116 protein-coding genes (2 of these 116 running past the window's edge) are annotated in these 108,812 nt (G+C 69.7%); 57 read left to right on the top strand and 59 right to left on the bottom strand.

The genetic code is table 11. From position 1 onward, the window contains the following. Positions 1-702, top strand: partial view of an aldo/keto reductase gene (locus tag ACY0MJ_RS10735; protein ID WP_462638420.1) — the 3' portion only. 255 nt of this gene lie to the left of the window's left edge; the window shows 702 of its 957 coding nt (coding positions 256-957); its start codon lies beyond the left edge, outside the window; it ends in the stop codon at positions 700-702. A 51-nt stretch (positions 703-753) separates the two neighbouring features. Here ACY0MJ_RS10735 and iaaH read toward each other — a convergent pair whose 3' ends face one another. Both iaaH and ACY0MJ_RS10725 read right to left on the bottom strand, forming a co-directional pair. Next, positions 754-2,259: an indoleacetamide hydrolase gene (gene iaaH / locus ACY0MJ_RS10730; RefSeq protein ID WP_462638418.1), complete on the bottom strand. Its 1,506-nt coding sequence runs from the start codon at positions 2,257-2,259 to the stop codon at positions 754-756. 64 nt (positions 2,260-2,323) lie between these two features. Continuing rightward, on the bottom strand, positions 2,324-2,593 hold the full coding sequence (locus ACY0MJ_RS10725) for a YkvA family protein (RefSeq protein WP_462638417.1): 270 nt from the start codon (positions 2,591-2,593) through the stop codon (positions 2,324-2,326). A 137-nt stretch (positions 2,594-2,730) separates the two neighbouring features. Between ACY0MJ_RS10725 and ACY0MJ_RS10720 the strand changes: the two genes are divergently transcribed. Continuing rightward, positions 2,731-3,426 carry a uracil-DNA glycosylase family protein gene (locus ACY0MJ_RS10720; RefSeq protein ID WP_462638416.1) on the top strand — a complete coding sequence of 232 codons (696 nt, stop codon included), beginning with the start codon at positions 2,731-2,733 and terminating at the stop codon, positions 3,424-3,426. Here the strand turns inward: ACY0MJ_RS10720 and ACY0MJ_RS10715 are convergent. After that, positions 3,416-3,934, bottom strand: coding sequence for a DUF421 domain-containing protein (locus ACY0MJ_RS10715; RefSeq protein ID WP_462638414.1), 519 nt, complete (start codon positions 3,932-3,934; stop codon positions 3,416-3,418). The two genes, ACY0MJ_RS10720 and ACY0MJ_RS10715, sit on opposite strands and share 11 nt — an antisense overlap. Before the next feature lie 42 nt (positions 3,935-3,976). On the opposite strand from ACY0MJ_RS10715, the gene ACY0MJ_RS10710 reads away from it, so the two are divergent. Next, positions 3,977-4,891, top strand: coding sequence for a diacylglycerol/lipid kinase family protein (locus ACY0MJ_RS10710; RefSeq protein WP_462638412.1), 915 nt, complete (start codon positions 3,977-3,979; stop codon positions 4,889-4,891). Here ACY0MJ_RS10710 and ACY0MJ_RS10705 read toward each other — a convergent pair. Next, positions 4,878-5,855 (bottom strand): Bug family tripartite tricarboxylate transporter substrate binding protein, encoded by a 978-nt coding sequence (locus ACY0MJ_RS10705; RefSeq protein ID WP_462638411.1) that lies wholly within the window; start codon positions 5,853-5,855, stop codon positions 4,878-4,880. The genes ACY0MJ_RS10710 and ACY0MJ_RS10705 overlap by 14 nt on opposite strands. A gap of 113 nt (positions 5,856-5,968) precedes the next feature. Between ACY0MJ_RS10705 and ACY0MJ_RS10700 the strand changes: the two genes are divergently transcribed. Next, the gene (locus tag ACY0MJ_RS10700; RefSeq protein WP_462638410.1) at positions 5,969-6,172 is read left to right on the top strand and encodes a hypothetical protein; all 204 of its coding nucleotides are present in this window, start codon (positions 5,969-5,971) and stop codon (positions 6,170-6,172) included. On the opposite strand, the gene ACY0MJ_RS10695 is transcribed toward ACY0MJ_RS10700, so the two are convergent. From ACY0MJ_RS10695 to ACY0MJ_RS10670, 6 genes are all read right to left on the bottom strand, one after another. Then, a complete protein-coding gene (locus ACY0MJ_RS10695) occupies positions 6,162-6,644 on the bottom strand; it encodes a Mut7-C RNAse domain-containing protein (protein ID WP_462638408.1) in 483 nt (160 codons plus the stop codon). The two genes, ACY0MJ_RS10700 and ACY0MJ_RS10695, sit on opposite strands and share 11 nt — an antisense overlap. Next, positions 6,641-8,092 (bottom strand): amidase, encoded by a 1,452-nt coding sequence (locus ACY0MJ_RS10690; RefSeq protein WP_462638407.1) that lies wholly within the window; start codon positions 8,090-8,092, stop codon positions 6,641-6,643. Before ACY0MJ_RS10690 ends, ACY0MJ_RS10695 begins: the two co-directional genes overlap by 4 nt. 31 nt (positions 8,093-8,123) lie before the next feature. Further along, entirely contained in the window at positions 8,124-8,555 is a 432-nt protein-coding gene (locus ACY0MJ_RS10685; protein WP_462638405.1) for a universal stress protein, read from the bottom strand. Positions 8,556-8,563: 8 nt separating this feature from the next. Continuing rightward, complete coding sequence (locus ACY0MJ_RS10680; RefSeq protein ID WP_462638404.1) at positions 8,564-9,271, bottom strand: TerC family protein; 708 nt, start codon at positions 9,269-9,271, stop codon at positions 8,564-8,566. 129 nt (positions 9,272-9,400) lie between these two features. Further along, entirely contained in the window at positions 9,401-10,840 is a 1,440-nt protein-coding gene (locus tag ACY0MJ_RS10675; RefSeq protein ID WP_462638403.1) for a sensor histidine kinase, read from the bottom strand. Further along, the gene (locus tag ACY0MJ_RS10670) at positions 10,827-11,501 is read right to left on the bottom strand and encodes a response regulator transcription factor (protein ID WP_462638401.1); all 675 of its coding nucleotides are present in this window, start codon (positions 11,499-11,501) and stop codon (positions 10,827-10,829) included. Before ACY0MJ_RS10670 ends, ACY0MJ_RS10675 begins: the two co-directional genes overlap by 14 nt. A gap of 219 nt (positions 11,502-11,720) precedes the next feature. On the opposite strand from ACY0MJ_RS10670, the gene hppD reads away from it, so the two are divergent. The 4 genes from hppD to ACY0MJ_RS10650 all read left to right on the top strand — a co-directional run bounded on the left by hppD (position 11,721) and on the right by ACY0MJ_RS10650 (position 14,255). Next, positions 11,721-12,812 carry a 4-hydroxyphenylpyruvate dioxygenase gene (gene hppD / locus ACY0MJ_RS10665; RefSeq protein WP_462638400.1) on the top strand — a complete coding sequence of 364 codons (1,092 nt, stop codon included), beginning with the start codon at positions 11,721-11,723 and terminating at the stop codon, positions 12,810-12,812. 222 nt (positions 12,813-13,034) lie between these two features. Next, positions 13,035-13,346, top strand: coding sequence for a hypothetical protein (locus ACY0MJ_RS10660; protein WP_462638399.1), 312 nt, complete (start codon positions 13,035-13,037; stop codon positions 13,344-13,346). A 93-nt stretch (positions 13,347-13,439) separates the two neighbouring features. Then, a complete protein-coding gene (crcB, locus tag ACY0MJ_RS10655) occupies positions 13,440-13,838 on the top strand; it encodes a fluoride efflux transporter CrcB (protein WP_462638398.1) in 399 nt (132 codons plus the stop codon). Between the two features lie 195 nt (positions 13,839-14,033). Next, a complete protein-coding gene (locus tag ACY0MJ_RS10650) occupies positions 14,034-14,255 on the top strand; it encodes a hypothetical protein (protein WP_462638397.1) in 222 nt (73 codons plus the stop codon). A gap of 3 nt (positions 14,256-14,258) precedes the next feature. Here the strand turns inward: ACY0MJ_RS10650 and ACY0MJ_RS10645 are convergent, their stop codons facing one another. Beyond that, entirely contained in the window at positions 14,259-15,011 is a 753-nt protein-coding gene (locus tag ACY0MJ_RS10645; RefSeq protein ID WP_462638396.1) for a SapC family protein, read from the bottom strand. 11 nt (positions 15,012-15,022) lie between these two features. Beyond that, positions 15,023-16,327 carry a hemolysin family protein gene (locus tag ACY0MJ_RS10640; protein WP_462638395.1) on the bottom strand — a complete coding sequence of 435 codons (1,305 nt, stop codon included), beginning with the start codon at positions 16,325-16,327 and terminating at the stop codon, positions 15,023-15,025. Positions 16,328-16,372: 45 nt separating this feature from the next. Between ACY0MJ_RS10640 and ACY0MJ_RS10635 the strand changes: the two genes are divergently transcribed. Beyond that, the gene (locus ACY0MJ_RS10635; RefSeq protein ID WP_462638394.1) at positions 16,373-17,335 is read left to right on the top strand and encodes a DUF2971 domain-containing protein; all 963 of its coding nucleotides are present in this window, start codon (positions 16,373-16,375) and stop codon (positions 17,333-17,335) included. After that, positions 17,320-18,150 (top strand): symmetrical bis(5'-nucleosyl)-tetraphosphatase, encoded by an 831-nt coding sequence (locus ACY0MJ_RS10630; RefSeq protein ID WP_462638393.1) that lies wholly within the window; start codon positions 17,320-17,322, stop codon positions 18,148-18,150. Before ACY0MJ_RS10635 ends, ACY0MJ_RS10630 begins: the two co-directional genes overlap by 16 nt. A 32-nt stretch (positions 18,151-18,182) precedes the next feature. Here the strand turns inward: ACY0MJ_RS10630 and ACY0MJ_RS10625 are convergent, their stop codons facing one another. Next, positions 18,183-19,592, bottom strand: coding sequence for a DEAD/DEAH box helicase (locus ACY0MJ_RS10625; RefSeq protein WP_462638392.1), 1,410 nt, complete (start codon positions 19,590-19,592; stop codon positions 18,183-18,185). 196 nt (positions 19,593-19,788) lie between these two features. Beyond that, positions 19,789-20,658, bottom strand: a complete 870-nt coding sequence (gene ypfJ / locus ACY0MJ_RS10620) for a KPN_02809 family neutral zinc metallopeptidase (RefSeq protein ID WP_462638391.1) — start codon at positions 20,656-20,658, stop codon at positions 19,789-19,791. Positions 20,659-20,684: 26 nt separating this feature from the next. On the opposite strand from ypfJ, the gene pcp reads away from it, so the two are divergent. The 7 genes from pcp to ACY0MJ_RS10585 all read left to right on the top strand — a co-directional run bounded on the left by pcp (position 20,685) and on the right by ACY0MJ_RS10585 (position 26,424). Beyond that, on the top strand, positions 20,685-21,353 hold the full coding sequence (gene pcp / locus ACY0MJ_RS10615; protein ID WP_462638389.1) for a pyroglutamyl-peptidase I: 669 nt from the start codon (positions 20,685-20,687) through the stop codon (positions 21,351-21,353). 44 nt (positions 21,354-21,397) lie between these two features. After that, positions 21,398-22,252, top strand: coding sequence for a 3',5'-nucleoside bisphosphate phosphatase (locus ACY0MJ_RS10610; RefSeq protein WP_462638508.1), 855 nt, complete (start codon positions 21,398-21,400; stop codon positions 22,250-22,252). Then, positions 22,249-23,151, top strand: coding sequence for a DMT family transporter (locus ACY0MJ_RS10605; protein WP_462638388.1), 903 nt, complete (start codon positions 22,249-22,251; stop codon positions 23,149-23,151). Before ACY0MJ_RS10610 ends, ACY0MJ_RS10605 begins: the two co-directional genes overlap by 4 nt. A gap of 4 nt (positions 23,152-23,155) precedes the next feature. Continuing rightward, positions 23,156-23,791 (top strand): L-threonylcarbamoyladenylate synthase, encoded by a 636-nt coding sequence (locus ACY0MJ_RS10600; protein WP_462638387.1) that lies wholly within the window; start codon positions 23,156-23,158, stop codon positions 23,789-23,791. A 12-nt stretch (positions 23,792-23,803) separates the two neighbouring features. Next, positions 23,804-24,472, top strand: a complete 669-nt coding sequence (locus tag ACY0MJ_RS10595; RefSeq protein ID WP_462638386.1) for a site-2 protease family protein — start codon at positions 23,804-23,806, stop codon at positions 24,470-24,472. A 5-nt stretch (positions 24,473-24,477) separates the two neighbouring features. Further along, a complete protein-coding gene (locus ACY0MJ_RS10590) occupies positions 24,478-25,767 on the top strand; it encodes a tryptophan--tRNA ligase (protein WP_462638385.1) in 1,290 nt (429 codons plus the stop codon). A 63-nt stretch (positions 25,768-25,830) separates the two neighbouring features. Continuing rightward, on the top strand, positions 25,831-26,424 hold the full coding sequence (locus ACY0MJ_RS10585) for a response regulator transcription factor (protein ID WP_462638383.1): 594 nt from the start codon (positions 25,831-25,833) through the stop codon (positions 26,422-26,424). Here ACY0MJ_RS10585 and ACY0MJ_RS10580 read toward each other — a convergent pair. Continuing rightward, entirely contained in the window at positions 26,414-27,829 is a 1,416-nt protein-coding gene (locus tag ACY0MJ_RS10580; RefSeq protein ID WP_462638382.1) for a sensor histidine kinase, read from the bottom strand. The genes ACY0MJ_RS10585 and ACY0MJ_RS10580 overlap by 11 nt on opposite strands. A 205-nt stretch (positions 27,830-28,034) precedes the next feature. On the opposite strand from ACY0MJ_RS10580, the gene ACY0MJ_RS10575 reads away from it, so the two are divergent. From ACY0MJ_RS10575 to ACY0MJ_RS10545, 7 genes are all read left to right on the top strand, one after another. Then, on the top strand, positions 28,035-28,268 hold the full coding sequence (locus ACY0MJ_RS10575; RefSeq protein ID WP_462638380.1) for a KGG domain-containing protein: 234 nt from the start codon (positions 28,035-28,037) through the stop codon (positions 28,266-28,268). A gap of 89 nt (positions 28,269-28,357) precedes the next feature. Next, positions 28,358-28,609 carry a hypothetical protein gene (locus tag ACY0MJ_RS10570; RefSeq protein WP_462638379.1) on the top strand — a complete coding sequence of 84 codons (252 nt, stop codon included), beginning with the start codon at positions 28,358-28,360 and terminating at the stop codon, positions 28,607-28,609. A gap of 106 nt (positions 28,610-28,715) precedes the next feature. Then, positions 28,716-29,696, top strand: a complete 981-nt coding sequence (gene ku, locus ACY0MJ_RS10565; RefSeq protein WP_462638378.1) for a non-homologous end joining protein Ku — start codon at positions 28,716-28,718, stop codon at positions 29,694-29,696. Positions 29,697-29,708: 12 nt separating this feature from the next. After that, positions 29,709-30,215, top strand: coding sequence for a hypothetical protein (locus ACY0MJ_RS10560; RefSeq protein WP_462638377.1), 507 nt, complete (start codon positions 29,709-29,711; stop codon positions 30,213-30,215). Beyond that, positions 30,208-30,708: a BON domain-containing protein gene (locus ACY0MJ_RS10555; RefSeq protein ID WP_462638376.1), complete on the top strand. Its 501-nt coding sequence runs from the start codon at positions 30,208-30,210 to the stop codon at positions 30,706-30,708. The genes ACY0MJ_RS10560 and ACY0MJ_RS10555 overlap by 8 nt, the downstream gene beginning before the upstream one ends. Positions 30,709-30,728: 20 nt before the next feature. After that, positions 30,729-31,016, top strand: a complete 288-nt coding sequence (locus ACY0MJ_RS10550) for a hypothetical protein (RefSeq protein WP_462638375.1) — start codon at positions 30,729-30,731, stop codon at positions 31,014-31,016. Positions 31,017-31,139: 123 nt separating this feature from the next. Then, on the top strand, positions 31,140-32,498 hold the full coding sequence (locus ACY0MJ_RS10545; RefSeq protein ID WP_462638374.1) for a hypothetical protein: 1,359 nt from the start codon (positions 31,140-31,142) through the stop codon (positions 32,496-32,498). 265 nt (positions 32,499-32,763) lie between these two features. Here ACY0MJ_RS10545 and ACY0MJ_RS10540 read toward each other — a convergent pair whose 3' ends face one another. The 5 genes from ACY0MJ_RS10540 to ACY0MJ_RS10520 are packed head-to-tail and all read right to left on the bottom strand — an operon-like array spanning position 32,764 to position 36,906. Next, a complete protein-coding gene (locus tag ACY0MJ_RS10540) occupies positions 32,764-33,624 on the bottom strand; it encodes a shikimate dehydrogenase (protein WP_462638373.1) in 861 nt (286 codons plus the stop codon). Next, positions 33,621-34,922: a TRAP transporter large permease gene (locus ACY0MJ_RS10535; protein WP_462638372.1), complete on the bottom strand. Its 1,302-nt coding sequence runs from the start codon at positions 34,920-34,922 to the stop codon at positions 33,621-33,623. Before ACY0MJ_RS10535 ends, ACY0MJ_RS10540 begins: the two co-directional genes overlap by 4 nt. Continuing rightward, positions 34,919-35,443 (bottom strand): TRAP transporter small permease, encoded by a 525-nt coding sequence (locus ACY0MJ_RS10530; RefSeq protein ID WP_462638371.1) that lies wholly within the window; start codon positions 35,441-35,443, stop codon positions 34,919-34,921. Before ACY0MJ_RS10530 ends, ACY0MJ_RS10535 begins: the two co-directional genes overlap by 4 nt. Beyond that, a complete protein-coding gene (gene dctP, locus ACY0MJ_RS10525; protein ID WP_462638370.1) occupies positions 35,440-36,429 on the bottom strand; it encodes a TRAP transporter substrate-binding protein DctP in 990 nt (329 codons plus the stop codon). Before dctP ends, ACY0MJ_RS10530 begins: the two co-directional genes overlap by 4 nt. Positions 36,430-36,465: 36 nt before the next feature. Next, positions 36,466-36,906, bottom strand: a complete 441-nt coding sequence (locus ACY0MJ_RS10520; protein ID WP_462638369.1) for a type II 3-dehydroquinate dehydratase — start codon at positions 36,904-36,906, stop codon at positions 36,466-36,468. 70 nt (positions 36,907-36,976) lie between these two features. On the opposite strand from ACY0MJ_RS10520, the gene ACY0MJ_RS10515 reads away from it, so the two are divergent. The 3 genes from ACY0MJ_RS10515 to ACY0MJ_RS10505 all read left to right on the top strand — a co-directional run bounded on the left by ACY0MJ_RS10515 (position 36,977) and on the right by ACY0MJ_RS10505 (position 40,494). Continuing rightward, entirely contained in the window at positions 36,977-37,771 is a 795-nt protein-coding gene (locus tag ACY0MJ_RS10515) for an IclR family transcriptional regulator (RefSeq protein ID WP_462638368.1), read from the top strand. A gap of 93 nt (positions 37,772-37,864) precedes the next feature. Further along, complete coding sequence (locus ACY0MJ_RS10510; RefSeq protein WP_462638367.1) at positions 37,865-38,845, top strand: Bug family tripartite tricarboxylate transporter substrate binding protein; 981 nt, start codon at positions 37,865-37,867, stop codon at positions 38,843-38,845. A 5-nt stretch (positions 38,846-38,850) separates the two neighbouring features. After that, positions 38,851-40,494, top strand: coding sequence for an FAD-dependent oxidoreductase (locus tag ACY0MJ_RS10505; protein ID WP_462638366.1), 1,644 nt, complete (start codon positions 38,851-38,853; stop codon positions 40,492-40,494). Between the two features lie 107 nt (positions 40,495-40,601). Here ACY0MJ_RS10505 and ACY0MJ_RS10500 read toward each other — a convergent pair whose 3' ends face one another. The 7 genes from ACY0MJ_RS10500 to ACY0MJ_RS10470 form a co-directional block, all read right to left on the bottom strand. Beyond that, entirely contained in the window at positions 40,602-41,228 is a 627-nt protein-coding gene (locus ACY0MJ_RS10500) for a 2OG-Fe(II) oxygenase (protein ID WP_462638365.1), read from the bottom strand. Beyond that, positions 41,225-41,842, bottom strand: a complete 618-nt coding sequence (locus ACY0MJ_RS10495; protein WP_462638364.1) for a 2OG-Fe(II) oxygenase family protein — start codon at positions 41,840-41,842, stop codon at positions 41,225-41,227. Before ACY0MJ_RS10495 ends, ACY0MJ_RS10500 begins: the two co-directional genes overlap by 4 nt. Beyond that, positions 41,817-42,428 carry a 2OG-Fe(II) oxygenase gene (locus ACY0MJ_RS10490; RefSeq protein ID WP_462638363.1) on the bottom strand — a complete coding sequence of 204 codons (612 nt, stop codon included), beginning with the start codon at positions 42,426-42,428 and terminating at the stop codon, positions 41,817-41,819. Before ACY0MJ_RS10490 ends, ACY0MJ_RS10495 begins: the two co-directional genes overlap by 26 nt. Positions 42,429-42,438: 10 nt before the next feature. Further along, on the bottom strand, positions 42,439-42,660 hold the full coding sequence (locus ACY0MJ_RS10485; RefSeq protein ID WP_462638362.1) for a hypothetical protein: 222 nt from the start codon (positions 42,658-42,660) through the stop codon (positions 42,439-42,441). A 98-nt stretch (positions 42,661-42,758) separates the two neighbouring features. Continuing rightward, positions 42,759-43,796, bottom strand: a complete 1,038-nt coding sequence (locus tag ACY0MJ_RS10480; RefSeq protein WP_462638361.1) for a hypothetical protein — start codon at positions 43,794-43,796, stop codon at positions 42,759-42,761. Between the two features lie 329 nt (positions 43,797-44,125). Then, on the bottom strand, positions 44,126-44,647 hold the full coding sequence (locus ACY0MJ_RS10475; protein WP_462638360.1) for a hypothetical protein: 522 nt from the start codon (positions 44,645-44,647) through the stop codon (positions 44,126-44,128). Continuing rightward, the gene (locus ACY0MJ_RS10470; protein ID WP_462638359.1) at positions 44,647-48,216 is read right to left on the bottom strand and encodes a LysM peptidoglycan-binding domain-containing protein; all 3,570 of its coding nucleotides are present in this window, start codon (positions 48,214-48,216) and stop codon (positions 44,647-44,649) included. The genes ACY0MJ_RS10475 and ACY0MJ_RS10470 overlap by 1 nt, the downstream gene beginning before the upstream one ends. A gap of 167 nt (positions 48,217-48,383) precedes the next feature. On the opposite strand from ACY0MJ_RS10470, the gene ACY0MJ_RS10465 reads away from it, so the two are divergent. Further along, positions 48,384-48,824 carry a hypothetical protein gene (locus ACY0MJ_RS10465; RefSeq protein ID WP_462638358.1) on the top strand — a complete coding sequence of 147 codons (441 nt, stop codon included), beginning with the start codon at positions 48,384-48,386 and terminating at the stop codon, positions 48,822-48,824. Here ACY0MJ_RS10465 and ACY0MJ_RS10460 read toward each other — a convergent pair. Genes ACY0MJ_RS10460 through ACY0MJ_RS10450 form a run of 3 tightly spaced genes read right to left on the bottom strand, consistent with a single transcriptional unit; the run spans position 48,813 to position 52,366 of the window. Continuing rightward, positions 48,813-50,000 carry a thiolase family protein gene (locus ACY0MJ_RS10460; protein ID WP_462638357.1) on the bottom strand — a complete coding sequence of 396 codons (1,188 nt, stop codon included), beginning with the start codon at positions 49,998-50,000 and terminating at the stop codon, positions 48,813-48,815. The two genes, ACY0MJ_RS10465 and ACY0MJ_RS10460, sit on opposite strands and share 12 nt — an antisense overlap. Before the next feature lie 12 nt (positions 50,001-50,012). Beyond that, positions 50,013-51,818, bottom strand: coding sequence for a feruloyl-CoA synthase (locus tag ACY0MJ_RS10455; protein WP_462638506.1), 1,806 nt, complete (start codon positions 51,816-51,818; stop codon positions 50,013-50,015). A 23-nt stretch (positions 51,819-51,841) separates the two neighbouring features. Then, positions 51,842-52,366, bottom strand: coding sequence for a carboxymuconolactone decarboxylase family protein (locus ACY0MJ_RS10450; RefSeq protein ID WP_462638356.1), 525 nt, complete (start codon positions 52,364-52,366; stop codon positions 51,842-51,844). Between the two features lie 123 nt (positions 52,367-52,489). Here ACY0MJ_RS10450 and ACY0MJ_RS10445 point away from each other — a divergent pair, with 123 nt between their 5' ends. The 6 genes from ACY0MJ_RS10445 to ACY0MJ_RS10420 all read left to right on the top strand — a co-directional run bounded on the left by ACY0MJ_RS10445 (position 52,490) and on the right by ACY0MJ_RS10420 (position 58,635). Next, positions 52,490-53,104, top strand: coding sequence for a DUF2231 domain-containing protein (locus ACY0MJ_RS10445; RefSeq protein WP_462638355.1), 615 nt, complete (start codon positions 52,490-52,492; stop codon positions 53,102-53,104). A 96-nt stretch (positions 53,105-53,200) separates the two neighbouring features. Further along, positions 53,201-54,046: a GNAT family N-acetyltransferase gene (locus ACY0MJ_RS10440; RefSeq protein WP_462638354.1), complete on the top strand. Its 846-nt coding sequence runs from the start codon at positions 53,201-53,203 to the stop codon at positions 54,044-54,046. A gap of 6 nt (positions 54,047-54,052) precedes the next feature. Further along, complete coding sequence (locus ACY0MJ_RS10435) at positions 54,053-55,543, top strand: hypothetical protein (RefSeq protein WP_462638353.1); 1,491 nt, start codon at positions 54,053-54,055, stop codon at positions 55,541-55,543. An 8-nt stretch (positions 55,544-55,551) separates the two neighbouring features. Further along, positions 55,552-56,679, top strand: a complete 1,128-nt coding sequence (locus ACY0MJ_RS10430; protein WP_462638352.1) for a mandelate racemase/muconate lactonizing enzyme family protein — start codon at positions 55,552-55,554, stop codon at positions 56,677-56,679. Between the two features lie 22 nt (positions 56,680-56,701). After that, positions 56,702-57,658 carry a Bug family tripartite tricarboxylate transporter substrate binding protein gene (locus ACY0MJ_RS10425; RefSeq protein ID WP_462638351.1) on the top strand — a complete coding sequence of 319 codons (957 nt, stop codon included), beginning with the start codon at positions 56,702-56,704 and terminating at the stop codon, positions 57,656-57,658. 11 nt (positions 57,659-57,669) lie between these two features. Beyond that, positions 57,670-58,635 carry a Bug family tripartite tricarboxylate transporter substrate binding protein gene (locus ACY0MJ_RS10420; protein ID WP_462638350.1) on the top strand — a complete coding sequence of 322 codons (966 nt, stop codon included), beginning with the start codon at positions 57,670-57,672 and terminating at the stop codon, positions 58,633-58,635. Here ACY0MJ_RS10420 and ACY0MJ_RS10415 read toward each other — a convergent pair. From ACY0MJ_RS10415 to ACY0MJ_RS10380, 8 genes are all read right to left on the bottom strand, one after another. Further along, positions 58,595-59,644, bottom strand: a complete 1,050-nt coding sequence (locus ACY0MJ_RS10415; protein WP_462638349.1) for a carbon-nitrogen hydrolase family protein — start codon at positions 59,642-59,644, stop codon at positions 58,595-58,597. The genes ACY0MJ_RS10420 and ACY0MJ_RS10415 overlap by 41 nt on opposite strands. A gap of 68 nt (positions 59,645-59,712) precedes the next feature. After that, positions 59,713-60,138 (bottom strand): VOC family protein, encoded by a 426-nt coding sequence (locus ACY0MJ_RS10410; RefSeq protein WP_462638348.1) that lies wholly within the window; start codon positions 60,136-60,138, stop codon positions 59,713-59,715. Continuing rightward, on the bottom strand, positions 60,135-61,559 hold the full coding sequence (locus ACY0MJ_RS10405; protein ID WP_462638347.1) for an FAD-binding oxidoreductase: 1,425 nt from the start codon (positions 61,557-61,559) through the stop codon (positions 60,135-60,137). The genes ACY0MJ_RS10410 and ACY0MJ_RS10405 overlap by 4 nt, the downstream gene beginning before the upstream one ends. A gap of 26 nt (positions 61,560-61,585) precedes the next feature. After that, on the bottom strand, positions 61,586-63,217 hold the full coding sequence (locus ACY0MJ_RS10400; RefSeq protein ID WP_462638346.1) for a rhodanese-like domain-containing protein: 1,632 nt from the start codon (positions 63,215-63,217) through the stop codon (positions 61,586-61,588). An 11-nt stretch (positions 63,218-63,228) separates the two neighbouring features. After that, entirely contained in the window at positions 63,229-63,813 is a 585-nt protein-coding gene (locus ACY0MJ_RS10395) for a cysteine dioxygenase family protein (protein ID WP_462638345.1), read from the bottom strand. Positions 63,814-63,915: 102 nt separating this feature from the next. Continuing rightward, positions 63,916-64,842, bottom strand: a complete 927-nt coding sequence (locus tag ACY0MJ_RS10390) for a dimethyl sulfoxide reductase anchor subunit family protein (RefSeq protein WP_462638344.1) — start codon at positions 64,840-64,842, stop codon at positions 63,916-63,918. Position 64,843: 1 nt separating this feature from the next. Beyond that, positions 64,844-65,518 (bottom strand): 4Fe-4S dicluster domain-containing protein, encoded by a 675-nt coding sequence (locus tag ACY0MJ_RS10385; RefSeq protein ID WP_462638343.1) that lies wholly within the window; start codon positions 65,516-65,518, stop codon positions 64,844-64,846. Then, positions 65,515-68,349, bottom strand: coding sequence for a molybdopterin oxidoreductase family protein (locus ACY0MJ_RS10380; RefSeq protein ID WP_462638342.1), 2,835 nt, complete (start codon positions 68,347-68,349; stop codon positions 65,515-65,517). Before ACY0MJ_RS10380 ends, ACY0MJ_RS10385 begins: the two co-directional genes overlap by 4 nt. Before the next feature lie 75 nt (positions 68,350-68,424). On the opposite strand from ACY0MJ_RS10380, the gene ACY0MJ_RS10375 reads away from it, so the two are divergent. The 4 genes from ACY0MJ_RS10375 to ACY0MJ_RS10360 are packed head-to-tail and all read left to right on the top strand — an operon-like array spanning position 68,425 to position 70,747. Next, complete coding sequence (locus ACY0MJ_RS10375) at positions 68,425-69,321, top strand: LysR family transcriptional regulator (protein WP_462638341.1); 897 nt, start codon at positions 68,425-68,427, stop codon at positions 69,319-69,321. Further along, positions 69,318-69,677 carry a YidH family protein gene (locus ACY0MJ_RS10370; protein WP_462638340.1) on the top strand — a complete coding sequence of 120 codons (360 nt, stop codon included), beginning with the start codon at positions 69,318-69,320 and terminating at the stop codon, positions 69,675-69,677. Before ACY0MJ_RS10375 ends, ACY0MJ_RS10370 begins: the two co-directional genes overlap by 4 nt. Further along, complete coding sequence (locus ACY0MJ_RS10365) at positions 69,674-69,979, top strand: DUF202 domain-containing protein (protein WP_462638339.1); 306 nt, start codon at positions 69,674-69,676, stop codon at positions 69,977-69,979. Before ACY0MJ_RS10370 ends, ACY0MJ_RS10365 begins: the two co-directional genes overlap by 4 nt. A gap of 30 nt (positions 69,980-70,009) precedes the next feature. Then, positions 70,010-70,747, top strand: a complete 738-nt coding sequence (locus ACY0MJ_RS10360) for an MBL fold metallo-hydrolase (RefSeq protein WP_462638338.1) — start codon at positions 70,010-70,012, stop codon at positions 70,745-70,747. 45 nt (positions 70,748-70,792) lie between these two features. On the opposite strand, the gene ACY0MJ_RS10355 is transcribed toward ACY0MJ_RS10360, so the two are convergent. After that, positions 70,793-71,779, bottom strand: coding sequence for an IclR family transcriptional regulator (locus ACY0MJ_RS10355; RefSeq protein ID WP_462638337.1), 987 nt, complete (start codon positions 71,777-71,779; stop codon positions 70,793-70,795). A gap of 61 nt (positions 71,780-71,840) precedes the next feature. Here ACY0MJ_RS10355 and ACY0MJ_RS10350 point away from each other — a divergent pair, with 61 nt between their 5' ends. Together ACY0MJ_RS10350 and ACY0MJ_RS10345 are read left to right on the top strand one after the other, a co-directional pair. Further along, positions 71,841-73,076, top strand: coding sequence for a Rieske 2Fe-2S domain-containing protein (locus ACY0MJ_RS10350; protein WP_462638336.1), 1,236 nt, complete (start codon positions 71,841-71,843; stop codon positions 73,074-73,076). 9 nt (positions 73,077-73,085) lie between these two features. After that, positions 73,086-74,261: an ABC transporter substrate-binding protein gene (locus tag ACY0MJ_RS10345; RefSeq protein ID WP_462638335.1), complete on the top strand. Its 1,176-nt coding sequence runs from the start codon at positions 73,086-73,088 to the stop codon at positions 74,259-74,261. 25 nt (positions 74,262-74,286) lie between these two features. Here the strand turns inward: ACY0MJ_RS10345 and ACY0MJ_RS10340 are convergent, their stop codons facing one another. Both ACY0MJ_RS10340 and ACY0MJ_RS10335 read right to left on the bottom strand, forming a co-directional pair. Continuing rightward, a complete protein-coding gene (locus tag ACY0MJ_RS10340) occupies positions 74,287-75,294 on the bottom strand; it encodes a Bug family tripartite tricarboxylate transporter substrate binding protein (protein WP_462638334.1) in 1,008 nt (335 codons plus the stop codon). Between the two features lie 131 nt (positions 75,295-75,425). Further along, on the bottom strand, positions 75,426-76,196 hold the full coding sequence (locus ACY0MJ_RS10335; protein WP_462638333.1) for an IclR family transcriptional regulator: 771 nt from the start codon (positions 76,194-76,196) through the stop codon (positions 75,426-75,428). A 121-nt stretch (positions 76,197-76,317) separates the two neighbouring features. Here ACY0MJ_RS10335 and ACY0MJ_RS10330 point away from each other — a divergent pair, with 121 nt between their 5' ends. From ACY0MJ_RS10330 to ACY0MJ_RS10315, 4 genes are read left to right on the top strand one after another with little or no spacing between them, the layout of a single operon-like run. Continuing rightward, positions 76,318-77,316, top strand: a complete 999-nt coding sequence (locus tag ACY0MJ_RS10330; RefSeq protein WP_462638332.1) for a 2Fe-2S iron-sulfur cluster-binding protein — start codon at positions 76,318-76,320, stop codon at positions 77,314-77,316. A gap of 27 nt (positions 77,317-77,343) precedes the next feature. Then, the gene (locus ACY0MJ_RS10325) at positions 77,344-78,711 is read left to right on the top strand and encodes an aromatic ring-hydroxylating oxygenase subunit alpha (RefSeq protein WP_462638331.1); all 1,368 of its coding nucleotides are present in this window, start codon (positions 77,344-77,346) and stop codon (positions 78,709-78,711) included. 4 nt (positions 78,712-78,715) lie between these two features. Then, complete coding sequence (locus ACY0MJ_RS10320) at positions 78,716-79,504, top strand: SDR family NAD(P)-dependent oxidoreductase (RefSeq protein ID WP_462638330.1); 789 nt, start codon at positions 78,716-78,718, stop codon at positions 79,502-79,504. Positions 79,505-79,524: 20 nt separating this feature from the next. Continuing rightward, positions 79,525-80,109, top strand: coding sequence for a 3-phenylpropionate/cinnamic acid dioxygenase subunit beta (locus tag ACY0MJ_RS10315; RefSeq protein ID WP_462638329.1), 585 nt, complete (start codon positions 79,525-79,527; stop codon positions 80,107-80,109). Between the two features lie 16 nt (positions 80,110-80,125). Here ACY0MJ_RS10315 and ACY0MJ_RS10310 read toward each other — a convergent pair whose 3' ends face one another. The 7 genes from ACY0MJ_RS10310 to ACY0MJ_RS10280 form a co-directional block, all read right to left on the bottom strand. Next, the gene (locus ACY0MJ_RS10310) at positions 80,126-81,166 is read right to left on the bottom strand and encodes a Bug family tripartite tricarboxylate transporter substrate binding protein (RefSeq protein ID WP_462638328.1); all 1,041 of its coding nucleotides are present in this window, start codon (positions 81,164-81,166) and stop codon (positions 80,126-80,128) included. After that, positions 81,163-81,711, bottom strand: coding sequence for a flavin reductase family protein (locus ACY0MJ_RS10305; RefSeq protein ID WP_462638327.1), 549 nt, complete (start codon positions 81,709-81,711; stop codon positions 81,163-81,165). Before ACY0MJ_RS10305 ends, ACY0MJ_RS10310 begins: the two co-directional genes overlap by 4 nt. A 136-nt stretch (positions 81,712-81,847) precedes the next feature. Continuing rightward, positions 81,848-82,771, bottom strand: coding sequence for a LysR substrate-binding domain-containing protein (locus ACY0MJ_RS10300; RefSeq protein ID WP_462638326.1), 924 nt, complete (start codon positions 82,769-82,771; stop codon positions 81,848-81,850). A gap of 20 nt (positions 82,772-82,791) precedes the next feature. Further along, complete coding sequence (locus ACY0MJ_RS10295) at positions 82,792-83,007, bottom strand: CDGSH iron-sulfur domain-containing protein (RefSeq protein WP_462638325.1); 216 nt, start codon at positions 83,005-83,007, stop codon at positions 82,792-82,794. Then, a complete protein-coding gene (locus ACY0MJ_RS10290) occupies positions 83,004-83,387 on the bottom strand; it encodes a cupin domain-containing protein (RefSeq protein ID WP_462638324.1) in 384 nt (127 codons plus the stop codon). The genes ACY0MJ_RS10295 and ACY0MJ_RS10290 overlap by 4 nt, the downstream gene beginning before the upstream one ends. Before the next feature lie 135 nt (positions 83,388-83,522). Continuing rightward, on the bottom strand, positions 83,523-84,479 hold the full coding sequence (locus tag ACY0MJ_RS10285; protein WP_462638323.1) for a Bug family tripartite tricarboxylate transporter substrate binding protein: 957 nt from the start codon (positions 84,477-84,479) through the stop codon (positions 83,523-83,525). A gap of 8 nt (positions 84,480-84,487) precedes the next feature. Then, on the bottom strand, positions 84,488-85,450 hold the full coding sequence (locus ACY0MJ_RS10280; RefSeq protein WP_462638322.1) for a TauD/TfdA family dioxygenase: 963 nt from the start codon (positions 85,448-85,450) through the stop codon (positions 84,488-84,490). A 114-nt stretch (positions 85,451-85,564) separates the two neighbouring features. On the opposite strand from ACY0MJ_RS10280, the gene ACY0MJ_RS10275 reads away from it, so the two are divergent. Beyond that, positions 85,565-87,010, top strand: coding sequence for an aminotransferase-like domain-containing protein (locus tag ACY0MJ_RS10275; protein WP_462638321.1), 1,446 nt, complete (start codon positions 85,565-85,567; stop codon positions 87,008-87,010). 37 nt (positions 87,011-87,047) lie between these two features. Here the strand turns inward: ACY0MJ_RS10275 and ACY0MJ_RS10270 are convergent, their stop codons facing one another. The 7 genes from ACY0MJ_RS10270 to ACY0MJ_RS10240 all read right to left on the bottom strand — a co-directional run bounded on the left by ACY0MJ_RS10270 (position 87,048) and on the right by ACY0MJ_RS10240 (position 93,730). Continuing rightward, positions 87,048-87,881 carry an IclR family transcriptional regulator gene (locus ACY0MJ_RS10270; RefSeq protein WP_462638320.1) on the bottom strand — a complete coding sequence of 278 codons (834 nt, stop codon included), beginning with the start codon at positions 87,879-87,881 and terminating at the stop codon, positions 87,048-87,050. Beyond that, the gene (locus ACY0MJ_RS10265; protein WP_462638319.1) at positions 87,878-88,648 is read right to left on the bottom strand and encodes an amino acid ABC transporter ATP-binding protein; all 771 of its coding nucleotides are present in this window, start codon (positions 88,646-88,648) and stop codon (positions 87,878-87,880) included. Before ACY0MJ_RS10265 ends, ACY0MJ_RS10270 begins: the two co-directional genes overlap by 4 nt. Beyond that, a complete protein-coding gene (locus tag ACY0MJ_RS10260) occupies positions 88,645-89,340 on the bottom strand; it encodes an amino acid ABC transporter permease (RefSeq protein ID WP_462638318.1) in 696 nt (231 codons plus the stop codon). Before ACY0MJ_RS10260 ends, ACY0MJ_RS10265 begins: the two co-directional genes overlap by 4 nt. A 28-nt stretch (positions 89,341-89,368) precedes the next feature. Then, complete coding sequence (locus tag ACY0MJ_RS10255; RefSeq protein WP_462638317.1) at positions 89,369-90,163, bottom strand: ABC transporter substrate-binding protein; 795 nt, start codon at positions 90,161-90,163, stop codon at positions 89,369-89,371. 13 nt (positions 90,164-90,176) lie between these two features. After that, a complete protein-coding gene (locus ACY0MJ_RS10250; RefSeq protein WP_462638316.1) occupies positions 90,177-91,094 on the bottom strand; it encodes an arginase family protein in 918 nt (305 codons plus the stop codon). Between the two features lie 144 nt (positions 91,095-91,238). Continuing rightward, positions 91,239-92,225 (bottom strand): Bug family tripartite tricarboxylate transporter substrate binding protein, encoded by a 987-nt coding sequence (locus ACY0MJ_RS10245; RefSeq protein ID WP_462638315.1) that lies wholly within the window; start codon positions 92,223-92,225, stop codon positions 91,239-91,241. Positions 92,226-92,242: 17 nt separating this feature from the next. After that, the gene (locus ACY0MJ_RS10240; RefSeq protein ID WP_462638314.1) at positions 92,243-93,730 is read right to left on the bottom strand and encodes a PHP domain-containing protein; all 1,488 of its coding nucleotides are present in this window, start codon (positions 93,728-93,730) and stop codon (positions 92,243-92,245) included. Between the two features lie 115 nt (positions 93,731-93,845). On the opposite strand from ACY0MJ_RS10240, the gene ACY0MJ_RS10235 reads away from it, so the two are divergent. Beyond that, entirely contained in the window at positions 93,846-94,766 is a 921-nt protein-coding gene (locus ACY0MJ_RS10235; protein ID WP_462638313.1) for a LysR family transcriptional regulator, read from the top strand. A gap of 30 nt (positions 94,767-94,796) precedes the next feature. Here ACY0MJ_RS10235 and ACY0MJ_RS10230 read toward each other — a convergent pair whose 3' ends face one another. From ACY0MJ_RS10230 to ACY0MJ_RS10220, 3 genes are all read right to left on the bottom strand, one after another. After that, positions 94,797-95,327, bottom strand: a complete 531-nt coding sequence (locus tag ACY0MJ_RS10230; RefSeq protein WP_462638312.1) for a type 1 periplasmic-binding domain-containing protein — start codon at positions 95,325-95,327, stop codon at positions 94,797-94,799. Continuing rightward, positions 95,324-97,063, bottom strand: a complete 1,740-nt coding sequence (locus ACY0MJ_RS10225) for an amidohydrolase (RefSeq protein WP_462638311.1) — start codon at positions 97,061-97,063, stop codon at positions 95,324-95,326. The genes ACY0MJ_RS10230 and ACY0MJ_RS10225 overlap by 4 nt, the downstream gene beginning before the upstream one ends. Positions 97,064-97,218: 155 nt before the next feature. Beyond that, entirely contained in the window at positions 97,219-97,950 is a 732-nt protein-coding gene (locus ACY0MJ_RS10220; protein ID WP_462638310.1) for a GntR family transcriptional regulator, read from the bottom strand. 265 nt (positions 97,951-98,215) lie between these two features. On the opposite strand from ACY0MJ_RS10220, the gene ACY0MJ_RS10215 reads away from it, so the two are divergent. Genes ACY0MJ_RS10215 through ACY0MJ_RS10165 form a run of 11 tightly spaced genes read left to right on the top strand, consistent with a single transcriptional unit; the run spans position 98,216 to position 108,419 of the window. After that, positions 98,216-99,550, top strand: a complete 1,335-nt coding sequence (locus ACY0MJ_RS10215; protein ID WP_462638309.1) for an aromatic ring-hydroxylating dioxygenase subunit alpha — start codon at positions 98,216-98,218, stop codon at positions 99,548-99,550. 7 nt (positions 99,551-99,557) lie between these two features. Beyond that, a complete protein-coding gene (locus tag ACY0MJ_RS10210; protein WP_462638308.1) occupies positions 99,558-100,997 on the top strand; it encodes a glutamine synthetase family protein in 1,440 nt (479 codons plus the stop codon). 4 nt (positions 100,998-101,001) lie between these two features. Then, complete coding sequence (locus ACY0MJ_RS10205) at positions 101,002-101,325, top strand: 2Fe-2S iron-sulfur cluster-binding protein (protein WP_462638307.1); 324 nt, start codon at positions 101,002-101,004, stop codon at positions 101,323-101,325. After that, complete coding sequence (locus ACY0MJ_RS10200; protein ID WP_462638306.1) at positions 101,322-102,578, top strand: NAD(P)/FAD-dependent oxidoreductase; 1,257 nt, start codon at positions 101,322-101,324, stop codon at positions 102,576-102,578. Before ACY0MJ_RS10205 ends, ACY0MJ_RS10200 begins: the two co-directional genes overlap by 4 nt. A 38-nt stretch (positions 102,579-102,616) precedes the next feature. Next, complete coding sequence (locus ACY0MJ_RS10195) at positions 102,617-103,807, top strand: ABC transporter substrate-binding protein (RefSeq protein WP_462638305.1); 1,191 nt, start codon at positions 102,617-102,619, stop codon at positions 103,805-103,807. A 46-nt stretch (positions 103,808-103,853) separates the two neighbouring features. Next, positions 103,854-104,714: a branched-chain amino acid ABC transporter permease gene (locus ACY0MJ_RS10190; protein WP_462638304.1), complete on the top strand. Its 861-nt coding sequence runs from the start codon at positions 103,854-103,856 to the stop codon at positions 104,712-104,714. After that, a complete protein-coding gene (locus ACY0MJ_RS10185) occupies positions 104,711-105,673 on the top strand; it encodes a branched-chain amino acid ABC transporter permease (RefSeq protein ID WP_462638303.1) in 963 nt (320 codons plus the stop codon). The genes ACY0MJ_RS10190 and ACY0MJ_RS10185 overlap by 4 nt, the downstream gene beginning before the upstream one ends. Beyond that, positions 105,670-106,431, top strand: a complete 762-nt coding sequence (locus tag ACY0MJ_RS10180; RefSeq protein WP_462638302.1) for an ABC transporter ATP-binding protein — start codon at positions 105,670-105,672, stop codon at positions 106,429-106,431. Before ACY0MJ_RS10185 ends, ACY0MJ_RS10180 begins: the two co-directional genes overlap by 4 nt. Further along, positions 106,424-107,161 carry an ABC transporter ATP-binding protein gene (locus ACY0MJ_RS10175; RefSeq protein ID WP_462638301.1) on the top strand — a complete coding sequence of 246 codons (738 nt, stop codon included), beginning with the start codon at positions 106,424-106,426 and terminating at the stop codon, positions 107,159-107,161. The genes ACY0MJ_RS10180 and ACY0MJ_RS10175 overlap by 8 nt, the downstream gene beginning before the upstream one ends. An 11-nt stretch (positions 107,162-107,172) precedes the next feature. After that, positions 107,173-107,958 carry a type 1 glutamine amidotransferase gene (locus ACY0MJ_RS10170; protein WP_462638300.1) on the top strand — a complete coding sequence of 262 codons (786 nt, stop codon included), beginning with the start codon at positions 107,173-107,175 and terminating at the stop codon, positions 107,956-107,958. Then, positions 107,955-108,419: a bacteriohemerythrin gene (locus ACY0MJ_RS10165; RefSeq protein ID WP_462638299.1), complete on the top strand. Its 465-nt coding sequence runs from the start codon at positions 107,955-107,957 to the stop codon at positions 108,417-108,419. The genes ACY0MJ_RS10170 and ACY0MJ_RS10165 overlap by 4 nt, the downstream gene beginning before the upstream one ends. Before the next feature lie 7 nt (positions 108,420-108,426). Here ACY0MJ_RS10165 and ACY0MJ_RS10160 read toward each other — a convergent pair whose 3' ends face one another. Further along, a protein-coding gene (locus ACY0MJ_RS10160; protein ID WP_462638298.1) for a YoaK family protein crosses the window boundary here: on the bottom strand, positions 108,427-108,812 show its 3' portion. 352 nt of this gene lie beyond the right edge of the window; only the last 386 of its 738 coding nucleotides appear in the window; its start codon lies off the right edge, out of view; it ends in the stop codon at positions 108,427-108,429.

Below are 108,812 nucleotides of genomic sequence, written 5' to 3'. Positions count from 1 at the left end.
ATCGCGACCAAGGTGGGCATGGACATGGGCGAGGGCCGCGTCGGCCTCGCGCCGAAGCGCATCCGCGAAGCGGTGGAGGCCTCGCTGCGGCGCCTGGGCGTCGAGCGCATCGACCTGTACCAGGCGCACAAGGACGACGAGGCCACGCCGCTCGCGGCGACGCTGGAGGCCTTCGCGCGGCTCATCGAGGAAGGCAAGGTGCGGGCGATCGGCGCGTCGAACTACAGCGCCGCGCGGCTCGGGCAGGCGCTGGAGACGAGCCGGACGCAGCGGCTGCCGCGCTTCGAATCGCTGCAGCCGCTGTACAACCTGGTCGACCGCGCCGACTTCGAGCGCGAGCTGCAGCCGCTGTGCCGGCGCGAGCAGGTCGGCGTGATGAACTACTACGCGCTGGCCGCCGGCTTCCTGAGCGGCAAGTACCGCACACCGGAGGACGCGGGCAAGAGCGCGCGCGGCACGGCGACGGTCGCCAGGTACCTGAACGACCGCGGCCGCCGCATCCTGGCCGCCCTCGATCGCGCCGCGCAGCAGCTGGGAAGCACGCAGGCGCAAGTGGCGGTCGCATGGGTGATGGCGCGTCCGGGCATCACCTCGCCGATCGCGAGCGCGACCTCGCTCGCGCAGTTGCAGGAACTGGTGCAGGCCGCGCAGTTGCGGCTGCCGGCGGAGGTCGTGCGCTCGCTGGACGAGGCCAGCGCCTGAAGTCTCCCTCTCCCCTGTGGGGAGAGGGCCGGGGTGAGGGGCGGGGGCGCGCTACGGCGCCGGCGGCAGCCGTCCGAGCAGGCGCTCCATCGCGCGGCCGATCGCCAGCAGGCGGCGGTCGCTCCCCGACGGCCCGTCGAGTTCCAGCCCCACCGGCAGGCCGCTCGTCGCGCCCAGCGCGATCGGCAGCTGGATGCCGGGAATCCCGGCGTTGCTGCCCGGATCCGTGTTCTGGATGAACAGCAGGAAGGTCTCGAGGCTGCTCGCGTCCGGGTTCGCGAGCGGCGCCGTGCGAGGCACGGTGGGAAACACGAGCGCATCGAGACGGTGCTTGCGGAAGGTGTCGGCGTACAGGCGCATCAGCGCGGGCCGCCCGCTCGCCATCGCCGCCTGGTACACGGGGGCGGCGGGCGTCGTGCCGCCATTCGGCGTCGGCAGCAGGCGTGGCAGCACCAGGCCCTGGTAGGTGGCCTTCACGTCGGGGCTCGCGATCTGCGGCGCCAGCTGCTCGATCGTGATGCCGGCGCCGCTGGCGCGCAGCCAGGCCACCATGTCGTCGTAAGCCTCGTACAGCGCGACCGGGAAGCTCACCTTGCCGTTGAGGTCGCCCAGGCCCGGCAGCGTGACGGGGACGATGGTGACGCCGGCAGCCCGCAGGCGCGCGAGCGCGGCGTCGAACGCGGCCTGCGTGTCGGCGTCGAGGTTGCGCAGGAATTCGGGCGCGAGCCCCAGCCGCACGCCGCGCAGGTCGGCCGGCGCGGTGGCGGGCGCGCCCGTGACGACCCGGTCCAGCAGGTCCACGTCGTCCATGCTCACCGCCATGGGGCCCGCCGTGTCGCGCGTGTGCGAGATCGGCGCGATGCCCGCGAGCGGATAGCGCCCCACGGTCGGCCGCAGCGACGCGCAGCCGTTCAGCGCGCAGGGAATGCGCACGGAGCCGCCCGTGTCGGTGCCCAGCGCCGCCGGCGCCATGCGCAAGGCAAGCGCGACCCCGTTGCCGGACGAGGAGCCGCCCGCCATGCGCGCGCTGTCCCAGGCGTTGCGCACGCCCACGCGCTCCGGCGGCGTGTACGCCGGGTTGTAGCCCGAGATGCCGAAGGCGAGCTCGTGCATGTTGGTCTTGCCGAGCACGACGGCCCCGGCGGCGCGCAGGCGCTGCACGACGGGCGCGTCGCGGGTCGGCACGAAGGCGTGCAGGGCCGGCGTGCCCGCGGTGGCAGGCAGTCCCGCGACCTCGATGTTGTCCTTGATGGCCACCGGCACGCCCAGCAGCGGCAGGCAGGGCGCGCCGGCGGCGCGGCGCGCATCCACCTGGCGGGCCGCCTGCAGCGCGCCGGCTTCGTCGAGGGTGATGAAGGCGTTGTGGTCGGCGCGCTCGCGGGCGCGGGCGAGGTAGGCGCGCGTGACGGCTTCGCTGGTCAACGTGCCGCGGCAGACGCCGGCGGCGATGGCGCTTGCGGTCAGGCGGGGAATGTCGGGGGGCTGCGGCGCGGGAGTGGTGGCGCAGCCTGCCAGCACGAGGGCGGCGGACAGGCCGGCAAGGCGGATGCGTTCCATGGCGCTGCTGCCTTTCTCCAGTTCGCGGCCACTCTAAACCCCGGCAGCGGGGATGGCAACGTGCCTAGCGGCGCCCCGCCACCGAGCGCGCGATCTCCGGCGGCAGGCGCTTGAGCAGCCAGCGGATCGCCAGCGGCACCAGCACCACGTCGTCAAGGAAGCCGAAACCCGGGATCCAGTCCGGCAGCAGGTCCACCGGCGAGAGCACGTACAGGACGATCAGCGCCGTGCCGATCTTCAGCCAGCGCGGCGCCGCCGGATGGCGCAAGGCCGCCCAGAGCTGGCGCGCATCGCCGCGCAGCACGGTCCACAAGAGCGTCAGGCGCTTCCACATCGGCTTTCCCCGTCCGGCCCCGGCGGGGCCCGTCCGCCGTACATGGCGCCGCCGTGCCGCCCTGCAAGGCCCGGCGCGGCACGTTGCGCCGCCGTGCCCGAAGATACGCCCCTGCGCGTGAAAATTCGCGCCCTGGCATGACCCTCCCCGAAGAAGACGACGAACACCTCCTGGCGCGCTTCCGCGCGCTCGCCGCCACGCTGGACCTGCCGCGGAACGGTCTGGACGAGGCCGCCTACACGGCGGCGGGCCGCGATCCGCTGGAACCGCTGGTGGGCTTTGGACCGCGCGACGCACCCGCGTGCTTCTTCGGCCGCGATCCCGGCATGGAGGAACTGCGCCTGCGCCAACCCTTCGTCGGCGAGGCGGGCCGGCTGCTGCGCCGCGGCCTGCTGGCGCACGCCGGCGATGCGCCCGCCGATGGCGGGCTGCCCGAGCTGCTGCGCGCGGGCGAGCGCTTCTTCTGGCTCAACATCGTGCCCTACAAGCCGCGCGGCAATGACGTCTGGAACGCGCGCGTGCGCCACGCCTTCCGCCCGCTGGTGCTGCACTGCCTGCTCGCGCGCTGGAACGGCGCGGCGGTGGTCACGCTCGGCGAGCACGCCTTCCGCTGGTTCGCCCACGGCCAGCCGCGCGAGGTCCGCGACGCCTTCGATGCGCGCTGGGCCCGCGTGCTGGAACCCGGGCCGGGCGTGCCCGTGCGCCTCGCCGCGGACGGGCGGGAGCGGCTGCTGCAGGTGCATCCGCTGCCGCATCCCTCGCCGCGCAACGTGAAGGGACGCGCCGCCTTCCCCGCGCTGCTGGAGGCCTGCCTGGAGCGCCTCAGTCGCTGACGTCCTCCAGCGCCGAGCCGCTCGGCCCGCGGTCGACGACGACGCTGAAGCTGCCGTCGGTCTCCAGAACCACCGCCGCCACCTGCTCCAGCGAACCGAGGCCCTGCTTGCGCACGGCCGCCAGCACTTCCTCGCGCGAGACGCGCTCCTGGCGCAGGTTGTCCTCCAGCAGGCGGCCGTCGCGCAGCAGCAGCGAGGGCTTGCCCGTGAGCAGGCGGCCGACGCGCCGCGAGCGGCTGGCGGCCATCGCCAGCAGGTACTGCAGGGCCAGCAGCAGCACGATGGCGAGAGCGCCGTCGGCCAGGCTCACCTCGCGCGTGAGCACCGCCGACGCGAGGGCGGAGCCCATGGACACCGTGACGACGAGCCCGTAGGCATTGGTCTTGGCCAGGCTGTGCTTGCCGCCCCAGCGCAGCACCGCCACCAGGAACAGGTACAGCGGCACGCCGATGGCGACGACGCGCCCGAGCGAGCCCCAGCTGCTGAAGAACACGGGCAGGCTGTCCATGGCCCATTGTCACCGCCGCGGCCTTATCCTCGGGGCGCGTCCATGCCCGCTGCCCGCCGCGCCCTCGTGATCGTCAATGCCCGCTCGGGCGGCGGCACCGACCCGGCCGCGGCCGAAACGCTGCGCGACCGCTTCGCCGCGGCCGGGCTGCCGGCCGAGGTGGTGCTGCTCCAGGAGGGCGTCGCCATCGCCGCGCTGGTGGAACGCGCCCGCGCCGGCGGCGTGGGCCTGGTGGTGGCCGGCGGTGGCGACGGCACGCAGGGCGCGGTGGCCGCGCAGCTCGCCGGGACGGGCCTCGTGCAGGGCGTGCTGCCGCTCGGCACGCTCAACCACTTCGCGCGCGACCTGGGCATCCCGCTGGCGCTGGACGACGCGATCCGCACCATCGCGCACGGCCGCGTGCTGAACGTGGACGTGGGAGAGGTCAACGGCCACGTGTTCATCAACAACTCCAGCCTGGGGCTGTACCCGGAGATCGTGCGCGAGCGCGAGCTGCAGCAGATGCGCCTGGGCAAGGGCAAGTGGCGCTCCTTCGCCAGCGCGACGCTGCACGCGCTCGAGCACCCTGCCGGCCTCGCCGTGCGGGTGGACGCGGAAGGCGAGGCGCAGCTGCACCGCACGCCCTTCGTCTTCGTCGGCAACAACCGCTACGGCATGGAAGGCTTCCGCATCGGCGCGCGCGCCTCGCTGCAAGGCGGCGAGCTCGCGCTGTACATCGGGCGCCGCCACGGGCGGCTGGGCCTGCTGGTGCTCGCCTGCCGCGCGCTGCTGCGGCGGCTGCGGCAGGACGTGGACTTCGCGCTGCTCACCGGGCCGGCGTTCGTGGTGAGCACGCGGCATGCGCGCATCCGCGTGGCCACCGACGGCGAGGTCGCGATGATGGACACGCCGCTGCGCTACCGCATCCGGCCGGGCGCGCTGCAGGTGCTGGTGCCCGCGCCGCCTACTGCGCCGTGATCTTGCGATCGCGCACGATCGCGCCCCACTTGGCGGATTCGCGCTGCATGAACTGCGTGAGCTCGGCGCGGGTGGTCGGGTGCGGCGTGAGGCCCAGCTTGGCCAGCTGCTCGCCCACGGCTGGATCCTTCAGCGCCTTCACGATCTCCTGGTTCCAGCGATCGAGGACGGGCGCGGGCGTGGCGGCGGGGGCGACGAATGCATACCAGTTCAGTGCCTCGAAGCCGGGGAAGCCCTGCTCCGCCACGGTCGGCACGCTGGGCAGGTAGGCCGGCCGGGTGAGGCCGGTGGTGGCCAGCGGCGTGAGCTTGCCGGCCGCGATGTGCGGCAGGGCCGTGGGCGGGGCGGCGAAGTAGCCGGTGAAGCGGCCGGCCAGCAGGTCCTGCATGGCGGGCGCGCCGCCGCGGTAGGGCACGTGCACCATCTCCACCTTGGCTTCCTGCGCGAACAGCTCGCCCGTCAGGTGCGAAGCGGAACCCGAACCGGTGGACGCGAAGGTGACGGAGCCCGGCTGCTTGCGCGCCGCCGCCACGAAATCGGCCAGCGTCCTGATGCCGGAGTTGGCGTTCACCACGAGCACGTTGGGGAAGTGCACGCCGCCCGAGACCGGCGCCAGGTCCTTGAAGGGGTCGTAGGGCAGCTTCATCATGTGCGGCGCGATCGTCAGCGGGCCGATCGAGCCGAGCAGCAGCATGGAGCCGTCCGTCGGGCCGTTGGCGACCAGCTGGTGGGCGATGTTGCCGCCGGCGCCGGCCTTGTTCTCGACCACCACCGTCTGGCCGACGTTGTCGCCGAGCTTCTTGGCGATCAGGCGGGCGGCCGCATCGGCGGCGCCGCCGGGAGCGAAACCGACCACCAGGGTCACGGTCTTCTTCGGCGGGAAGTCCTCCGCGTGCGCGACGGCCAGCAGGGCCAGCGCGGACGTCCCCAGCAGGGCGGCGCGCAGCCACAGGCGCTTGTTCATGCTTGTCTCCTTGGTTCGGGAGCCGCATTCTGGGGCCCGCGCCGGTGTTTGCATACCAACGGTTTCCCGAGCACACAGCTCGAAACACGCGAGCCGCCGGAGAATCCCGCGCCATGCCGACTGCCCAAGAAGAAGAACTGCGCGCGGCGCTGCGCACCCTGGAGCCCGGGATCCGCGACTGCGAGGCGCGAATGCGCGAAGCCGCGGCCACCTGCCCCCCCGGCGACCCGATGCTCGCCGCCCTGCGCCGACAGCTGGACATGCTGCAGCAGGAGGAACGGCGGCTGCGCGAGCAGCTGAAGAAGCTCAGCCCCTAGGGGAACCCCAGCCCGGCAGCACCCGCTCCAGGGCGGCGCGCATGCGCCGCACGTGCGAGCCGTCCCAGTACAGGCGGCCGCAGGCGGGGCACTGCCGCACCGGGCCCGGCACGTCCTGCACGTCGGCGGGCAGCAGCGGACGGGCCTCGGCGTCGTCCAGCACCCGCAGCACCGCATTGCAAAGCAGGCAGCGGGTGAAGAGCGCGGACGGGGGCGCCAGCTCCAGCGTGTCCACCAGGTCCTTCAGCTGCAGCAGCGGCTCGTCCTGCCGGACCTCGTGCGCGCGGGCCGGCCGCAGCTCCTTCAGCAGGTGGCGGTCGCGCGTGAGCAGGATGCGCCCTTCCTCGCCGGCCTGGCGCACCAGCACCGGGTCGGCCAGCGTCATGTCGTAGCTCGTGTCGTAGCCGAGGACGCGCAGCCAGCGCGCGAGCCGGCCCAGCATCGCGTCGGCGGCGAAGCGCGGCGGGTTCAAGCGAGCCGCGCGACCGCGGGCGGCCGCTGCGCGGGCCAGCCGGCGATGGCCTCCCAGGCGCGCGCCAGCGCCAGCACGCGCAGGTCGGCGCGCGGCGGCCCGGCGAGCTGCAGGCCCATGGGCAGGCCGGCCGCGCCGAAGCCCACCGGCACGCTGGCCACCGGCAGCCCGGCCAGGGTGAAGGGCGCGACGATCTCCATCCAGCGGTGGTAGGTGTCCATCGCGACGCCCGCGATCTCCTTCGGCCAGTGCTGCTCCGCAGGGAAGGGGAAGACCTGCGATGCGGGCGCGGCGACGTAGTCGTAGCGCTCGAACAGGCGGCGGAACGCGTGGTACACGGCGGTACGCTGCACCGAGGCCTGCCACACCTGCGCGCCGGTCAGCTCGAAGCTCTGCTCGACTTCCCACACGGCCTCGGGCTTCATCAGCGCGCGCAGCCGCGGCTGCGCGTAGGTGGCTGCCAGCTTGCCGGCCGTGAGCATCTGGCGCAGGCGCAGCCAGGCCGTCCAGGTGGCGTCGCGCGGCACGTCCAGCGTGCAAGGCTCCACCACGTAGCCGGCATCCTGCAGCCGCTGCAGCGCGGACTCGCACACCGCGCCGACGCCGGGCTCCAGCGGCAGGTCCGGCCAGATGGGGCCCAGCCAGCCGATGCGGCGTCCGGGGGCGCAGGCGATCGGGTCAGCATCGTCCGGATCCGGCAAGGTCTCCGCCAGCGACAGCGGCGCCCGCGCGTCCCAGCCCGCCATCGTGGAAAGCAGGCGCGCGACGTCCTCGCTCGTGCGGCCCATCGGTCCCTCGGTGCCCAGCTGCGCGAAGAAGGCGTCGTCGGCCGGCGCGCCCGGCACGCGGCCGAACGAGGGCCGGAAGCCGACGATGTTGTTGAAGGCCGCGGGATTGCGCAGCGAGCCCATGAAGTCGCTGCCGTCGGCCACGGGCAGCATGCCCAGGGCGATGGCGACGGCCGCGCCGCCGCTGCTGCCGCCGGCGGAGCGCGCCGGATCCCAGGCGTTGCGCGTGATGCCGAACACCTGGTTGTAGGTGTGCGAGCCCAGGCCGAACTCGGGCGTGTTGGTCTTGCCGATCACGATCGCGCCGGCCTGCTTCATGCGCTGCACGAACAGCGCGTCGGCCGCGGCGGGCTGCCCGGTGGCGGTGCGCGAGCCGCGCATGGTCGGCAGGCCCGCGGCGTCGCTCAGGTCCTTGATCGCGACCGGGAAGCCGTGCATCCAGCCGCAGCGCTCGCCGCGCGCGAGCTGCGCGTCGCGCGCGTCCGCCTCGGCCAGCAGCGCCTCGGGCGGCCGCAGGGACACGATCGCGTTGTGCAGCGGGTTGAGGGCGGCGATGCGCGCGAGGCTCGCCTCCATCAGCGCGCGGCAGGAAAGCTCGCGCGCGGCGATGCGCCGCGACAGCGTGCCCGCGTCGAGCGCCAGCAGGTCGGCAGGTGTCATGGCCGCAGTATGCCGCCGCGGCGGCCCGCGGTCAGGAGCCGAGCACCTGGTAGGCGTTGCCCGGGCCCAGCAGGTGGCGCACCTGCTCGGCCAGCGAGCCGAACACCTGGCCGGCGAGGCTGGGGCCTTCCTCGCCGAACAGGATGCGGTCGCAGCCGAACTCGCGCGCGGCCTGCGCGATGGCCTCCGCGCTGCGGCCCACCAGCACCGTGCTGGTATAGGGCACGCCCGCGGCGTCCAGCAGCGACTGCGCGTACTTCAGTTCCTCGTTGCCCTGCTCCAGCTGCAGCGCCTGCAGCTCGCGCGTGCCGAAGAACATCGCGACGTGCCCCGAGAGCCGGGGCTGCACCCGCACCAGGCGCACGCCCACGAACTCCTCGCGCCAGATCCGCACCGCCTGTTCGATGGCGGAGCGGGTGCGCGCGGGGCTGTGCGGGTCGACGGCGACCAGCAACTGCCGCATGGCGGGCCTCAGGCGGCGGGCTGGTCGGCCGCGGGACGCTCCTCCCCGGAGGCGGCGCGGCTCGCCAGGTACTTGCCCACGGCGACGACGATCACGGCGCCGGCCGCCGGCAGGATGTTGTGCATGTAGTGGTGCGCCTCGAAGAAGCCGTGCGTCGCCGGGTCGGTCAGCGCCATTTCACCGGCCACCCATCCCAGCAGGGCGGCGCCCGCGGTGATGATGATCGGGAAGCGGTTCATCAGCTTCAGGATGATCGTGCTGCCGAAGATGATCAGCGGGATGCTGATCACGAGGCCGATCACCAGCAGCGGCACGTTGCCCTTCGCGGCGGCGGCCACGCCGATCACGTTGTCCAGGCTCATCACCAGGTCGGCGACGATGATGGTCTTGATGGCGGCCATGAGGCCGGAGTTGCCCTCGATGTCCTCCTCGTCGTCCTCGCCCTTGAGCAGGCCGATGCCGATCCACAGCAGCAGGGCCGCGCCCACGAGCTTCAGGTAGGGCAGCGTCAGCAGGTAGACGGCGAAGAAGGTCAGGATGACCCGCAGCACGATCGCGCCGACGCTGCCGAAGATGATGGCGCGCTTCTGCTGCACGGGCGGCAGCGAGCGGCAGGCCAGCGCGATCACCACCGCGTTGTCGCCGGACAGCACGATGTTGATCAGGATGATCTGGGACAGGGCAACCCAGAATTCCGGGCTGGTCAGGAAGGCCATGGTGTCTCCTCGCGTATTGAAAAAGGCCCGGAACCGCGCACCGGTTCCGATCCTGCGAGGCTAAGCCGCCGGGCTGACAGGCTCTTGGCGGTCGGCTGTCGGCTGCTTGTCGGCGAGCTTTCAGCGCGCTTACAGCCGCGGACGTGCTCCCTCTCCCGCCTGCGGGAGAGGGCCGGGGTGAGGGTCCGCCGCCCGGAAGAACACGCTGAACGTGTTCCCCACCCCGTCCACGTCCTCCTCCAGCGTGATCCGCGCCCCGTGCAGCGTGGCGATCTCGCTGACGATGGCCAGGCCCAGGCCGCTGCCGTCCTCCTGCGTTCCCAGCAGGCGGTGGAAGCGCTCGAAGATGCGGGCGCGCTCCGCCACCGGGATCGCGGGGCCGTCGTCGCTGATCGCCAGCCGGCACTGGCCGTCCGGTGTGCGCGCGGTGCGCACCGTCACGCGTCCGTTGGCCTGGCTGTAGCGGATCGCGTTGTCGATCAGGTTGTTGATCAACTCGCGCAGGCGGTCGCGGTCGGCGGCGATCACCAGCGGCTGCTCGACGCCCTCGAAGCCCAGGTCGATGCTGCGCTTGATGGCGATCGGCACCCAGTCCATGCTCACCTCCAGCGCGAAGGCGTTCAGGTCCAGCGGCTGCAGCTGCACCGTGTCGAGCGCCCCCGGCTCGTTGCGCGCCAGCGAGAGCAGCTGGCGCACCAGCCGCGAGAGGCGATCGGCGCTGATGTACAGCTGCGCGAGCGAGTGGCGCACGCGCTCGGGATCGTTCTCGCGCAGCGCCAGCTCGATCTGCGCCTTCAGCCCGCTCACCGGCGTCTTCAGCTGGTGGGCCGCGTCGGCGACGAAGCGGTTCTGGAAGTCGAAGGTCTTGCCCAGGCGCGCCATCAGCTCGTTGACCTCGTCCACCAGCGGCCGCACCTCGCCCGGCACGTCATGCGTGGCGATCGGGCTCAGGTCCAGGTGCGAGCGGCCGGCGACGGCGCGGCGCAGGCGCTGCAGCGGCTCCAGCCCGCGCGAGACGCCGAACCAGACGACCGCCGTCGCCATCACGATCAGCAGCAGCTGCGGCAGCACCACGTTGGCCAGCATCTCGAAGACGAGCCGCTGGCGCTTGTTCAGCGTCTCCGCCACCTGCACCTGCACGACCGGCGCGCGGGGCCCTTCGTCGACGGCCATGCGCGCCGCCACCATGCGCACCGGCTCGCCCTGCACGCGGTCCTGGTAGAAGCGCGGCTCCTTGCCGCGCAGTCGCGGCGGCGGCAGCGCCGGGTCGCCGCCCAGCAGCGTGCCGTCCAGCGCCTGGACGCGGAAGAACAGGCGGTCCTGCGGGTCGGTGAGCAGGATGCTTTCGGCGCTGGTGCTCAGGTCCAGGCGCGGGCGGCCACCCTCGCCGGGGCGCACGTGCAGCACGATCTCGCGCGCGATCTCGTGCAGCGCGCGGTCGTAGGCCAGGTTGGCGAAGCGCAGCGACACCCAGTAGGCCGCGGCGGTGTCCAGCACCAGCAGCAGCAGCAGCGGCCCGAGCAGCCAGGCGAGCAGCTTGCGCTGCAGGCGCGGCTCAGTCCGCGGCATCGCCGCGTTCCATCAGGTAGCCCATGCCGCGCACGGTGCGGATCTCGCAGCCCAGCGGCTCGAGCTTCTTGCGCAGGCGGTACACGTAGACCTCGATCGCGTTGGCGCCGACCTCGTCGCCCCAGCCATAGAGGTGGTTGACCATCTGCTCCTTGCTGACCACGCGGCCCTCGCGCATCAGCAGCAGCTCCAGCACGGCCAGCTCGCGCGGCGACAGCTCCAGCGGCTTGCGGTCGTAGAACACGCGGCGGCCGACCGTGTCGAAGCGCAGCAGGCCGTGTTCGAGATAGGGCGTGGAATTGCTGCCCCGGCGCAGCAGCGCCCGCACGCGCGCTTCCAGCACCGGCAGGTCGAAGGGCTTGGAGAGGTAGTCGTCGGCGCCCAGGTCGAGGCCGCGCACCTGGTCCTCGGTGGTGTCGAAGGCCGTGAGCATGAGCACCGGGATGGTGGACTTGCGCGCGCGCAGCCGCTTGAGCACCTCCAGGCCCGAGAGCCCCGGCAGGCCGATGTCGAGGATGGCCAGGTCGTAGATCGCGAGCGCCAGCGCGCGGTCCGCCTCCTCGCCGGTGGAGACCATGTCCACGGCGTGGGCGGACTGCACCAGCGCGCGCGACAGCGCGTCGGCCAGCACCTTGTCGTCTTCGACCAGCAGGATGCGCATCGGGCGCCAATGCTACCCCGGCCGGGCACCATGGCCCCGCGGCACCGCCGGCGCGCCGCAGCGGTTAGACTGGCGGCCACCATGCCCGGATTCGCCCTCTTCATCGGAGACCACCTCGCACGCAGCGTGCGCGGCGTGCCGGGCGCGCCTCCTGCCTGACGAGAACCGCCTGCCGGCGCGCGCCGGCCGTGTTTTCCGTTTTCATCGCAGGAGTTCCTCATGGCTGATCTGTTCGACAACCCCATGGGCCTGTGCGGATTCGAGTTCGTCGAATTCGCCTCGCCCGTTCCCGGCCTGCTCGAGCCGCTGTTCGAGAAGATGGGCTTCTCGCTCGTGGCGAAGCACCGTTCCAAGGACGTGCTGCTGTACCGCCAGGGCGACATCAACTTCATCGTCAACCGCGAACCGAAGAGCCTCGCCGGCTACTTCGCCGCGGAGCACGGGCCTTCGGCCTGCGCGCTCGCCTTTCGCGTGAAGGACTCGCACAAGGCCTACAACCGCGCGCTGGAACTGGGCGCGCAGCCGATCGAGATCCCGACCGGCCCGATGGAGCTGCGCCTGCCCGCCATCAAGGGCATCGGCGGCGCGCCGCTGTACCTGATCGACCGCTTCGAGGACGGCAAGTCCATCTACGACATCGACTTCGAATGGCTGCCCGGCGTGGAGCGGCACCCGAAGGGCGTGGGCCTCAAGGTGGTGGACCACCTCACGCACAACGTCTACCGCGGGCGCATGGCGCACTGGGCCGCGTTCTACGAGCGGCTGTTCAACTTCCGCGAGATCCGCTACTTCGACATCCAGGGCGAATACACCGGCCTCACCTCGAAGGCGATGACCGCGCCCGACGGCCTGATCCGCATCCCGCTGAACGAGGAGGCGGGCAAGACCTCCGGGCAGATCGAGGAATTCCTGATGAAGTTCAGCGGCGAGGGCATCCAGCACGTCGCCCTCCTCACGGACAACCTGCTCGAGACGGTGGACCAGCTGCAGATGGCGGGCGTGCCGCTGATGACGGCGCCCAACGACATCTACTACGAGATGCTCGAAGAGCGCCTGCCCGGCCACGGCCAGCCGGTGGCGGAGCTGCAGGCGCGCGGCATCCTGCTCGATGGCGACACGAGCAACGGGCAGAAGCGGCTGCTGCTGCAGATCTTCAGCGAGACGCTGCTGGGCCCCGTGTTCTTCGAGTTCATCCAGCGCGCCGGCGACGAGGGCTTCGGCAACGGCAACTTCAAGGCGCTGTTCGAATCGCTGGAGCGCGACCAGATCCGCCGCGGCGTGCTGCAGGTGGCCGCGAAGGCCGAGGCCTAGGAGCCTGGGCGGCTCCCGGCCGCGCCAGCCGCAGGACACGCCTTGGCGTCCTGCGGCCTTTCCGACTAGGGACTTCCTCGGAGAACGCGCACGCGCCCCGCTTCGCCGGTCCTACACGGCCGGCGCGGGGTCGCCCCCACCATGGGGACCCAGCAGCGCAGATTTCAGGTCCACCTCCGGTCACTGCAGATGCGCTCTTCCTCGTCCATTCTGGAGTCCGTGATGAAAGCCGTCCTGTCCTGCGCCGCCATCCTCGCCGCCTTCGCCGCAGCCCCCGCCTTTTCCCAGGTGCTGATCGCCCGCCAGGGCGACGACTCGGTGCGCCTGTCCGAGGAGGCCTGCAAGAGCGAGCTGGTGCTCAGCCGCCTCGAGCCCGGCATGGCCGGGGAATTCCACGCCGCGTCCGCCGTGTTCCAGGGCCAGCGCTTCCAGGCCTGCTGGCGCATGATGGGCAACGCCGCCTACCTCGTGTACGAGGACGGCGACCAGGGCATCATCCCCGCCGACGAACTGAAGCCCGAACTGACGGCCTGAGCACCCGCTGGCCGGCCGTTCGCGCCATGCACTATCCTTGCGCCCCATGCGCAAGGATGACGTGAGGCGCGCCGCCGCCGGGGGCGCGGCCGCTTGAACACCGGCAGCGTCCTGCTGTCGGTGGCGGCCATCAGCGCCGGCGCCTCCATCGGCGCCGTGCTGCGCTGGCTGCTGGCGGCGCGCCTGAACCCGCTGTGGACGGCGCTGCCGCTGGGCACGCTGGCGGCCAACCTGGTCGGCGGCTACTGCATCGGGCTGGCCCTGGGCTGGCTGGGCCAGCATCCCGAACTGCCGGCCAACCTGCGCCTCTTCATCGTGACCGGCCTGCTGGGTGGCCTCACGACCTTCTCCACCTTTTCCGCCGAGGTCGTCACGGCCCTGCAATCGGGCCGCACGGCCTGGGCGTTGGCCATAGCCGTCACCCACCTCGTCGGCTCGTTGGCGCTCACTGCGCTCGGGCTCGCGACCGCCCGGCACCTTGCCGGCGCATAGGGAAACGTCTTACCGCTGAGCTGAGCATTCACTTAGCTCCGCAGCTCAGCCGCGGGGGACACTGTTTGCATGCTCACATTGACGCTTCGCGGGTTGTTTGGAGCCAGGCGCAAGGAGACTGGCCGTTCCGCATTCCTTCCCACCCGTCCGGCCGCGGGTGACCGGCGCCCCCTGGACGCCGACCTCATCTACCGGATGAAGGCCTGGCCGCAGCTGCCCGAGTCCGGCCGCACGGCCGAGATCTACCGCATGCTCTCGATCATGAGCAGCCAGCCCGTCAACCGGCAATGGCTGCTGGATCGCTTCCGCATGGCCCCGCAGCAGCTCGATGCGCTGCTGAGCCAGCTGGTGGCCGAAGGCGCGGTCGAAGTGATCGACCCGGCGCGCTTCGCCGGGCGCGAGCCGGCCCGCGCCTGAGCTTCAGGCCGGCGGCTGCGGCGCCGGTGCGATCGGGCTCTTGCGCGCGGCCTGGCGGTCCACCAGCCGCTGCAGGTTCGCGAGCGAGGCCAGGTGCAGCGAGACCAGGTGCAGCTCGCCGCTGCGGAACATCGCGAGCGCCGTCGCATCGGGCAGGTCCAGCAGCTTCTTCTCGTCCACCACCAGCAGGCCCTTCACCGTGAAGCTGCGCCCGTCCACCAGGTCGGCGCGCGCCTTCATCTCCGCCAGCAGGCCGGCTTCGTCGAGCCGCCGGCAGAAGGCCTGGGTGCGCGCGGCCTCCTGCTGGCAGCGGGTGAGGAACTCCACCGCGTTGCGCAGGAAGGGCGTGTCCTGTCCCTGCGCGTCGAACAGCGGTTCGCCCTCGTGCTCGGCGAGCCCCGGATAGGCCTCGTCGATGCAGACGCCCAGCGCCTGCCCGGGCAGCTGCGCCAGCACGAAGGGATAGCGGCGCACGAAGGCGGGAACGTAGCGCGCGTCCCAGACGCCCTGGTCGTCCACGAACAGGTTCTCGCGCTGGCGCAGGCCCAGCACCACCACGGGTGCGACCTCGCCGCCGGCGCCGCGCGTGAAGACGATCGCGTATTCCTTGCAGGCCTCGTTGAACTCCGCGCCCGCGAGGTGCAGCGCGTTCGCCTCCCGCGCGAACGCGAAGCTGCTGCCGGGCCGCACGCGCAGCCCGCGGTGGCGCGCGCGGTCCAGCAGCACGGGCTTGTCGTAGCAGACCAGGTCGGACACGGCGCTTTCCCTCAATCGCCGGCGGCGGCGTCGGCGGGCTCCGGCACGGCCTGGGCCAGCACCTTGTCGATGCGGCGGCCGTCCAGGTCCACCACCTCGAACACCCACTCGCCGCAGTCGATGCGCTCGCCGGCCGCCGGCAGGCGGCCCGACACGGCCATCAGCAGGCCGGCCAGCGTGTTGTAGCGGCCCTTGTCCTCCTCGGGCAGCTCGCGGATGTCCAGCCGCGCCTTGAGTTCCGAGACGGGCATGAGCCCGTCCAGCAGCCAGGAGCCGTCCTCGCGCTGCGTCGCCCAGGCCTCGGTCTGTTCGGCCGGCTGCAGCTCGCCGGTGATCGCCTCCAGCAGGTCGTGCGGCGTGATGAGCCCCTGCACGACCCCGTACTCGTCGACCACGAACACCAGCCGCGCCGCCTCGATGCGGAACTGCTCCAGCAGCTCCATGCCGGTCAGCGTCTCGGGCACGAACAGCGCCGGCACCGCGTGCGGCTCCACCGGCCCCTCGTGCTCCGGGCCCAGCGAGATCAGGCGCGACACGCTCACGAGGCCCACGACGTCGTCGAGCGAGCCGCGGCACACCGGGTACCAGGAATGCGCGTCGCCCTCGCCGGCGCGCCTGAGCGCGTCGCGCACGCTCGTGGACGCGTCCAGCCACTGCACGTCCGAGCGCGGCACCATCATCGAGGTGAGCGGCCGGTCGTCCAGGTGGAACACGTTGCGCACCATCTGGTGCTCGTGCTGCTCGATCACGCCCGCCTCCACGCCCTCCTCCAGGCTGTGGGCGATCTCCTCCTCGGTCATCGCGCGGGCGCGCGTGTCGATGGCCAGGACCTTGAGGATCGCCTGCGTGGAGGCGGACAGCACGCGCACGAAGGGGCCGGCCGCGCGCGACAGCCAGCGCATCGGCCGCGCCACCGAGCGCGCGATCTGCTCCGGGTAGATCTGCCCGATGCGCTTGGGCACCAGCTCGCCGAAGATGATGGTGACGTAGGTGATGATGGCCACCACGATCGCCGTGGCCGTGATGGCGGCGGCCCGCGGCGGGATCCTGAGGGTTTCCAGCCAGGCCGCGAGGTCGGCGCTGAACGCGGCCTCGCCGATGATGCCGTTGATGATGCCGATGGAGGTGATGCCCACCTGCACGGTGGACAGGAACTGCGTCGGCTGGTCCAGCAGCCGCAGCGCCGCCTGGGCGCCGCCGTCGCCGTCTTCCGCCAGGGCCGCGAGCCGCGCCCGCCGCGTGGAGGCCAGGGCCATCTCGGACATGGCGAACAGGCCGTTGAGCAGCGTCAGCAGCGCGATCAGCAGGAAATCCATGAATCAGGACAGAATCGCAAGCATTGCACTTTACTGCAAGCCCCCGTGCCTGAAGAAACCCTCGACACCGTGCTCTGGTCCGACATGCAGCGCGAGCCGCCGCCCGGCCAGCTGCCCCTGCTGGCGCACTACACCTCCATCGGCACGCTGGAGCGGATCGCGCAGACCGGCGAGATCTGGTTCTCCAACCCGCTGTACATGAACGACGTGGACGAGCTGCGCTACGGCATGAACCTGGGCGTGCATGCGGTGCGCGGCCACACCGGGCTGCGCGAAGCCTGCCCGCCGGCGCACTACAACGCCCTGCTCGACGCCTTCGACGCGCTGTACACCGCCTTCGACGGCGACTCGGCCTTCGACGTGTACGTCTTCAGCTGCTCGGAGCACGACGACGAGATCGGCGACGACGGGCTGCTGTCGATGTGGCGCGGCTACGGCGGCGACGGCAACGGCGTGGCGATCGTCTTCGACATGGGCCCGCTGCTGGCGGCGCGCTCGCCCATGCTGGTGCGCCAGGTGCAGTACAAGTCGTACGAGGCGAGCGAGGCCTGGATGGACGCCAAGCTGCAGGACTTCGCGCGGGCGCTGCAGCGCCAGGGCGGGCCGGTGGAGCAGATGAAGGACGCCGCGGCGGCGCTGTTCGAGCGCATCAAGCTGTTCGCCCTGTTCACCAAGCACCGCGGCTTCCACGAGGAGCGCGAGTGGCGCATCGTCTACCTGCGCGAGCAGGACCGCGCCAACGTGTTCACGCAGCAGCTGCACTACGCCATCGGCGGCCGCGGCATCGAGCCGCGCCTGCGCTTCTGCACCGACGTGCTGGGCGACGAAAGCGGCACGCCCCGGCTGCAGGACATGGTGCGGCGGATCATCCTGGGCCCGGTGCTGGCGACGCCGCTGGCGCTGCGCTCGGTGGTGCGCATGCTGGAGATCTACCAGCCGGCCTGGGCCGACCGCGTGACCCGGTCGAGCACCCCCTACCGTTCGCAGCGCTCGTGGCCCACTACCTGATCGGCGACGTCCAGGGCTGCGACGCGCCGCTCGGCCGGCTGCTCGCGAAGATCGCGTTCTCGCCGAGCCGCGACACGCTGTACCTGCTGGGCGACCTGGTGAACCGGGGGCCGGCCTCGGCCGCCGTGCTGCAACGCCTCATCGCTTACGGCGACGCGGCGCAGTGCCTCCTGGGCAACCACGACCTGAGCCTGCTGGCCGTGGCGCAGGGCGAGCGGGCGCCGCACCGCAACGACACGATGGACGACATCCTGGGCTCGCCTCGGCGCGCCGCGATGCTGGAGTGGCTGCGGCACCGCTCCATGGCGATCCACGCGCACGGCATCCTGATGGTGCACGGGGGCGTGCTGCCATCCTGGGACGTGCCGCAGGTGCTGTCGCTGGCCGGCGAAGTGGAGGCGGTGCTGCGCGGACCGGAGCTCGCGAGCTTCCTGGCGCAGATGTGGGGCAACCAGCCGGACCGCTGGGACGACGCGCTCGCCGGCGCCGACCGCCTCCGCGTGATCGTGAACGCGCTCACGCGCCTGCGCTTCTGCACGCCGGAGGGCGTGATGGACCTGCGCGCCTCGGGCGGGCCCACGCAGGCGCCGGCCGGCATGCTGCCCTGGTTCGACGTGCCGGGCCGCCGGACCGCGGGCACGACGATCGCCTTCGGCCACTGGTCGACGCTCGGCTACCTGCGCCGGCCCGACCTCGTCGCGCTGGACACGGGCTGCGTGTGGGGCGGCTGCCTGAGCGCGCTGCGGCTCGCGCCGGACGGCGCGCACGAACTGATCCAGGTGGATTGCGAGCAGGCGCAGGCGCCGGGGGCATAGCACCCTCATCCCCGCGCAGGCGGGGGTGACGGTCAGTCCGCCTTGAACAGCGCCGGTACCTTGCGCCGGGTCTTGATGTTGGCCGAGACGCGGTTGCTCGCGGGCTTCGCGCCGGCTTCCCAGGCCGGGGCCTGCTCGCGCTGCGGCGGTTCGTAGGGGCGGTCGAAGAACGGGTCCTTCGGCGCGGGCGCCGGGCGGGCTTCGCGCCGCGCTTCCTGGCGCGGCGGACGGTCGTCGTCCTCGCCCCGCTCGCGCCAGGCGCGGCGGCCGTCGTTGATGCGGCCGCGGGGGCGTTCGTCGTCGAACTCCAGCGGCTCGATCTCCAGCTTGCGCTTCAGCAGCTTCTCGAGGTCGGCCACGAGTCGCGTGTCGCCGGGCGACACGAGCGTGACCGCGAGGCCCGAAGCGCCGGCGCGGCCGGTGCGGCCGATGCGGTGCACGTAGTCCTCGGGGTTGAAGGGGACGTCGAAGTTGAAGACGGCCGGCACGTCCTTGATGTCGAGGCCGCGCGCCGCGACGTCGGTGGCCACCAGCAGGTCCACTTCGCCCTTCTTGAAGGCGTCGAGCGCCTTCAGGCGCTCGTCCTGGCTCTTGTCGCCGTGCAGCGCCGTGGTCTTGAGGCCGTCGCGCTCCAGCGAGCGGGCCAGGCGCGCGCAACCGAGCTTGCTGTTGACGAACACGAAGGCCTGCGAGATGCCGCGCTGGCGCACGATCTGCTTCACGGCGCGGCGCTTGTCGTCGTCGGGGACGCTGAAGAAATGCTGTTCGACGGTGGAGGCGGTCGTGTTCGGCCGCGACACCTCGATGGTCACCGGGTCCTGCAGGTAGCTGGAGGCCAGCCGCTTGATCTCGGGCGAGAAGGTCGCGGAGAACAGCAGCGTGGTGCGCTGCTTCGGCAGGTAGGAGAGGATGCGCTGCAGGTCCGGCAGGAAGCCGATGTCCAGCATGCGGTCGGCCTCGTCCAGCACCACGTATTCCACCTGGTTCAGGACGGCGTTCTTGGCTTCGATATGATCGAGCAGGCGGCCCGGCGTTGCCACCAGCACTTCCACGCCGCGCTTCAGTTCCGCGGTCTGCGGCTTCATGTCCATGCCGCCGAACACCACCGCGCTGCGCAGGTTCGTGTACTTCGCGTACAGCTTCACCTGCTGGGCCACCTGGTCGGCGAGTTCGCGCGTGGGCAGCAGCACCAGCGCCCGCACCGGGTGCCGCGCGGGCGAGGTGGAGGCGTTCTCGTGCTTCAGCAGCCGCTGCAGCAGCGGCAGGGCGAAGGCGGCCGTCTTGCCGGTGCCGGTCTGCGCCGCGCCCATCACGTCCTGGCCGGACAGCACCACCGGAATGGCCTGGGCCTGGATGGGCGTCATCGTCTCGTAGCCCATTTCGGCCACGGCACGCATCAGCGGTTCAGCGAGGGAAAGTTTGGAAAAGGCGGATTGGGACATCAACCTCGAATTGTCGCATTTCTGCAAATGCGTGTCTCTTGGTGGTCAAAGAGGCGGGTTCGCATGAGATTGGAACGCAGAGGACGCAGAGGTTGCGCAGAGGAACGCAGAGAACAGCCTAAAAAAGGATGTCCCCTCCGCGTTCTCTGCGTAACCTCTGCGCACTCTGCGTTCCAAACAGGTCGCATGGCACGGCTCACAGCTTGGCCGCCGAGAACGTGTCGCAGGACTTCACCGTGCCCGCCTGCAGGCCGGTCATGAACCAGTGCTGGCGCTGCGCGCTGGTGCCGTGCGTGAAGCTCTCGGGCACGACGGCGCGGCCGGCGGCTTGCTGGAGGGCGTCGTCGCCGATCTTCTGGGCGGCGTTCATCGCTTCCTCGATGTCGCCCTGCTCCAGGATGTTGCGCGCGTTCTGCGCGTGGTGCGCCCACACCCCCGCGAAGCAGTCGGCCTGCAGTTCCAGCCGCACGCTCATCGCGTTGGCCTTCGCGGTGGAGGCGCCGGCGCGGGCCCGCTCCACCTGTTCGCTGATGCCCAGCTCCTGCTGCACGTGGTGGCCCACCTCGTGCGCGATCACGTAGGCCTGGGCGAAGTCGCCCGGCGCGCCGAGGCGGTCCTTCAGCGTGTCGTAGAAACTCAGGTCGATGTAGACCTTCTGGTCGGCCGGGCAGTAGAAGGGGCCCATTGCCGCCTGCCCGGCGCCGCAGCCGGTGCGGATGGCGCCGCGGAACAGCACCAGCTTCGGGTCGTGGTACGTCGCGCCGCCCTGCTGGAACAGGTTGGTCCACACGTCCTCGGTGTCGGCCAGCACGGTGGAGACGAACTTCGCGTCGCGATCGTTGGCCGGCGGCGCGGGCGCCGGGCCCTGCTGCTGCACCTGCGGTGAGCCGCCCCCGGTCATGATGCCCAGGAGGGTCAGCGGATTCACCCCCAGCAGCGCCCCGCCGATCAGCGCGATCACGATGGTCCCGATGCCGATCGTGCCGCCGCCCAGGCCAAAGCCGCCACCGCCGCCCGAGCGCATGTCCTCGACGTTCGACGACTCCCGATTGCCTTCCCAACGCATGGCGGTCTCCTGCTGTAGAGTGAGTCATGCTATCGACTGACAGCCCGGCCGCGCGTAGTCCGTTGTCCGTTTTGGTGACCGGCTTCGACCCCTTCGGCGGCAGCCCGGTCAACCCCAGCTGGCAGGCCGTCCAGGCCCTGCACGGCCGCGTCATCGCCGGCCACCGCGTGATCGGCGCCGAGCTGCCCACGGTGTTCGGCGCCTGGCGGCGGGAACTGCCGGCTCTGCTGCAATTGCACCGCCCGCGGCTCGTCCTCTGCACCGGCCAGGCCGGCGGCCGCGCCGCGATCTCGCTGGAGCGCGTCGCCATCAACGTCAACGACGCCCGCATCCCCGACAACGCCGGCGCCCAGCCGGTGGACGCGCCCGTCGTCGCGGACGGCCCGGCGGCCTGGTTCACCGGCCTGCCGATCAAGGCCATGCTGCAGGCCCTGCAGCATGCCGGCGTGCGCGCCGAGGTGTCGCAGACGGCCGGCACCTTCGTCTGCAACGAGACTTTCTACGGCCTGATGCACCTGCTGGCCCAGCCGGAGTGGCAGGGCGTGCGCGGCGGGCTGGTCCACGTGCCCTGGCTGCCGGAGCAGGGCGAGCCCTCCATGCCGCTCGCCGAGATCGTGCGCGGGCTGGAGATCGCGATCGCCTGCGCCCTGCGGACGGATCACGACATCCGCAAGGAAGCCGGCGCCCTGGATTGAGCGAAGCCCGGAAGGGAAAAGGAGAAAAACCTACAATCGCTCCCATAGTGAGCATCCTCAACGCCGATCTCCATTGCCATTCCGTCGTCTCCGACGGGACGCTGGAGCCCGAGGTGCTGGCGGCCCGCGCGGCGGCCAACGGGGTGGAGCTCTGGGCCCTGACCGACCACGACGAGATCGGCGGCCAGCACCGCGCCGCCGCGGCGGCCCGCGCGCACGGGATGCGCTACCTCACCGGCACCGAGATCTCCGTCACCTTCGCGGGCGAGACGGTCCACATCGTCGGCCTCGGCTTCGACGCCGACGACCCGCAGATGCAGCGCGGCCTCGAGGCCACGCGCGGCGGCCGCGGCGCGCGCGCGCAGGAGATCGCCGCCGGCCTGGCGCAGGTGGGCATCCGCGACGCCTACGAAGGCGCGCTCAAGTACGTCGGCAACCCTTCCCTCATCTCGCGCACCCACTTCGCCCGATTCCTGGTGGAGACCGGCGTCTGCAAGGACACGAGCGAGGTGTTCCGCCGCTACCTCACCGAAGGCAAGCCCGGCTACGTGCCGCACCGCTGGGCCTCGCTGAAGGACGCCGTGCGCTGGATCGCCGACGCCGGCGGCATGGCGGTGATCGCCCATCCGGCCCGCTACAAGTTCAGCGCCAACGAGGAATACGCCCTGTTCACCGAATTCAAGGCCCATGGCGGCCGCGCCGTGGAAGTCGTGACCGGCAGCCACACCGCGGCCGAATACGTGAAGTACGCGGACGCCGCCCGCGAGTTCGGCCTGGCCGCCTCGCGCGGCAGCGACTTCCACAGCCCCGACGAAAGCCACACCGACCTGGGCCAGCTGCCCTTCCTGCCGGGCGAACTGACGCCGGTGTGGGAACTGCTGGCCGACCGCATCCAGTGAGCAGCCAGTCCGCGGCCCTGCCGCTGCGTCCGCCGCAGGCGCTGGCGGGCATCGCCCTCGTCGTCGCCGCCAGCGCCTGCTTCGCGGCGCTGGACACCACCACCAAGTACGTGAGCCTGGCGGTGCCGCTGCTCATGGCGCTGTGGTTCCGCTACTTCTTCCAGGCCGTCGCGACGACCGTCGTCGTGCTGCCCCAGCGCGGCATGGCGATCTGGCGCACACGCCATCTCGGCTGGCAGCTGGTGCGCGGCCTGCTGCTGCTCACCAGCAGCCTGCTCGCCTTCGCGAGCCTGCGCTACCTGCCGGTCGGCGAATTCACGGCGATCGTGATGATCACGCCGCTCGTGATCACGCTGCTCGCCGCCACGATGCTCAAGGAGCGCGTGTCGCTGCTGCGGTGGCTGCTGGTGGCCGGCGGCTTCGCCGGCACGCTGGTGATCATCCGGCCGGGCGGCCAGAGCTTCGGCTGGAGCAGCCTGCTGCCCATCGCGCTGGTGGCCAGCAACGCCTGGTTCCAGGTGCTCACCAGCAAGCTGGCGCGCACCGAGGACCCGGTCACCATGCACCTCTACACGGGCTGGACGGGCACGATCGCCGCCTCGCTCACCCTGCCCTTCGTCTGGACGGCGCTGCCCGACCCCTGGCTCTGGGCGGCGCTGTGCTTCATGGGACTGATGGCCACCATCGGCCACTTCGCGCTGATCCTGGCCTACTACCGGGCGCCGGCCGCGACACTGACGCCCTACCTCTACACGCAGATCGCCTTCGCCATGCTCGGCGGCGTGCTGGTGTTCCGGCACGTCCCGGACCACCTGTCGCTCGCCGGAATCGTCATGATCGCGGTTTGCGGCGCGGCCGGCGCCTGGCTCACGGTACGGGAGCGGCGCGCGGCGGCCTGAAGCCATGGCCCAGTACTTCGAGCTCCACCCGGACAACCCCCAGCCGCGCCTGCTGAAGCAGGCGGTGGCCATCCTGGCGGGCGGCGGCGTGATCGCCGTGCCCACGGACTCGAGCTACGCCATCGCCTGCCACCTGGACGACAAGGCCGCCGCCGACCGGCTGCGCCAGATCCGCCACGTCGACGAGAAGCACCTGCTCACGCTGCTGTGCCGCGACCTGAGCGAACTCGCGAACTACGCGCGCGTGGACAACAAGCAGTACCGGCTGCTCAAGTCGGTGACGCCGGGACCCTTCACCTTCATCCTCGACGCCACCCGCGAGGTGCCGCGGCGCGTGAGCCACCCGCAGCGCAAGACCATCGGCCTGCGGGTTCCGGACCACAAGGTGCTGCAGGAGCTGCTGGAACTGCACGGGGCGCCGCTGCTGGCGACCACCCTGAACGACCCGAACGCCCCCGAACCGGTGAACGACCCCGACCAGATCCGCCAGCGGTTCCAGAAGGTGCTGGACGCGGTGATCGGCGCCGGCCCCTGCGTCGCCCAGCCGACTACGGTGGTGGACCTCACGCCCATGCAGACGGGCGGCGAGCCGGTGCTGGTGCGCGAAGGGCGCGGCGACGCCTCCCTCCTGGGGCTCTGAGACAATCCCCGGGTGGAAATCAACAACCTGATCCAGACCGTCCTGATCTACGCCTTGCCGGTGCTCTTCTCGATCACCATCCACGAGGCGGCGCACGGCTACGTGGCGCGCCACTTCGGGGACAACACGGCGTACATGATGGGGCGCGTCACGCTCAACCCCATCAAGCACATCGACCCCATCGGCACCATCCTGATGCCGCTGCTGCTGTACTTCGCCACCTCGGGCGCCTTCCTGTTCGGGTACGCCAAGCCGGTGCCGGTGAACTTCGGGGCCCTGCGCCACCCGAAGCGCGACATGGTCTGGGTGGCGCTCGCCGGCCCGGCCTCCAACTTCGTCCAGGCCATCCTGTGGGCGCTGCTGTTCACCCTGCTGGTGGGCCTGGGCCTGCGCGAGCGCTTCTTCCTCGAGATGTGCAAGGCCGGCGTGCTGGTGAACCTGGTGATGTGGGCCTTCAACCTGTTCCCGGTCCCGCCGCTGGACGGCGGCCGCGTGCTGGTCGGCCTGCTGCCGCCGCGCCAGGCCTACGCGCTGTCGCGCGTCGAGCCCTGGGGCTTCTTCATCGTGATGGCCCTGGTCGTGGTGGGCATCGTCAGCTCGCTGTGGCTGCGCCCCCTGATCTCGTTCGGCTACCAGCTGCTGGACCTGCTGCTGACGCCGCTGACCTTCCTGTTTTCCTGATCCCCATGGCCGCTCCCGTCCGCTACCTCACCGGCATCACCACGACCGGCACGCCCCACCTGGGCAACTACGTCGGCGCCATCCGGCCGGCCGTGCAGGCCAGCCGCCGCCCCGGCACCGAGAACTTCTATTTCCTGGCCGACTACCACGCGCTGATCAAGTGCGACGAGCCGGCGCGCATCCAGCGCTCGACGCTGGAGATCGCCGCCTGCTGGCTGGCCGCCGGGCTGGACCCGCAGCAGGTGTTCTTCTACCGGCAGTCCGACATCCCCGAGATCCCCGAGCTCACCTGGCTGCTCACCTGCGTGACCGGCAAGGGCCTGCTCAATCGCGCCCACGCCTACAAGGCGCAGGTAGACAAGAACGTCGCGGCCGGTGTCGACGTCGACAACGACGTCAGCATGGGCCTGTTCATGTACCCGGTGCTGATGGCCGCCGACATCCTGATGTTCAAGGCGCACTGGATCCCGGTCGGCCGCGACCAGATCCAGCACATCGAGATGGCGCGCGACATGGCGCAGAGCTTCAACCACCTCTACGGCGAACACCTGGTGCTGCCGGAGGCGGCGGTAGACGATTCGGTGGCGATGCTCCCCGGCCTGGACGGCCGCAAGATGAGCAAGAGCTACGACAACGTGATCGCCCTCTTCGGCCCGCGCGAGCAGGTGCGCAAGCAGATCTTCTCCATCGTCACCGACTCGCGCGCGCCCGGCGAGCCCAAGGACACCGAAGGTTCGGCCCTGTTCCAGATCTACCAGGCCTTCGCCTCGGCCGAGGAGACGCAGAAGCTGCGCCAGGCCTATGCCGACGGCATCGCCTGGAGCGACGCGAAGCAGCTGCTGTTCGAGCGCATCGACCGCGAGATCGCGCCCATGCGCGAGCGCTACGAGCACCTGGTCGCCCATCCGCGGGAGCTCGAGGACATCCTGCAGGCGGGCGCCGCCAAGGCGCGCGCGCGCGCGACGCCGCTGCTGCGCGAGCTGCGCCAGGCCGTGGGCCTGCGCAACCTGGCGAGCGCGGCCGGCGGCGCGAAGAAGGACAAGGCGAAGGCGGCGCTGCCCAGCTTCAAGCAGTACCGCGAGGCGGACGGCCGCTTCTATTTCAAGTTCGTGGACGCGCAGGGGCGGCTGCTGCTGCAGGGCGCCGGCTTCGCCTCGCCCAAAGAAGCGGGCCAGGCCATCGCCCGGCTGAAGTCGGCGCAGGCGCTGCCGGACCCGGCGGTGGCGACGGCGGCCGAGGGCGTCACGGCCGCGCAGGTCGAGGCCGCGCTGAAGGAGCTGGCGGCCGCACACTAAGGCATTACGCCGGCGAACGCGTTATCCTTGCCGCTGTCCCCGGAAAAACATTTGTACCAAACCATGAACCTCTACGTCATCGACGACCACCCGCTGATGCGCGAGGCCGTGGTGATGCTGCTGCGCCGCATGCGCCCCGGCGCCAACGTCGTCGAACTGGACCGCCTGGGCGGCATCGAGGCGGCCGTCAAGCAGCACGGCACGCCCGACCTGATCACGCTCGACCTGAAGCTGCCCGACACCACCGGCACCTCCGGCGTGCACGAACTGAAGAAGCGCTTTCCCGAGACGCCGCTGGCGGTGCTGTCCGCGTCGCCGGCGGGAGACGCCGAGGAAGCCTGCATCGAGGCCGGCGCCGACATCTACATCGAGAAGTCCTCGGGCGGCCAGGAGATCGGCAACGCGCTGCGCGCGCTGCTGTCGGCCGACGGGCAGTTCGAGGAACTCGCGCCCACCGACAGCAAGCTGTCCAAGCGCCAGAAGCAGCTGATCGTGATGCTGGACCGCGGCCTGTCCAACCGCGAGATCGCCGACGAACTGGGGATCAGCGAGCACACGGTGAAGGTGCACCTGTGGCGCCTGTTCCGCCGCCTCGGCGTGAAGAGCCGCACGCAGACGATCCACTACGCCCGCATGCACGGGCTGCTCACCTCGTAGGCTCGTCCCGCGTCGTGGCGAGCGACACCGCGCGCTCCGCCGCCGCCGCCGCGTCGGTCGGCAGCAGCTGCAGCCGGAACACCGTCCCGCGTCCCTGGCGCGAGCACAGCGTCAGCGGGTGCCCCAGGATCAGCGTGAGCCGGCCCACGATGTACAGGCCCAGGCCGAAGCCGTCCTCGGTGCCGTGCGCCGGCACCTTGTAGAACTCGCGGAAGATCTCGCGCTGGTGCACCGGCGCGATGCCCACGCCGGTGTCCCAGATCTCCACGCGCGGGCCGCCGCGGCCCTTGCGCGACGCGACGAGGATGCCGCCCTTCTGCGTGTACTTCACCGCGTTGGAGATCAGGTTGCCCAGGATCCGCTGCAGCAGGATGGGGTCCGACACCGCGGTCCCCGGCTGCACCCGCATGCGGAACTGCAGGCCCTTGGCTTCGCACAGCGGCCGGTGCTGCAGCTCCAGTTCGTGCAGCAGCGTCGCGACGTTGACCGTGTCCACGTTCAGGCGGACCTTGCCGGAGTCGAGCCGCGCCAGGTCGAACAGCGAATCGAACAGGCGGTTCACCGCCTTGGTCGACTCCACGATCTTGGGCGCGATCTCGTGCACCAGTTCCGGCTCGGTCCCCAGCCAGTCGGCGTACAGGCCCAGCGCGTGCACCGGCTGGCGGATGTCGTGCGCCGCGCTCGCGAGGAAGCGGTTCTTGATCTCCACCGCGTCCAGCGCCGCCTGCGTCTGGCGGGTGAGCGACTCGATCAGCTGCGTGTTGCGGAACTGCAGCTCGAAGTTCTTGCGGTGCGTCTCGTGCAGCCGCTGGCCCGCGTTGCGCAGCACCAGCCAGAACAGCAGCAGCAGCGTGACCAGCCACCAGTGGTACGTCGGGCCGCGGAAGTTCAGCTCCACGCCCATGCGCCACGCCATCACCGCCAGCGCCGTCACCGCCAGCGTGTCCAGGTAGTTGCGCATGGTCGCGAGCTGGCCGGACAGGCTGTTGATCGACAGCATCGCGATGCCCGCGAGCATCAGCCAGCAGATGAACTGGTCGGCCAGCGAGGCGCGGTCGAAATAGAGCACCGTCGTGAGCCCCCAGGCCATTGCCGATGCCGGCCACACCAGCCGGTGGCGCCGCAGGAAGGCGAGGTGTTCGTCGCTGCCCTGGCGCAGCACCTCGCGCTCGTAGCGGCGCAGGACCCAGGCGCGCCAGCCGGTGAGCGCCAGTGCGAGCAGCGACCACGCGGCGATCAGCGCCGGCGACGCGTCGGCCCACAGCACGCCGACGATCAGGCCCACCAGCACCAACGCGAGCCACTGCGAATTGCGCTGGCTGCGCATCAGGCTGCGAACCAGTTCCCCCTCGACCCACTGCGCCTCGGTGGACGTCGTGGGGACCGGCAGGGGCTCCGATTTCATGCGGCGAGTCTAGACGAAGGTTTCCACGGCGCCGCGCGTGCGGGCAGGACCGCACCGACATAGCTATGGGCATCGTCCTACAAGCGCCGCCCAGCAAAGCGAACAGACTCTGCCGTTGCGTTGACCTGACGCCTACCAGCCGGCAGCGCAACCCCTGGACTAAGGGCGCCTGCCCTGTTCGCAGACCAACCTTGACGAGGACCCCATGGACTCCCAATCCGCCCACGACACCGACAACATCAAGCCCGCGCCCAAGAAGTCCCTGCGCGGTTTCGCTGCCATGGATCCGCAGCGCCAGCGCGAGATCGCCAGCCTGGGCGGCCGCGCGGCCCACCAGAGCGGCCACGCGCACGAGTTCACCAGCGAGGAAGCCCGCGCGGCCGGCAAGAAGCGCCACGCCCGCGCCACCCCCGGCCTGGCCGAAGGCCCGCGCGCCTGAGGCCTGAGCCCCGGCCGTAGGACGCGGCGTTCCGCGGCTGGGCCGGCGGGCTGACAGGCCCGCCGGGCGCCAGCCGCCAGGATGGCGCCATGCCATCCGCCCCCGACGCCGCGCTTTCCGCGCGCCTGGCCGAAGCGAGCCGCGCCCTGTGGCTCGCCACCCTGGCGCTGATGACGGCCTTCCTGCAGACCCCGGCGCCGGCCCACCGCCTGCTGCTGGCCCGGCGCATCTCCCGCAACCTCCACACCCTGTCCGACCAGGACTGCTTCGACGGCGGCTGCCGTGCGCGCTTCGCCCGGCTGGCGCAGCGCTGGCAGACGCGCGCGGAACACCTCGCCTGAGCGCCGCGCGCGGCGCCATGGGCGAAGGCCTACAGGACCGTCGGGGCGCGTCCCACACGCCACGGCCGCGCATGTTCGCAAACTGGCGGAAACATTTGCACGCACGATGGCAGACAGCACGAAAGGCATGGCGAAGACTTCCACACGGTCCCTGTGGAAAGGCGCCATCACGTTCGGGCTGGTGCACATCCCCGTGGGCCTGTACTCGGCCACCCAGGAAAGCGACGTGGACTTCGACTGGCTCGACCGGCGCACGATGGACCCGGTGGGCTACAAGCGCATCAACAAGCGCACCGGCCGCGAGATCGACAAGGAGAACGTGGTCAAGGGCGTGGCGACCTCCAAGGGCCACTACGTGGTGCTGTCCCCGGAGGAGATCGCCGAGGCCTACCCGCGCACGACGCAGACCATCGAGATCGAGGCCTTCGTCGACGTGGACGAAATCCCCTTCGTCTACCTGGAAAAGCCGTACTACACGGCGCCCGTGAACAAGGGCGAGAAGGTCTACGCCCTGCTGCGCGAGGCGCTGAAGGAAACGAGCAAGGCGGGCCTGGCCAAGGTGGTGATCCACAGCAAGCAGCACCTGGCCGTGGTGCTGCCCTGCGGCCCGGCGCTGGTGCTGAACCTGCTGCGCTGGGGCGGAGAGATCCGCTCCTGGGAGGACCTGCAGCTGCCGCCGAACGGCAAGGCCGGCATCAAGGACACGGAACTGAAGATGGCCAAGCACCTGATCGCCGACATGGCCGGCCACTGGAGCGCCAGCGAGTTCCGCGACAACTTCCACGACGCGATCATGAAGCTGGTGGAAGCCAAGGCGAAGGCGGGCGACACCGAGACGGTGGAGCCGCTGGAAGAAGCGCCGGAAGCCCAGGGCGGCGCCGACGTGATCGACCTGACCGAGCTGCTGCGCCGCAGCCTGAAGGGCGGCGGCAAGTCGGCGCCCGCGCCGGCGCCCGCCCGCAAGACCTCCGCCCCCAAGAAACCCGAGCGGGAGCGCGCCACGGCCGCTGCCGCGCCCCGCAAGCGCGCGAGCACCGGCAGCAAGCGCACCTCCGCCAAGTCCACGCGCGCCCGGCGCGCCGCCTGAAAGAACGAGACCATGGAATCGACGACCTACCTGGCCGCCTGGTTGCTGGCCGCGCTCCTGGTGGTGGCGGTGCTGAGCCGCCTGCTGACCCGCACGAAACGCGCGCAGGACCTGCGCCGCATGCAGGCCCAGCGGCTGCTGCAGGCGCTGCAGCGCTATTCCAGCTGGGTGTGCGCCCAGCGGCTGGCCGCCGTGTTCCAGGGCGAAGGCCGCGAAGCGGCCGCGGCGCTGGACGACGCCTGCACCATCCGCCTCGCCTGGTTCCCCGACCTGGCCGGCGAGATGGCGGAGCTGCTGGCGGTGCACAACCGCCTGCTGCACTTCCTCGGCGCGCAGCAGTCGCTGTGGCTGCGCGACCCGGAAGCCTGGCTGGCTTCCGACCACGACCAGCGCTTCCTGGCCCTGTGGCGGCAGCACCGCTTCGCCCTCGAGGCGCTGCTCGCCCGCCTGGAGGAGGCCACCAGCGTCCGCATCCAACCCTCGACTTCGGCGCCCCGGCGCCAATCCACCTATGCCTGAACCCATCCAAGCGAGCGACCCGGAGGACGCCATGAACAAGCCCCTGGCCACGATCGGCGCGGCCGCAGCCGGCGCCCTGGCGATGTACTACCTGGACCCGGAACTGGGCGAGCGCCGCCGCGCCCTGCTTGCCGAACTGGTGCGCAGCGGCCTGCCCGGCGAGCGCCGCATCCCGCAGCGCACGCGGCTGCCGCGCCGCGCCTACCTGCGGCCCACCTACGCCGACCCGCGCACGGACGCGGAACTGCGCGACGCGATCCAGGCGCGGCTCGGCCGCATGGTGAGCCACCCCGGCGCGATCCAGGTCGGCGTGGACAACGGCGTCGTGCGCCTGAGCGGCCGCATCCTGGCGAAGGAGCGCGACGGCCTGCTCGCGCAGGTGCAGCAGATGGCCGGCGTGCAGAAGCTCGTGAACGCCATGTCGGCGCACGACCTGCCGCACGAGATCGCCAGCCGCGACGCGCCTGTTCCTTCCGAAGCCGCGACCCGTTAGGATCGGCGGCACCCGCCGCCATGAAACGCTCCGCTTCCCTGCTCGCCGCCGCCGTCCTCGCGGCGGTGCTGCTGCTGGCCCTCTCCGCCTGGCTGCATTCCTGGGGCGGGATCGCGCTCCTGGTCGTCGCCGCCGGGGGCTACGCCTGGTACCGCATGGAGGTGGCGCGCGGCGAGGCGGCGGAACAGTTCTTCGGCGAGGGCGGCGAGGACACGCGCCTCACGAGTTTCCAGGGCGGCTCGCCCAGCGAGATGCCGGTGGACCGCGACATCGACGCGCAGAAGCCGCCGGCCCCGCCGCGGCACTGACGAGCCGGGCCTTCCTGCACCCCGCCGAGCGCGCCTCCGACGCCGGACGCGCGAGCCAGCCTACGCCGCCGTCGAGCTCCTCCGCCTAGCTTGGTCTCATCCAGAGATCCAGGAGGTATTCCCATGAAAGCAAGATTCCGTTCCACGGCCGCGGCCATCATGCTGCTGGCGCCACTGGGCTTCGGCCTGGTCGCGCCGGCCGCCGACGCCGCCCCGCGCGCCGTCGTGGCGCAGCCCAGCATCCGCAACATGTCGCTGAATTCCGATGCCGGCCTGTCGCCCGGCGCGACGCTGCGCGTGCAGGTGTTCGCCACGCCCAATGCCCGGCGCGCCAGCCTGGCGCTGGGCGACAGCGGCATCCGCGTGCCCCTGCGGCAGAAGGCCAAGGGGACCTACGAAGGCTCCTACGTCGTGCGCCGCAGCGACCGCATCGACCCGACCCAGCTCCTGACGGCGCGCGTGACCTTCGGCGAACGCACCTACTCGCGGCAGTTCAACTATCCCACCAGCTTCCAGGCGCTGGCCATGGGCAACGCCCCGGCGCCGCGCCTCGCGATCGAGCGCTTCGTGATGCGGCCGATGGGCCGGCTGGAGGCCGGGCGCGAGCTGCGCTTCCGCGTGCACGGCGCGCCGGGCGCAAACGCCTGGGTGGACATCCCGGGCGTGATCAGCGGCATCGACCTGGACGAAGTCCGGCCGGGCGTGTACGAGGGAACTTACACGGTCCGCCGGCGCGACGACCTCGACGCTTTCGACAAGGCTGTGGCGACGCTGCGCGAAGGCAAGCAGCGCGTGACCGCCCGGGTGGACCTGCGCGGCCGCGACGAGGAACGCCGCGCCGGACGCGACGAGCGCTCGCCCACCATCAGCGACCTGACGCCGGCGAACGGCGAGCAGGTCGGCGAGCGCGGGCGCACGCACATCTCGGCGAAGATCGGCGACGAAGGCAGCGGGATCGACCGCGACTCCGTGCGGCTGCGCGTGAACGGCCGCGACGTCACCCGCGACGCGCGCGTCTCGGACGACGAGGTGGACTACCGCGCCGACCTGGACCCCGGCCGCTACACGGCGGAACTGACCGTGCGCGACGAGGCGGGCAACGCCACCACCAAGGGCTGGACCTTCGACGTGGCCCCGCGCGGCGAGCGCCTGGGTTCCGCCCACCTGCCCTTGACCGTGACCAGCCACCGCGACAACGCGGTGGTCGACGCGGACGGGCGCCTGGCGATCGAGGGCCGCACCGCGCCGTTCGCCAACGTGCGCGTGCAGGTGACCGAGGTGGCCAACGTGGGCGGGGTGCTGGGCGTCACCCAGCCCGTCGCCGACCTGAGCGTGCAGGCCGACCGCAACGGCCACTTCGAGGTCGGCGTCAACCCGCGCGGCTTGCCGATCCCGGGCACCCGCTACGACGTGCGCCTGACCGCCAGCAACGGCAACATGAGCGCGGAAGAGCGCCTCACGCTGATCCAGCGCCAGGGCTGAGCCGCAACTCCGTCACGCCCGGCCCCCGTGGCCGGGATGAACGGTGCCGCCGGGCCGCGCGAGCGGCCTTGGCTGGCGGACGCTCCTGCCTGATACTTCTTGAAACAGATTCGAGCGCCGGACAAGGACGGCACGGATCAGGGGGACAAGGAATCAGGCGTGCAAGGCGCCGCCAAGGTTGTCGTTGGGGAAAGGCCCTGAGTGCAAGCGGGGCCTCTTGAGGGGAAGCCCCGCGAAAGCGGGGCTCTTTTTTTGCCCGGTCGATTCAGCGGCGCGCCAGCAGCGCGTGGAAATGCCTCTCCATGCGCGCCGCGTCCGCCTGCCGGCCGGTGAACAGCTCGAAAGCGCCCACTGCCTGCCCCACCGCCATGGTGCCGCCATCCACGGTGGCGCACCCCAGGCGGCGCGCCGCCCGCAGCAACTCCGTCTCGATCGGGAAGTAGACGACTTCCGACACCCACAGGTCTGGCCGCAGCAGGTCCAGCGGCAAGGCCGCACCGGGAAGCTTGGCCATGCCGGTCGGTGTGGCGTGGACGAGTCCCGTCGCGCCTCGCACCGCCTTCGCCACGTCCGCCTCGGCGCTCGCGCGTTGCCCGTACCGCCTGCTGAGCACCTGCACGAGCGCTTCCGCGCGCGCCGGATCGGCGTCGACCACCCGCAACCGGGTCACGCCCAGCCGGCAGGCGGCATGCGCGATCGCGGATCCGGCGCCGCCGGCGCCGAGCAGGACCACGCACCCCAGGTCGGCCTGCGGCAGCGCGCGGCGGAAGCCCCAGGCCCAGCCCGAGCCGTCGGTGTTGTGGCCGACCAGCCGGCCGGCGCGCACCACCACCGTGTTGACGGCGCCCATGGCCTCGGCTTCCGGCGACAGTTCGTCCAGCAGCGGAAGCACCGCCTGCTTGCAGGGATAGGTGATGTTCAGGCCGGCGAAGCCCATGATGCGCGCCGCCGTCAGGAGCGCGGGCAGTTCCTGCAGCGAGCCCGGCGTGCGGTCCAGGTCGATCAGCTGGTAGTGCAGGCGCAGGCCGTGGCAGCGCGCCTCTTCCTCCTGCATGGCCGGCGTCAGCGACAGCTGGATGCCGGCGCCGATCAGGCCGACCAGCAGCTTGCCTTCCGCCGCGCTCATCCCGAATAGCCCACCAGGCGCGGCAGCACCAGCACGAAGTCGGGCCAGAAGGTGACCACGGCCAGGGCCGCGACCATGACCAGCAGGAAGGGGAACACTTCCTTCAGCAGCTCCGAGAGCGACACGTCGGCGATCTTCATCATCATGAACAGCAGCAGGCCGTAGGGCGGCGTCACCAGGCCGATCATGATGTTCAGCACGGCCATCACGCCGAAGTGCACCGGGTCGATGCCCAGCGCCGTCGCGGTGGGCAGCAGCACCGGCAGGATGATCAGGATGATGGTGGAGCCCTCGAGGAAGGCGCCCAGCACCAGCAGGAGGGCGTTGACCAGCAGCAGGAACGCGATCGGCGACAGGTCCAACCCCTTCATGGCGGCGCTCAGCGTGGCGGGGATGTTCTCCGAGGCGATCACGTAATTGAACACCAGCGCGCCGGCGATCAGCATGCCGATGGAGATGCTCAGGCGCGCGCTGGACAGCAGCGCGTCGTACAGGTCGCTCCAGCGCATGCTGCGGTACAGGCCGGCGGAGATGAGCAGCGCATACGCCGCGGCCACGCCCGCGGCCTCGGTCGGCGTCGTGATGCCGCTGTACAGGCAGCCGAGCAGGATCACCGGCAGCATCAGCGCCGGGAAGGCCTCCTTGGTGATGCGCGGCATCTCGCGCAGCGGCACCGGCGCCTCCAGCGGGAAGGCGCGGCGCTTGGCCTGGTAGTGGATCAGCGCCATCTGCACGGCGCCCATCAGCAGCCCGGGCAGCACGCCGGCGATGAACAGGTAGCCGATGGACGTGCCCGACACCAGCGCGTAGAGCACCAGGGGAATCGAGGGCGGCAGGATCGGCCCGATGACGGAGGACACGGCGCTCAGCGCCGCCGCGAAGCCGGGCGTGTAGCGCCCGTCCTTCGTCATCATCACCTGCATGATCTTGCCGGAGCCGGCGGCGTCGGCCAGCGCGCTGCCGGACATGCTGGCGAACACGACGCTCTGCAGCACGTTGACCTGCGCCATGCCGCCGGGGAAGCGTCCGACGATCGCATTGCAGAAGCGCAGCAGCCTGTCCATGATCGTGCCGGAGCTCATGATCGTCGCGGCCAGGATGAACAGCGGGATCGCCAGCAGCAGGAAGCTGGAATAGGTGCCGTTCAACAGCTGCTCCGCCGCCGCGCCCATGTCCATGCCCTTGGCATAGAGGTACAGGACGGAGCCGCCGATCATGGCCTGGCCGATGGGCACGCCGAGCAGGCTCAGCGCGACGATCGCGCCGACCGCCAGCGAGAAGGGATGCGTGAAACTCACAGCGCGGAGGAGGATGCGGCGGGGTCGCGCGGCGCCGGCAGCGTGCCGCGCACGGCGCGCACCAGCAGGCGCAGGTGGCGCACGATCACGGCCACGGCGAACACCAGGTAGATGGAATAGGTGTAGTCCATGCGCACGCCCAGGTACGAGCTCTTCTCCACCTTCATGAAGCTCACGTAGTCGTACGAGGGGCGCAGCGCCATGGCGAACAGCACCACGACGGCCGCGGCGGCCACGCCCACCAGCACGCGCCGCGTGCGCGGGCCGGCGCGGTCGGTGACGAGGTCGATGCGGATCTCCTCGTCGTCCTTCAGCACGAAGGCCGCGCCCCACAGCACCAGCCAGAGCCAGGCGACGAGCGAGAGCTCGGTCGTCCAGCCCACCGGCCAGTTGAACACGTAGCGCAGCGCGATCTGCACGATGAAGGCGACGAAGATCACCGCCAGCAAGGCGGCCGCCACGACTTCGGCGAAGCGGTGCAGCTTCCCCAGCGCACCGCGGGGCAGGAGCGCGCCCTTCACTTCAGCGCGTTGATCTTGTCCAGCATGCCCGCCGGCCAGGCCTTGGCCTCGTCGGAGGCCAGGTAGACCTTCTGCGCGTAGGTGCGGAAGGCCGGGATGTCGGGCACGTAGACCTCCAGCCCGCGCTTGCGGAAGTCGTCGGCCAGCTCCGCCTCGCGCTTCTGGTGCTGCGCGGTGCTCCAGGCGATGGCCTTGTCGGCCGCGGCCTGGAAGGCCTTCTGCTTCGCCGGGCTCATCGCGTTCCAGGTCTTCTGGTTCAACGTGAGCACGTCGAAGCCCACCAGGTGCGAGGTGAGCACGATCTGGCCCAGCACCTCGTAGAACTTCATGTTCTGCACGTTGGGCAGCGGGTTGTCCTGGCCGTCGATGGCGCCCGTCTGCAGGCCCGTGTAGGTCTCGGCATAGGCCATCGGCGTGGGGTTGGCGCCGAGCGAGCGGCCCAGCAGCTGCCAGGCGTCGCCGGGCGGCATGCGCAGCTTCACGCCCGCGAGGTCCGCCGGCACGTTGATCTTCTTCTTGCCCTTGAGGCCCAGGTGCCGCGTGCCGAAGAAGGTGGGACCGAGGATCTTCACCTTCAGCTGGTCTTCGGCCATCTTCTTCATCTGCGCGCCCAGGTCGCTCGCGAAGAAGGAGTTGAGGTGGTGGGCGTCGCGGAACAGGTAGGCCGAGGTCAGGAGGTTCCAGGCCGGCACCTGCTTGGAGATGTCCTGCGGCGCGATGTTGCCCATCTCCAGGTTGTCGCGCTGCAGGGCGACCAGCTCCGTGCCCTGGCGGAACAACGTGGAATTCAGGTGCAGTTCCAGCTTGTAGTCGGCCTTCAGCTCCTCGGCCAGCATGCGCATCATCTCGGCGCGGATATCCTTGTCCGAGAACACGGCGGCGAAGCGCAGCGTGGGCGTCTGCGCCAGCGCGGGCAGCGCGGCGCCCGCGGCGAGGGCGGCGCCGGCGCCGAGCAGGGTGCGGCGCTGGATCGGTTGCTGGTTCATGCTTGTCTCCTTTTGGGGCGTGATGGTAATGGAGGGTTATTGCGCGAGCCGCTGCGCCACGGCGCGCAAGGCGAGCTCGTAGCCCAGGGGGCCGAAGCCGCAGATCACGCCCGTGGCGGCGAGCGAGACCAGCGACTTCTGGTACAGCGTGTCGCGGCGGTGGATGTTGGTCAGGTGCACTTCGGCGATCGGCGCATCCAGCGTCTTGAGCGCGTCGAGCAGCGGGATCGAGCGGAAGGACAGGCCGGCGGGGTTGATGACGATGGCGGCCCCGCGCTCGCGCGCCTCCTGCACCCAGTCGACCATCACGCCTTCGTGGTTGGTCTGGCGGAATTCGCAGGCGAGCCCCAGCTCGCCGGCCACGCGCCGGCACAGGGTTTCGATCTCGGCGAGCGTGGTGCTGCCATAGAGGTGCGGCTCGCGGATGCCGAGCAGGTTCAGGTTGGGCCCGTTCAGGACGTAGACAGCGGCGCTCATATGGAGGGCGATTCTTGGCGCGGTCCTGGAAAGATTTTCCGGATTGGAAACCTGTTTCACAATACAGGAGATGAGCACCGCCCTCCTCCGCGGCCTGGCCATCCTGGAGCACCTCGCGCGCTATCCCCAGGGCCTGCCGATCACGCTGATCGCGTCCGAGCTGAACCTGCCCCTGAGCGCCTGCCACCGGCTGCTCGCCGAACTGCAGGGACGCGACTACGTGCGGCAGGCGCGCAAGCAGGGCGACTACGTGCTCACGACCAAGGTGGTGTCGCTGGGCCTCGGCTTCCTGAGCAGCGGCGGCATCGTGGAGATCGCCGAGCCCCTGCTGGAGAAACTCGCGCGCAGCTCGGGCGAGCTGGTGCGCCTGTCCATCGTCGACGAGGAGCGCCTGACCTTCGTGGCCAAGGCCCAGGGCCCGCGCCAGGCGGGCCTGCGCTACGACCCCGACATGGGCGCGGATGCGCGCCTGTCCTGCACCGCATCCGGGCACGCCTGGCTGATGACGCTCAGCGACGAGCGCGCGCTGGAACTCGTCTCGCGCCAGGGCTTCGGCGCGCCGGCGGACTACGGCCCGAAGGCACCGACCACCATCAAGGGGCTGCTCGGCTTCCTGCAGGCCGCGCGCATGCGCGGCTACGCCATGATCGACGAGGTCTTCGCTCCCGGCATGACGGCGATGGCGGCGCCCGTGCTGCGGCGGAACGAGGCGATCGGCGTCATCAGCATCGCGGGGCCGCGCGCGCGCCTGTCGCCCGCGCGCATCCACGAGCTCGGGCCGGAGCTCATGGCTGCCGCGGCGGAACTGGGGCCGATCAGCAATGCGTCGAGCCTGTTCGGCAAGCCGCCACTGGGCAAGGGCTGAGGCGCCGCATAGGAAAACTTCATGAATCGCCGGTAAAACCTTAATTGCCGGCGGCGCGCGCGTCGGGTGAAATCGGGCGACAAGGAGACAACCATGCGAACCCTCGCCCGTGCTTTTGCCGCGATCGCCGCCGGCGCCTTCTGCGCCGCCGCACTCGCCCAGGCCCCCACCGCCGACTATCCCAAGCAGCCGATCCACATCGTCGTGACCTTCCCGCCCGGCGGCAGCGCCGACGCCGTGGTGCGCCTGCTGGTGCCCCGCCTGAACGAGAAGCTCGGCCAGCCGGTCATCATCGACAACCGCCCGGGCGCCGGCGGCAACGTGGGCCTGTCGCTCGTGGCCAAGGCGCCCGCCGACGGCTACACGATCGGCGTCGGCGCGGCCGGCGCGCTGTCGGCCAACAGCAGCCTCTATGCGCAGATGCCCTTCGACCCGCTGAAGGACTTCAAGCCGGTGACCATGCTCTCCGCGATTCCCTTCGTGCTCGTCGGCAATCCTTCGCTCGCGCCGAAGACGCAGAAGGACCTGGTGGCGATGGCCAAGGCGGAGCCGGGCAAGCTGTCCATCGGCCATGGCGGCAACGGCACGGCCATGCACCTCTCGGCCGCGCTGTTCGCGCAGATGGCGGACGTGAAACTCGTGGAGGTGCCGTACAAGGGCTCGGGCCCGGCGGCCGTGGACGTGCTGGCCGGCAACGTGCCGCTGGCGGTGGTGGACCTGCCCTCCGCCCTGCAGCACATCAAGGCCGGCAAGATGCGGGCCTACGCCGTGACCAGCCCGCAGCGCCTGCCGCAGCTGCCCGACGTGCCCACGGTCTCCGAAGCGGGCCTCACCGGCTACGACTCCACCGGCTGGTTCGGCGTCGTCGCCCCCGCCGGCACGCCGCAAGCCATCGTCGACCGCCTCAACAAGGAGATCACCGGCGCGCTGAACGACCCGGAGATCGTGACGAAGATGCGCAACCTGGGCGTCGAGCCCGCGCCCTCCACCGCCGAAGCCTTCGGCGCCTACATCCGCACCGAGACGGCCAAGTGGGGCAAGGTGATCCAGCAGGCCCACATCAAGCTGAATTGAAGCGCATGCTGCAAGACATCGAAGCCGACGTGCTGGTGGTCGGCGCCGGGCCCGTGGGCCTGAGCCTCGCCATGGACCTGGCGGGCCGCGGCGTGAAAGTAGCCATCGCCGAGACGCGGCGCTACGCCGAGCCGCCCAGCGTGAAGTGCAACCACGTGGCGGCGCGCACCATGGAGCGCTTCCGCCGCCTGGGGGTGGCGCGCAAGCTGCGCGACGCCGGCCTGCCCCCCGACTACCCCAACGACGTGGTGTTCCGCACCACCGTGACCGGCACCGAACTCACGCGCATCCCCATCCCCGGCCGCGCCGAGCGCTACACCTCGAAGGAAGGCCCGGACACCTGGTGGCCGACGCCCGAGCCGCCGCACCGCATCAACCAGCTCTACCTGGAGCCCATCCTGCTGGAACACACGGCCGGATTGCGCGGCGTGACGCTGCTCAATCGCACGCAGGTCACCGGCTTCACCCAGGACGACGCCGGCGTGGAAGCGACGGCGCTGGACCTGGACAGCGGGACGCAGCGGCGCATCCGCGCGCGCTACCTGGTGGGCTGCGACGGCGGCAGCTCCATGGTGCGCAAGGGCATGGGCGCCAAGCTGGAAGGCACGCCGGTGATCCAGCGCGTGCAATCCACGTACATCCGCGCGCCCAGGCTGCGAGGGATGATTCCCGGCAAGCTGGCCTGGTCCACCTACGCCGTGAACCCGCGCCGCTGCGGCACCGTGTTCGCGATCGACGGCCACGAAACCTGGCTGGTGCACAACCACCTGAACCCCGACGAGCCGGAGTTCGACTCGATCGACCGCGACTGGTCCATCCGCCAGATCCTGGGCGTGGGCGCGGACTTCGCGTACGACGTGATCAGCAAGGAAGACTGGGTGGGCCGCCGCCTGGTGGCCACGCGCTTCCGCGACCGGCGCGTCTTCATCGCCGGCGACGCCGCCCACCTGTGGGTGCCCTACGCCGGCTACGGCATGAACGCCGGCATCGCCGACGCGCTGAACCTCTCGTGGCTGCTGGGCGCGCGCCTGCAGGGCTGGGGCAGCGAAGCCATCCTGGATGCGTACGAGGCCGAGCGCCAGCCGATCACGGAGCAGGTGTCGCAGTTCGCGATGGAGCACGCGGCCAAGATGATCAAGGCGCGCCGCGCCGTGCCGGCCAACATCGAGGCCGAGGACGCCGCCGGCCAACAGGCCCGCCGCGAGGTGGGCGAGGAGGCCTATGCGCTGAACGTGCAGCAGTTCTGCTGCGCGGGCCTGAACTTCGGCTACTTCTATCTCGGCTCGCCGATCATCGTGGAAGACGAGGAGCAGCCGCCGGCGTACACGATGGGGGACTTCACGCCTTCCACCGTGCCGGGTTGCCGGGCGCCGCACTTCTGGCTGGCGGACGGGCGATCGCTGTACGACGCGTTCGGGCCGGGGTACACGCTGCTGCGGTTCGATCCGGGCGTGGAAGTGAGTGCGCTGAAGCGCGCGGCGCAGGAGCGCGGGATGCCGCTGGCAGTGGTGGACGTGGAAGGTGTCGAAGTGCCGGAGGGCTATCGGCACAAGCTCGTGCTGTGCCGGGAGGACCAGCATGTGGCGTGGCGGGGGGATGCGGTGCCCGCGGACGCCGGTGCGCTGGTCGCGAAGCTGTGCGGCGCCTGATCAGGCGAAGCCGGACGAGGTCTCGATTTGCTAACGGTGCGCCTACGGTCTGACGGCGTGCTGCGGGCGGAGTCGGTGCGGCCTAGAGTCCGCCTTAAACTTCCCGCTCAGGAGTAGCCAAACTCCTGGCCATTGACCCGCAGGACACCGTAGATCCTCTGGTACGAATACCGCCACCCGCTCCGGATGGGCCTGACTTCGTGGCGGAAGTTCTTGTTGGAAGCGAAGATGACCAGCATTCCTGCTTGGGGCGCGATGGTGACCCCTTGCTTCGGGAAGTGGATTTCGCCACCCGTGAAGCCGGAGTTCAGGTACAGGATGGCGGTGATTCCCCGGTGTTCGTCGCGGGCGAGAACCTTGCCCTCCGGAGTGACGGCATGGTCGTCGCAGTGCATCTTCAGCCCCACGCCGGGCGGATACGCGAAGAACTCGTTCTGGGCCAGCACCAGGCTGTCCGAGGCCTGGAAGGCGAAATTTGCCGTGAAGTAGCTCTGCACGGCCTCGTAGATGAAGAACGCCAATTCTTCGTCATGCTGCGGAGTGATCGACTTGCTGTCGCGCGATTGAGTGTTGACGATGCTCTCGCCCTGGACGCCGTAGACCTCGTGCGCGCGGAAATCGTTCGCGCTCAGTCGGTCCTCGATATGGGCAATGCAGCGATCGAGCGGCAGGTCGCACTGCGCCTGGAAGATCCGCGCACTCGGCAGCTGGATCGATTCCGCGTAGGTGATCACAGGTCGAACCTCCAGGTCGTCTGAAGCAGGATGCGCGTGCCGGAGAGGATCGGCGTCACCCCGTGCTTGTACTTGTAGTGCCCGGGAAAAGCGATCAGCTTTCCTGGCTCGGCGTGCACGTAGAAATCGGCATTCGGAAAGAACAGTTGGCCGCCGGTGAAGTCCCTCCCCTCCTGCGTGAGGAACAGGAGCGCGACGAGCTGGTTCGCCCAGTTGAACATCACGGTTCCCAGGCCGTAGTCGTCGTCCGCGGCGTCCTGGTCATCACAGTGGACCGGACATCCCGGACCCTCGGTATAGAGCAGGATCTGGCTGGAGGCCAAGGTGGGCGTCCGGCCGGCATAGTTGTACTCGCCCGCGAGCAGCTGAACCTGTTCGCGCACGTGCTCAACGAGCCCAGGTTTGCAGGAATCGTCAATGTCGAAGCTCCTGCGCCCCCGTTCCCTGCCGTGATTGGCGCTGTAGGTCTTCGAGGGCGCCGCCTTGGCCTGCCAACCAGCCAGGATCTGGTCGCGATAGTCCGGTACTTCCAACTGCCGGATCCGGATTCCGTTGCGCCCGTTCGGCGTCGAAACGGTGAAATACGGATTAAACAGAGGCCGTATCTTGGACATAGTAGTGCCGCGCGACCGCGATGCGCTTCCCCTTGGTCACGGGGTTCACCAAGTGAGGAAAGAGATAGTTGGAAGGAAACGCCACCAGCGTTCCGGTGAGCGGCTTGACGCTGACACCTTGGTCCGGGAACACCAGCTCCCCGCCTTCCAGGTCGTCCGTGCTGATATAGAGCAGGCCCGCGAACTGGTTGAGCAGGTGCATGACGTACTTGGACGCCCCGTATTTCTCCGGCGGCTTGAACTGGTCGTCGACGTGGAGCAGCGCGCCAACGCCCTCCTCGTACAGCATCAACTGCTGCCGCGAGACCGCACCCGTATAACCTTCGCCTCGATCGCAAAGGGACTGCAGGACGAATTCGTCTAGGAGTTGGTACAGCGCTCCGAATCTCTCCTGCTGATCGAGCCCAAGTTCCTTCGTGTAGCGGGACCTGTTCTCGGGATGGCCCGCGTGCGTGCTGACGTCGAAAGAGTAGTCCGTCGGCTCGGTCTCAAAAGCCAGCAGACAGGCATGCGCCAGCTCCGGCGGGACGAAGGTTTTTGACACCTCGATCCCGCCGCCAACCATGTGCACCGGATTGGGCAGCATGGGCGAGCGATCAGGGCCCGATGCTTCCCGTCGCACGGCTGCCCTCGCAGGACGCGATGCCGTTCTTGATCGCCATGAAGTTCGCCGTCGTCATGGAGTTGACGATGGCGGCGGTGAGCGCCGGGACGTTCACTCGAAGGGGGTTCTCGGGCGTTCCGTCGCCCAGGAGGTAGATGCTGCCGACGCACAGAGGTGCGTGCGAGCCCGAATCCCCCTCACGGGTACGCTTCAACGGCAGGACATTGCTCGTGCCGCTCGTTGCCGACTCCTCAGCCGGTTCCATTCTCTGTCGCTGTTGCATGCTCAATCTCCTAGGGTGAGCTCCGGCTTTCAGGCCGGGGCGAAGGCAGGCCTCTCGGCCCGAAGCGGTTGCGATTCGACCGGAACGCCGAACAGCGTTTCGAAGATGTAGGGATAGCCGGTGGGCGGCAAGGACGGATTGGAGTTGACCTCCAGCCACCAGACATTGTCGTTCGCGTCGGCCACGCCATCGATCGAATACAGGATGGGTGCGCCAAACTGTCGCATCAGGTTGCGCTCTAAGGCTTCAGCCGCGGCCAACGCTTGATGGAACACCTTAGGCGAGAGCCGTTGCAGGCAGTTGTCGGCGGACTCGGTGGTGGCCGGCGACCGGTAGTCACGCCCGTACCTCATCTCCAGCCACACGGACTGGCCTTCGGCAGGAACATCGCCTCGGCCGAGGCCCTGGTAAGCGAGGCACGTATCGAGACCGCGCGCGTCATCCACCGGTCGCGGCGATCGAGGCGATTGCGATTGCGCTAACTGCTCGACCAGAGCATCCACGGTACTGGCACCGTCTCCCGTCACTCTGGCATAGGGATGCGCATGCACATGAAAGATGGTCCGCCCCCAAACCCACATCTTTATGTTGGTTCCTTCGATGAACTGTTCGGCGAAGGATTCGCCCGATGCCCGCTGCAGGCGCCCTTGTGTGATGTTCTTCAAGCAGGAACGAAAGGGACCGTCCACCTCCATGCCCCAGGAACCGCAGGACGCCTTAAGCACGTAGTCGTGGCTAGGCGCCTCCTGCGGACTCCACCAAGCGGGCGTCCTCAGTCCGTGCTCGATGGCGTATTTCTTGAATTCCAGCTTATCGGTGGAAAGGGGGCACTGAATTGGCTGATAGGGAAGCCAGCCCAGGAAGCCTGTCGTGTCTGCCGTGAGCTGGGTAACGTTGAGCAAACGGTCATCCATCCTGGCGCGAAACTGAGGATGCAAGGTGTAGTACCGATTCCTGGCCTTGATTTCCATCCGGAACGATTTGATATCAATGGAAGCGCCGTTGGCATGCCTTTCGGTCCAACTTTGCACCGCGCGAATGTGATTCATGAACATCGTGATGTACATGGGCGCGAGAGCTCACTAAGTGTCTTACGACTATTACCAGATGCTGACGGGGATGCGGCAACGCTGATACGAGGCCGCCCTCGGTAGATGCTCCTGCTACGCGAATACCCAGGTCAGCAGATTACCGGACAGTGAGAGCATTCACCAAAACCACATCCTGCGTTTGGTGGAGAACTTTGCTGCCACTGACACGGCCCCGCTACACGCGCTCTTACTTCGATTGCGCGTAACCGCACCTCAGGGGTCGGCAGTCCCTCGATCACCGGCAACTACCGGTCAGCCGCATGGTTATATCTAGCCCGGCACCGCAGAGCGCAAGCGGTTCCGTGTCAGATGCCAAGCCAGAATTTTTCGCCCTCAGCTTGCACGTACTTCTCGATGAACGACGCGAGGCTATCAGACGCACGCCACCAGTCAGTTCGATCGTCCAAAGGCAAAGCAACCATCACCGCACCGTAGCTATCGAGCGATGCGTCACAGCGCAAGAGAAGAAGATCCGAGTCGCCCAGAAATTCACCAATCACAAGATCGCCGATCGCATAATCTTGGGTTCGTTGATCAGCGAATCTCCGTGTCGCTTCTAAGGTTGCGCTTGGGGAAAGAATTCTGAGCCCCCATTGTTGATAGCGCGAATCCTCGAATAAGGATGTTTCACCACAGAATTTCCAGAGTTCGATTAACTCGGACGGCGCTTGGACCTCAGCTAACACACTCTCAATCTCTTTAGCCTCGCTCGGAGGTTGGAAGGAGCAGGTCAGGGGAGTAGGTGTCATCTTCCCCGAGTGGGTCGCAAACTTCGGGACTCCCCATGTGTTTTTGAGTCCACCGAGTACATGCACGATACGATTCATCAATAACTCCGCCAAAACGCATTAAATGCACCTGTGTGGGTCTTCCGCTGCACAGGAGTGAGATTCCAGAAAGTTTTGGTGCCGCCAAACTCAAGAGGTCGGATATGGTGAATGTCGTACTCACCCCACCCGCCTCTGGGAGTTTCATATCCGCGCTCATGCCATTCCTTGATAAAGTCGTGGCGATCCTGCATGGTCCACGAATCGCGAGACCCCTTTTCAACTCTCGTAAGCTCTCCCTCTGGAAATGGTATTGAACGCCCAGTCCTTAGATCCGGGATTTCCGGATAGACCATCCCTTCGCGGTTGATCACGACCAGCCGCTCAGTTCCGGCGCTGGGGGCGACAAGGCTAATTCTGACCGCCCCGATTTGCGAGGACATTGGGCCAGCCGCCCCGATATCCTCAAGCGCAAGCCCATAACCGCCAAACTTCGGAACCGCACCGCCCAGTACCAAGGTGGCCACTGCAGCTGTGGCTGCTTGGGTCTCGTTGTCGTACTTAAAAAGTGGCTCGATCATCAGCGGTTTGGACGAGCGGAATCCGGAAAGATGCGACCGATCACCTAAGCCTGTGGTCTCGCCAATCATCGTCCAACCGTCAAGGCTGAGCTTCAGGAGATTGACAGCACCATTGGCAGCATCAGGGCCAAGGTTAGCAATTCCCTTGTACAGGCCGTCACCAACGTCGCTTGGATTGCTGAACGCTCCGGAAAGCGCCCCGCCAGCGGCGTATCCGACTTCGCCAAAAGAACGCATCGTTCGCCCCAGAAGGTACTTGTTGAAGCTTGCGTGCGCAACTCCAGCGTCCTCAACCTCTGTCCAATAGCCGGCCATCGCCTCCCTGTCAAACGCTGGGCCGTTCAAAGGGGCTCGCGGGCGGGCAGGCCCATATCCACCAAAACTTCTTCCTATGCCTAGCTTCGCCTCGGCAATTTCCCAGCTCCCGTCTGGAACGGGTTCGCGAAGAGCTAATTCCACGCGAAGTCTCGCCCAGTCAGCTTCATCCAGCACTGGAGCGCGCGACGGTTCTTTTGCATTGCCGGCGTCCGCCCGCGCACTTTCAGCGACGTATCGATCAACGGCCGTACTCCAGGCCACCAAGGCCCCAGCGGACGGCCTCACACCTTGGGCGCTGGCCAGTCGCAAGCCCGTTCCAGTGTAGGGCGCCGACGCCTCGTCCACTCCGCCATATACCTCGTCACTGAGGCGCACGGCCTCGATTGTCTTCCGCTCATCGAAGGTCGCTGATCTGACTAAGGACTGCCCCAACGCATTGCCAAAGGCGTCTACCGCAACCTGCTGAATGACCATCCTGCCGCCCCGCATCAACGCCACGGCGGTTCCTGCTGCTAGGCCGGAAATCGAGCGTTGCGCAAAGTCACCCGTGGCGCCGTATCCGAACACCGGGTCAGCCGCCACTCTCACGGCTTGTCCCTGAGCACCCATCTCGGTATACGTGCCGCCCGACAGCGCCTCAGCCACAGCATGCCCAACTCCGGCTCCGACCGCTGAGGCTGCGACACCTCGCCAATCGAACTTCGATTGCAGCCCAGTGACCACTCCTATTCCCTGGGTCACCACGTTGCCGATCGCTGCGCGCGCGATGGTCTGGCCGAGTGTGTTCTCAGTAAGCCCGGTCAGATTGCCAACGCCGCCGGAGACACCGGCGCTGATCGCGCTCAATGCGACTCCATTCCAGCTGAACGCGTCCTGCACCCCGGCTGCTACTCCAAAGGCCTGGCTCGCCACAGACCCGGCGGCCCCCGCAACAGCGGCGAGGCCAGCACCAAAACCGCCAGCGATTCCGCCGAGTCCGGCCACCATGATCTGCGCCACACTGGCAGTCGCGAGCGTCCCACCGCTCATCAGGATGGCGCCGGCACCCGCGGTGAAGATGCTGACCACGACGGCAATAACAATCATCAACAACTGCCCCAGCCAATTCTTCTTCGGCTTCGGCATCGCCATGCTCGGCGTCTTGTCCCCTTCGATCTTGCTCGGGTCGTAGGGCTTGAACGTCGTCGCGTTGTTGTTGATCGTCCCGACGCGGTTCGGGATGTTCAGCGTCTGCCCCACCCGCATGTCGCTGCTGCTGGCCAGCCCGTTCGCCTCCGCGATGCGGTACCAGAGCGAGCTGTCACCGTAGGCGCCCTGGGCGATCGACTGCAGCGTGTCGCCTGAGCGCACGGTGTACGCGCCAGGGCTGGGATTGGGATAGCTGGCGCTGATCTTCGCGTAGCCGAAATCGAAGTCGACGATGTTCGCGAAGTTCGGGTTGTTCTCGTAACCCGAGGCGGGGCTGGTCGGGTTGACCTGCACGCCGTAGCGGCCCAGGACTTCGCCGTTGACGATCAGCTGGCGCTGGATGTTGTCGGCCTGGTTGACGAACAGCGCGCGGCCATTGGCGTCGTTGACGAAGGTGCGGTTGTTGTTCGCCTGGGAGGCGTCGGTGATGCCGACCAGGAAGCCATTGGCGTCGTATGTCTGCGTGAGGGTTCCCGGCTTCAGCTTGGTCGATTGGCCTCCGGTCTCCTTGGCCTGGTAGCCCTCGAAGCGCGCGAGGCTCGTGGTGCTGTACTCGTTCATCAAGCCGGCCTCGTGGTTGATGAGCGTGTAGCCCAGCACGTTGCCGACCTGGTCGTAGCCGTCCGGCGTGTAGGTCACGCCCTTGTAGACGCTCGGCGTGTTCTTGTCCCAGTTGAGCGTCAGCTTCAGGCCGTCGTCGGCCTTGCGCACGTACTGCTGCAGCAGGCGGCCGTTCGCGTCGTAGCGGTTGACGCGCGTTTCCTTGCCGTTCAACTGGTCGGGCGTGAGTCCCTTGTTGATGATGTCGGCGTACTGGGTGCTCAGGGCCCCCGCGGGGCCGGACTGGATGACGCGGTCGGCGCCGTCGTAGAAGCGCACGTCGATCTGGGTGCCGTCCTTCACCACGCTCTGCAGGCGGTTCAGGTCGTCGTAGCGATAGTCCTCGCGCGTGTAGCCGGTCGCCTCGCCGTAGTAGATGGGCGCCGTGACGTAGATTGCGGTGCCGTCCTCGTTGTAGCCTGTGATGATCGGCTGTCCGCCGACGATGGCGACCTTCGGCCCCCAGTAGGTGTCGCTCGTCCGGTTGCCGGCCGCGTCGTAGTTGATGGCATGGCCTTGCTCCCCCAGGTTTCCGGCGCTGTCCACGGCATCGACCACGATCTGCCGGTTCATCTTGTCGTACTTGAAGTACCGGCTGCTGCTGTTCGACGTCTCGCCGTTGACGCCCTGGTAGTCGACGTAGGTGGTGATGCGCGTGCGGTTGCCGACCGCGTCGTAGTCCATCACGATGTGGGCCCGGGCATCGGACACGTCCCGCAGGTTGCCGCGGGCGTCGTAGGTGCGCAGGACGGCGCTGTCGGCGCCGCGCGAGACCAGGAGGTCGTCCTGGTTCTGCACGACCAGCAATCCCTTGCCGACGTTGACGTACACGCCCTGGCCGTTGCGCCCCTCGACGGGGCTGCCGGCCATGGTGCCGGGGCCCAGGACTTCGCGCGAGCTGAGGTCCAGCCCGGCCCGCATGCCGCTGATGATTGCTACCATCTCCGTGCCCCCGCTGATGGACGCACCACCACCCGGGGGCGCCTCGGGGAGTACATCCACGGCGGGGGCCGGACTTTTAGCGGCTAAACCGCTTCGCGCGGATGCGGATATATGGAAGCAGGGCCCACGAGGCCCGCCCCGGCCAACGCAAACACGAAGGCGAACCCATGGACCTGGATGCGCGGTTCCAGCGACTGATCGAAGAGGGCCACCCGGCGGGCATGGCCGCGTTCCTCATCGCGTCGGACGAGGCCGCGGCAGGCCATGTGGAAGCGGCCGAGGCGGCCTTCGCGCAAGCCGTGCTGCTGGCGCCGGCGTTCCACCTGGCGCGCTACCAGCTGGGGCTGCTGCAATTCAGTTCCGGGCGGGCTTCGGTGGCCCTGATCACATGGCAGCCGCTGCTGGACTTGGCGGAATCGGACCCGCTGCCGCACTACGTGCGGGGCTTCGGCGCGCTGGCGCAGGACGACTTCGCGCAGGCGCTCGCGCACTACCGCGCGGGACTGGAGCGCGAGAACCCCAATCCCGCCGTCGCGGCGGACGTGATGAAAGTGGTGGAGCAGGTCGAGCGCCTGCTGCCCGGGTCGGACGCCGCCCTACTCCACTGAAACGAGCAGCGCCGCCCCCATGTCCCCGGCCGCGCAGCCGGTGAACATCCCCACGCCCCCACCCTGCATCCGCAGCGCCTGCACCAGCTCCACGATGCCCCGCATGCCGGTCGGTCCTTGCGGATGCCCGTAGATCAGGCTGCACCCCAGCGGGTTCATCTTCTCCAGCGGGTAGTCCATGGTCTTCGCGAACCACAGGTCGTTGACCGCGAAGGGGTTGTGCGTCACCACGCACTTCACGTCCTGCATGCGCAGGCCCCCGCTCGCCAGCGCCTGCTGCGCGGCCAGGGCCGGGGCCTTGGGCATGCGGCCTTTCTCCGCGCGGCAGGAGCCGGCGGCAATGATGCGCACCACGCCCTGGTCCTTGGCCAGCGCGCGCGCTTCGTCGCGGCCCGTGACCACCAGGCCGGCGGCGCCGTCGGCCGGGTGCGTCTGCGTGCCGGGCGTGGTGACGCCGCCGGGCAGCGAGGGCTTCAGCGCCTGCAGGCCCTCGCGCGTGGTGGGGCTGATGCCTTCGTCCTGCGCCAGCACGACTTCGCCCTTGCGCTGCTTCACCACGATGGGCTGCAGGTACTGCTTCTGGATGCGGCGGTCGTCGGCCAGCGCGCGCTGGTACTGGCTGAAGCGCAGCAGCGCCACCTCGTCGCACTGCTCTCGCGTGAAGCCGCCGTCGCGTGCCGTCGCTTCGGCCGTGTGCACCATCGACTCGCCGGTCCACGGGTCGGCCGCGAAGTTGTCCAGCACCCAGTTCTCGGTGAGCGGGCTGCCGCCCATCGATTGCGAACGCGGGTACACGAGCAGCGGCCCGTTGCTGATGCGGTCGGCCGTCACCACCAGCTGCGTGTCGCCGCCGGACAGCTGCGTGGCCGCCGCGGCCTGCACGATGGCGGCCACCGAGGTGGCGCAGGCCTGCGCGATCGCCGGGCCGCCGATGCCGGGCAGCCCCATGCGCGCGGCCACCAGCGGCGTGGCGTAGAAGCAGCCGGCCTGCGGCACGGTGCTGCCGTACACCAGCTGGCGCACGCGGCCCGTATCGAAGCCGCGCGCGGCCAGCGCGTCGCGCGTGACCTGCACGGCCAGGTCCATGCTGTTGACATCGGCCGTGGCGCCCTGCCAGCGGATGAAGGGGGAGGACCACAGCAGCGGCCCGGGGATGTAGGCGTTGTCGAACTTCATGATGTCTTCTCGTCAGCGTTGCGCGCGGATCACGCGCGCGTCGGCGTCATCGTAAAGCGCCGCCACGTCGGCGGCGCGGCGGGCCAGCACGGCGCGCTGGTTGATGTACCCCTTGTCGGTGATCTCGCCCGCGTCGGTGCTCGGCGGCTCGGCCTGCACGAGCGCGCGCGTGGGGCACTGTGAGGAGCCCCCGCCCTGCGTGGCCAGGCGGCCGAGCACGGCGGCGATGTGGCCGGCCAGCTCGCGCTCGGGCAGCTGCTTCGCCTGCGGCGTGGGGAACACCAGCAGGCCGATCTCCGCGCGCTCGTGGCCGGTGATCACCACGTCGGCCACGTGCGGCGCGAGCGCGCTCACGATGCGCGGACGCAGCGTGCCCACGCTCACCCAGGTTCCGGTGGTGAGCTTGAAGTCCTCGGCCACGCGCCCGTCGAAGGCGACGCCCGCGGCCGGGTCGGCCGGGTCCACCAGCTGGCCGGCGTCGCCGATCAGGTAGTAACCCTCCTCGTCGAAGGCGGCCTGCGTCAGTGCGGGCTGGCGCAGGTAGCCGGGGAACACGTTGGGCCCGCGGGCGCGCATCTCCAGCTTGCCGCCGTTGGGCACGAATTTCAGTTCCGCGCCGGGCAGCGGCAGCCCCAGGCAGCCGGCCGCGCGGATGCGCCAGTGCACGGTGGTGATCGCCGGCGCCGTTTCGGTGGCGCCCCAGGCCGAGGTGAACCAGAGCGGACGCTCGCGCACGCGCGCCGCCACGGCCTCCAGCCGGGTCCACAGGCTTTGCGGCAGGGCCGCGCCGGCGTAGAAGACGCCTTCCATGTTGCCCAGCACGTCGCGGGCGCAGGCTTCGTCCTGCTCCAGGAAGGGCAGCAGCATGTCGAAGCCGCGCGGCACGTTGAAGTGGAAGTTGGGCCGCACCTCGCGCAGGTTGCGCAGCGTGCGCTCCACCAGGCCCGGCGCCGGCCGGCCGTCGTCGATGTAGAGCGTGCCGCCGTGGGCCAGCACCATGTTGAAGTTGTGGTTGGCGCCGAAGGTGTGGCTCCAGGGCAGCCAGTCCAGCAGCACCATGCGGTGGCGGTTCAGGAAAGGCCACACCTGCGCGATCTGCTGCTGGTTGGCGCACAGCATGCGGTGCGTGTTGATCACCACCTTGGGCTGGCCGGTGGACCCGCTGGTCAGCAGGTACTTGGCGTGGTGCCCGGGCCGCACGCGCGCGAAGGCTTCCAGCACCGCCGGGGATTCGATGCCTTCGGAAAGTGCCTGGAAGCTGCGCGCGCCCGGCACCTCGCCCGCGTTCTGGCTGAACACGACGGGCGCCTTGCCGCCCCAGGCCCGCACGGCCGGGCCGTACACGGCGCCGTCGGAGGCGTAGACCAGCGCCGGGGCCAGCTGCTCGAGGATGGCGGCGACCTTGCCGAAGTCCTTGGTCATGCGGCAGTAGGCGCTGGAGACGGTGCAGAAGGGCCGGCCGACGTGCATCGCCGCCAGGCCGAGCAGGGCCGCGTCGATGGCGTTGTCGGAGAGGATCACCACGGGCTGCTGGCCGGGCAGGCGCGCGTCGAGCAGGCCCTGGGCGATGCGGCCGACCTGCGCGCGCACCTGGGCATAGGTGAGCTGGCGCCAATCGCCGTTCGCGTCGCGCTCGCACAGGAACAGGGTGTCCGGCGTGGTGGCGGCCCAGTGCTCCAGCCAGTCGCCGATGCAGCGCACGAAGGGCTGCAGCGGCTCGGGGTGGCGCAGCACGAAGCTGCCGTCCTCGCGGTCCTCGCGCAGCACGCGCGCGGGCGCGAGCGCCTGCACGTCGCCGAAGGGAGCATCCGATTCCATCATGTGCACCTCTCTCCTTTCGTTCAGCCGACCCGCATGTCGAACGCGTTGAGCGTATAGGCTACCAGCGCGTAGTAGCCGACGATGCCGACCAGTTCGACCAGCGTGGTTTCCCCGAGCTGCGCCACGGCGCGCGCGTAATGCGCATCGGGGATCTTGTTGGTGGCGAGCAGCTCGCCCGCGACTTCGGCGATGAGGCGCAGGCGCGGTGTTGCGAGGGACGGTGTTCGCTGCGCGCGGATGGCGGTCACGACCTCGTCGGAGAGTCCTGCCTTGCGCGCGATCGGCTCGTGGATCTGCTGCTCGCCCGCGCAGTCGTATCGGGCGGCCACCAGCAGGATCAGCAGTTCCGATTCCTCCAGCGACAGCGAGGTGCCGTAGCGGCAGAAGGCGCCGAGCTGCTGGGCGGGGTCGGCGAGGCCCGGGCTGAGCATCCAGGCGAGGAAGGGTCCCTGGACGTTGCCGCGCGTGCGCAGCACGGAGTCGTGGATCGCCCGCTGGGCTGGGGTCATCTCATCGGGGGTGGGCAGGTGCAGGCGGGATTGCATGGCGGTTCAGTCGGATGGTTGCTCGGCGCAGGACGGCGCCGGATGGTGATCCAAGAGCGATCCTACGTCCATGGCGCCGCAGTCGTCCCACAGTGTCCCGCAAGGCTCTGGAAAGGAAGAACCATGCGTACCCCTGCACAAATCGCCGGCCACCCCATCCACCCCATGCTGGTGACCATCCCGATCGGGCTCTGGATCTTCTCGCTGGTGTGCGACTTCATCGCGCGCGGCTCGGCCAACCCCGAGACCTGGGCGGCGGCCTCGTTCTACGCGATGGTGGGCGGCATCATCGGCGCGCTCGCAGCGGCGCTTCCGGGCCTGGTGGACCTGCTCTCGATCCGCCACACGCCCATTGCACCGACGGCCGTGAAGCACATGGCGCTGAACCTCACCATCGTCGTGCTTTACATCATCAACGCCTTCATGCGCCGGGACGACGGCGGCGCGGCGCCCGCGGGCGCGGAACTGGTGCTGTCCATCGTCGCCATCCTGATGCTGCTGGTGTCCGGCTGGCTGGGCGGGAAGATGGTGTACGAGGCGGGCGTGGCGGTGCATGCCGAGGAGATGGGGCAGGCGGCGGCGAACGAGCGTTGGGGAACGGTCAGCGGCACGCGCAAGACGGGTGCCACGCCGGCCATGCGCGGCGACCACGCCTTCGCGACGGACAGCGAGCGCGCGGCGCGCGAGCGGCGCGAGGAGCGTCCCTCCGCCGGCGGCCCGCAGAACCCGCGGGAATAGCGCCCCCTATCGCCTGGCCGGCCCGACGCCGGCCCGCGAAGCGCCATCGGGACATCCCCGATGGCCGCCCCGGTTCGCAGTCCTAGACTGCGCCGGATGCCCCAGCCTCTCCAACCGGCCGACCTGGACGGCGCCCTCGCCCTGGTCGTCGAGGCGGGCTGGAACCAGGTGGCGGCCGACTGGCAGCTGTTCAACGAGCTGGGCGCCGCCTTCGCCATCCACGACGCGGCCGGCCGGGTGATCGCCACGGCGGCCACCCTCCCCTTCACCGGCTTCGGCTGGATCAGCATGGTGCTCGTGGCCAGGGCCCATCGGCGCCAGGGCCTCGCGACGCGCCTGCTGGAACACAGCATCGCGCAGTTGCGCCGGCGCGGCCTGGTGCCGGTGCTCGATGCCACGCCCGCGGGCCGCACGGTCTACCAGCCGCTGGGGTTCCGTGATGGCTGGGCGATCACGCGGTGGCGGCTCGGCGCGCCTGCGCGCGCGACACCGCCGCAGGCGGACGCCGGCGTGACGGTGCGGCCCTTCGACGAGAACGACTGGCCCGAGGTCGACGCCCTGGATGCGCAGGCATTCGGTTCGCCGCGCGCCGCAGTGCTCCGGCGCCTGCACGTCCGCTCGCGCCGGTTTGCCTGCGTCGCGGTCCGCGACGGCCGCATCGTGGGTTTCCTGCTCGGGCGCGATGGCCGCCAGGCCACGCAGGTCGGGCCGGTGGTCGCGCGCGATCCGCACGCGACGGCCGCCCTGCTCGCGCATGCGCTCGAGCGCGTGCAGGCGCCGGTGCTGGTCGACGCGCTGGACTGCCACGAAGCGCTGCGCGAGCAGCTCATGCACGCCGGCTTCGCCGTCGAGCGCGGCTACACCCGCATGGCGCTCGACGCCAGCCGCACCTTCGGCGACGCCGGGCTGATGATGGCGATCGCCGGTCCCGAGCTGGGCTGAGCAGGCATGCGCCCCTTCCGCATCCTCTACGGCGACATCCACAACCACAACGCCCACGGCTACGGCGTCGGTTCGATCGAACGCTCGCTGGAGATCGCCCGCACGCACCTGGACTTCTTCGCCTTCACCGGCCATTCCAGCTGGCACGACATGCCGCAGATGGAGGGCGGGCGCGAGCGCCACTGGATCGAGGGCTTCAGGCGCCTGAAGGACACCTGGCCGCGCGTGCAGCAGGTGATCGCCGACGGCAACCGCGACGGCGCGTTCTGCGCCTTCCTGGGCTTCGAGTGGCATTCCTCGCACTGGGGCGACCAGTGCGTCGTGTTCCCCGACGACCACCGGCCGCTGCACTACACGGCCGATCCGCGCGAGCTGCGGCGCTTCTGCCGCGAGCACCGGGCGCTGATGATCCCGCACCACCTCGCCTATCCCAGCGGCAACCGCGGCGTGAACTGGGAGTGCTTCTGCGAGGAGTGCACGCCGGTCGTCGAGATCTACTCCGAGCACGGCAACGGCGAAGAGGACCGCGGGCCTCTCACCTACTTCAGCCACTCGATGGGCGGGCGGCAGACCTCCAACACGGCCCGCTCCGGCCTGGAGGCGGGGCTGCGCTTCGGCTTCGTCGGCTCGTCCGACGATCACGCGGGCTTTCCCGGCGCCTACGGCGAAGGCCTGATGGCGGCGCTGGTACGCGACTTCACGCGCGAAGGCATCTTCGAGGCGATCAACGCGCGGCGCACGTACGCGCTCACGGGCGACCGCATCGAAGTCGAGTTCGAGGTGGAGGGCGCGCCCATGGGATCCACCATCGAGGCGGGCCGCACGGTGGAGGCGCGCTTCCGCGTGCACGGGCGCGACGAGCTGGACGTGGTGGAGATCCTGCAGGACGGCCGCACCGTGCATCGCGCGTACCCCGAGGAAGCGGTGCCGCTGCCGGACACCTTCGGCGCGCCGGTGCAGGTGCGGCTGGAATGGGGCTGGGGGCCCTGGGGCGCGCTGGCGCTCGATCGCATCTGCGACTGGGCGATGCGCGTCGAGGTCGAGCGGGGCCGCATCCTGCGCTTCTTCCCCTGCCTGCAGTCCATGCCCTTCGACGAGCAGCGCCGCCATCGCTTCGTGCCGGATGGCGACAGCGCGCTGGACATCCGCTCCTACACGGCGCGGCAGAACGCCTACCGCGAGAACCCGAACCAGAGCGTGGTGCTGGAGCTCGAAGGCAGCGCCGACACCGTGCTGCACCTGGCGCTGCAACAGCCGGTCGCCCAGCGCTCGTCGAGCCGACTGGCCGACCTGCACGCCGGCTCGCGCAACCTGTTCACCGGCGGCTTCCCGAAGGAAGGCTACCAATGGCACCGGCTGCTGCCGCGCGCGTCTTCCTCGCTGGAAGGCCGCTGCACGCTGGACGTGCCCGCCGGGCGTTCGCACGTGTACCTGCGCGCGCGCCAGAAGAACGGCCACATCGCCTGGGCCAGTCCCGTGTTCATCAACTACCGCTGACGCCTGCCATGCACATCGCCTCCGTCGAGGTCTTCCCGGTCCGCCTGCCGCTCAAGGGCGTCCTGACATTGCCGCGCGGCCCGTCGCGCAGCCTGGAAGAAGGCAAGCGGGTCGCGCTCGTGAAGGTGACCGACAGCGACGGCAACGTCGGCTGGGGCGAGTCCGGGCCGTCACGGCGCTGGTCGGCGGAGACGCTGGAGTCCTGCGTCAGCTCGCTGCGCAACTATCTCGCGCCGGCCGTCATCGGCCACGACGTGTTCGACATCGCCGGACTGCACGCGCGCATGAACCAGGAGCTGGCGGTCGGCCTGGACCCGGGCCAGCCGATCGCGAAGTGCGCCATCGACCTGGCGGTGCACGACCTGATCGGCAAGCGATTGGGCATCAACGTGCAGAGCTGGCTGGGCGCGAAGCGCGCGGACAGCGTGCCGCTGGCGCGGCTCGTTTCCGCCGGCAGCCCCGAGGAGGCGGCGCGCATCACCGAGGAAGCGCACGCGCAGGGCTACCGCGGCTTCAAGGTGAAGGTGGGCCACCACAAGGAAGTCGATGCCGAGATCGTGAAGGCCGTCGTGCAGTCCGCGCACGGCGGCTACGTGTGGGCCGACGCGAACCAGGGCTACACGCTGGAGGAGGCGCTGCGCATGTGCCGGGCGATGGAGCCGCTGGGCATCACGCTCTTCGAGCAGCCGGTGGCCATGAACGACGCCTACGCGATGAAGAAGCTGCTGTCGGCCAGCAGCCTCACCATCGCGCTGGACGAGGCAGCCGTCGGCCTGCCCTTCGTGATCGACCTGATCCGCCGCGAGGCCGTGGAAGGCCTGGCGATCAAGGTGTCCAAGGTCGGCGGCCTGCACTACGCGCGGCAGATGTGCGACCTGGCGCTGAACGCCGGCCTCACGCTGGTGGGCTCCGGGCTCATGGACGCGCCGATCGGCTTCGCGGCGTCGGTCCACCTGTTCGCCGCCTACGGCATCCGCCTGCCGGTGGACCTGAACGGGCCGCAGTTCATCGCCGAGGACTACCTGGCCGAGCCCCTGCCGGTGCGCGACCAGGTCGCCTACGTGCCCACCGCGCCCGGGCTGGGAGTGGTGGTGGACGAGGACAAGGTGCGGCGCTTCGCCCTGCCGCTTTCCTGAAACGCACGAAAGGAGCTCCGCCATGCGCAAGCTGATCGCCGTCCTGCTGCTGGCCGCGACCTCGCTGGTCCAGGCACAGCCCGCCTTCCCCGACCACCCGGTGAAGCTGGTGGTGGCCTTCCCGCCGGGCGGGTCCACCGACATCAGCGCCCGCCTGCTCGCCTCCAAGCTCGCGGTGGCCTGGGGGCAGCCCGTGGTGGTGGAGAACAAGCCGGGCGCCGGCGCCAACATCGGCACGACCTACGTCGCCAAGGCGCCGCCGGACGGCCACACGCTGCTGCTCGCGACGACGGCGCTGTCGATCAGCCCCAGCGTCTTCGCGCAGCTGCAGTACGACGCCCTTCGGGATCTCGCGCCGGTCACGATGGTGTCCACCATCCCCAACGTGCTGGTCGTGCACCCCGACGTGCCGGCGAAGACCATCGGCGAGTTCATCGCCTATGCGCGAGCGAACCCGCGCAAGCTGAACTTCGCCGCGCCGGGCGCCGCCAGCGGGCAGCGCATGACCTTCGAGCTGGTGAAGCAGGCGACGGGCACCGATGTCGTCATGGTCCCGTACAACGGCGGCGCGCCCGCGCTGCAGGCGGTGCTCGCCGGCCAGGTGCAGGCCATGATCGTCAACGTGGTCGAGGCGACCAGCTACGTGCAGGCCGGCAAGCTGCGCGCGCTCGCTGTGACCACGGCGCAGCGAGCGCCCATGCTGCCCGACGTGCCGACGCTCGCCGAGACCGTCGCGCCGCAGGTGGACACCTTCGTGTGGCAGGCCCTGTTCGCGCCGGCGGGCACGCCGCCCGCCGTGCTGCAGAAGATCGCGCGCGACACCGCGGCCGCTCTCGCGCAGCCGGACGTGAAGGACAAGCTCGCCAGCATGGGCATGAACGTGGTGCCCGGCACGCCCGAGGCGCTCGGCGCCTTCCTGCGGCAGGACATCGCCACCTGGCACCGCGTCGCGAAGGCGGCCGCCATCCAACCCCAGTGACGGAGAACGCCATGCTCAAGTCCATCGTCCTCGCCGCCTGCGCCCTGTTCGCCTGGGCGGCACCGCCCGCCCACGCGCAAACCTGGCCGGACCATCCCATCCGCCTGCTGGTCGGCTTTCCGCCCGGCGGCTCGACCGACCTCGCGGCGCGCATCCTCGGCGCCAAGCTGTCGCAGGCGCTCGGACAGACCATCATCGTGGAGAACCGCGCCGGCGCCAGCGGCAACATCGCGGCGGAGACGGTGGCCCACGCGGCGCCCGACGGCTACACGCTGCTGATGGCCGCCACGTCCTTCGCCGCCGCGCCGGCCTTTTTCGACAAGCTCGCGTGGGACCCGCTGAAGGACTTCACGCCCGTGTCGCTGGTCGCGACCGTGCCGATCATGGTGGTGACGACGCCTTCGCTCGGCATCAAGAACCTGAAGGACCTGGTCGCCTACTCGAAGGCGCACCCCGGCCAGCTGAACATGGCTTCTCCCGGCCCGACCACGCTCACCCGTCTCTCGGGTGAACAGTTCGCGCAGGCCGCGGGGCTGCAGTGGACCACCGTGCACTACAAGGGCGGCGCGCCGGCGATGCAGGACCTGCTGGCCGGGCGGGCGCACGTGATGTTCGCCAACATCTCCGACGTCATCGCGCAGGTGAAGGGCGGCAAGCTCGACGCCATCGCGGTGGCGACGCCGCAGCGCACCGCGATCGCGCCCGAGGTGCCGACCATCGCGGAGTCGGGCCAGCCCGGGTTCTCCTTCTCCACCTGGCAGGCGGTGGTGGGCCCCGCCGGGATGCCGGCGCCCGTGGTCGCGAGGCTCAACACGGAGATCCGCAAGGCGATGGCGCTGCCCGAAGTGCAGGCGCAATTCCTCAAGCTGGGCACCGACGCGGCCACCGGCACGCCGGAGGAACTGCGCACGCTGCTGGCCGAGGAGGTCGCGAAGATCAAGCGGGTGGCGAAGGCGGTGGGGGCGACGCCGAACTGAAGGGGCGCGCAGCGTCCGGTTCGGGATCGCGCGAAAACGTCGCCGGCACGAGCCGGCGACGATCGACCGACAGGTCGAACACGTCGAACCGGTTGTAGTAGCCCACGATGTCGTGGAACTGCTTCGGCTCGATGCAATCCGCAAGGTCGAAGGTCGCATAGGCGATGCCCTCTTCCTCGCGCAGGGTGTCGCCGACGGGCGATCCCGTGGGGTCGATGAACTGCGTCGCCGCGCGCGGCGTGTTGTGCAGCACCTCGGCGGCCTGCGGGTCGGCGCCGTCCAGCAGGGAATCCAGCATCACGCGGTCCATGAAGCCGGCGTTCAGGATGCCGAACACCTTCGCCTCGAAGCACTGCGCGCTCGCCCGGATCCGGTTGGCGGCCACGTTGTCGAAGTTCTTGCCGCCGGACGATCCTGGCGGGCGCGTCGGCCAGATGGCGGGCCAGGCCGAGATGTGGATCTGCTCGCCCTGCGCGGCCAGCGCGTAGCGCGCCAACGGATTGGTGTTCTCGCCGCAGATCAGCGCGCCGATCTTGCCGATGCGCGTGTCGCTGACCCGCAGCCCGTGGCCGTCGCCGGCGGCCCAGACCATCTTTTCGTAGAAGGTCGGCACCAGCTTGCGATGGTGGTTGAGGAGGCTGCCGTCGTCGCCGATCAGGACGTTGGAGTTCCAGATGCAGCCGACGCTGACGCGGGATGACTCGCTGAAGCCGAGCGAGACGAACACGCCGTTGCGCCGCGCCGCGTCGGCCACGGCGGCGATCTCCGGGCCGTCGACCAGGACGCTGTTGGCGACCATGCGCTTGAAGCGCTCGTGGTTGTAGATCGGCGCCCAGAGCGCCGCCCAGACGGGAAAGCCGGGGATGTACGACTCGGGGAAGACCACGAGCTCCGCGCCGTTGCGCGCGGCCTCGTCGATCAGCGAGACGGCCTTCTTCGCCGTCGCCGCTGCGTCCATGTAGACGGGTGCGGCGTGCGCCGCGGCGACCTTGACGACGGGCAGGTTCATGCGAGGACTCCTGTGCGGCCGCGCACGGCCGCGTTCCCCGCATGGTACGCCTCGCGGGTTCCGGCCCGTCACGCGCGCGCAGGCGCCTCCCTCCCCAGCCGCGCCAGCGGCGTTGCGAAACTGAGCTCGTGCCCGTCCGGGTCGGCGAGATGGAAGAAGCGCTCGCCCCAGCTCGCATCGCGCGGCGGCGCCTGCGGCATGAACCCGCATTCCATGGCGCGCCGGTAGGCCCCGTCGACGTCCGGCACGTGGAAGATCAGGCGGCCCCACCACGACCAGGCACGCTCGCTGCCCTCGGTCGTGAGATTCAGGCAGGCGTTGCCGGCGCTGAAGCTCGTGAACGATGCGCCCGGGCCGCCGTAGCGCAGCGCGAAGCCGAGCGCCTGGTAGAAGGGGACCGCCCGGGCCATGTCGTGCGTGGCAAGCGTCACGGCGCTGATGGCCTCGATCGCCGCCGGGCGCTGGTCGCGCGCGTCCCGCGACGTCGTCGTCACAGGCTGGGCTGGATGTTCTGGTTGATGCCGAACATGTTCTTCGGGTCGTACTTGTTCTTCAGCGCCACCAGCCGCTCGTAGTTTTCGCCGTAGGCTTCGCGCACCCGGTCCCCTTCATCCTGCGTGAGGAAGTTGACGTACACGCTGCCGGTGGCGAAGGGCGCCGCCGCCTGCCACAGCGCCCGGGCCCAGCGGATGCACTCCTCGTCCTTGGACGGGTCGGACCAGCGGCCGTGCACGTTCATCACGTACTGGCCGTCGCGGTGGTTGTAGGCCGTGGCCGTGCGCGCCACCCGGCCCACCGCCCCGCCGAGCTGGGCACATGCGATCTCGGTCTGCGGGTCGGGGATGCGGCTCGCGTAATCGACCAGCACGTCGAGCAGGCCATCCGGCAGCCCGGTGAAATCGTGCGACTTCCAGTAGTTGCGCGCGCCCGGCGTCAGCAGCGGATCGAGCAGCGTCTGCCACGCCGCATAGGGCACCGGCCCGACGGTATCGGCGATCGGCTGGCCGAACTTGCGCAGCGGCTCGGTGAGGCGCGCGCCCTCCTCGGCATCGCCGTTGTAGCAGACGGCCAGCGCCAGGACCTCCTTGCCATGCCATTCGGGTGCCAGGAAAGGAAGGGGCGGCGCCTGCCGCAGCACGAACCAGCAGACCAGCTGGTCGGGCGCCTGGGCGGCGAACTCCCGCTTGAACCGCAGCACTTCCTTGGCGGCCGGGAGCGGGTGGACGACGAGCCCGGCGAACACGTTCGGTCCCACCGGGTGCAGCCTGAACTCGAAGGAGGTGACCACGCCGAAATTGCCGCCGCCGCCCCGCAGGCCCCAGAACAGGTCCGCGTTCTCGGCCGCACTGGCGGTGACGAGTTCGCCGCTGGCGGTGACCACGTCCGCCGACAGCAGGTTGTCGATCGACAGGCCCAGGCTGCGGCTCAACCATCCGAAGCCGCCGCCGAGGGTCAGGCCCGCCACGCCCGTGGTCGAGTTGATCCCCAGCGGCGTGGCCAGGCCGAAGGCCTGCGCCTCGCGATCGAAGTCGCCGAGCGTGGCGCCAGGCTCGACACGTGCGATGCGGCGCTCCGGGTCGATGCGCACCGACTTCATGAGCGACAGGTCGATCTGCAGGCCGCCCTCGCCCACGGCGCTGCCGGCGATGTTGTGGCCGCCGCCGCGCACGGCCACGGCCAGGTTGTTCTTGCGCGCGAAGCGGATCGCGCTCATCACGTCGGCAGCGCCGACGCAGCGCACCGACACCGCCGGATGGCGGTCGATCATGCCGTTCCAGACGGTGCGCGCCTGCTCGTACTCATCCGAGCCGGGCTCGGCGACCCGGCCGCGCACGAGCGGCCGCAATGCCGCCAGCGCCTCCTCGCCCACACCGGCGCTCGACCGCGCCGCAACGCCGCCACCTGATTCCGCCATGGTCGTTCTCCTGGGGTTGGGGGAACTCAAGGTAGGCGACGCGGGCGGGTTTTTCCAATGTTGTTTCCAATGGCAATGCTTCCGGGTTCCGGCAGCCGGAAGCCCGCGATCTCCTGCCCATCGAGCTGCGCCACCAGGCCGGTTTCCCATTCGAGGTAGCGCCGCGCTGCCTCCTTGTTGCCGTCGTGCCGGTCGTGCACGAAGAACAGGAAGTCGATGCAGTCGGCATCCGGCGGCACGCCGGCGGTGGACTCCACCGGCAGGCCCGCTTCGCGCCACGCGGAGAAGCCGCCTTCCACGAGCCGCGGGCGCTCGAGTCCGGCGGGCCAGTCGGTTTGCACCGCCCACCCCGCCGCTGCGGGATCGTCGGCGACGATCGCCACCTGGCGGCGCTCGTCGCGCAGCGCCTGCTGCAGGCGCTGGCGGGTCGCCCAGGTCGCGCCGGCGGCGTGCGCCTTGCGGAATTCCATGCTGCCGCGCAGGTCGAGGATCGCGAGTTCGCCGCGCTGCGCGAGCCGCGCCGCGTCGGCCACGCCGATGCGCCCCGGCGCCGGTGCGTCCGGCAGGCCGGCCGGGGCGAGCGCGAGGCCGCTTTGCAAGCCGTCCTGCAGCACCCAGGCCTCGTGCCCCATCTGCCGCAGCCAGCTCGCGACCGTCGGCGCGCGCACGCCGTCGTCGTCGAACAGCACCAGGCGGGCGCCGCGGACGCCGACGTACTGGTCGAAGGCCTGCAGCAGCTGGCCGCCGGGCGTGTGCTGCGCGCCCGGCAGGCTGCCGCGCGCGAACTCCTCGGGCGTGCGCACGTCGCACAGGTAGAGCGTGCGGTCCTCCTGCGCCGCCCATGCACGCACCGTGGCCGCATCGACCGTGCCGGCGCCGAAGCGCTGCGCCAGCTGCTGCGCGTTCTCGCGCAATGCGGGCGTGCCGCTGTCGGGCGCATAGGCGCGCGTGCCGCCGTGCTCCAGCGGGTGGTCGCGCAGGTACCAGCCCTGCGTGCCGTTCTCCAGCGCGTACACCGGGTTGCGCATGCCCAGGTTGATCAGCGTCTGCGCGCCGATGATGCTGCGCGTGCGGCCGGCGCAATTGACGACGATCGGCGTCTTCTCGTCCGGTACGAGGGATTTCACGCGGTACGGCAGCTCCCCGTTGGGGCAGCACAGCGCCGTGGGGATGTTCATCTTGCGGAACTCGCTCACGGGCCGGCCGTCCAGCACGACGACGCGCTCGCCGCGCGCCAGCACCCGGGCCAGGTCGTCCGCGGAAATGCGCGGCGTGCGGTAGGCGTGCTCCGCCAGTTCGCCGAAGGTCTTCGAAGGCAGGTTCACGCCCGCGAACAGCGTGTAGCCGGCCTCGCGCCAGGCGCGGGTGCCGCCCTCGAGGACCGCCACGTTGCGCCAGCCGAGCGCCCGCAGCCGTCCGGCCGCGCGGCGCGCCACGGCGAAGCTGTCGGCTTCGCCGCTGTCGCAGACCACGCAGCGCACGTCGCGGCGGGGCACCAGCCGGGCGATGTCCAGCTCGAGACGGCTGTAGGGCAGCGGCACCGCGTAGAACAGGTGCGACTCGCCGAACTGGCCGTGCTCGCGCACGTCCAGCAGGGCGATCTCGCCGCCGTCGTGCAGCGACGCCTTCAGGGCGCGGGGGGCAATGCTGGCGACCACTTGCGTCCAGCCTAGCGACGGGTCTGCACGCCGATGTCCATCGTCTTGCAGGTGCCCGCGGCCAGGTCGAACGAGGTGCGGCAATTCAGCGTTTCCAGCGCGCGGCCGTACATGTGCAGGTGGCGGATCACCTGGTCGCCGCGGATCTCCACCGAGTGGATGTCGTCGGGCATGAGGGCGATGCCCGTGCCGGGCGCGACCACGATGCATTCGCGCTCGCGCAGGCGCCCCACGCCGGGCTGCGACCCGTCGTCGAGGCGCTCGTACACGCGGTTGTGCTCGGTGCCTTCGACCGCGGCGATGCAGGCCCAGGTGGTGTGGTCGTGCGGGACGATCTTCTTGCCGGGGCGCATGACGTTCAGGTACAGCGCGTAGCCCTGGTCGGGGTCTTCCGCGATCAGGTAGCGGTTCTGGTGCTCGCCCGGTTCCGGCGCGGCGAACTCGCTCCAGAGTTCGCGCTTCGCGGCCAGTTCCTGCAGGGTTTCCAGCACCTCCTGCAGCTTCGCGCGGTCCGGGCCGCCGGGCTCCAGGATGGATTTCATGCGGCCGATGGCGGATTGCACGGCCTCGTTGCGTGATTCGGCGATGGTGGACAAGCATTTCTCCTGCGGGTAGGGCGCCACTGTAGGTGGACCGGCCCGCCGGATCAATGCGGGGAGGCCTCCCGGCCCATCAGGCGCACACGGCGACGGGCTCCGTCACGAGACCACCTCGTAATAGAGGTTCTGCGGGTGCCGCGCCTGCGCGAAGAAGAACCAGCGCTCGGCCAACAGGCCCGCGAATTGCACCGGCACGGCCAGCAGCCACGGCAGGCCCGAACCGCTTCGCATCGCCAGCACGAGCAGCAGCAGAGGCAGCGCGAACGCCAGCACCTGGAACACCACCCGCGTGCGCCGCACGACCGCGAGCGAGGCGCCATGGAAGAACTCGCGGGTGTTGAAGGAGCCGCCCGTCATGCCCATCGCCTTCTGCGCGAGCTGCGGATTGCGGATGCCCGTCGCGCTCTGGAGCGTCGACCTGGGCTTCAGCCGTGCGTTGCGGCGCAGGGCCAGCGCACGCGTTCCCCAGGCCACCAAGGTCGCGACCGCGGCCCAGGGCGCGACGCCGGCCACGAAGGCCGCCTCGCCCGCCAGCACCCCGAGCGCGCCCGCGAGCACCAGCCCGGACGCCAGCCCGATCAGCGTGTAGTTCACGATCGTGAGCGGATGCGCCCACTCCTGGATGAATCGCAGGCAGGCGTAGATCATGGCCGTGCAGTACCACAGCAGGAGCGACAGCACGATCGCCGCGACGGCGAGCACCACCTGCAGCGTCCCGGCCGTGCGCGGCGTGGCGATCCAGAACACCACCAGCGCGATGAACGCTGGCAGCACGACCACCTCGCGCGACATCCAGGAGGTGCGCCACATGAGCGCCGCGCGCCACGCACGCAGCGGATGGCCCAGGTGGAAGAACGAAGCGACCAAGGCCACGACCAGCAACAAGGCCGCCACCGACAGCCCGGTGGACAGGAAGCCCGGAGCGAGGGCCGCGCCCGCGAGGCAGGCGACGGCCAGCGCGACCACCAGGCCTTGCGCCGCGCCGGCTATGGTCGTGAACAGGAGGATGGACCAGGCCGGACGCATCTCACGCCTCCTCTTCGGCGACGGGAGCGCCGGTCCGCTTGCGCGGCAGGTAGCGGTTCGCCGGGCGGGTCTCCCATTCCGGCATCAGCTGGTAGCCCTCGCGTTCGCGGACGATGCGCGACACCTCCGACTGCGGATCCTTCACGTCCCCGAACAGGCGGGCACCCGTCGGGCAGGCCTTGACGCAGGCGGGCTTGCGGTCCTGCGGCGGCAGCAGTTCGTCGTAGATGCGGTCGACGCACAAGGTGCACTTGGTCATGACCTTGCGCTCCTCGTCGAACTCGCGCGCGCCGTAGGGGCAGGCCCAGCTGCAGTACTTGCAGCCGATGCACTTGTCGTAGTCGACCAGCACGATGCCGTCCTCCGCCCGTTTGTAGCTGGCGCCGGTCGGACACACCGGCACACAGGGCGGCTCCTCGCAGTGCAGGCAGCTCTTGGGGAAGTGGATCGTCTCCGTCTCGGGGAAGCTGCCGGCCTCGTAGGTCTGCACGCGGTTGAAGAACGTGCCGGTGGGGCCGGCGCCATAGGCGTTGAGGTCGGTCAGGGGGCCGGCGGCGCCGGCGGAGTTCCACTCCTTGCACGAGGTCACGCAGGCATGGCAGCCGACGCACACGTTCAGGTCGATGACCAGCGCGAGCTGCCGGGCGAGGGTCTTTTCGTTGTCGTCGGGGTTCATTGCTTCTGCTCCGCCGCGGTGTGGTCCGCGCCGTCGGCCGGGCGGATGCGCACGCGCACGTCGTACCAGCCCGCCTGCCCGGTCACCGGGTCGGAATTGCTGATGCGGCCTTCGCCGAAGGGGAGCTCCTCCGTGATCAGGTGGTTGAGCAGGAAGCCCTTGCGCGATTCGTCGGCGGCGGGCGCCAGGCCCCAGGCGCCGCTGGCCTTGCCGATGGCGTTCCACGTCCACACCGTGCCGGGTTCCACGGCCTCGCTGTAACGCACCATGCAGCGCACGCGGCCCCAGCGGCTTTCCACCCAGCACCAGCCGCCGTCGGCGACGCCCGCGGCCCGCGCGGTGGCCGGATTCACGTGCAGGTAGTTGTGGCTGTGGATCTGGCGCAGCCAGGCGTTCTGCGAATCCCAGGAGTGGTACATCGCCATCGGCCGCTGGGTGATCGCCGCGAGCGGGTAGGCCTCGGCGTCGGTGCAGGCGTCCTCCAGCGGGCGGTACCAGAAGGGCAGCGGATCGAAGTACTCCGCGATGCGCGCGCGCAGCGCCTCCGGCGGCTGCCGCCCCGAGGTCTTGCCCTGGGCGGCGAGCCGGAAGGTCTGGAGCGTGTCCGAATAGATGGCGAGCTGCACCGGGTCGTTCCTCTGGCGCCAGCCCTTCTCCATCGCGAAGTCGAGGTAGGGCCGGTTCCAGTTGCGCATGAACTGCTGGTCCTCGGGCATGTGGTACTGGAAGACGCAGTTGTTCTGCGCGTACATCTCCCACTGCTTCGGGTTCGGCTCGCCGCGCAGGTGCTGCGTGCCGTCCTTGCCGCGCCAGCCCATGAGGAAGCCGATGCCCGGCTGCGGCTGGAAGTTGACGATGAAGTCGGGGTAGTCCTTGAACTTGCGCGAGCCGTCCTCCTTCGTGAAGGCGGGAAACTTCAGGCGCGAGGCCAGCTCGATCAGCACCTCCTGGAAGGGCTTGCACTGGCCCGTGGGCTCCACCACCGGCACGCGCACGGAATCCACCGGCCCGTCGAACTCCGAGATGGGCCGGTCCAGCATGCTCATGACGTCGTGCCGTTCCAGGTAGGTCGTGTCGGGCAGCACCAGGTCCGCGAAGGCGACCATCTCGCTCTGGAAGGCGTCGCAGACGACCAGGAAGGGGATCTTGAACTCGCCGCCCTCGTCCTTCGCGTTGAGCATCTCGCGCACAGCCGTCGTGTTCATGGTGGAGTTCCACGCCATGTTGGCCATGAAGATCAGCAGCGTGTCGATGCGGTAGGGGTCCCCGCGCGTGGCGTTGGTGATCACGTTCTGCATCAGGCCGTGCGCCGAGAGCGGGTGCTCCCAGGAGAAGGCGTGGTCGATGCGGATCGGGCTGCCGTCGGCGTGCACCGCCAGTTCTTCCGGCGAGGCCGGGAAGCCGAGCGGCGCCGCGTTGAGCGGCGTGTTCGGCTTCACCATGGCCGGGTCGTTGAAGGCCCGGTAGTTCGGCACGATGTGGCGCGGGTAAGGCGCCTTGTGGCGGAAGCCCCCGGGCGCGTCGATCGTGCCCAGCACGCTCATGAGGACGGCCAGCGCCCGCACCGTCTGGAATCCGTTGGAATGCGCCGCCAGGCCGCGCATCGCGTGGAAGGCGACCGGCCGCGCCTGCGTGGTCGGATGGCGCTTGCCCCAGGCATCCGTCCAGGGAACAGGAATCTCGAAGGCCTGGCGCAGCGCCGTGTCGCCCAGCTCGTGCGCGAGCTGGCGGATGCGGCCGGCGGGAATGCCCGTGATCGACTCGGCCCACTCGGGCGTGCAGGACGCGACACGCTCGCGCAGCAGCTGGAAGGCGGGGGCGACCCGCGTGCCGTCCGGCAGCGTGTAGTGGCCCTCGAGCGCCAGATCGCGACCGTCTTCCACGCCCTCGGGGTAGGCATGCACCACGGTCCCGCTCGCGAGGTCCCAGGCCAGCTTGTTGTGCGGATGGCGGCCGTTGCCCGGAGGGCCCGCGGCCGGGTCGAAGGCGAACAGGCCTTCGCGCTCGCCCTCGTCCAGCACGACGAGCTGCGGCGCGTTGGTGAAGCGTTGCAGGAAGGGCCGGTCGACCAGGTCCGTGCGGACCAGTTCGTGCAGCAGCGCCATGAACAGCGCGCCGTCGGTGCCGGGGCGGATCGGGATCCATTCGTCCGCAATCGCCGAATAGCCGGTGCGCACCGGGTTGATCGAGATGAAGCGGCCGCCCGCGCGCTTGAACTTGCCGAGCGCCATCTTCATCGGGTTGCTGTGGTGGTCCTCCGCCGTGCCGATCATCACGAACAGCTTCGCGCGATCGAGGTCCGGGCCGCCGAACTCCCAGAAGCTGCCGCCCACGGTGTAGATCATCCCGGCGGCCATGTTCACCGAGCAGAAGCCGCCGTGCGCCGCGTAGTTGGGCGTGCCGAACTGGCGCGCGAACAGGCCGGTGAGCGCCTGCATCTGGTCCCGGCCGGTGAACAGCGCGAACTTCCTGGGATCGGTGGCGCGCAGGTGCGCGAGCCGCTCCGTGAGGATGTCGAACGCGCGCTCCCACGAGATGGGCTCGAATTCGCCGGCCCCGCGGTCCGCGCCCGGCTTGCGCAGCAGCGGCTGCGTCAGGCGCGCCGGCGAGTTCTGCTTCATCACCCCCGAGCTGCCCTTGGCGCAGATCACGCCCTGGTTCAGCGGATGCTCGGGGTTGCCGTCGATGTAGCGGACCTCGCCCTCGCGCAGGTGCACGCGGATGCCGCAGCGGCAGGCGCACATGTAGCAGGTGGTGGTCTTCACCTCCGTGCGGGCCGTGTGGGTGGCCGTGGGGTCGTGCAGGGGCGCGCGCGCGAGGAACTTGAACATCGCGGGGATGCTAGGACGCCCTCCTCGAACTGCTAAACGGGAAATTAAGATATAACCAATCAGGAATATCGATCAATGGACCCAGGAAGCCCCGCCGGGCGCGTTCGCCTCACGATCCGGCAGCTGGAAGTCTTCAGCGCCGTCGCGCGCGGAGGCTCCACCCGCGCCGCCGCCGACCAGGTGGCCCGCTCGCAATCCGCCGCCAGCACCGCCCTCGCCGAACTCGAGGCCACCCTCGGCGTGCAACTGTTCGACCGGGCCGGCAAGCGCCTGGTGCTGAACGAGAACGGGCGCGCCCTGCTGCCGCACGCCGCGGCCATCGTGGAGCAGGCGATCGAGACGCAGGCGCTGTTCTCCGAGGCGCACATGGCGCCGCTGCGGCTCGCCTCCAGCTACACCATCGGCGAGTACCTGCTGCCCGACATCCTCGCCGGCTGGAAGGTCGCGCATCCGCGCAGCCAGGTCCAGCTGCGCATCACCAACACGCAGCAGGTCTTCGAGGCCGTCGCGGCCTTCTCGGCGGACGTTGGTTTCATCGAGGGCGAGCACTCGCACCCGGACCTGACGGTGCGCAGGTGGCGCAGCGACTCCATGGCGATCGTGGCGGCTCCCGGGCATCCGCTGGCCGGCACGGCCACTGCGATCGAGCAGCTCGCGCAAGCCTCCTGGATCCTGCGCGAAAGCGGCTCCGGCACGCGCGAGGCCGCGGACCGCTGGCTGATCCCGCACCTGCGGGAACTGAAGGTGGACCTGGAGCTCGGGAGCAACGAGGCCGTCAAGCGCGCGGTGGCGCTGGGGCTGGGCCTGGGATGCCTGTCACGGCATGCGGTGGCCGACGCGATCCGGCAGGGCTGGCTGGTCGAAGTGCAGGCGCCCCTGCCGGCGCAGGAGCGCGCGCTGTCCATCGTCGTGCACCGCGCGAAGCGGCTGGGAAGCGTGTCGCAGGTGTTCCTTCAACATTGCATTGCATGAAACGACCCGACTGGCAGCAAAGCGGGAACGAACCCGACTACCGATTCACCCTCGCGAACGAGCGCACCTTCCTCGCCTGGATCCGCACCGCCCTGGCGGTGCTCGCGGGCGGCGTGTTGCTGGACCAGTTCGCGGACCACATCCGGCCGCGCGGGCTGCTGGTCGGCGTCGCCCTCGCGCTCATCCTGCTCTCTGCGGTGCTGGCCGCCAGCGCCTACCACCGCTGGAAGGGCAACGAGATCGCGATGCGGCATGCGCGGCCGCTCCCTGCCACGGGCGCGACGGTGCTGCTCGCGACGATGGTCGGCTGCGTGGCCGTCGTGCTCGCGGTGAGCCTGATGTTCAGCCTGAAGTGAAGCGCGATCCCGGACTGCAGCCCGAGCGCACCGCGCTCGCCTGGGGACGCACCGCGCTGGCGATGTTCGTCAACGGCGCGCTGCTGGCGCGCGCGGCGGCGCAGGCGGACTCGGCGGGTCTGTGGACGGTGGCCGGGCTGGTGGTGCTGGCCTCGGTCATCCTGTTCCTCGTGGGCGACCGCCGCCAGCGCATGCTGATGCTGGAATCGGCGCCCAGGGCACCGCATGCGGGCTTCGCGTTCCTGCTCGTGGGGGCGGTGTGGGTGGCTTGCGCGGCGGCGGTGGTGAGCGTGCTGGCGTGAGCTCGCGCATCACGCCACAATAGGTTCCCCATGCAATTGCAGTTCATCGGCAGCGGTGACGCCTTCGGCAGCGGAGGACGGCTCAACACCTGCTTCCATGTACGGGGCGAGAAGGCGAACTTCCTCATCGACTGCGGTGCGTCTTCGCTGATCGGCCTGAAGGCGCGCGAGGTGGACCGCAACGCGATCCAGTCCATCTTCTTCACCCACTTCCACGCGGACCACTTCGGCGGCATCCCGTTCTTCATGCTCGACGCGCAGTTCTTCTCGCGTCGCAGCGCCCCCTTGACGCTCGTCGGTCCGCGCGGCCTGCGCGAGTGGTACGAGCGGGTGATGGAGACGGCGTTCCCGGGCTCCTCGAAGACCGCACCGAAGTTCGCGCTGGAGCTGCTGGAGCTGCAAGCGGGCGAGGAAGCCGAGGTGAACGGCGTGAACGTGCGCGCGTTCCAGGCGCATCACGGCAACGTGGGCGGCCCCTTCTTCTCGTACCGGATCACGGCCGAAGGGCGTTCGCTCGCCTACACGGGCGACACGGAATGGACGGACGCGCTGCTGGACGCGGCACGCGACGTCGATCTGTTCGTCGCGGAAGCCTACTTCCACGACAAGAAGATCAAGCTGCACCTGGACCTGGCCACGCTCGTGAAGCACCTGCCCGCCATCCGGCCCAGGCGGCTGGTGCTCACGCACATGAGCGACGACATGCTGGCGCGCACGAAGGAGTTGCCGTACGAGACAGCGAGCGACGGCCTGGTCGTGGAGTTCTAGGTCGTAGCATCGACCGTGTCGCCGCAGGCCCGGCGCGAAACGCGTTCATCCGAAGCCCTTGGACTCGCTTCCGAGCTGGGCACCGAGACGGCCAGAGAGCTCGGCCGCCGCGCCACGCAACGCGTCGCGCACCCGCTCCTGCGTCTGCGATGTCGACTTGCCGATCGACACGACGGTGAGCGCGGCCACCAAGGTATCCGGATAGCGGAACACGGGCGCGGCACTGGCGGTGATGCCCTCCAGCACGCCGCTGCGTACGGAAGCCACGCCGTCGCGGCGGACTCGCTCGAGCCGCTTCTCCACGTCCTCTTCCGTGTGCAGGCCGAGGGCGGCAAGAGCCTCCGCGTTCACCTGGAGTTCCCGCGCGATGTACTTTCGCGTGAGCGCCGGTGAAAGCCAGGCCGCATAGACCTGTCCCGTCGACGAGTTCAACAGCGGCAGGCGCGCGCCGATCCGCACCCTGACCGACAGCGCACTGCCGTTTTCCTCCACCCGGATCACCGCCGGAGCGCCCTCGTCCCACACGGACAGGACGATGTTTTCCTGGAGTTCGTCCCGCAAGGACGCCATGACCGCACCGGCTTCGCGCACGGCGTCCTGCCTGCGCAGGGCGGCCAGGCCGAGCGCCCTGGAGAGCGGTCCGAGATTGAAGTGGCCCGTGAAGGCGTCGCGCTCGAGCAGGCCTGCGCGCATGAAGCTCGTGAGATAGCGGTGCGCCTTGCTGGGCGCCATCTCCGCGCCTGCCGCCAGTGCCGTCAGCGCCATGCCGCCGTCCGCCTTCGCCAGGACGGCCAGCAGCGAGGCTCCCACCTCCACGGACTGGACCCCGTTGCGCGCGGCGGCATCGGACGTTTCGACCTTCTTGCTGCTCGCCGTGATCCTGCGCTTTGCGCCGCTCGTGTCCTGCTTTTTCATCTCGCCGTCCTCACCGTTGACCCGCGATTCTTGCCGCTGCGCCCCTTCCCCCACGCGCCGCGGCTTCTGGACAGCAACCATATCTCCATCCAGGTTTTTACGATAGGCGGAACTCATTTACGTTATGGTGAAACCACTTCATTGACCTGCGTCAACACATCGCAAAGCGAGGGAACCAGTGAGCGCCGCACCCCAGAAGACCGCCTACGGCCGCCCCAAGGGCTCGTTCGATCCGGATCTCGTGCAGACCGGCGCGGGCACTCCGGGTGGCGAATTCCTGCGCCGCTACTGGCACCCGGTGGGTCTCTCGAAGGAACTCGGCCCGCGTCCGAGGAAAGTGAAGGTGCTGGGTGAGGACCTGGTCCTCTTTCGCGATGGCAGCGGACGCGCGGGGCTCATCACCCCGCGCTGCGTGCACCGCGGCGCGCCGATGGAGTACGGCAAGGTGGAGAGCGCCGGCATCCGCTGCGCGTATCACGGCTGGCTCTTCGACGTCACCGGGAAGTGCCTGGACCAGCCTTGCGAACCCGAGGGGGGCCGCCGATTCAGGGACAAGGTGCAGCAGCCCTGGTATCCCGTGGAGGAGCGGTACGGACTGGTGTTCGCGTACCTGGGTCCTCCAGAGCGTCAGCCCACGCTGCCTCGCTACGCGGCATTCGAGAACCTCGGGCCGGACGAGAAGATCGTGGCGGACGACTCGACCTACACCGTCGGCGGCGACGACACGGTTTCCGAGATTCCCTGGGCCTGGATGCAGGACTGGGAAAACACGATGGATCCGCATCACGTGTCGATCCTGCACACCGCCTTCAGCGGAGCCCAGTTCGCCCCGCAGATGGCGGTGACACCGGAAATCACCTGGGAGTACACCGCGGCCGGGATGCGGTACCTCTCGAAACGGGTGTTGGACGGCCGGGAGGTCACCCGCGTCACGCAGGTGCTCCTGCCGAACATCCGCAGCGTGCCGAACATCGACCTGTCGCCCGGCGCGGCGGAAAGCATGGGATGGCTGGTCCCGATGGACGACCACAGGCACCGCGCCTTCCACATCACCCGGGTGCCCAGCGATTTCGAGGGCGTCCCCACGGTGACCGCGCCCATCTGGCCCGACAACAAGAAGTGGTCGCAGATGACCGAAGAGGAGCACTGGATCACGCCCGGTGACTGGGAGATCCAGGCGGGCCTGGGAGAGGACGGCATCACGCTCCACAGCGAGGAGCGGCTCGCGACGAGCGACCGGGGCGTCGTCATGTTGCGCCGGCTGCTCAAGCAGCAGATCCGCCTCGTGCAGGAGGGAGGGGACCCGGCGGGCGTGACCTTCGACCCGGGCGCGCCGCCGGTGGATGTCGGCGCCGGGAACTTCTACAGCGGCACGACGGAAAGCACCCGTACCGGCCTGGAGACGGCGAACTAGGAGACAACCATGGAAAAGAGAGCACTTCTTCGGGCCGCATCGTCGCTCGTCCTTCTGGGAACGACGGGGGTGTCGTTCGCCCAGGCCAAGCCCTTCAAGGTGGGTTTGATCCTGCCCCTCACGGGGCCGCTGAAATCCCCGGTGGGACGGCAGATCGAGGCGGGCGCGCGCCTGTGGATCGCACAACACGGCGAGAACGTCGCCGGCCGGAAGGTGGAACTGGTGGTACGGGACGACGCCAGCCAACCAGACATGAGCCGCCGCGTTGCGCAGGAACTGGTCGTGAACGAACAGGTAGATGCCCTCGCCGGCTTTGCGCTGACTCCTTCGGCCCTTGCGGTCGCTCCCATCGCCACGCAGGCGAAGGTGCCGCAGATCGTCATGTGCGCCGCCGCTTCCGGCATCACCGAAGCGTCACCCTACGTCGTGCGCACCAGCTTCACGCTGCCGCAGGTCTCGGTGGCGCTCGCCGACTGGGCTCCGAAGAACGGGATCAAGACGGTGGTCAGCCTCGTCAGCGACTACGGCCCGGGCGTGGACGCGGAAAAGTTCTTCAAGGAGCGCTTCACGGAGCATGGCGGAAAGATCCTCGATGCCGTTCGCGTGCCGCTTCGGGGCCCGGATTTCGCACCCTTCCTGCAGCGGGTGCGCGACATGAAACCCGACGCCCTGTTCGTGTTCGTGCCTTCCGGCGCGGGCACGGCCCTGCTGAAGCAGTTCCTCGAACGCGGCATGGACAAGACCGGTATCCGCCTGATCGCCACGGGCGACGTGACGGACGACGACCAGGTCAACGACATGGGCGAAGGCGCACTCGGCGTCATCACGTCGTATCACTACTCCACCGACCATCCGTCGGCGGCGAACAGGACCTTCACCGAGCAGTTCCGCAAGGCCAACAATGGACTGCGCCCGAACGCGATGGCCGTCAGCGCCTATGACGGAATGCGGGTGATCTACGAGGCGCTGAAGAAGACGCAGGGGAAGGGCAACGGCGAACAGCTCGTGGCCGCCATGAAGGGGCAGGTCTTTGAAAGCCCGCGCGGCCCGGTGGCCATCGACCCGCAGACGCGCGACATCGTGCAGGACATCTACCTGCGCCGGGTGGAGCGCAAGAACGGCGAGCTCTACAACGTGGAGTTCGACGTCATCAAGGAAATGAAGGATCCCGGCAAGGCAAGGTGACGAGCCGGGGATCCTTCGGGCGTCCTCAGCGCGGCGTCAGGTGCGCCGCCTGCGCGACGCGCGACCAGCGCGCGATGTCGCCCGCGATGCGCTTCGCCAGACCGGCCGAATCGGTGTTGCCCGGCTCCAGGCCCAGCGCATGCATGCGCTCGACCGTCGCCTTGTCCTTGAGGATGTCGCCGACGGCGGCACGCAGTTTCGCCAGCACCGGCTCCGGCGTGCCCTTGGGCGCCATCAGCGCCGTCCAGATCGGGGTGTCGTAGCCGGCGTAGCCGGATTCGGCGATCGTGGGCACGTCCGGCAGCGCAGCCGAGCGCGTGGCGGTCGTCACGGCGAGCGCCTTCAGCTTGCCGCCCTTGATGTGCGGGATGACGGCAGGGGCGTCCAGCACGCCCACCTGGATCTCGCCGCCCAGCAGCGCGGTGACCACGGGGCCGGAGCCGCGGTACTGGATGTGGTTGAACTTCACGCCCGCCGCCTCGGTGAGGGTCTCGGCGACCAGCACGAACGAGGTCGTCGGCGTGCCGTTGTCCAGCCGGCCGTCCTTGTGGGTCTTGGAGTACTGCACCAGCTCGCCGAAGTTCTTCACGGGCAGCGAGGCCGGCACCGTGACCACCAGCGGGAAGGTGGCGAGCAGCGCGATCGGCTCGTAGTCCTTCACCGGGTCGTACGACAGGCTCTTCATGAGGACCGGGTTGGTGGTCATGCCGCCGCTGGAGGAGACCAGCAGGGTGTAGCCGTCCGGGTTGGAGCGCGCCACGAACTCGTTGCCGATGGCCGAGGCGGCGCCGGGCTTGTTCTCCACGATGAAGCCCTGGTGCAGCCGCTCCTGCAGCCCCGCGGCGAGCAGCCGCGCGAGGATGTCGTTGGTGCCGCCGGGGGCGAAGCCCACGACGATCTTGACCGGCTTGTCCGGATACGACTGCGCGGCGGCCGGTGCCACGTGCAGGGCCATCGCGGCCGCGGCGACCACGGTGCCGGCGGACAGGGCGCGCAGCACGCGGCGGCGCAGGAAGGAAGGCGAACGGGGCATGCGGATGTCTCCTGGATCGGATGAGTGAAGCTGGGATCCGGGTGTCCGGCCAGCGGATTGCAAGTCCATTTTATGGACAGACTTTGATCCAGGTCAAACTGCGGCAGACCCTAGTCCGCACCGCGGACAGGTCAGCCGGCCACCGCGCCCGAGCCGAAGCCCAGCGCCTCGGAGAGCTTCACCGCCTCCTCCAGCAGCAGGTTCGCGACTTCCTTCTGCCGCTTCGCGTCCAGCCGCACCTCCGGCCCGAACACGCCCATCGAACCCGCGACGGTGCCGTGGAGATCGAAGAACGGCACCGCGATGCCCACGGCTCCGGAGATGAGTTCGCTGTGGCTGGTGGAATAGCCGCGCTTGCGCGTGACGGCCAGTTCGGCCTCCAGGTCCTTGAGGTCGATGCCCGTCCCCTGCAAGTAGCTGCGCAGTTCCGCCGCACCGGGCTCCATGTAGGCCAGGATGGCCCGCCCGGATGCGCCCAGGGCAATCCGCTCGGTATAGCCGACGCCCCGCTTGAAGTTGAGCGGCTGCGGGCTGGGCAGCTCGGCAACGCACAGGCGCAGGTTGCCTTGCGGCACGAACAGCGCCACGGTCTCGCGCGTCTGCTCCCACACCCTGCGCAGGATGGGCGCGGCGAGGCTGCCGAGGTCCTGCGTGGCGCTCCACACGTGCGCCAGCCGCGCGACGGACGGGCCGAGCCGGAAGCGCTGCGGCTCCCCCACGGAGACCAGGAAGCCGTGTTCCTGCAGGGTGTAGATCAGCCGGTACAGCGTCGGCCGCGACAGGCCGACGCGCTTGAGCAGTTCGCCAGCCGACAGCTCCGCGCCCTCGGCCGTGAAGGCCAGCAGGATGTCCAGCGCGCGGCCCACGGCGCGCACGTTCTCGTTCTTCTCGGTGTTGTTCATTCGGTGCTTCCTCCCCGTCGCGTCGGCCGATTATGTCCGCTGCGCGGACACCTTGACCGGGATCAAATAATGTCCATAGAATGGATTTCATGTCCAACAAGCGGACTCACAGGAGGACCGGGTGACCCATCCCACCATTCCCGTCACGCTGCTCTTCGCCGATGGCGCCTGCCACCGGCTGGCCGTGCCCCAGGGCGGCAAGCTGGTCGAGGCGGCCGCGGAGGCCGGCCTGACGCTGCTGACGGACTGCTCCAACGGCCAGTGCGGCACCTGCACGGGCCAGCTCGTGTCCGGCAGCGTCGAACTGGACGACTACGACCGCGCCGTGCTGCCCGACGACGACCGCGCCGCCGGCGCCGTGCTGCCCTGCGTCTGCCGCGTGCACGGCCCCTGCGCGATCGAACTGCCCTACGACGCCAGCGAAGCGCTGGGCGAGGAGCCGGCGCCGATCGCCGCCAGCGTGACGGCCGTGGAACAGGTCGCGAGCGAGACCGTGCGGCTGGAATTGAGCGTGGCGCAGGCCGTCGCCTTCGAGCCGGGCCAGTACGTGCGCATCACGCCGGCCGGCGCGGACTTCCACCGCTCGTATTCGATGGCCAACGTGCCCGGCACGGACCGCCTGCAGTTCTTCATCCGCCTGGTGCCGGGCGGCGCGTTTTCCGACTGGCTCGCCCGTGCCAAGGCAGGCGATCCCGTGGAACTCAGCACGCCGCACGGCACCTTCTTCCTGCGCCAGGAGGACCGCCCTCGCCTGTTCGTCGCCGGCGGCACCGGCGTGGCGCCCTTCCTGTCGATGCTGCGCGCCATGGCGGCGCGGCCGGCGCCGCAGCGCACCACCTTGCTGATCGGCGCGCGCACGCCGGGCCACCTGTTCGCGCTCGACGAACTGAAGCAGCTGGGCGAGCAGCTGCAGGGCATGGACCTGCAGATCGCCGTCGAACAGGACGCCCAGCCCGGATGCCACGCCGGCTACGCCACCGACCTGATCCCGCAACTCGGGCTGGACCCGTCCACCCGCGTGTACCTGTGCGGCCCGCCGCCGATGGTGGAGGCCGGACGCCGCGCCGCCGAGGCCGCCGGCCTGGCGCGCGCCGACGTGCTGTGCGAACGCTTCGCCTGACGCCCTCCTGATCCAAGAGAGACAAGCATGATCCCGATCACCACCGAATCCCGCTACAACGCGCTCGTCAAGCTGCGCGAAGGCAAGATCAGCCGCGAGATCTTCTCCGACAAGGAGATCTTCGAGGAGGAACTCGAGAAGGTCTTCACCCGCGCCTGGCTGTTCGTCGGCCACGAGAGCCAGGTGCCGAATCCCGGCGACTTCTTCACCTCGCGCATGGGCGCCGAGTCCGTGATCCTGGCGCGCGACAAGAAGAAGAAGGTCCACGTGTTCCTGAACTCGTGCCGCCACCGCGGCATGAAGGTCTGCCAGTACGACCACGGCAACACGCAGCTCTTCACCTGCCCGTACCACAGCTGGAGCTACACCACCGACGGAAAGCTGTTCGGCGTGCCGCAGTTCAAGCAGCTGTACGAAGGCTGCATGGAGAAGGAGGAGTGGTCGCTGATCGAGCCGCCGAAGATGGAGGTGTACAAGGGCACCGTCTGGGCGAGCTGGGACAAGGACGCGCCCGACCTCCTGACCTACCTCGGCGACGCGAAGGTGCACCTGGACCTCGCGCTCGACTGCCGCGACGGCCGCGAAGGCGGATCGGAAGTGCTGTTCGGCGTGCACAAGTGGATCATCCCGTGCAACTGGAAGTTCGCCGCCGAGAACTTCCTGGGCGACACCTACCACAACGTCAGCCACCGCTCGGTGGACCTGATCGGCATCGGCCCGAGCGCCGAGGCCGGCGTGAAGGGCCGCCGCGACAACGAGATGGAGAAGGCGCAGCACGTCTGGGCCAACTTCCCCGCCGGCCACGGCGTGCACAGCGCGATCATGCCGCAGGACTGGGAGTTCCTGAACACGTACCAGAACGACCCGGTCGTCGCGGAGTACTTCCGCGAGGCGCACGCCAAGCGCAAGGAGCGCCTGGGCGCGGAGAAGCACCGCCTGATCCCCTTCGTAGGCACGATCTATCCCAACGTGTCCTTCCACGGCAACCAGCCGCGCAACCTGTGCGTGTGGCATCCGCACGGACCCGAGTCGACCGAGGCGTGGCGCTTCTTCCTGGTGGACGCGGACGCGCCGCAGGAGGTGAAGGATTTCCTGCGCACCTACTACATGCGCTACTCCGGCCCTGCCGGCATGACCGAGCAGGACGACATGGAGAACTGGAACTACGCCACGGCCGGCAGCCGGGGTGTCGTCGCGCGCCGCTACCCCTTCAACTACCAGCAGTCGCTCGGCAAGGTGACCACGAGCGGACCGGTGGCCGGCAACGTGAGCCTGCAGGTGAGCGAGGAGAACCCGCGGCAGTTCTACCGCCGCTGGCGCGACTACATGAACGGCGCCGACTGGGACACGCTGCTGGGCCGCAAGGACCGCGAGCCGGCGAGCTTCGTCGAGTAAGGCCATGTCCGTCGTCATCGTCACCGGCGGCACCTTCGGCCTCGGCCAGTCCATCACGGTGGAACTCGCGCGCCGCGGCCACCAGGTGGTGGCCTTCGGGCTCGCGCAGCCGCAGGTCTCCAGCACGGCGCAGGGCCTCGAGTCCGTGCGGCAAGAGCTCGAGCGCGCCGGCTGCCAGGCCGACGTGCTGGAAGCGGACGTCTCGAACGCCGCCGACGTGCAGCGCGTGGTGGACCACGCGGTGGGGCGCTACGGCGCCATCCACGGGCTCGTCAACAACGCCGCGATCGGCCCGCTCGGCACGGTGCTCACCACCGAGGAACCGGTGTTCGCGAAGGTGCTGGACGTGAACGTGAAGGGCACCTACCTCATGAGCCGCGCCGCCATTCCCCACATGGTGCGGGCCGGCGGCGGCTCCATCGTGAACATCGGCTCCGGCGCCGGCTACGGCAAGGCCGGCATGGCCGCCTACGCCGCCAGCAAGGGCGCGATCGTCGCGCTCACGATGGCGATGGCCTACGACCACTTCCACGACCACGTGCGCGTGAACGTCGCCATTCCCGGCGGCGGTGCCATCGTCTCCGGCATGAGCGTGGGGCGCTTCGGCGGCGACGTCGACGCCTTCCTGCGCAAGCCCGCGCCCGGCACGGCGGCGGGACGGCCGGCCACCGGCCGCGACCTGGCCAACGCCGTCGCCTTCCTGCTGTCGGACGACGCGGCCACGATCTCGGGCACCGTGCTCGACGTCGGCTGCTTCGCGCACCAGGGCGGCCCGGTGCCGCCCAAGCCTTGACCCATCCAGGAGAGAACACCATGTCCGAAACCGCAGAAGCCACGGCGCCCGCCGCCGCAGCCCGCCTGCCGCGCGATGCCCGTTACTACGACACCAAGCGCGAGATCGAGGAATTCCTCTACGACGAAGCCAACCTGCTGGACGAGCGCCGCTTCGAGGAATGGCTGGCCACGCTCGCCGACGACCTGCGCTACTTCATGCCCATGGAATACAACGTGAAGTTCGGCGAGCACGCGCAGCGCGAACTCACGCGCCGCGAAGAGCAGATGAGCTGGTTCAACGAAGGCAAGTGGTCGATCGGCAAGCGGGTCGAGCAGATCCTGACCGGGGTGCACTGGGCGGAGGAGCCGCTGTCGCGCGTGTGCCGCATGGTCAGCAACGTGCAGCTGAAGGCCATCGAGACCAACGCCGCGGGCGAGGAGGAAGTGGACGTGACCAGCCGCTTCCTGATCTACCAGAACCGCTGCGAATACGAGCAGTACTTCTTCGTCGGCGACCGCTTCGACCGCGTGCGCCGCACGGCGGAGGGCTGGAAGCTCGCGCGACGGGAGATCCGGATCCACCAGAACGTGCTGCTGGCGAAGAACCTCACCGTCTTTTTCTAGGACGTCGCCGCGACGATCATTTCTCCCCCACCCTGCGAACCACGGCATCCCAGTAGCCGAGGTCGTGGTTCACCGCCGCGGCGAACTCGGCCGAGGGCAGGCCCGTGGGCGTCAGGGACATGCCGCGCAGGCGCGCGACCACATCCGGCATCTTCAGCACCTTGGCGACGTCGGTGGCGATCCTGTCCACCACCGCCTGGGGGGTGCCGGCCGGCGCGAAGAGCCCGAACCAGCCCACCACGTCCAGCTGCGGAAAGCCCATTTCCCTGAAGCTCGGCACGTCCGGCAGCAACGGAGAACGCGGCCCCGCGACCCCCAGCGCGCGCACGGTGCCCGCCGCGATGTGCGGAGCGGCGGCCGCGATGGTGGCGAAGCCGCCCGAGACCTGGCCTCCCCGGATGTCGTTCAGCAAGGGGCCGTCGCCTTTCTGCGGCACGTGCACCATGTCCAGTCCCGCGGCTTCGTTGAAGGTCGCGCCGAGCAGGTGCAGTGTCTGGTTCACCCCCGCCGACCCGTAGGAGTGCTTCTTCGGCTCCCGCTTCACGAGCGCGATGAACTCGGCCAAGGTCTTCGCGGGCAGCTTCGGATTGACGATGAAGACCGCGACGGCGTCCGTCACCTGCATCACCGGCTTGAAATCCCTCAGCGGGTCGTAGGCCGCGTGGGCGGCGGCCGGGCCCACGACGTTCTGCACCATCGCGGAATTGGTGAGCAGGAGCGTGTAGCCGTCGGGCGGCGCCGCCTTGACGCGCTGCGCCCCGACGAGGCCGGCCGCGCCGGCGCGGTTGTCGACCAGCACGGGCTGGCCCCAGCTCGCCGAGAGCTTCTCGGCGGAGATGCGGGCGACCGCGTCGAGCGAGCCGCCGGCGGGAAAAGGAACGACGATGGTGACGGGCCTCGAGGGAAAGCCCGTCTGCGCCGAAGCAGCCGGCACGGCCGCGGCGGCGAACAGGAGCACCGCGCTCCAGCGCGCCAGCAGGGAAACGAATGCGTGGCCGGACGGGGCGATGCGCTGGCCCGACGCCGGCTGCGCCAGGCGATCCATCCAGGTGTTCATGAGGAGCCTTTCGTTGCTTTGAGAAGTTGCTCGTCGTGGAGCTTGCGCTCGTGGGAGAAACGGTGCTGGATGCGATCACCCAGCGCGTGGAAGCGACCGCGGGAATTGACGAGGGGCGGTTCGTCGGTGCGCACCAGTTTGACCACCTCGCCGACGAAGATGGAATGGTCGCCGCCGTCGTATCGGGCCCAGGTCCGGCAGGCGAAGAAACCCAGCGACTCGCGGAGCACCGGCCATTCGCCCTCCCAGCAATACTCCGGCGTCAGGGACACACCGAGCAGGCGACCGGCGAAGTAATCGGCCAGGTGGCCCTGCGACGCCTTCAGCAGGTTGATCGTGTAGAGGTTGGCCTTCTCCATGTAGGCATGCGCACGTGCTGCCTTGGCCACGTTGATCGAAACGAGCTGGGGCTTGTGCGACACCGACGCAAACGAGCCTGCCGTCATGCCGTGCATCCCGCGGTCGTCGCCCGTCGGGACGGTGATGACGGTGATGCCCGTCGTGAACGTGCGGATGGCCTTGCGAAATTCCTCAGCATCGAGCACTGCCGCTCTCCTTCGGTGAAGCCAGACGTGACGAATGGTGGCTTGGCACGGCGAGCCGGACAAGCCGCAGCTGGCGCAACGCTTTGTTCCGGAAACGGAGCTTCGGGGCCGGCATGGTCGGCGCGCAGCACGTCGCCTAGGCTGCGCCAGCCGCAGCCCGCATCGTCTCCTGCAGGTGCCGCGCCAGGCCGGAGAGGAACAACCTGCCGGCCAGGGTGAGCGATCGACGCGAGGGATAGAGCGCGTAGAGGGTGACGGGAGGGGGAGACCACCCGGGCAGCGGCTGCACCAGCGTCCCCGCCGCGAGGTCGCGCTCGCAGACCGACAGCGGCAGGCGTGCCAGGCCCAACCCGGCCAGCGCTGCCTGGTGGATGACGGCGAGGCTGGAGGCCGAAAAGCGCGGGCAGACGTTCAATGTCGCGGGTTCCCCCCGCGCGCCCTCCAGCGGCCACTTCGCGGCGAAGCCATCCGCCGACCAGCCGATGCCCCACCTGCCCTCGAGGTCACGCGGATGGGAGACCTGCCCCAACGTGGCCGCCAGGCCGGGCGAAGAAACGAGGCAGAACTCCGCCGTGACCAGCTTCTGCCGCACCAGGTCGCAGTCGGCCAGGTGGTCCGCCTGTCCGGGGTGGATGCTCAGGTCGTGATGATCGATCCTGGGGTCGAAGGTACCGCTCGATGTCTCCAGGCAGACCTTCACATCGGGATTTGCCGTGCCGAAGCTGACCGCGAATGCGCCGACCAGGCGTTCCGTGATCAGTGCCGGGCAGGAGACCCGCAGCGCACCCGCGGGACGCTGGGTGCGCTCCTGCGCGATCGCATCGATCGCATCGACCTCGGCCTTGACGTTGAGGCCTCGCTCGTAGATGGCCCGCCCCGCGTCGGTTGCCGAAAAACGCCGTGAGCCGCGATTGAGGACTTCGACGCCCAGGCGCGTTTCCAGTTCGCTGATGCGCCGGCTCAGGCGCGATTTCGGAATGCCCGTCCTGCGGCTCGCCTCGGAGAAACCGCCGGCATCGATCACGGCGATCAGCAGCATCAGGTCGTCGACGGTTCCCACTTCGGCGCCCGGGCCGCGACTCAGCGAGCTCCGCCCTGCTCCGGCGCCCGGGCCTGGTGGGAGAAGCGCTTGACGCGGTGCGATCCATCGCAGAAGGGCTTCTTCTCCGAAAGCCCGCAGCGGCAGATGCTTACGACGGGCGCGGGGGGATAGGGTAACCCCGCGCCATCGAGGAGGACGGCGTCCCCGATGAGGACGAGGGGGCCATCGTCGATCAGGCGGGCCTGGGACTTCATCTCGCGGTCTCCGTGTACTTGCCGGCCGCGACCTCGGCCACGCGCATGCGTGGCGGGTCGTAGATCGTGAGGAAGCGCAGCGGCGCCCGGCCGACGTTGGCGATGCTGTGCACCACGCCGGCCGGAAGCTTGATCACCACGCCCGGTGCCGTCGCGACGCGTTCATCCCCCATGCGGACCTCGCCTTCGCCTTCCAGGAAGTAGAAGGCGTGGTTGTACGGGTCGATGTGCGTTTCCGAGCCGCCGCCCGCGTCGATCTGCACCAGGTCGACGCTGTAGGCGTCGGTGTACTCGGCCCCGATCAGGTTCAGCTGGAAGCGGAAACCGGCCGTTCCGTCACGCGACGAGGAGAGCCATTGGCGGTTGTCCGGCGTACTCATCAGATCTCGATGCATCACACGGTCCCTTCATGTTGACTGTCGGCGCAGGATAGCGGCAGGGGTCCCGACCGAACAGGCCGAAGAATGGAACGCGCCGTTCCATATTGGGGACCGCACGCACGTCCCGCCACCGCGTCAATCCAACCGCAGATCCGCCTTCTTGATCAGGTCCGACCACTTCCGGATCTCGCCTCGCACCATGGACTCGAACTGCGCCGGCGACGTGCCCATCGGCAGCAGCCCGAGGCCGGCCATGCGCCGGCGCACCTGTGGATCGTGCAAGGCGGCTGCGATGTCACGACTCAGCTGCTCCACCACCGGGCGCGGCGTGCCCGCGGGCGCCACGATGCCGAAGAAGCTTTCGACGCTCGCTCCCGGATACGACTCCGCCGCTGTCGCCAGCTGCGGAAGTTCCGGGTTCCGCTGCGGCGTCACGAGCGCGATCACCTTCAGCCTGCCCGCCTTCACCATCTCCTGGTGCGCGGACAGTGCGTCCACGATGATGTCCACGTTGCCTGCCAGCAGGTCCACCTGCGCCGGGCTGCTGCCCTTGTAGGCCACGTGCACGAGAGACGTGCCGGCGATGGTGTTGAGGAGTTCGCCGAACAGGTGGCCGGCGGTCCCGACGCCCGCGGTCGCGTAGGTCATGCGCCTGGCCTTGGCCTCGGCGACCAGCTGGCGCATGTCGTTCGCGGGAAAGTCGGAGCGCGCGAGGATCGCCTGGTGGACGACGGCCAACTGGGACACGAGCACGAAATCCTTCAAGGTGTCGTAAGGTAGCTCGCGGCGCGCGGCAGCATTGATCGCATGCGACGAGGTGACGAGACCCACCGTGTAGCCATCGGACGCTGCCTTGGCGACGGTGTTGGAACCGATCACCGTTCCGGCGCCCGGCTTGTTCTCCACCACCACCGGCTGCTTCCAGTTTTCCTGGAGCTTGGCGGCGAGGATGCGCATCAACGCGTCCGACGCGCCGCCCGGCGGGAAGGGGACGATCATGTGGACCTGCCGCGACGGGAACGCGGCCTGGCCGAACGAGGCGCCGGCGGCGAGCAGCCCCAGCACGAAGCAGATCAGGAAACGGGCGCGCATCGGGGGCCTCACCCGTCGTACCCGACGTCGCCGCCGTCGCGCAGCCAGATGCGCATGAGAAGGCGCTTGCGTTCCGGTTCCTCCGCATCGGTGAACCCGGTGCGGCGGTGGCATATCCCCAGGTTGTCGACGAACTGGATCTGCCCGCTTTCCATCGCGAACCCGAAGCTCAGCTCCCGACGCTGGAACACGCGCTTGAGCGCCGCGAGCGCGGCGGCACCGCGCTCGTCCATCGCTTCCCCGCGCATCGCATACCCGTTGACGATGGGAACCAGGCCGATGCGCGCCTTCAGGCGACCGTCGTAGGTGAAGACCGGTTCGTGGATCAGGGGGGCGTCACCCTCCGGATGCTCCTTCTGGCGGTCCGTCCAGAACGGCTCGTACAGGCGCGCCAGCAGGTCCTCGTCCTCCTGCAGCAGCCGATTGTGCGCGCTCGAGATGCTGAGGATGGAACTCTCGCCTCCGGCGAGCGCCGGCCGCACGCACAGCAGGCCGATGTAGTCAGGCTGCGTGCGGTTGTACGAATTGTCGTTGTGGAAGTTCTGTTCCATGTTGGTCTGGTCCGGCCGCACGCCCGACCCGGGAAGCGCCTTGCGTCCGGTGTCCTGCACCTTGTACATGCGCGCTCCCGCGCGGTTCTGCGCCACGGGACGGGCCAGCAGCGACGAGAGCAGCCAGTAAGCCGCGGTGAGCTCCTCCTGGCTGAACTCCTGCGCCGGAAGCCGGTCCAGGACCGCGAAGCCGGCGCCTTCGTCGAGCATGGCCTTGACCTTGCGCATGAGCGCGGCGCACTGCGCGAGCTCGAACATCGCGGGGTTCAGTTGCTCCAGCGCGATTGGCTTGCGCCGCAGGCGCCGGATCACGGCGCGGAGTTCGTCGAGCGCTTCGGGCGGGATCGTGTATCGCCATGCGACACGCGCGAGATCGCTGGCCTGCCACGCGCGGGAACTCGCGATCGGCGACCGGAGCATTCGCGGGCGAGCGGCTGAAGAATCCTGTTGCAGGAGCATGTCTTTCCTTCCGTTTCCACTACGTTGCACTGTGTGCGATTCAATCTAGCATCGGCACCTCGCACGCGTTAGTCCATGCCACGCAAACAAAACCAGTCCAATCCGCGCCCGCGCATCCCGGTGGATCCTGCTGCGCCCGGCCCGATCCGCAAGAGCGGAGGCCCGCTCTACATGCACGTGTACCGGCGGCTCGCGCAGATGATCGAGAACGGCGCGCTCCTGGAAGGCGCGCGCCTGCCGCCCTCGCGCTTCCTCGCGCGCCAGCTCGATGTCTCGCGCTGCACCGTCTCTTATGCGTACGACCTGCTCGCGGCCGACGGCTACACGATGGCGCAGGGACGCGCAGGTACCTTCGTGCGGCGAGCGGTCGCCCGCGGCACGCGGGGAACGGCGCAGAAGCTCGAGGCAACGCCTGCCAGATCGTCGTCGCACGTGCTACCCATGCTCGCGGTGGGCGTGCCGCCCATCGACCAGTTCCCGCGCAAGGTGTGGGTGAACCTCGTCAAGCGGCGCCTGGCCGGAATCGGGGTCGCCGACCTGCTGCCTCCGGATCCACAAGGCCATCCATTGCTGCGGCGCGCGCTGGCCAACCGCCTGGCCATCACGCGCGGGATCGCGTGCCATCCTGACCAGGTCTTCGTCACCTCCGGCATCGCGGGAGCGACGGCGTTGACGGCCGCCGCCCTGGTGGGCCGCGGTGATCCGGTCCTCGTGGAGGATCCGCTCGATCCGCGGTGCTTCGAGGCGCTCCGGGCCGCGGGCGCGCGACTGCAGGCCGTCGCCGTCGACGACAACGGAATGGACGTGCGCAGCGGACTGTCGCGCTGCCCCCGCCCGGCGCTCGCAGTGGTCACGCCGTGCTGCCAGTTCCCGATGGGCGTAGTGCTGTCCGCCGAGCGACGCGCGCTTCTCCTGGATGCCATCGGCGCGTGCCAGGGCCATGTGCTGGAGCACGACATCCAGGCGGACTACCGCTTCGCCGGCCCGTCGACCCGCAGCCTGGCCAGCGAAACGGGGCTGCGCTGCGTCATCTACGCCCTGCACCTGTCGGAGCTGGTGTTTCCGGCCCTGGGCGTCAGCTGCGTCGCGGTGCCCATGCACCTGGTGGAGCGCTTCCGCGCGGCCTGCGAGCGCCTGCCGTTCCACGCGAGCCCTGCGGAGCAGGCCGCCCTGGTGGACCTGGTTCGCCGGGGACACATCCTGCGCTACTTCTCGGCGGCTTTCGAGGCGAGCGCGCGCCGCCGCCTCGCACTCGTCCAGGCCTTTTCGGAGCTGGGCAAGCGTGTGTACGTTCCGGACGCCGGGCTCCACATCGTGGCCGCCCTCGACCGGCGATTGGACGCCCACGCGCAAGGCGAACTGCGCGAACACGGCATCGCCGCGCTTCCGCTGGAGCGGTACTCGCTGTCCGGGCGCTGCGCGCCCGCGCTGCTGGCCGGCTTCGCCACGCTGCCGGAGGAGCGGGCACGCGCCGCGGTGCGCGCGCTCTCGCAACTGGTCATCCTGTCCTCCGAACGCTAGGCGCCCGCGGCGCCGGCTCTGGCGGCCATGTGTTCGCCTAGCCGCCGCGCACCTGTCGTCGCGGCGGCCGGTGCACGGTGGTCGCCCCGATCGATCGGGCCGCCTCCATGACCTGCGGCGCGAGCTCGCGGCGCGCCTGTTCCAGCGAGCGGCGGCTCGACGGCGCCGAGGCACTCACCGCGCCGAGCACCTCTCCCCCGGGCCCCAGGATGGGCGCGCTGATGGTGATGTCGCCCTGGTAGAACTCGCCGTCGGTCCAGGCGAAGCCTTCGTCGCGCGCCTGCCGGACGCGGGCGAGGATGTCGTCGACACGGGTGAGGGTCGTCGGCGTATAGGCCTCCAGCTTGCTCGCCTGCAAGATGTCGCGCACCTCCTGCTCGGGCAGGCGCGACATGACGGCGCGGCCGGCCGCCATGCAGTACATCGGCAACCGCGTGCCCAGCGGCATGTTCACGAACATCTCGCGATGCGTCGCGAAGCGGGCGACGTAGACCATTTCCAGCCCGTCGCGTTCGGCCAGGGTGGACGTCTCCTCGCAGGCGCGCGTCAGCGCATGCAGGTAGGGCGTCGCCGCGTTCACCAGCGCGCTCGTCTGCAGGTAACGCAATCCCACCTCCAGCGACCGCGGGGCGAGCGAGTACTCCTTGGTCACCGGATCCTTGCGCAGGTAGCCGATGGTGGAAAGCGTGTGCGCGAAGCGCTGGGCGGCGCTCTTGGTCATGCCGCTCGCCGCAGCCAGTTCGGCCAGGTTCATGGAGGGCTTGCCTTCCCAGAACGCCGTGAGGATGGTCAACCCCCTGGCGAAGGAGGCGACGAACAGGCGCGATTCGTCGGGTGGCGTCTTCGCGGTCACCGGCATGGCCTGGTTCAAGCCGCCGCCGCGGCGGGCGCGATCTGGCCGAGGAAGGCGCGCGCCCTCGCGCTGCGAGGCGCATCGAAGAAGGCAGCGGGGTGGGCGGTCTCGACGATGCGCCCGGCATCCATGAACACGACGCGATCGGCCACCTGGCGGGCGAACGCCATTTCGTGCGTCACGCACACCATGGTCATCCCGTCGCGTGCGAGCCGGACCATGACGTCCAGGACCTCGTTGACCATTTCCGGATCCAGGGCGGATGTCGGCTCGTCGAACAGCAGGATGTCGGGCCGCATGCACAGACCTCGGGCGATCGCCGCGCGCTGCTTCTGGCCGCCCGACAGCTGGCCAGGGTACTTGTGCGCATGCGAGTCCATCCGGACGCGCTCGAGGTAGGTCATGGCGGCGGCCTGCGCTTCGCGGCGGGGCGTCTTGCGCACGGCGGTCGGGGCGAGGGTGCAGTTCTCCAGCACGGTCAGGTGGGGAAAGAGGTTGAAGTTCTGGAACACCATGCCGACACCGGCCGGGATCTGCTCCCGCCCGGCCTCGATCGTCACACCGTTGACTGTAATGCGTCCCTGCTGGTGCGGCTCCAGCCCGTTCATGACGCGGATCAGCGTCGACTTGCCCGATCCGGACGGGCCGCAGAGGATGACCTTCTCGCCCCAATCCACGGTGAGGCGGATGTCCTCCAGCACCTTGAAGCGGCCGAACCACTTGGACACGCCCTCGAGGCTGATGGCGTGCGCATGCTTCGCTGCGGATGCATGAAGGTCGCTCATGCGGCGATCCCGACGGTGGCTTCCCCGCGCGGAGTGCCCCAGTACCCCGGCACGGCGAGCCGGCGCTCGCCGGCGCGGAACGCCGCGGAGATCGCGCTGCACAGGCAGAAGTAGATCGCACCCACGAGACCGTACACCAGCATGGACCGGAAGGTGGCGCCCGCCAGCATCTCGCCGGCACGCATCAGTTCGTACACGCTGATGACGGCCACCAGCGAGGTCTCCTTCAGCAGCACGGTGGCGTAGTTGCCGAGCGCAGGGAAGATCGTCCTGAGGGCCTGCGGCAGGATCACCATGCGCAGGCGCTGGACCTTCTTGAGGCCCAGCACCTTCGCGGCATCGTGCTGGCCCGTGTCGACCGACTGCAGCCCCGCGCGGAACAGTTCCGCCAGGTAGGCGGCCAGGTTGAGCGTCAGGCCGATGACGCCTGCCGCGAAGCCGGGGAGCACGATGCCGATCTCCGGCATGCCGTAGTAGATGAAGAACAGCTGCACGAGCAGCGGCGTGCCGCGGATCACCTCGATGTAGGCGATCGCGCCGCGGCGCAGCACGGGATGGCTCGCCATCCGGCACAGGCACACGAGCAGCCCGAGCATCACGGCGAGCAGCGCCGTCGCCAGGAACAGTGCGACGGTCGCCACCGCGCCCTGGAGCATGGGCGCGAGATAGGTGCGCAGCGTTTCCAAGTCCATCAACTTCCCTCCGCCAGGGCCGCCCCGCTCACGGCCGGGCGAAGCCGGCCAGGCCCCACTTCTTCAGGATCGCGTCGATCTCGCCCGATTTGCGCATCCGCGCGAGCGCGTCATCCACGGCAGCGAGCAGCTTCGGGTTGTTCTTCTGCACCGCCACGCCCACGTCGAAGGGCTTCTGCGGGCGGTAGGCCGGGTCGAGCTTGACCCCGGTGACCACCTTGGCGCGGATCTGGTAGGCGATGCCGGGCGGGTCGACGATGCCCAGGTCGATGCGGCCCACGCGCACGTCGGTCAGCAGGGTCGGGTAGTCCTGGTAGGTGACGATCTCCGTCCCGGGCAGCGCCTTGAGCATCTTGAATTGCACGCTGTCGATGAGGGCGCCCACGCGGGCGCCCTTCAGGTCCTCGAATTTCGCATAGCTCTTCTTCGCGTGCTCCGGCACGACGATGCCCTCGCCCCAGCCGTAGATCGGCGTGCTGAAGTCCACCACCTTGGAACGCTCCTCGGTGATGAAGAGGGGCGCGGACACCATGTCCGCCCGCCCGGACGTCAGCGAGGGGATGAGCCCCGAGAACGGAACGTCGGTCAGCTTCACCTCCACGCCCAGGCGCTTGCCGATGCCCTGCGCGATTTCGACCATCACGCCCTGGAGCGTGTGCGATGCGGGCTCCATGAAGCCGTGCGGGATGCTCGCCGCGGTGGTCACGACGCGCAGCTCCTTCGTGGCCAGGACTTCGTCGAAGGGACGCGCGTGCGCCGCGGCCGCGGCCTGGACGGCGAGGATTGCGACGGCGAGCGTGCGCCGGATCGTTCCGGGTTTCATGATGTCTCCTGTGTCAGTCTTCGATGGGCCGGGCCGGCGCGGGCCGGCCCGGACGTGAATGCACCGCGTGCGCGGCGAGGTGGCAGAACTCGTGGATGAGGGTCGCGGCCAGGAAGGCCGTCGTGCCGGCGGGGTCGTGCGGCGGCGACACCGTGTTGATGTCGAAGGCGACGAAGTTCAGTCCCTGCAGCGAACGCACGAGCGCCAGGCCCTCGCGCGCGCCGAGTCCTCCCCATTCCGGGATGCAGACGCCGGGAGCGCAGGAAGGATCGAAGACATCGACGTCGAGGCACAGGTACACGGGCCTGTCGCCGATCGCGGCCTTCACTTCGGCGAGCGGATCGGCGGCGGCCATATCGATGGCATCGAAGGGCATCACGCGGTAACCGAGGCCGCGCGCGAACTCGATCGCGCCGGCCATGGAAGCCTGGCCGCGCACGCCGACGTGGGCGCTGCGTCGCACGTCCACGAGCCCTTCCTCGGCGGCGCGGGTGAAGGTCGTGGCGGAGTTCATCCCTTCCAGGTCGTAGCTGTCGGTATGCGCATCCAGGTGCAGCACCACGAGGTTCTCGTGGTGCGCGGCCGCCGCCCGCAGCTGCGGCAACGTCACGGCGCCGTCCCCGCCGATGCCGATGGGAATGGCGCCCAGCCCGTGCACGGCCTCGAACGCGGACTGGATCCGCGGGAAGGCGGTGGCCACGTCCCCGGACGGGCAGTTCACGTTTCCGGCGTCGGTCAGCCGCAGGTAGTCCGTGACGCTGGGCGAGACCGGCCCCGGCACCACGTCGTACCGGCGCAGCAGCCTTGACTGGTGGCGGATCGCGTCGGGTGCAAGGCGCGCGCCGACCCGCGTTTCATGGGTGCCGCAGTCGAACGGGACGCCGACGACCGTGGCCAGGGCGGGCTGCTCGCGCTCGGACGGGACGGCCATGTAGCTCGCCCCGGGTGGGGACCAGAAGGAATCGGAATTCACCTTAAGATCTCTATGCGATATCTATATATCTCATAGCGCCGATATTAGAACGCCCTACGATCTCTAGTCAACAATTCGCGCGGCAGTCTTTGGCCTATCCACTCAGGTCCGAGCCGCTCCCGAGTACTTCACCGCCGCCTCCCACGTCTTGAGTTCGCCCCGGATGGCCTGGGCGAAATCGGCGCCGTCCAGGTAGCTCGCGTCGAAACCGGCATCCGCCAACTGCTTCACCACCACCGGATTCGCGGTCGCCGCGCGGACGGCCTTGCGCAACTGTTCCAGCACCGCCGCGGGTGTGCCGGACGGCGCGCTGAATCCGAGGAAGGTGCCGCGGGGGATGCCGGGGTAGCCCAGCTCGGACAACGTGGGGACATCGGGCAGCGATGCCGAACGGCGCTCGCCGGTCTGCGCCAGCGGCACGAGCCGGCCTGCGCGGATGAAAGCCTGTGACGGACCGATGGCATCCACCCCGAATTCCACCTCGCCTCCCGCCACGGCCGTCAGGGCCGCGGGGCTGCCGTGGAAAGGCACGTGCACCACGAACAGGCCGGCCCGCGCCTTGAGGATCTCGAAGCAGAGATGGGGCGTGGTGCCCCGGCCGGGCGAAGCGAAGTTCAGCTTGCCGGGCTGCGCGCGCAGCCGCGCCACCAGGGCCTGGAAGCTGTCCACGCCGGTCCGGGGGCTCGCGTAGATCACGTTCTGGCCCACCGCGAACTGCGCCACGGGATCGAAGTCCCGGGCGCCGTCGAAAGGCAGCCGAGGATAGAGGAAGGGCGCGATGCCGACGTTGGACGATGTGGCCAGGAGGAGGTTGTACCCGTCCGGCTCCTGCCGCGCGACCTGCGCCGCCGCGATCGTGGCCGACGCTCCGGCCTTGTTCATGACCACCATCGGCTTGATACCTGCATCGGCCATCGCCTGCGTGACGATCCGCGTAGCGACGTCGAGCGCGCCGCCGCCGGGAAATCCGACCCAGACTTGCACCGGGCGCGCGGGGTAGTCCGCGCCTGCCCGGGCGGACGGTGCGATCGCGGTGCCCGCCACGGCGCCGGCAACGGCCTTTTCCAGGAACGACCTTCTTGTCTGCATGGGAGCTGCTTCCTTTCTCAAGAGTGACGGTGCGCCGCATCCGCGGCGACGAAGAACGGGCTGGTCCAGGCCAGCTGGCCGTTCATCTGGCGCACGCGCAGGTACGCATATGAACGCAGGTCGCGCGATGCCAGCGTCGTCGCGATCGCGAGGCGATGATCCGAGGCGGCGACGGCGCGATGCAGCTGGAAGCTCTCCGCCCCGTACGGGCCCGCATGGAAATTGGCCGAGCCGCGCATCAACTCGCCCAGCGTGGCGGATGCCTGCAGCGCGGCGGGACGCTGGAGCGCGAGCTCGATGCGGGTCTCGGGGGTGCCGACCACCTGCAGCACGACGGCGTGGGTCGCGACGTCGTGGAACGCGCCGCGGCGGGAGGTGTGGGACTGGATGTCCACACGGTCGGCGTCACGCAGCGTGATCCGGTGCCGCCGGTCCTCGTCGAAGGGACCGCCGCCCAAGCACTTGTCCATGCGCAGCACATCGCCGCCCTGGACCGACACCGCCTGCTGCCAGTCGCAGATGCGGTCCAGGGCCAGCTCGCCCCAGGGCCCCCAGCCCCATTCGTAGCGCAGCAAGACCGGCTCCTCGAGGCCGCCCGACGGCTTCGAAGGCCAGAAGCGTTCGTACACCTCGCCATCGACGACGAGCTCGACCACCTCGATCTCGTCGAGGGCGTCGATCTCCGCAGCGAAGGCGTACTCCGCCGCCGCGGGCACGTCGGAGCCCATCGGCTGCCCGTTCAGGCTCGCCTCCACGCGGATGCGGTCGCCCGTGAGCGCGTAGGTGCGCCGGCTGCGGATCGCCGCGAGGATGCCCTCGCGCGAGAGGACGTCGGCATGCACGCCCATGAGGCCTTCGCCCCATGCGCCGGGGAAGCCCGCGTGGTTGTCGGTCGATGCCACGAAACCGAACTTGCGTCCCGCACCCAGCGCGGCCCGCACCGTGTTGCCCGTCTGCCGGCCTCCGGGCGAGCCGCGCACCATCGGGTGCGGGCCGCGATCGTGCTCGGACAGGCCGTGGAAGGAGAAGATCTCCACCACCGGCGTGCACACCGGATCGAACACGTCCCAGTTCACGCCGCGGCGGCCCTTCGGGTAGGCCAGGTGGTGCGGGATCATCAGCGCGCCCTCCTCCAGGCAGAACGCGCGCAGCTGGTCGACGTGGTTCGTGTACTTGATGGGGCGGAAGTCGCGCGGGAAGATCACGCACTGGTCGCCGAAGCGGTTCGAGTGCCACTCGAAGCCCAGGAAGGCGGCGAAGGAGCCGTCCGCGTTCGCCTCGGCGATCCTTTCCTGCACGCGCGGCCAGGTCTCCGTGAGGCGCTTGAAGCCTTCGATGAAGTGGCGGTGCCGGCCGCCCTCGATCTCCTCCAGGTCGTGCCAGCTCGAATGGCCGGTGAATGCGAAGAAGTCGAGGTGCTCGCGCGCGATCGCGATGCTGCGCTCGATGCTGCCCCGGCCGTAGCCGTGCGCGTTGTGGTTGTGGATGTCGCCGAAAAGGATCATGGATGGACTGCCTCGAATGGGCCCAGTCTGGGCGGCGGCATCGGATAAGTAAAATTGAAAATCCGACTGGCAGGATCAATTCGCTTGATGCGGACCGCGTCCGCGGGAGCACCGCATGCCCACGCTTCGCCAGCTCAAGGCGCTCAGCCTCATCGCCCACACCGGCAGCTTCACGAAGGCGGCCGAACGCCTGTTCGTCACGCAGTCGGCGGTGAGCGCGCTGATCCGGGAACTCGAGGCGGAGGTCGGCACGCCGCTGATCGTGCGCGGACGTTCGCTGCGGCTGACCGAGGCGGGCGAGCACGTCCAGCGTGCCGGCGCCCGGGCGCAGCAGGAGGTGGACCGCGCGCTGCAGGAAGTCCGCGGCACGGGCAAGTGGACCGAGCGGGTGCTGCGTGTGGCCGCGGGATCGCTCTCGGCGGCCACCCTGATGCCGGCGGCGCTGGCCCACCTGAGGAAGCAGGAAAGCGGCCTGCGCGTGGTGTTGATCGACCGGCCGGTGGGCATGGTCGGTGACCTGCTTCTTTCGGGCGAGGCCGACGTGGCGGTGGGTTCCATCGATTCGCCGCTGCGCCTGTCGGCGGAGCTGCGCTCGGAACTGCTCCTGAGCGACACGCTCTGCGTGGTGGCGTCCGCGCAGGGCCCACTCGCCAGGAGCGCCAAGCGGCGGCGCACCGGCTGGGCCGACCTGGAGCAGAGCGAGCTGGTGCTCGTCGGCCGCGTCGGCGGCCAGTGGAACTCGCTGCTGCAGGACCAGCTCGCGGTGCACCCGGGACTGCGCGTCGGCCACGAGGTGCAACTGCTGTCCACTGCGCTGGAACTCGTGCGCCACGACCTGGGTGTGGCCGTCCTGCCCCGCTTCGCGACGCGCCAGCTCGACGCGAAGTCCTTCTGGGTGGCGGACCTCCATTCGCCGGGCGCCAAGTGGAGCACCTACTGGGTCACGCGCAAGGGGCCGGCGGGCCGCGACGCGGGCGCCAGGCTGCTGTTCGACGCGCTCGCGGCCACGGTGCAGGCCAAGCCGCGCCGGGCGTGAGCCGGCACGCCGCGCGGCTCGCATGGCGGATCAGGGGCAGAGTTCGTGCGCGCGCGCGCCCTTCAGGCGCTTGCCGGCCACGGCGCACTGCACCGCGGCGCGATAGAAAGGCTCCCAGCCGGTCCAGCCCGCGTGCCGCAACCTGGGGCCGTAGGGCACCAGGTTCGACGCATGGGCGCGGCCGCCGAGTTGCAGGTAGGTCGTCGCGGGGAACTGGGGCACCACCTTGCCGATCGAGGCTGCGTGCCTGGACGTGAGCAGGAAGACCAGCGCATAGCGCTCCAGCCCAAGCGATCCGAGCACGAAGCGGGCGTTCGCGTCCGGATCGACGCCGGTGGACAGGTGGTCGAAGGTCCGCACGCAGGCTGCGGCGCCGAGTTGCTGCGCCACGCGCCGCACCGCGGCACGGTGCGCAGGCAGGTCGCTGGGCGCGCCCTCGAACACGAACGCGACCTTCGGGACCGCGCCGCCGGCGCAGGGCGCGGCGGCCGCGGGCACGCCGGCGCCGTGCGCCGGCGGCAGCACGGCCGCCAGCGCCGCCAGCAAGGCGGCGCGCCTCATGCGGCCCGGGTCCCGGCGTCGTACACCACCTTGCCGTCCACGATGGTCTGCAGCGGACGGATCTCCTTGATCTGCGCCTCGGGCACGGTGAGGTAGTCGGCGGAGAGCACCACCATGTCGGCGAACTTGCCCGGCTCGATCGAGCCCTTCTTGTGTTCCTCGAACGTGTAGTAGGGCCCGGCGTTGGTGTAGAGGCGCAGCGCCTGCTCGCGCGTGAGCGCCTGGTCGGCGCCGTACACGTGGCCGCGCGGGTCCTTGCGCGTGACCATGACGTACAGGCCGACGAAGGGATTGAGGATGTTCACCTCGTTGTCCGTGCCGGCGGCCGCCGCGCCGTAGCCGAGCGTGTCCAGCAGCAGCTTCGAAGGAATGGCGCGGTTGGCGAGCTTGGCGCCCATGAAGCGCTCCACCGTCGCGGCCTTGTCCCACATGAAGATGTTCTGGAAGTCCACGCGCACGTCGAGCCGCTTGGCGCGCACCACCTGGTCGGGCGCGATCAGGCTGCCGTGGATGATGATGAAGCGCTTGCCGTGGATGGAGCGGTCCTTGTCGGCGCCCTCGTAGGCGTCCAGCACCAGGTCCACGGCGGCATCACCCACCGCGTGCGTGCCGACGCGCCAGCCGTGGCGGTTGGCGAGGATGACGCTCTTCTTGTACTCGTTGGGGTCCAGCGCCAGCGTGCCGTGGTTGTGCGGGTCGTCGGCGTAGGCGTCGCGGATGTAGGCGGACTTGAGCGTCATGCCGCCGTCCGAGACCAGCTTGATGCCCGCGGTGCGCACCCAGTCGTTGCCGGTGTTGTCCTTGAAGCGCGCCTGCCGCAGCGCCTGCTCGAACTCCGCCGCCGTGCCGGCGCGCGGCCGCCACATGACGCCGGAGCGCACCGTCGACTGCTTGCGTCGGGCGACCTCGAAGTACACGCGGATCTGGTCTTCGGCGAGGCCGCCGATCACCGTGCTGGTGATGCCCGAGCGGTTGTAGATCCGCTGGGCCGCGATGTTCTGCGCGATCATTTCCTCGAAGGTCTTCGGGGGGATCTTGCGCGTCACGAGGTCGATGGCGGTCTCTTCCAGCAGGCCCGTCGCCTCGCCGCTCGCGTCGCGGTAGATCTTGCCGCCCACCGGGTCGCGCGTCGCGCGCGTGATGCCGGCCAGTTCCAGCGCCTTCGTGTTGGCCATCGCGAAGTGGCCCACGGTCTGCACGTACAGGGGGTTGTTCGGCGCCACGGCGTCGAGTTCCTGGCGCGTCAGGTAGCGCTGCTCGCGCAGCTGCGAAGGCGGGTGCCAGCGGCTCGTCTGCACCCAGGCGCCGGCGGGCACCTGCTTGGCCTTGATGAAGTCGGCGATGATCGCCTGCGCCTCGGCCACCGTCTTCGCCCGGATCACCTGCGCCGTGGTTTCGGCCGTGCCGGCGCCATCCATGTGCGTGTGGCTGTCCATCAGGCCCGGGATCACCGTCTTGCCGGCCAGGTCGACGCGCAGGGTCGCGGGACCGGCGAGCTTGAGGATGTCTTCGTTGGAGCCCACGGCCATGAAGCGGCCGTCGCGCATGGCCACCGCCTGGGCGATGGTGAAGTTGCGATCGGCCGTGACGATCTTGCCGTTGGTGTAGACCGCATCCGCCGCGGTCTCCGGGCCGCTGGCGCACGATGCGAGCGCCAGGGTCCCGGCCGAAGCCGCCGCCGATTTCAGGAAGAGGCGCCGCCCTGCGTCGGCGCGCTCGCACGATTGTTCTTGCATCCTCGTCTCCAGGTTCCGCGGCCGGGATGGCCGGGCGGGCGGATTCTCGCATCTGCATTCAATCGAATGCAATGTAGCGCGGGCAAGGGCTTCCAATGTAGACGTTTTTGGCTATTTTCGCCGGAAAATCACGTGGATTGCATGCAACACAATCGTCACACGGCGCGGTGTGCGACCAGCCGGATCCCCGGCATCACGCTTTCGGCGATCTCCGGCCGCTCCAGCGCGTACTCGAGATTCATGCGGGCGATCTCCACGTGCTCCTCGCCGAGCGCCTGCGCGCGGTAGCCCTGGCCCCGCTCGATCGCCTGCACGAGCGCATGGTGCGTGCGGTGCGCGTGCTTCATCCACTCCTGCCCCTCCTCCATGGAGGACTGCATCGGGAGCATCGAACTCGGCGAGGCGAAGGGCTGGCTGTCCAGGAGCTCCATGATCCGCTTCACCGCGCTGTTCTTGCAGCCCTCGATCACGAGGGCGTGGAAGCGGTCGTTCATCTCGACGTACGCGGCGTAGTCGTCCAGGGTCATCGACGGCTTGTTGACGACGCGGTCGCCGTCGTCCAGGCATTCCTGCAGGCTGCGCAGCAACTGGCGGGGCGCGCCGTCCTCGGCAATCAGCCGGGCGGCGAAGCCCTCGATGAGGCCGCGCACGCGGATCGCATCCGAGATCTCCTGGGAGGTGAAGCGCCGCATCTGGTAACCACCCGCGGGAGAAGCCTCGATCAGCCCCTCGTGCTCGAGCGAGGCCAGGGCCAGCTTGACCGGCGTACGGGAGGCACCCAGCTTCTCCGCGAGCGGGATCTCCGCGAGCCGCTCGCCGGGCTTGAACTCGCCCTTGAGGATCATGTCGCGCAGCTGGACGAGGACGCGGGACTGTTGCGAATCCATGGTGCTTGCTTTCGAAAACCAGGCGTTGAATGCCCGAGGCCTTGAACTTTAGTGCAAGAGGGGTCTGGGTGTCGAGAATTGCATGCAACAAGCTGGATCCGCCCGAATTCTCCACTCCATTGCAGCAGGAATTCTAACCTTTAAGAACTAATTTAGTGGGCGCACCTTCGCTGAAATAGGTGTTTACCCTTATTTCAATTGCCGTCTTCATTGACCAAACTGGACGCCATTGCATGCAATCGCGTGCAGACAGAGGCCAAGAACGATGATCAGCGCTGAGCGTAACCACTTCATGACTCGGGTTTCCCGAGGCACTCCCGCGGGCACCTTGCTGCGCCGCTACTGGCAACCGGTCGCCCTCGCGGACGAACTGGCCGGCCCCCGTCCGGTGAAGGCAGTCCAGCTGATGGGCGAGCACTTCGTCCTGTTCCGGGACCAGGACGGCCGGCTGGGCATGCTGGACCGCGACTGCCCCCACCGCGGTGCCGACCTGGCATTCGGCCGCCTCGAGGACGGCGGCCTGCGCTGCCCCTTCCACGGCTGGCTGTTCGACGTCAAGGGCAACTGCATGCAGACACCGGCCGAGCCGGAGGGCAGCAAGCTGTGCACGCGCATCAAGCAGGGCGCGTACCCCGTCGTCGAGCGGGCCGGGACCATCTTCGCGTACGTCGGCGAAGGCGAGCCGCCGGCCTTCCCCGAGTTCGACTGCTTCGTCGCGCCCGACAGCCACGTGTTCGCCTTCAAGGGCCTGTTCGAGTGCAACTGGCTGCAAGCCCTGGAAGTGGGCATGGACCCCGCGCATGCCTCCTACCTGCACCGCTTCTTCGAGGACGAGGACACCTCCGCGAGCTACGGCAAGCAGTTCCGCGGCGCCTCGGCCGACTCCGACATGCCCATCACCCGGGTGCTGCGCGAATTCGAGCGGCCCGAGATCAGCGTGGAACCCACCGACTACGGCCTGCGCCTGACGGCGCTGCGCCAGCTTTCCGGCGAGTCCACGCACGTGCGCGTGACCAACGTGGTGTTCCCCCAGGCCTTCGTGATCCCCATGAGCGCCGAGATGACGATCTCGCAGTGGCACGTGCCCGTGGACGACACGCACTGCTACTGGTACGCGATCTTCACCAGCTTCACCGCGCCCGTGGACAAGGAGCAGATGCGCGAGCAGCGCCTGAAGCTCTACGAGCTGCCCGACTACACCTCGCGCCGCAACAAGCGCAACAACTACGGCTTCGACGTGCAGGAGCAGCTGTCCGCCACCTACACGGGCATGGGCGACGACATCAACGTGCACGACCAGTGGGCCGTGGAGTCGCAGGGCCCCATCCAGGACCGCACCCGCGAGCACCTCGGCACCACGGACAAGGGCATCATCGCCTTCCGCAAGATGCTGGTGGAGGCGATCGAGGCCAGCCTCGCCGGCCGTCCCGCGCCCATGCTCATCGACGCCTCGCAGGCGTCCGCCTTCAGCGGCCCGCCCTCGATCGACGGCATCGGCGAGACGGCGGACCCGCACGGCTACTGGCGGCGCGCCGACCTGGACCGGCGCCAGAAATCCGACTGGGCCTCCGCGCGCCTGGCCGCCACCGCCACCGCCTGACCCGCCCATGGACTCGTTCGTGGACCGCCACGGCCTGTGGCAGGAGGACCAGTCGCGCCAGGCCGCGGAGATCGTGCAGCGGCTGGGACAGGGCGACATCGACGTCGTCCGCTTCGCCTGGGCCGACCAGCACGGCCTGCTGCGGGGCAAGACGCTGGTCGCCGGCGAAGCCAGGGGAGCGCTGCGCGATGGCGTGAACCTCACCTCCACCCTGCTGGCCAAGGACACCTCGCACCGCTCGGTCTTCCCGGTCTTCAGCCGGCAGGGCGGCTTCCCGCTGGAGGGATTCCAGGGCGGCGCCGACTTCACGATCGTCGCCGACCCGTCCACCTTCAAGGTGCTGCCGTGGGCACCGCGCACCGGCTGGATCCTGTGCGACGCCTACATGCCCGACGGGCGCCCGTGCCCCTACGCGACGCGGCAGATCCTGCAGCGCGCCGTGCGCCGCCTGGGCGAGCGCAAGCTGGACTTCGTCGCGGGGCTGGAAGTGGAGTTCCACGTCTTCCGCCTCGCCGATCCCTGCCTCGCGCTCGAACATTCGGGCAACCCGGGCCGGCCGCCCGAGGTCGAACTGCTGTCGCACGGCCACCAGTACCTGACCGAGCTGCGCTACGACCGCGTCGATGCGGTGATGGAGCTGCTGCGCAGCCAGCTGCTCGCGCTCGGCCTGCCCCTGCGCTCGCTGGAGGTGGAGTTCGGGCCCAGCCAGTTCGAGCTGACCTTCGGCCCCACCGTCGGCGTGCTGCCGGCGGACACGATGGTGCTGCTGCGCAGCGCGATCAAGCAGATCTGCCAGCGTGCCGGCTACCACGCCACCTTCATGTGCCGCCCGCGCATCCCCAACGTGATGTCCAGCGGCTGGCACCTGCACCAGTCGCTGGTCCACCACGCCGACCGAAGCAACGCCTTCATCCCCGCCGGACCGGGCGACCCGCTCAGCGAACTCGGCATGCATTACCTGGCGGGGCTGAAGGAGCACGCCTGCGGCGCCGCCGTGTTCGCCAGCCCCTCCATCAACGGCTACCGCCGCTACCGGCCCAACTCGCTCGCGCCCGACCGCGCCGCGTGGGCGCGCGACAACCGCGGCGCCATGCTGCGCGTGCTGGGCGGGCCGGGCCAGGCCGCGACGCGCATCGAGAACCGCGTCGGCGAACCCACGGCAAATCCCTACCTGTACCTCGCCTCGCAGATCTTCTCGGGGCTGGACGGCATCGCGCGGCGGCTCGACCCGGGCCCGTCGGCGGACACGCCCTACGAGACACCGGCCGCGCCGCTGCCGCGCTCCCTCGGGGACGCGCTGCGCTGCCTGCAGGACGACGCGCACCTGGTGGAGCAGTTCGGCAAGGGCTTCACGGACTACTACTGCCACATCAAGCAGGCCGAGATCGACCGCTTCAACCTCGAAGTCAGCGAGTGGGAGCACCGCGAGTACTTCGACACCTTCTGACGCCATGCCCACCATCCACTACATCCATCCGGACGGCCGCCGGTCCACCGTCGAAGCCAAGGCCGGCACGAGCGTCATGGAAGCCGCCATCCGCAACAACGTGCACGGCATCGAGGCCGAGTGCGGCGGCAGCTGCTCCTGCGCGACCTGCCACGTGTACGTCGAGCCGGCCTTCTTCGACCGGCTTCCCGCGGCGGACGAGATGGAAGCGGAACTGCTCGAGGGCGTCGCGGCCGAACGCGAGCCGACCAGCCGCCTCGGCTGCCAGATCGCCATGACGGCGGAACTCGACGGGCTCACCGTGCGCATCCCCGAGAGGCAGTCGTGAGCGGCGGACCGCTGGTCATCGTCGGCGCCTCCTATGCCGGGCTGCAGGTCGCGGCGAGCGCGCGGGAGTTCGGCTTCGCGGAGCCGATCTACCTGGTCGGCGACGAGGCGCACGCGCCCTACCAGCGTCCCCCCCTGTCCAAGGGCCTGCTGACCGGCAAGACGACGGAAGACCAGCTGGCCCTGCGGTCGCCCGCCTTCTTCGCCGAGCAGCGCATCGAGCTGCTCACGGGCACGCGCGTGACGTCCGTGGAGCCCGGCGCCCGCCGCGTCCTGCTGGCCGGCGGAAAGGCGCTGGACTATGGCTGGCTCACTTTGGCCACCGGTGCTTCCTGCCGGCCCCTGGCGCTGCCCGGTGCCGAGCTGGGGGGCATCTTCAACCTCCGCACGCTCGATGATGCGCGAGCGGTGGCGGCGGCGGCCGAAGCCGCGGAGCGCGTCTGCGTCATCGGCGGCGGCTACATCGGCCTGGAGGTCGCCGCGGCGCTGCGCGGCCGCGGCAAGGCGGTGACGGTGCTGGAGAACGCGCCGCGCGTCCTCGGCCGCAGCATGCCCGAGGTCATGTCTGCCTACGTGCAGCGTGCGCATCGCGAGCGCGGCGTGGACCTGCGCACCGGCCAGCCGCTGCGCGCGCTGCTGGGATCCGGGGGCCGCGTCGCCGCCGTGGAATTGACCGACGGCACCCGGCTCGCCTGCGACATGGTGGTGCTGGGCATCGGCGTGCTGCCGAATGCGGCACTCGCTGCCGAAGCCGGCATCGCCGTGTCCAACGGCATTGACGTCGATCCGCATGGCCGCACGTCCGCGGACAGCGTCCTCGCCGCCGGCGACGTCGCCTGCATGCAGTTGCCGCCCTGGCCGGGCGCCCCGGCGCGCATGCGGCTCGAGTCCATCCAGGCGGCGAACGACGGCGCCAAGGCCGCGGCGGCCACCCTCGTCGGGCGGCTGCAGCCCTGCACCGCCGTGCCCTGGTTCTGGAGCGACCAGTTCGAGCTGAAGTTCCAGATGGCGGGCCTGGCCCTGCCGGGCGACGAGGTCGTCGTGCGCGGCGACATGGACACCGACAGGTTCAGCGTCGGCTACCTGCGCGGCGGCACGCTGGCCGCCATGCATTCCGTCAACCGGCCGGCGGAGCACATGCTGGCCCGCAAGCTGATCGCCTCGCGCGCGCGCCTGAGCCCGGCGCAGTTGCGCGACGCGAGTTTCGACCTCAAGCAGGCCCTGGAACCGGCAGCCGCCGGCGCCGCGGCCTGAGCCTTGCGGATCCCGCCACCCACCAGAACGGAGCAACCATGAAAACCACGAAAAGAGCCGTGCTCGCCGCGTTCGCCGGCCTCGGCATCGCCTGCCTCGCCACCGGCGCCGCCGCGCAGGACAAGCCGCTGCGCATCGGCCTGATCGCCACCTACTCCGGCCCCTATGCCGACTACGGCCGCCAGTTCGATGCGGGCGTCGCGCTCTACCTGAAGGAGCACGGCGGCAAGCTCGGCGGCCGCAGCGTGGAGATCATCAAGAAGGACACGGCCGGCCCGGCGCCCAACGTGGCCAAGCGCATCGCGCAGGAGCTCGTCGTGCGCGACAAGGTCGACGTGCTCACCGGCCTCGACTTCAGCCCCAACGCGCTCGCGGTGGGCGCCGTGGCGACCCAGGCCAAGGTGCCGACGATCGTCATGAACGCAGCCGCCTCGCAGATCACGACCAGCTCGCCCTATGTCGCGCGCGTCGCGTTCACGGTGCAGCAGGTGTCCGATCCGATGGCGCGCTGGATGCTCAGGAACGGCATCAAGGAGGCATACACCGTCGTGGCCGACTACGCGCCCGGCATCGACGCCGAGACCTCCTTCACCAAGGCCTTCACCGAAGGCGGCGGCAAGATCACCGGCGGCGTGCGCACGCCCATGAACAACCCGGACTTCTCGGCCTACGTCCAGCGCATCAAGGATGCCAAGCCGCAGGCCGTGTTCTTCTTCTTCCCCTCGGGCGTCATGCCGCCCGCCTTCCTGAAGGTGTGGAAGGAGCGCGGCATGGAGCAGGCCGGCATCAAGCTGTTCGCCACCGGCGAAGCCACGGACGACAGCTTCCTCGAGGCCACGGGCGACGTGGCGCTGGGCCTGGTGACCAGCCACCACTATTCCTACGCGCATCCCTCGGCCAAGAACCGGAAGTTCGTGCAGGACTTCGCGGCGGCTTACGGAAAGTCCCTGCGGCCGAACTACTTCGCCGTGACGGCGTACGACGCGCTCGCGGCGATCGACCTGGCGCTCGCGAAGACGCACGGCGACGCGTCCGGCGAGAAGCTGATGGCGGCGCTCAAGGGCCTGAGCTTCGAGAGCCCGCGCGGGCCGATCGAGATCGACCCGGTGACGCGCGACATCGTGCAGACCGTCTACATCCGCCGCACCGAGCGCGTCAAGGGCGAGCTCGTGAACGTGGAGTTCGACAAGTTCGAGCGGGTCAAGGACCCGGCCAAGGAAGCGAAGTAACCGGGGGACGGCCCGGGCGCAGCAGGCCCGGGCCGGCGGCAAAGGCATGGGAATCGTCCTTTTCGACGGAGTGGCCTACGGCATGCTCCTGTTCCTCATCGGGGTGGGCCTGTCCATCACGATGGGGCTGATGAACTTCGTCAACCTGGCGCACGGCAGCTTCGCCATGGTCGGCGGCTACGCGGCGAGCACGCTGATGGGCCGCTACGGCGCGGGCTTCGCCGCCTCCCTGGTGGCGGCCTTCGTGGTGGCCGCGGTGCTGGGAGCGCTGCTGGAATGGGCGGTGTTCCGCCGGCTCTACCGCGCCCACCCGCTGGACCAGGTGCTGCTGTCGATCGGTTTCGTGTTCGTCTCCATCGCCGCCTTCACCTACTTCTTCGGTCCTTCCATGCAGGCCTTCCAGCTGCCCGCGGCGCTCGAAGGGCGGGTGGCGCTCGGCGGCTTCGAGGTCGGCCGCTACCGGCTGTTCCTGGTCCTCATGGGGCTTGCGGTGCTGGCGGCGCTGCTGCTCGCGCTGGGCCGCACCCGCTTCGGCGCCATGGTGCGCGCTTCCGTGGACAACCAGCGCGTGGCGGCCGGCACCGGCATCCACGTGCAGCGGCTGTTCCTGCTCACCTTCGCCCTCGGCTGCGGCCTGGCGGGCCTGGGCGGCGCCCTCAGCCTGGGCATGCTGGGACTGGAGCCCTCGTTCCCGCTGAAGTACATGGTGTACTTCCTGATCGTGGTGTGCGTCGGCGGCGCCGGCACCGTGCTGGGCCCCTTCCTCGCCGCGCTGATCGTGGGCGTGGTGGACGTGGCCGGCAAGTACTACCTGCCCGAATCGGGCGCCTTCCTCATCTACCTGGTGATGATCGTGATGCTGCTGCTGCGGCCCCACGGCATCGTCGCGCGAAAGGGGCTGGCATGACCCGCGTCCTCCTGTCCCCCCGCGGGCAGCAAGTGGCCGAGGCGGCCTTCTGGATCGTGCTGGCGAGCAGCTACTTCTGGCTGCCGGACCAGCGCGCGCTGATGAGCCAGATCCTGATCTTCGGCCTGTTCGCGGTCACGCTGGACCTGGCCATGGGCTACGCGGGCATCCTGACGCTGGGCCATGCCGCCTTCTTCGGCGCGGGCGCCTATGCCGCCGGCCTGTTCGCCAAGCATGCGTGGAACGAGCCCTTCACCGGCCTCGCCGTCGCCCTGCTCGTGTGCGCGGCACTCGGGTACGTTGCGAGCCGGCTGGTGGTCCGCGGCGCCGACCTCACCCGCCTCATGATCACGATCGCCATGTGCGTGCTGCTGGCGGAACTGGCCAACCGGCTGTCGTCCATCACCGGCGGCACCGACGGCCTGCAGGGCATCACCATCGCGCCGGTGCTGGGCCGCTTCGACTTCGACCTGTACGGCAAGACCGCCTTCGTCTATGCGTACGCCATGGTGCTGCTGCTGTTCCTCGCGCTGCGCCGCGTGGTGCATTCACCGTTCGGGCTGGGCCTGCGCGGCATCCACGACAACAGCAAGCGCATGCTCGCGATCGGCTCCCCGGTCGAAAGCCGGCTGCGCCTGGCATACACCCTGTCGGCCGCGGTCGCCGGCGCGGCCGGCGCCCTGCTCGCGCAGACCACCCAGTTCGTGGGCATCGAATCGATCGGCTTCTCGCGCTCGGCGGAAATCCTGATCGTGCTGGTGCTGGGCGGCACCGGCCGGCTGTATGGCGGCATGGTCGGCGCGCTCGTGTACATGCTGGCGCACGACGCCTTCGCGGACCTGAACCCGCAGTACTGGATGTTCTGGCTCGGGCTCTTCCTCATCGCCGCGGCGCTGTTCGGCCGCGGCGGCATCCTCGGCCTGCTGGCGCGCTTCGTGCGGACGCGGGGCGAGGCATGAGCACGGTCCTGCAAACCTCGGGCCTGGGGATCTCCTTCGGCGGCTTCCGGGCCGTGAGCGACGTGAACCTGCGCCTGGAACCCGGCGCGCGGCAGGCGCTGATCGGCCCGAACGGCGCGGGCAAGACCACGCTGATCAACCTGCTCACCGGCGTGCTGCGGCCCACCCAGGGCAGCATCCACCTGGGCGGCCAGGATCTCACGCACGTGAGCCCCGACCGGCGCGCCCGCCTGGGCCTGAGCCGCACCTTCCAGATCAACACCTTGTTCCCCCGCATGACGCCGCTGGAATCGGTGGTGGCCGCCGTGAGCGAACGCGAGGGCAGGGGCGGCGTCTGGTGGCGCTCGCTGCGCTCGCACGGCCACCTCTTCGACGAGGCGGCCGCGATCCTGCGGCGGCTGCGCCTGCTGGCGCTCGCCCACACGCGCGTCGGCGAACTGCCCTACGGCAAGCAGCGCCTGTTGGAGATCGCCATGGCGATGGCGGCGCGCCCCCGGATCCTGCTGCTGGACGAACCGGCCGCCGGCGTTCCCGAGGACGAGAGCGGCGAGCTGTTCGAGGTGATCGCCGAACTGCCCGCCGACATCAGCATCCTCTTCATCGAACACGACATGGACCTGGTCTTCCGCTTCGCCCGCCGCATCTCCGTGCTCGTCTCCGGGCAGTTGCTGACCGAAGGCACGCCGCAGGAGATCGCGGCCGACCCGCTGGTGCGGCAGGTCTACCTCGGCCGCCACGCGGAGGGCCTCCATGCCTGAGGCGCTCTGCTTCGACGAGGTGAGCGCGGGTTACGGCGAGGCCGTCGTCCTGCACCGCCTGGGCTTCAGCCTGGCGCAGGGCGAGAGCCTGGCCATCCTGGGACGCAACGGCGTCGGCAAGACGACCCTGCTGGAAACGCTGATGGGCAACACCCGCGTGATGCGCGGCGCCATCCGCTGGCAGGGCCGCGACATCACCGCCTGGCGCCCGCACCGGCGGGTGCGCGCCGGTCTCGGCTGGGTGCCCCAGGAACGCGAGGTGTTCCCTTCGCTCACGGTGGAGGAGAACCTCACCGTCGTCGCGCGGCCCGGTCCATGGACGCTGCAGCGCGTCTACGGCATGTTCCCGCGCCTGGAAGAACGCCGCCGCAACTTCGGCAACCAGCTCTCCGGCGGCGAGCAGCAGATGCTCGCCATCGGCCGCGCGCTCATGACCAACCCGGCGCTGCTGCTGCTGGACGAGCCGATGGAAGGCCTGGCGCCGCTGATCGTCGAGGAGCTCACGCGTTCGATCCGCAAGCTCTGCGAGCAGGAAGGCCTGCCCTCCATCGTGGTCGAACAGCACCCCGTGCTGGCGCTGGAGATGACGCACCGCGCGATCGTGCTGGAACGCGGCACGGTGGTCCATTCCGGCAGCAGCGCCGCGCTGGCCGGCGACGCCGCGCTGCTGCACGGCCTGCTCGGCGTGGGGCTCGGCGGCGGGGCCGCCGCGGAAGCGCTGGCCGCATGAACTCCCCGACCATGAAACCGATCGCCGTCATCCAGCACACGGAAGTGGGCGCCCCCGGCGCCCTCGACACCATCCTGCGCAACCGGGGCCGCGAAGTACGCACCTTCCGCATCTTCCGCGGCGACGCGGTGCCCGAGGACCCCCGCGCGTTCGCCGGCATCGTCCTGCTGGGCGGATCGATGGGCGTGCACGACGCGCTGCCGTGGATCCCGCAGGAGCTCGCGCTGGCGCGCGCCGCGCACCGCCTGGGGATCCCGCTGGCCGGCCATTGCCTCGGCAGCCAGATGCTCGCCTTCGCGCTGGGCGGCCAGGTCGGCCGCCTGGAACGTCCGGAGATCGGCTGGGGCGCCATCGAAACGGAGGACCACGCGCTCGCGCGCGACTGGTGGGGCGCATCGGCGGGCCGGCCCGTCTTCACCTTCCAGTGGCACCAGGACACCTTCACCCCGCCGCCCGGCGCCGTGCGCATCGCCAGCAGTCCCTTCTGCGAGAACCAGGCCTGCGTCGTCGACGGCCTGCACCTGCTCGTGCAGTCGCACCTGGAGATGACGCCGGCCCTGGTGGAGGCCACGCTCGCGAAGAACCGCGGGCAGCTCCTACGGGAGCTGGAGGCCGGCAACCCGGCGGTGCAGCCTGCCGATGCGATGCTGCAGGACTTGCCCGCCCGGACCGCGGCCGTGAACGAAGTGCTCGCGCGCCTGTACGACCGCTGGCTGCGCGCCTGCCGCGGCGGTGCCGGAGAGGTCGGTGAACTCATGCGCGACAATGCAGCTCGAACTCCGCACTGCCCACCATGACCGACCGCCCGACCGACCCCGAACTCCCGCCCGCCGCAGCCGTCGTTTCGGACCTGGGCTACCAGCCCATGGACCGCATCCATGCGGAATTCCAGGACATGCTGCTGCGCGCGCAGGGCGCGGCGGCGCCGGACTGGGTGCCGCTGCTCGAGCAGATCGACGCGCACATGCGCAGCCACTTCGCGGCCGAAGACGCCTGGATGGTCGAGACGGAGTTCCCGCCGCGCGACTGCCACATCGACGAACACGCGGCGGTGCTGAAGTCCTCCTCCGAAGTGCTGGCGCTGGCGCGGCAGGGCAACTTCAACCCGGCGCCTTCCTTCGTGCAGGCGCTGGTCGACTGGTTCCCCGGCCACGCCGACCACCTGGATTCGGCCCTGGCGGCGTGGATGTGCAAGCGCCAGTTCGGCGGCAAGCCGGTCGTGCTGCACCGGCCGCAGCGGCGCCCCGCCGCCGCCTGACGGGCACTCAGCGCGGCGCCGCCGCGCAGCCCGCTTCCTGCGGGTCGACGCAGGCCAGCACGCACAGCAGGCCGATCGGCACCAGCAAGGCCCAGAACGACCACGCCAGGTAGGCGACCCCGCCCGCCCCGCAGCCGAGGGCGAAGCCGGCCACCGGCGCCAGGATCCCGAGCATGCGCCGGCGCGCGTGCATGCGCTCGGCCGGCCGCATGCGCATGGAATCCATCGCCTCCAGCACCAGCTGCGTCACGTTGCCCGTCATGGCCGTGGTGGGACCGGCGGAGCGCAGCGACAGGCGCGACTGCGCGCTCTGCACGCCCATGGCGAACGCGCCCGCGCACGCCGCCACGAGGGCCCATCCGTAGTCGGACCGTCCCGCGCCGGTCGGCGGCG

It is taken from the genome of Ramlibacter sp. bp-362, assembly GCF_054956735.1.
Note: the sequence above shows the minus strand (reverse complement) of the source record. Positions and strands in the feature narration are given on the sequence as shown.

Bases quoted from the DNA above. Each gene is read 5' to 3' on its own strand.
- iaaH (WP_462638418.1), bottom strand. From the start codon at position 2,259: ATGGAACGCATCCGCCTTGCCGGCCTGTCCGCCGCCCTCGTGCTGGCA.
- ACY0MJ_RS10725 (WP_462638417.1), bottom strand. From the start codon at position 2,593: ATGTGGAAGCGCCTGACGCTCTTGTGGACCGTGCTGCGCGGCGATGCG.
- ACY0MJ_RS10720 (WP_462638416.1), top strand. From the start codon at position 2,731: ATGACCCTCCCCGAAGAAGACGACGAACACCTCCTGGCGCGCTTCCGC.
- ACY0MJ_RS10715 (WP_462638414.1), bottom strand. From the start codon at position 3,934: ATGGACAGCCTGCCCGTGTTCTTCAGCAGCTGGGGCTCGCTCGGGCGC.
- ACY0MJ_RS10710 (WP_462638412.1), top strand. From the start codon at position 3,977: ATGCCCGCTGCCCGCCGCGCCCTCGTGATCGTCAATGCCCGCTCGGGC.
- ACY0MJ_RS10705 (WP_462638411.1), bottom strand. From the start codon at position 5,855: ATGAACAAGCGCCTGTGGCTGCGCGCCGCCCTGCTGGGGACGTCCGCG.
- ACY0MJ_RS10700 (WP_462638410.1), top strand. From the start codon at position 5,969: ATGCCGACTGCCCAAGAAGAAGAACTGCGCGCGGCGCTGCGCACCCTG.
- ACY0MJ_RS10690 (WP_462638407.1), bottom strand. From the start codon at position 8,092: ATGACACCTGCCGACCTGCTGGCGCTCGACGCGGGCACGCTGTCGCGG.
- ACY0MJ_RS10685 (WP_462638405.1), bottom strand. From the start codon at position 8,555: ATGCGGCAGTTGCTGGTCGCCGTCGACCCGCACAGCCCCGCGCGCACC.
- ACY0MJ_RS10680 (WP_462638404.1), bottom strand. From the start codon at position 9,271: ATGGCCTTCCTGACCAGCCCGGAATTCTGGGTTGCCCTGTCCCAGATC.
- ACY0MJ_RS10675 (WP_462638403.1), bottom strand. From the start codon at position 10,840: ATGCCGCGGACTGAGCCGCGCCTGCAGCGCAAGCTGCTCGCCTGGCTG.
- ACY0MJ_RS10670 (WP_462638401.1), bottom strand. From the start codon at position 11,501: ATGCGCATCCTGCTGGTCGAAGACGACAAGGTGCTGGCCGACGCGCTG.
- hppD (WP_462638400.1), top strand. From the start codon at position 11,721: ATGGCTGATCTGTTCGACAACCCCATGGGCCTGTGCGGATTCGAGTTC.
- ACY0MJ_RS10660 (WP_462638399.1), top strand. From the start codon at position 13,035: ATGAAAGCCGTCCTGTCCTGCGCCGCCATCCTCGCCGCCTTCGCCGCA.
- ACY0MJ_RS10650 (WP_462638397.1), top strand. From the start codon at position 14,034: ATGAAGGCCTGGCCGCAGCTGCCCGAGTCCGGCCGCACGGCCGAGATC.
- ACY0MJ_RS10640 (WP_462638395.1), bottom strand. From the start codon at position 16,327: ATGGATTTCCTGCTGATCGCGCTGCTGACGCTGCTCAACGGCCTGTTC.
- ACY0MJ_RS10625 (WP_462638392.1), bottom strand. From the start codon at position 19,592: ATGTCCCAATCCGCCTTTTCCAAACTTTCCCTCGCTGAACCGCTGATG.
- ypfJ (WP_462638391.1), bottom strand. From the start codon at position 20,658: ATGCGTTGGGAAGGCAATCGGGAGTCGTCGAACGTCGAGGACATGCGC.
- pcp (WP_462638389.1), top strand. From the start codon at position 20,685: ATGCTATCGACTGACAGCCCGGCCGCGCGTAGTCCGTTGTCCGTTTTG.
- ACY0MJ_RS10600 (WP_462638387.1), top strand. From the start codon at position 23,156: ATGGCCCAGTACTTCGAGCTCCACCCGGACAACCCCCAGCCGCGCCTG.
- ACY0MJ_RS10590 (WP_462638385.1), top strand. From the start codon at position 24,478: ATGGCCGCTCCCGTCCGCTACCTCACCGGCATCACCACGACCGGCACG.
- ACY0MJ_RS10585 (WP_462638383.1), top strand. From the start codon at position 25,831: ATGAACCTCTACGTCATCGACGACCACCCGCTGATGCGCGAGGCCGTG.
- ACY0MJ_RS10580 (WP_462638382.1), bottom strand. From the start codon at position 27,829: ATGAAATCGGAGCCCCTGCCGGTCCCCACGACGTCCACCGAGGCGCAG.
- ACY0MJ_RS10575 (WP_462638380.1), top strand. From the start codon at position 28,035: ATGGACTCCCAATCCGCCCACGACACCGACAACATCAAGCCCGCGCCC.
- ACY0MJ_RS10570 (WP_462638379.1), top strand. From the start codon at position 28,358: ATGCCATCCGCCCCCGACGCCGCGCTTTCCGCGCGCCTGGCCGAAGCG.
- ku (WP_462638378.1), top strand. From the start codon at position 28,716: ATGGCAGACAGCACGAAAGGCATGGCGAAGACTTCCACACGGTCCCTG.
- ACY0MJ_RS10560 (WP_462638377.1), top strand. From the start codon at position 29,709: ATGGAATCGACGACCTACCTGGCCGCCTGGTTGCTGGCCGCGCTCCTG.
- ACY0MJ_RS10555 (WP_462638376.1), top strand. From the start codon at position 30,208: ATGCCTGAACCCATCCAAGCGAGCGACCCGGAGGACGCCATGAACAAG.
- ACY0MJ_RS10550 (WP_462638375.1), top strand. From the start codon at position 30,729: ATGAAACGCTCCGCTTCCCTGCTCGCCGCCGCCGTCCTCGCGGCGGTG.
- ACY0MJ_RS10545 (WP_462638374.1), top strand. From the start codon at position 31,140: ATGAAAGCAAGATTCCGTTCCACGGCCGCGGCCATCATGCTGCTGGCG.
- ACY0MJ_RS10540 (WP_462638373.1), bottom strand. From the start codon at position 33,624: ATGAGCGCGGCGGAAGGCAAGCTGCTGGTCGGCCTGATCGGCGCCGGC.
- dctP (WP_462638370.1), bottom strand. From the start codon at position 36,429: ATGAACCAGCAACCGATCCAGCGCCGCACCCTGCTCGGCGCCGGCGCC.
- ACY0MJ_RS10520 (WP_462638369.1), bottom strand. From the start codon at position 36,906: ATGAGCGCCGCTGTCTACGTCCTGAACGGGCCCAACCTGAACCTGCTC.
- ACY0MJ_RS10515 (WP_462638368.1), top strand. From the start codon at position 36,977: ATGAGCACCGCCCTCCTCCGCGGCCTGGCCATCCTGGAGCACCTCGCG.
- ACY0MJ_RS10510 (WP_462638367.1), top strand. From the start codon at position 37,865: ATGCGAACCCTCGCCCGTGCTTTTGCCGCGATCGCCGCCGGCGCCTTC.
- ACY0MJ_RS10505 (WP_462638366.1), top strand. From the start codon at position 38,851: ATGCTGCAAGACATCGAAGCCGACGTGCTGGTGGTCGGCGCCGGGCCC.
- ACY0MJ_RS10495 (WP_462638364.1), bottom strand. From the start codon at position 41,842: ATGTCCAAGATACGGCCTCTGTTTAATCCGTATTTCACCGTTTCGACG.
- ACY0MJ_RS10490 (WP_462638363.1), bottom strand. From the start codon at position 42,428: ATGCTGCCCAATCCGGTGCACATGGTTGGCGGCGGGATCGAGGTGTCA.
- ACY0MJ_RS10480 (WP_462638361.1), bottom strand. From the start codon at position 43,796: ATGTACATCACGATGTTCATGAATCACATTCGCGCGGTGCAAAGTTGG.
- ACY0MJ_RS10475 (WP_462638360.1), bottom strand. From the start codon at position 44,647: ATGAATCGTATCGTGCATGTACTCGGTGGACTCAAAAACACATGGGGA.
- ACY0MJ_RS10470 (WP_462638359.1), bottom strand. From the start codon at position 48,216: ATGGTAGCAATCATCAGCGGCATGCGGGCCGGGCTGGACCTCAGCTCG.
- ACY0MJ_RS10465 (WP_462638358.1), top strand. From the start codon at position 48,384: ATGGACCTGGATGCGCGGTTCCAGCGACTGATCGAAGAGGGCCACCCG.
- ACY0MJ_RS10460 (WP_462638357.1), bottom strand. From the start codon at position 50,000: ATGAAGTTCGACAACGCCTACATCCCCGGGCCGCTGCTGTGGTCCTCC.
- ACY0MJ_RS10455 (WP_462638506.1), bottom strand. From the start codon at position 51,818: ATGGAATCGGATGCTCCCTTCGGCGACGTGCAGGCGCTCGCGCCCGCG.
- ACY0MJ_RS10450 (WP_462638356.1), bottom strand. From the start codon at position 52,366: ATGCAATCCCGCCTGCACCTGCCCACCCCCGATGAGATGACCCCAGCC.
- ACY0MJ_RS10445 (WP_462638355.1), top strand. From the start codon at position 52,490: ATGCGTACCCCTGCACAAATCGCCGGCCACCCCATCCACCCCATGCTG.
- ACY0MJ_RS10440 (WP_462638354.1), top strand. From the start codon at position 53,201: ATGCCCCAGCCTCTCCAACCGGCCGACCTGGACGGCGCCCTCGCCCTG.
- ACY0MJ_RS10435 (WP_462638353.1), top strand. From the start codon at position 54,053: ATGCGCCCCTTCCGCATCCTCTACGGCGACATCCACAACCACAACGCC.
- ACY0MJ_RS10430 (WP_462638352.1), top strand. From the start codon at position 55,552: ATGCACATCGCCTCCGTCGAGGTCTTCCCGGTCCGCCTGCCGCTCAAG.
- ACY0MJ_RS10425 (WP_462638351.1), top strand. From the start codon at position 56,702: ATGCGCAAGCTGATCGCCGTCCTGCTGCTGGCCGCGACCTCGCTGGTC.
- ACY0MJ_RS10420 (WP_462638350.1), top strand. From the start codon at position 57,670: ATGCTCAAGTCCATCGTCCTCGCCGCCTGCGCCCTGTTCGCCTGGGCG.
- ACY0MJ_RS10415 (WP_462638349.1), bottom strand. From the start codon at position 59,644: ATGAACCTGCCCGTCGTCAAGGTCGCCGCGGCGCACGCCGCACCCGTC.
- ACY0MJ_RS10405 (WP_462638347.1), bottom strand. From the start codon at position 61,559: ATGGCGGAATCAGGTGGCGGCGTTGCGGCGCGGTCGAGCGCCGGTGTG.
- ACY0MJ_RS10390 (WP_462638344.1), bottom strand. From the start codon at position 64,842: ATGCGTCCGGCCTGGTCCATCCTCCTGTTCACGACCATAGCCGGCGCG.
- ACY0MJ_RS10385 (WP_462638343.1), bottom strand. From the start codon at position 65,518: ATGAACCCCGACGACAACGAAAAGACCCTCGCCCGGCAGCTCGCGCTG.
- ACY0MJ_RS10380 (WP_462638342.1), bottom strand. From the start codon at position 68,349: ATGTTCAAGTTCCTCGCGCGCGCGCCCCTGCACGACCCCACGGCCACC.
- ACY0MJ_RS10375 (WP_462638341.1), top strand. From the start codon at position 68,425: ATGGACCCAGGAAGCCCCGCCGGGCGCGTTCGCCTCACGATCCGGCAG.
- ACY0MJ_RS10370 (WP_462638340.1), top strand. From the start codon at position 69,318: ATGAAACGACCCGACTGGCAGCAAAGCGGGAACGAACCCGACTACCGA.
- ACY0MJ_RS10360 (WP_462638338.1), top strand. From the start codon at position 70,010: ATGCAATTGCAGTTCATCGGCAGCGGTGACGCCTTCGGCAGCGGAGGA.
- ACY0MJ_RS10355 (WP_462638337.1), bottom strand. From the start codon at position 71,779: ATGAGTTCCGCCTATCGTAAAAACCTGGATGGAGATATGGTTGCTGTC.
- ACY0MJ_RS10345 (WP_462638335.1), top strand. From the start codon at position 73,086: ATGGAAAAGAGAGCACTTCTTCGGGCCGCATCGTCGCTCGTCCTTCTG.
- ACY0MJ_RS10340 (WP_462638334.1), bottom strand. From the start codon at position 75,294: ATGCCCCGTTCGCCTTCCTTCCTGCGCCGCCGCGTGCTGCGCGCCCTG.
- ACY0MJ_RS10335 (WP_462638333.1), bottom strand. From the start codon at position 76,196: ATGAACAACACCGAGAAGAACGAGAACGTGCGCGCCGTGGGCCGCGCG.
- ACY0MJ_RS10325 (WP_462638331.1), top strand. From the start codon at position 77,344: ATGATCCCGATCACCACCGAATCCCGCTACAACGCGCTCGTCAAGCTG.
- ACY0MJ_RS10320 (WP_462638330.1), top strand. From the start codon at position 78,716: ATGTCCGTCGTCATCGTCACCGGCGGCACCTTCGGCCTCGGCCAGTCC.
- ACY0MJ_RS10315 (WP_462638329.1), top strand. From the start codon at position 79,525: ATGTCCGAAACCGCAGAAGCCACGGCGCCCGCCGCCGCAGCCCGCCTG.
- ACY0MJ_RS10310 (WP_462638328.1), bottom strand. From the start codon at position 81,166: ATGAACACCTGGATGGATCGCCTGGCGCAGCCGGCGTCGGGCCAGCGC.
- ACY0MJ_RS10295 (WP_462638325.1), bottom strand. From the start codon at position 83,007: ATGAAGTCCCAGGCCCGCCTGATCGACGATGGCCCCCTCGTCCTCATC.
- ACY0MJ_RS10290 (WP_462638324.1), bottom strand. From the start codon at position 83,387: ATGAGTACGCCGGACAACCGCCAATGGCTCTCCTCGTCGCGTGACGGA.
- ACY0MJ_RS10285 (WP_462638323.1), bottom strand. From the start codon at position 84,479: ATGCGCGCCCGTTTCCTGATCTGCTTCGTGCTGGGGCTGCTCGCCGCC.
- ACY0MJ_RS10280 (WP_462638322.1), bottom strand. From the start codon at position 85,450: ATGCTCCGGTCGCCGATCGCGAGTTCCCGCGCGTGGCAGGCCAGCGAT.
- ACY0MJ_RS10275 (WP_462638321.1), top strand. From the start codon at position 85,565: ATGCCACGCAAACAAAACCAGTCCAATCCGCGCCCGCGCATCCCGGTG.
- ACY0MJ_RS10265 (WP_462638319.1), bottom strand. From the start codon at position 88,648: ATGAGCGACCTTCATGCATCCGCAGCGAAGCATGCGCACGCCATCAGC.
- ACY0MJ_RS10260 (WP_462638318.1), bottom strand. From the start codon at position 89,340: ATGGACTTGGAAACGCTGCGCACCTATCTCGCGCCCATGCTCCAGGGC.
- ACY0MJ_RS10255 (WP_462638317.1), bottom strand. From the start codon at position 90,163: ATGAAACCCGGAACGATCCGGCGCACGCTCGCCGTCGCAATCCTCGCC.
- ACY0MJ_RS10250 (WP_462638316.1), bottom strand. From the start codon at position 91,094: ATGGCCGTCCCGTCCGAGCGCGAGCAGCCCGCCCTGGCCACGGTCGTC.
- ACY0MJ_RS10245 (WP_462638315.1), bottom strand. From the start codon at position 92,225: ATGCAGACAAGAAGGTCGTTCCTGGAAAAGGCCGTTGCCGGCGCCGTG.
- ACY0MJ_RS10240 (WP_462638314.1), bottom strand. From the start codon at position 93,730: ATGATCCTTTTCGGCGACATCCACAACCACAACGCGCACGGCTACGGC.
- ACY0MJ_RS10235 (WP_462638313.1), top strand. From the start codon at position 93,846: ATGCCCACGCTTCGCCAGCTCAAGGCGCTCAGCCTCATCGCCCACACC.
- ACY0MJ_RS10230 (WP_462638312.1), bottom strand. From the start codon at position 95,327: ATGAGGCGCGCCGCCTTGCTGGCGGCGCTGGCGGCCGTGCTGCCGCCG.
- ACY0MJ_RS10225 (WP_462638311.1), bottom strand. From the start codon at position 97,063: ATGCAAGAACAATCGTGCGAGCGCGCCGACGCAGGGCGGCGCCTCTTC.
- ACY0MJ_RS10220 (WP_462638310.1), bottom strand. From the start codon at position 97,950: ATGGATTCGCAACAGTCCCGCGTCCTCGTCCAGCTGCGCGACATGATC.
- ACY0MJ_RS10215 (WP_462638309.1), top strand. From the start codon at position 98,216: ATGATCAGCGCTGAGCGTAACCACTTCATGACTCGGGTTTCCCGAGGC.
- ACY0MJ_RS10210 (WP_462638308.1), top strand. From the start codon at position 99,558: ATGGACTCGTTCGTGGACCGCCACGGCCTGTGGCAGGAGGACCAGTCG.
- ACY0MJ_RS10205 (WP_462638307.1), top strand. From the start codon at position 101,002: ATGCCCACCATCCACTACATCCATCCGGACGGCCGCCGGTCCACCGTC.
- ACY0MJ_RS10195 (WP_462638305.1), top strand. From the start codon at position 102,617: ATGAAAACCACGAAAAGAGCCGTGCTCGCCGCGTTCGCCGGCCTCGGC.
- ACY0MJ_RS10190 (WP_462638304.1), top strand. From the start codon at position 103,854: ATGGGAATCGTCCTTTTCGACGGAGTGGCCTACGGCATGCTCCTGTTC.
- ACY0MJ_RS10185 (WP_462638303.1), top strand. From the start codon at position 104,711: ATGACCCGCGTCCTCCTGTCCCCCCGCGGGCAGCAAGTGGCCGAGGCG.
- ACY0MJ_RS10180 (WP_462638302.1), top strand. From the start codon at position 105,670: ATGAGCACGGTCCTGCAAACCTCGGGCCTGGGGATCTCCTTCGGCGGC.
- ACY0MJ_RS10175 (WP_462638301.1), top strand. From the start codon at position 106,424: ATGCCTGAGGCGCTCTGCTTCGACGAGGTGAGCGCGGGTTACGGCGAG.
- ACY0MJ_RS10170 (WP_462638300.1), top strand. From the start codon at position 107,173: ATGAAACCGATCGCCGTCATCCAGCACACGGAAGTGGGCGCCCCCGGC.
- ACY0MJ_RS10165 (WP_462638299.1), top strand. From the start codon at position 107,955: ATGACCGACCGCCCGACCGACCCCGAACTCCCGCCCGCCGCAGCCGTC.